This is a genomic window from Pantoea sp. X-Soil-MYKO-1785, from assembly GCF_059730675.1.
Window position 1 is genome coordinate 572,108 of sequence record NZ_AP036001.1, and the last position, 115,343, is coordinate 687,450.

The window sequence follows — 115,343 nt, forward strand, 5'->3', positions numbered from 1 at the left end:
TTAACCTGATTTAATTGTGGGTCAGACTGACGGCGAAATGCTATTAGCCGCCAGATTATGAGTGGCCGTTAAACCGCCAGTTTTAGGGTTCAGCAGTGAGCCCTGTTTCGACGACTCTTTTTTATGGTCAGGGTGATGGCCGAAATCAGGAAATAGAAGACGCCAAAAGCCGCGTAAGGCACAACCGTGGTCACATCCAGAGCCATATTACTGCTCGCCTGTTTAAACATAAACACACCCGCTAATGCAGATTGCGCGCCGCTTAATATCATTGCCCACTGTCCATTAGCCTGTTTCCAGCGACGAACGGACGCCGAGAGCTGCAGTACACCTGAAAATATGGCCCACAGCCCAAAAACTTTAATGGTGGCATTCATACTGATAGAGAGCGCCCAGATAATAGCAGCGGCGACAAGCAGGCTGACGATAAAGTTAAATTTCTGGGGGGGGTTAACTGACAATCCGCCGGATCGACTGGCATCCAGATAATTCGCGATAGCATCCCATGCCGGATAGAGAACAAGCAGAACAGCACCAGTCGCGGGATTATTTTTTCCTATCAGTACCGCAAGGGTAATCCAGACAAGCGATCCCGCCGCACGAATATAGTAGTAAGAATGAAGCCATTGATTCTGAGCTTTGGCAGATAGTAATGTGTTGGTTCGCATGATGACTCTCCAGATTGATTTTACTTATTACAGATAATGCAGGTGAGAGGATTCACCTGATTTAATCCAGTATTCATTTCGTCAGGTAATAAAATAAGCAGGCACTAAATTCCCCAGGCTATCTATTTCTGATAGTGTATTTACAGAAACAGACCTTTAATTAACAGAATGGCGTGCCCGTTAAAGCCATCGATGAAAATCTGTTATCATATTTAATTACTGTGCTCAGTTTCAGCCACGGCCCGCCTGGCGATATCCCGTCTGGTTTAAATGACGAAGCCGGCGTATACGCAATGGATTGCCGCGGTAAAAAGGCACCGGCGCCCGGACAAATTCAGGTGCGATCCAGATATAAATGATTGAAGGTGTCAGGGTTACGGGCGGGTAAGGTTGCGGGCAGGCAAAGAAAAAATCTGAAACAAGCGAATAACAACAGGAATCACATCTTAATTCAGGATGTTTTCTGTTTATTTTCTCATATACCCCTGAATCGGCCTGCTTAACCGACTCACTGCTATTAGCGTCAGACGCTTCACTGAAAGCATTATCAGTCAGGTTGCATGCGGTTAGATTTTCCCTGATAGGTTTTGCAGAAACAGGGGCTGTCCGGGCCGGCTGTAATAGCATTTTTCTGCTGGCGAGCAGTTGTGCAAGCATCGAGTCAATATCTGCCCGGCGCGGGGGCTCAGTGGCAGACTGTTTTTGCATGACGGGCTCTTTTGAGGCTTCAGAGCGGGAAAGCCGGACCTGCTCTTGCAGCTGAGACTGAAAACCTGAGGCAATTGGATCGGGAAACCGATCATTCATTCTTACGGTATTCAATGCTGCAAAATCTGGCATGGAAGACAGTGCTCGAATAGTCGTCATCTGTAACCTCTCCGTCTGAGTCAGGGTGCAGTGAAATAGCCTTCATCAGGGTATTTCTTCAATCGTTAACTTTCGTGAGGCGAACTCAGGTCCGCATCGTAAAATCATCCGACCTATCAGAAGGTAGGCTCGGCAGTGATAAACACACCGGCTGATGATGCCCTGCTTCATATGGGGCATGTAACCGCTCATTTTAATTGTTGCGAAACCCGGTCGCCGTAACTGCCCTGCGGTTTCGCGTTTTAATAAGCCAGTGAGCCTGGCTGCTGACGGAATAAAACCGGTCAGGCGGCCTTTAAATCCGCCAGGCAACACCTTATCTGCGTTGACTCAGTGTGATTTCACCAATCTTCCGATGGCCGGTTTCACAATTTCCAGAAATACGTCAGCGTTATTAAAAGCACGCGCAGAGATAATGGCACCATGTACCGTCGCCATGAGCGATTTAGCTTCAGTGGCTGCATTTTCCCGCAGAGTAAATACGCCGCTCTTCTCGCCTCTGCTCATTACGCCAGTGAGCCAGTCCGTGAGATCGGCAAAATGACCACTGACTTCCTGAGCCACTTCTTTGGGTAAAACCGGTAATTCAACAGCCAGCGTCACACAAATACAGAAAGGGGAGTTGTTCTCTTTTATGCAGGTTGCCCAGAAGTTTACATAGCTGTTTATTTCGCCCAGCGCATCTCCGACGAAATGCTGACTGGTAGCTGCCATTCCTGCCTGTGCCTGCTGACGATAGTCACTGACAACCGCCTGAACCAAACCCGCTTTACCGGGGAAATGGTGATGAATACTGGACTTGCGAATCTGAACCCGTTCCGCTAAATCAGCATAGCTGAAGCTGTTATATCCACCGGAGGTAAGCAGTTCCCGGGTATGGTGCATAATTTCTTCGGCTTTCTGTGAACGTTCTGTACTCATCCGGGCTCCGGCAGCAAAAATAAAAATAGCGTGAAATCTCTAAACGGCCCTGAACCTACTGACCGTCAGCCGGGTTGTCAAGAGCCCCTGACGTGGAGCTTTTGCGGATACCCGCCATACTGCTGAATACGCCATCGCGCAGGATCAACGCGTGAAACAGCGCAGCGGCAAGATGTAAAAGGACGGTCACGAACAGCGCCAGTGCTACCCAGCTGTGAAGCGGCCGCAGCAGCGCCCAGGTGTCGTTGCTTACCGGAATAATGGGCGGCAGCACCAGATGACCCAGCGTGACAGGATAGCCCGCCGCCGACAGCATCGCCCAGCCGAGCAGAGGCTGAGCCAGCATCATGGCATACAGCGCCCAGTGTGAGAGGTGCGCTAATGCTTTCTGCCAGCCCGGCAGCGTGGCCGGAAGTGCAGGCGTCGAGGTAGTGAACCGGATCCACAGACGAACAATGACCAGAACTAAAATCATCAGGCCCAGCGGCTTATGAATGGCAACCAGCAGGCCGTGCAGGGACGAAACCGTAGACACCATCGCAACGCCAATAAACAACATGGCCATAATGGCCGCCGCCATCAGCCAGTGGATGACCCGCAGGGCCGGGTGAAATCTGTTATGCCGTTTCATCAGTGAGTTTCCGCCTGTTCATGAGTGCGTGCATTGTAAGATTTGGCGTAAGCGGATGACCGGGCATTCAGAAGCGGGTCATCTGAGGCAGTAATGCCATCCGGTAAAATCAGCGGGTCAAAATTAATGTCATTACAGGCACCCTGCTGCTGTGGCGTCATTTTGTTAATGGTCAGCGTGCCAGCATTGATCTTCTGACGATCGGCTGCCCAGTCAATCGATGCGTCGTTGCTTTTATCATGCGGGCCTGCAACGGTGATAATCAGGTCCCATTTCTGCGGCCCCTGCGCCAGCCGCTGCTCAAGGTCGCGCTGAAGGAAATCAGTGTTTTCTTTCTCTTTCTCATCCAGCGGCTGATAGTCGGCGTGTGGCACCATACTCCAGCGCACCAGATGTGAGTGGCCTTCTGGATCAATAAAATTAAATGCGTTCAGGCTGTTAAAGCGATCGCGGGTCCAGCCTGAAGAGGGCACATATTGCTTTGCCCAGGCAAAGAACGTTTTGATTTCCGGATGCTGCTGCACAAAAGCCTGCATTCTGGCAGGGTCGCGTTTACCGGTTTGTGCGTCCGGCAGCGAGGCTATCTGGAGATCGTAAAATCCCTGTACGCTCTGCACCGGAAAAAACGGCATCGCATTCATACCGGTGCGCCACTGCTCACCATTTTTCTGATAAAACGCCAGCGCCATACTGCGCACTGGTACCGCATAATCGGGCGCATTCGGATTGCCGCCCGCAATAGCTAAACGGCCTGTCACAGGCGTGTCGCCTGGCGCGAAAAGAGCCGCACGCGAAAGGAAACTGGCGTTACCGTTAGCAGCAAAATCACCCAGAATACAGACGCCTTTAGCATGATTGCGGCGATAGCCCGGATGGTGGCCGCCAGATTTTTCTAACGTTGCCACCAGTTTGTCGGACGTCAGCCGGCTGGTCTCCAGCCACCCGCCAGCCCACAGGAACAGAACAATCAGCAGCAAAGGGACCAAGGCAATAAGCGCCAGGCGCACTATTATCTGACGGACTGTAAGAGAACGTTTATGCATGAATATACTCAACATGGCAGAAGTTAGAGTTATCGCTCATCCCATTATCTTTTACATGTGATAACAGGCTGACTTTCTAAGATACGCAGGGCGCTTTCAGTAAATCTACTAGTAGGTAGGCTGGCATGTCAAAGCATGATTGCGCTCTTTTTAAACCTGCCGTGCTTTTGCCGCAGCAAAGTGCTGTAGCGATGACAGAGAAAATGCCATAGCGATTACAGGGGTACTTTTCGGCCCCTGCCGGGAAGCAGCAGTAAGATCTCCGGCATCGTTACGGAGATCATTTTCGGATTCAGCAAAGAAATGCCGGTAAAGCACGCAGCGTTTCCTGCGGATTTTCTTTCGCATTAAAGTGGCCGCCGGCAACTTCCACGTCTACATCCTGCCAGGCCCCGGTGCCAGGTTTCTGCACGGCGAAGAGGCTCAGGGGAAAAAACAGAACGCGAAAGGATGAACAGGGCACGGCCCCGGAACGGAACGGCACGGTGCCGGGCCGGTCCTCAGCGGCCACATCCTTTTGTGGCCTGTGAACGCCCGCTGCAGGGGTTGACCTGGCTGTTGCCATCAGACACTAGCCGTCAGACCCGAACCCCGCAGGGATTCGGCGGAGCTTACCGGCCCAGCCGGTTAGCTCAGTGGGGCTGACTACCCGACCGTGCCGGGGAGCCGGAGGGGGCCATCAGGTTGTTGACACCAATGTCCGCTAAGTGCCACAGGCGGACGTTATTCCGATAACAAAGAGCTGAACAATAAAGAATATCATTAGCTAAACATCAGATTTTTAGTATATCAATGACGACTCTCAGTGCCGGCGACACATTGCGGTGAGGATAATACAGGAATGAACCTTCCAGGCGCTGGCTGTAACGTGGCAACGCCCTGATAAGATTGCCTTGCTCTAAATCATCAGCGACCAGTTCCTCCGGGACATAAGCCAGCCCCAGCCCCAGTCTGGCTGCTTTTGCTTCCATGTAGCTGTCGGAAAAGGCCCACTGGCCTTGTGGTCGGTGCGTTATTTTTTTACCGTCCTGAAGGAGTTCCCACTGATAAAGGCTTCCATCGGCAAACTGGTAGGCGATACAAGGATGAATCACTAAATCAGCCGGTGTTTGTGGAAAGCCATAGCGACGAAAATGCTCGGGCGTACCTACAACCACCATCTCCATGTCAGGTGTAATACGCACCGCAACCATACCCTGTCCTACCTCCGGCCCCAGCCGCACACCGGCATCATATCGCTCAGCGATAATATCGACGAACCGGCTCTCACTGATGAGTTCAAGCCTGATATCAGGATAACGTTGCTTAAATAACGCCAGCTTCGGTAACAGAACTTTATCAATGGCATGCTGGCTGGCATTGATGCGTACCGTACCGGACGGGGTATTCCGGTAATACGCCAGCGTGGCAAGCCCCGTATCTAACGCATCAAATCCAGATTCTGCTGTCTGATACAGTTGCTCACCTGCCTGTGTTAACGACAGCCTGCGCGTAGTGCGAACCAGCAGCTGTATACCCAGCCTTTCTTCAAGTTCACGGACAGAACGACTAACGCCTGATTGTGCAAGTCCAAGACGTTGTGCAGCTGCAGTGAAACTGCCCTCCCGCACCACCTGCATAAACAAGTAGAGCTCATTATAGTTTTCCCGTTTCGCCATCGGCGCGTCCTCAGAATATCTGGCCGCCAATGATGACGGCTGCAGCCCTTCATTTATAACAATATGATATTAATCCTAGCAATTTTCACCCTCTAATCAGCACTATTTTTGCTAACTATAATGAGCGCATTGCATCAAAGCACAGCAGTACTGTCCGTATGAAACCTGTACCTCACTTTTCTTTTCAGGGGAATTTAAATGAATGTTTTCACCAGAAAGCTGACAGCCGCGCTACCCGCCATGCTGCTATGCGCATCATTAAGTGGAGTGACAACAATGAGTTATGCTGATATATCTAATCCGAACTCGCCTGTTTCAATGGTGGAAAAATGGGATAAAACCTTTGCAGAGAGCGATAAGGTTGATCATCGCAAGGTGACATTCCAGAACCGTTACGGGATCACATTAGTAGGGGATCTATACCTCCCCAAAAATCGGGGCGAACGTAAACTGGCTGCGATTGCATTAAGTGGTCCTTTCGGTGCGGTCAAAGAGCAATCAAGCGGCCTGTATGCACAGACTCTGGCCGAACAGGGATTTGTTACGCTGGCATTCGATCCTTCTTACACGGGTGAAAGTGGCGGCTATCCGCGTAATGTCGCCTCTCCGGATATCAATACTGAGGACTTTAGCGCGGCGGTTGATTTCCTTGGACTACAAAAAGAAGTGGATCGCCAGCGTATTGGATTACTCGGTATTTGCGGCTGGGGGGGCATGGCGCTCAATGCGGCGGCGATGGATACACGTGTAAAAGCCGTTGCGACCAGCGTGATGTACGATATGAGTCGGGCAATGGGACATGGCGTTGGAGATGGTAAAGACCGTTATTCAACAGCCGATCGCCGTGCCGTATTACAGTACCTGAACGAGCAGCGCTGGAAAGATGCTGAAAGCGGAACTATCGCCCGCGGTAGTCACGATATTAATGTGGATAAGAATGGCAGCGTAAGCGCTTCTGAGCGAATTCTGCCGGAAACATTACCCGCGAATCCACACCCGGTACTGAAAGAGTTCTTTGATTATTACAGAATGCCGCGCGGCTTCCATGAGCGTTCTGTTAACTCGACTGGCGCATGGAATGCAACGATGCCTTTGTCGTTTATGAATATGCCACTGCTTAGCTACGCAAATGAAATCACCATTCCTGCGTTGATTGTGACCGGTGAAAAGGCACACTCGCGCTATTTTGCAGAAGATGCCTTCAAAGCGGTTGGCAGCACTAAGAAAGAACTTGTTATCGTCCCCGGCGCAAACCATGTGGACTTATACGACAACGCGGCCGGTAAGATCCCTTTTGCCAGGTTTGAACAGTTTTTCAAAACCAGCTTAAGATAAAAACGCGGCTCAGAATCGGTTAAAAGCCACCTGTAATACCCAGGTGGCTTTGATTCTGGATCTATCCCGACCTGATGTTACATAGAATTCTTATAATATCGCACTTCATTCTCACCCACTCTGCTCGTTATTCCATAAATAGCGTTTGTTTCGTTTATGCCTGAATAAGGTCGGGCGCTATTCACAGATTCTGCTAATAGTCATCATGCGCTATTAAAGATCACAATAGATACCGGGGCGAGCCTGACAGCAGAAGATAAATATTATGACAGGATACGCAATGGTATCCCGTCGGCATTTCTACATTGTTCCGATTTAAATTTATTACCGATCGGCGTCAGTTAAGGCTTCAGGATAACCTTGGTCCATCCCTCATCGCGATCGTCAAAGTGCTTATATCCCTCAGGCGCCTCAGCAAGCGAAAGACGGTGTGAGATTATGTCGCCCGGGCTGGCTTTACCCTGATGAATTAAACGGGCCAGCTGACGATTATAGGCTTTGACGTTTGCCTGACCGGTGCGGATTGACTGTCCTTTAAACCAGAAACTGCCGAAATCAAACGGCATCTTCCCTTCTTTGGCAAGGTCTGATGCAGCGCCCGGATCCTGAGGGATAAATACACCAACTACACCAATGCCGCCGGTTGCTTTAGTTGACGCAACGAGGCTGTTCATGGTGACTGAATTGTCTTCATGGCCATGTTTGTTACAGCACTGATAGCCCACACATTCACAGCCACAGTCGGTGCCGCGTCCGTCAGTTAAATCGAGAATTGTTTGCACGGCGTCATCGCCGGTCGCATTGATAGCCGTCGCCCCCAGTTTCTCTGCCAGCGCTAAACGGTCCTGGTGTGTATCCACCACAAAGACCTGTGAAGCGCCTTTTATAATGGCTGAGTGTGCGGCCATCAGACCCACCGGCCCCGCGCCGTAAATGGCTACACTTTCACCAGGCTTTAATCCGGCGAGTTCTGTCGCATGCCAGCCGGTCGGGAAAATGTCAGAGAGCATCACATAATCATCTTCTTTTTCTACTGCGTCAGGCGGAAGCACCAGGCAGTTAAAGTCCGCAAACGGGACCCGAAGCAGTTCCGCCTGGCCACCTTCCCACGCGCCCATTTCAGCAAATCCGTAGGCCGCGCCCGCAGTACCGGGATTGGCGGTGAGGCAAAAACCGGTCAGACCTTTTTCACAATTCTCGCAAAAACCGCATCCGACATTAAATGGCAGACAGACATAGTCACCGACCTTAACACGTTCCACTCCTGAGCCAATTTCAACTACCTCACCCAGGTTTTCGTGCCCCAGAATACGTCCCTGCTCAAAGCTGGTCCGACCTTCGTACATGTGCAAATCCGATCCACAAATATTGGTGGTGGTAATGCGGACAAGCACATCTGTGGGGCGAACAATTTTTGCATCCGGCACGTCTTTTACTCTTACATCATAGGGGCCGTTGTAAATAACTGCTTTCATGATCTTCTCCTGCTTGCGGCCGGAAAGGTGTGGCTGCCCGGCCGGGTGAATGTCAATTAAGCTTAGCTGCCATGATTGATAACGCGATCGACAGCACGGCGATCGGGATGTTTCTTATCGGATACGTTGAGGACTGCTGGCGGGGGATGACGGTCAAAGCCAGCCGGGAAAAGATCAGGATGATGCCGCATCAAGCCGGGCGGCAGCAGCCGGTAGCGTTGCGGGTATATTTGCGTGAAGCAGTTATCAATTATCGGCAGCGGTCTTAGCCGCAGCTTGAAGATAAAGACCCAATTTATCAAAAGGATGAGTTGTTTTAAATCAGGCCAGACTTTGCCTGATTCACTGCCAGAACCTTATCAGAGAGCAACTTCCCGGTAGATGCAATCTTAGCTAAAACCCTGGACTCGCTTAGCCTGGCACCCTGGATATGGGTGTCTGTGTCCCCTTCTCTCTGCGCTACGTTAAGGCTGGAATAAAAAATATCGCTTCCGGGTCCCCGTCATCGAGATTGTCGACCTGACCGCTGGCGATAAATCCGGCGTTCAACAGCAGCCGCTGCATTGGCAGGTTAGAACGATTGGTGGAGGTGAACAGCTTCGGGTGCTGGCAGCGGGACCTCAACGCTGCAATCAACGCCAGACCGATCCCCCTGCGGCGGTAGTGTTCCCCTACCATCAGCATTTCAATAAAGCCGCAGCCGAAGAAATGGTAGTTCAGCACGCCATATCCCATCGCTATCCCCTGCTGTTCAGCAATATAACAGACAGACTGGGCACACCAGCTGCGGATTTGCGCCGCACGTTTTGGCTGGTGCTGGGCAACAGAGTCGATAGTCATCAGAGATATAGCATCGTTTTCAGTGGCCAGGCGAACACGCATATTCAGTCTCCCTCTCTTTAATTGACTGCAGTGCAGCCTTAATAAAACGGCAATCCCGAACAGATTTTTTAATTTCATGCGGGATTTTACAATCCCATAAGATGGTTCGTTAACCCTAATCATCCCAGAGAGGCAGGGTTCATTTTCTGAAAGTTATCGTTAACCGGATATTGGGCCACCATATCTCTACCTCATAAACCCACCATATTTGCCAAATTTAGTTATATGCAGGGTGACAGCATGTTCGCTTCACGCTCGTTGCTGCCGGATGGAGCTGTTGCAACTGCTTTTTCACAGCGACCTGTATTGGCGCTTTGGCCAAACATCTGCGGCGAGTCGAATAGATCCCTGCAGTGCCGGCGGTCGTTTCGCCTGCCGATCGTCGTTTGACTCATTATGTTATATCGATCACTTTTTAATAACGGCGTTCAGCAACGGCTCGGTTTGCTGTCAGTGGTAATACCCTCTGTATGTTGCTGCTAAAACGGGTTATATGAAACAAACGGAGAGCTGTATGAATAATAAGCACGTATTGCTGGTCGGTGCTGCCGGCGTAGTGGGCTTTGCCGCTCATGATTCCTTCCAAAAAGCGGGCTGGCAAATCACTACCCTTGGGCGTTCGCCGCACAGCCCTCACCCTTCTCCTCATATCAGCGCTGACCTGACCTCTTCCGAAAATCTTAATCAACACCGGGAAGCGTTTGAAACGGTGACGCACATTTTTTACGCGGCATTGCGTCAGGATGCCAATCCGGGCGTGGAGGCGGATATCAATGCGCTGATGTTTGAAAATCTGATCGGCGCGGTGCGCTCGTCAGGCAATTCGCTGAAACATATTATCTTTATTCAGGGCGGAAAGGTTTATGGGGCCCATCTGGGCGTTTACCGCACCCCGGCGCGGGAAGAGGACAGCCGTCATTTTCCGCCGAACCTCTATTTCCGGCATGAGGACTATGCGAGAAAGATTGGCGATGAAGGCATCGGCTGGACTGCACTGCGCCCGGATATTGTCATCGGTCACTCATTCGGATCGCCGATGAACCTGGGAAATTTGATCGGCGTATACGGAACAATCTGCCGCGAAACCGCAACCGCCCTGCATTTTCCCGGTCCGGATGACGCTTACCGCAATACCCTGGTGAACATCACTGACAGCCGCATCCTCGGTGAAAGCGCTGTCTGGGCTGCCGAAAAGGCCAGATTCGGCGCATTCAATATCACCAATGGCGACGTGTTTCGCTGGTGTCACGTCTGGCCGAAACTGGCTGACTGGTTCGGCGTTCCGGTTGGCGAGGCGCAGCCTGTCTCGCTTAGCGAACGTCTCAGCGCGCTTAAGCCTCTCTGGTCATCCATCGCCGACAAGGCGCAACTGCAGGAGCGAGATATCGATAAACTGGCGTTAGGTGGTTTCGGTGACTTTATCTTCCATGTTGAGAAAGATGCCATCTTTGACGTCACCAAAGCGCGTCAGGCAGGGTTTAACGCCATGATCAAGCGCTCCGATGAGGTGTTGATTGAACATCTGGATGCGATGCGAAGCAGCAAACTTATTCCCTGATTTCTCAGGCAGCCCGTCATCTGGCAGGCTGCCGGCCTGCTCTCCAGGCCTGTTTCTAAACGGCGGAAGATTACACCAACCCATTGTTCCGGAAGCCAGGCGCACCGGGATGCGGTACGCCTGGCCGCTTCGCCGGATAAGTGTCCGTTATGTGCCAGAAGCGGACGCTGCTAACTTCATGTTAAGTTGATGTGCGGGAAGCAGGTCACCTCGAACAGTCCACAGCGCAAGATGTCTCTTTGCTTCCGGATCGGTTCTCTTGTGTGACTTGCTTAAGGTTGACCACGGTTCTCTTTGGCAAACAATTGAAAGCCTGAGGCTTAGATAACATAAAAAGCAATAGGCAGAAACAATTAAAATATTGGCTGTTTTTGCCGATAGTTCCAGGTAAATTAATTCCGGGTTTCTATTATAATGAAAAAATATTTATCATTTACTATCCTGAGTATCTCTTTATTAAGTGGCTGCTCAGCCTTTAATTATTCCGCGCCGCTTTATAAAGACCCCGTCGGTGAAAAAAGCAATCTGGCTCGAATCCGTTTTGTTGGGAATGTAACCGGCACATCGATATCGACTAAAGAGAACAGAGAATATCAACAGTTAGTGCCGCATACTTCATTTGGTTATTATAATGACACCCGAGATATTGGTATGCCTAAGATAAGTTATCGCCAGAATGATTATAAGAATTATTATTTTGAAGTATATGCAAAACCAGGTCAGACTATTTTCCATATTCTTACAGACAATACCGAACAGGGAAGCTGCTCAATGTCAGCGTTAGTTAATCTTGAGGCTGGAAAAGATTACGACGTGAATTTTGATGCACATGAACAGTTTACTAAATGTGTTTTCCACTTTAGTGAAATTGTAACCGATCCAGCTACAGGAGTGAAAATCCTTAAAGCTAAACCGTTTAAAAAAGAGGATTACTTTGCGACCAAATTCAATTAAATTAATCATTTATACTTTAATGCTGGCTTTACCTTTCGTGCAGGGCTGTATGTCTGGAGGCGTGCGCTCACATAATCTTCCGGAGACATTTTCTGAAAAAAAACCTCTTAGCAGTTGGTTAATTGCTGGAAAAACAACTAAACGGGAAGTCCTGAACCGTTTTGGGCCACCCAATTTTCCTGAAAATTTCAGTGAAGCCCTGAGCTGGCGCTATATCTGGAGTCAACAAAGCAGACTCGTAATAGTTCCGCTTTCGCCGAAAATACTCGGTCATGAACAAATTCTTACTTTATCTTTTACTGAGGATGGTCATCTGATTAATTATAAACTTGATGAGCAGAACCCTCACCTTCAAAAAGGTGATGATCCTAAAGGGGCATTTTTTTAAACACCCCAACCAGAGGCGTCTCCATCATAGCAATTGACCTGCTACCCTCTACTTGATACAACGCGGACTTACTGATGTCCGCTCTTCGCTCAGAGCGGACTACGCTGCGCAAGCATGTCCACTCTTTGCCAGAAGCGGCACCTCACAAAGCTGAGCCCTTTCCTGAGGTGGAGTCAGTCAAAAATAGCGCTGAAACGACGGTAAAATAAGTTGTGATTAAGTGGCAGTTATTTACTCAACTGTTAATTGACAAAAAAGCAGCATGTCGCAAAAAAAACTGATTCAAACGTTTTATGAAGCGCTGAACGGCAGAGTGTTGAAAATGTATCATTTTTAATTTTGAAATTCAGTTATCTAAACCAGCTGAAAAGATTTAATTTAAATTTTGCGTCATATTAATGCCGGTAATATGAAAGCCATTGTTATGATACAGTGCTTTGGCTGAGGCATTGTTCGGGGCTACTCTAAGTCCGACTTCATTGATGCCCATTTCTTTCAGCACTGTTTTCATTACGTTCAAGGCCAAACCGCCGAATCCACGACTGCGCCAGTCGGGATAAATGTAGAAATCACTTATCCACGCTGATGACCCGGTGAGGGACAGCCACAGAATGCCAATAATCTCTTCTGGTTCATCAGGGTGTTGAATACACCACAGCTGATTAGCTGGAGTCACAACGCCTTTAGTTAACACGGCATCAATAGATTCTATGGCTTTGGCTCGTGCTTTTTCAGGGCGATATTCCCGATTTCTTTGTAGATCCTGCGCATATTCATTGATGAAAAGAGAACGATAACTTTCGAATTCTTCTTCATTCATATCCCTCAGAGTAATCATGCTCTCTTCCCGATTAGGTAATTATGCACTGAAGATATCACCTGAAAGCGGGTTTTCAAGCGTCTCTGTTAAAAGAATTTTTTCTACCAATATCGACCACCGCTGATAATGTTGATATTTCAGAATAACCAGCAAAACTACACCAACTCATCATTACTAAGGTCCGCCCTTCGCTTATATCAGGCCGCTTTGTGCAACAAGAAAACGTTGTCTACGGAACGGTAGCATTTACATTATTCAGCTCATTAACGTGCGAACCGGCGCGAACCGATGACGCTGAGAATGATCCCTAGCGTCACCAGCAGCATCAAAGGACTCACCGTTTCCGAAAGCAGTAAGGCGGAAAGCCCGAGGCCAAAAAACGGCTGCAGCAGCTGCAACTGACTTACAGCCGTAATGCCACCGGTAGCTAATCCTCTGTACCAGAAAATGAAGCCGATCAGCATGCTGAAAAGGGAGACATAGCCCAGCGCCAGCCAGCTCTCGATGGTTATGGCATTGATATTTTCTGGCATCGTTACGCAGGCAGCCATCAGCATCAGCGGCAGGGAAATAATCAGTGCCCAACAGATGACCTGCCATCCACCAAGTTCACGTGAAAGCCTGGCACCCTCAGCATAACCCAGCCCGCAGACGAGCACGGAAGCCAGCATCAGCAGGTCACCGAACAGCGAAACCGAAGCATTTTGCGACAGAGCATAGCCGCCCACTAACAGACTGCCCAATGCGGAAAATATCCAGAATGGCAGTCGTGGTCGTTCTCCTGCTCTGATCACGCCAAAAACAGCCGTCGCCAGCGGCAGCAGTCCGAGAAATACCACTGAATGGGAGGAGGTTATATGCTGCAGTGCAATGGCTGTCAGCAGCGGAAAACCGATCACGACACCAGCCGCAACAATTATTAATGAGAACACCTGATTGCGCTGAGGAGGTTTCTGCCTGAAGAGCAAAAGCAGTGCAATCGCCAAAACGCCGGCAACAGAGGCCCGCATGAAAGTCAGAAAAAAAGGACTCATATCCTGCACGGCCAGGCGTGTAGCCGGAAGTGATCCGCTGAATATCAGCACCCCTAGAAAACCATTAATCCAGCCGGACAGCGAACCAGAATTAGCGTTATTTAAATCATTTGTCGCCACCACATCCCTCTCCTCAAGTGCTTATATCATCAGCCCGACGGTAAATTGACAGTTCCTATGCTAAGTCCCATGATTCAGGACGATCAAAAAATTGTCATAGGTACAACTCATGAAGGTGCGCTATAAAGCTGTCGTGGATGAATATGCCGCTGCGATCCGCAACGGCAACCTTCCAGCCGGTACACGGCTTCCAACCCACAGAGCACTCTCAGTGGATAAAGGCATCTCCCTTGCCACTGCAACCCGCGTTTATGCAGAGCTGGAAGCCATTGGCCTTGTGCGCGGAGAAACAGGCCGCGGCACCTTTGTCCGGGATATCTCGTTACCTGCTGGCCAGGGTATTGATCAGCTGGCATTGGCAGCTGATGTGCTGGATCTCAACTTTAATTCCCCTTCACTGCCAGACCAGAAGGAACAACTGCGCGATTCACTGCGCCAGCTGGCTGCCACTGGCGATCTCGATTCGCTGCTGCATTACCACCCTCATGCCGGAAGAAAAAACCATCGGGATATCATTGCAACCTGGCTGGCAACTGCTGGCATTGCGGCATGCGGGGATGATTTGCTGATTGTGAACGGTGCACAGCACGGTCTTACCGTCGCAGTGATGGGTTTGCTGAAACCCGGTGATGTGGTCGCTGTGGATGCACTGACCTATCCTGGTTTTAAAGCACTGGCCACGCTTTATCATCTGGAGCTTGTGCCTATACCCACCGGCGTGAACGGCCCTGACCTGACCGCACTCCGGCAAATCTGCCAAAGCAGGCGCGTCCGGGCGATCTACACAATGCCCACGCTGCATAACCCCCTGGGCTGGGTGCTGAACCACGCCCAGCGTAGTGAGCTCGCGGGTATTGCCCGGCAATTTGATTTGCTGGTGATAGAGGACGCGGCCTACGCTTTTCTGGTTAATCGCCCTCCACCCCCGCTGGCCCGTTATGTGCCTGAAAGGACGGTCTACGTTACCGGCTTTGCTAAAAATATCGCCACCGGCCTGCGTGTCGGCGTGGTGGTCTCTCCGGCTGGAATGCGACAGTCTCTCGAACGCGCTATCAGAGCCACGACATGGAATACACCCGCCCTTATGGTTGCTATTGTTTGTGGCTGGATTAAGGATGGAACGATAAAAAAAATGGAATCAATGAAGCGGCGCGATGCCCGGCAGCGTCAGGCCATTGCGCACGAGATAATGGGTGACGGTCAGTGGATAAGCCATGCCAGCGCTTATTTCATCTGGCTGCCCTTACCCGCAGAAGTCAGAGCTGAACGAATTTTGCATCGATTACTTGAGCAGCAGATATCTGTTTCAACCGCCGAGCCATTCAGTACATCATCAAATGTGCCGCACGCCATACGCCTGGCGCTCGGCTCGGTCAGCCTGGACAGGCTCCGGCCTGCCCTCACTGCGGTGAAGGAAACCATCAATTATGAAAAAGACATCTAGATAATGTTAAAAAGCTGCCTCTGCCTGATTACTGTGCTTTTTAAAATTAGCAATGTGCGCCTTTCGCTTATTTCGGATATGGGCACAGGCATCGTCAGTCCGCTTTGCGCGTGCCGGCCAGGTACGTCGCGCTGTGCCTGGTGACAGTCGATACTGCGCCAACATCAGACGTTGCCTGGGTCACGGTTTATTCAGCTATGTCGAACAGACCTTAATGCGATGAAACAAATACCGACGCTTGCTGTACGGGCGGAACGGCGAAGTGACGCTGCATGCGTTTTATCTCCTCAGCCGGCGGCAGCCCAAACAGGCGTTTGAACTCGCGATTAAATTGCGACGGACTTTCGTAGCCGACGGCATAACTCGCGGCGGCGGCAGTGATCTGCTGACGCACCATCAACATCCGCGCCTGATGCAGGCGTACCGATTTCACATACTGCATCGGCGGCATCCGGGTTATCGCTTTGAAATGGCTATGAAATGTCGGCACACTCATGCCGGCGTCCATCGCCAGTTGTGTCAGTGTTAACGGCTCAGCATAGGTCGCATGGATGCGCTGCAGCACTTTACCTATTTTGCCAAACTGTCCCTGCAGGGCCAGTGCGGCGCGCATTGCATTGCCCTGTGCGCCCGTCAATACGCGGTAATAAAGCTCACGCACCCGCGCAGGGCCGAGAATTGCCGCATCAAGCGGATTGTTCAGGACTTCAAGCAAGTGCAGCACGGCCGTTTTTACCGCGTCGTCCATCGGGCTAGACATCATGCTTTGCGGCGCGGCGGGAGGATGCGGGACATCATGTTGTTCAATCTGCAGCATCAGTTCCGCGGCCAGTTGAAAATCCAGATGCATATAAATCGCCAGCAACGGATGTTCTGCTGACGCCTCGGTTTCCATCACAAACGGCACCGGCACCGAAACTGCAAGATAATGCTGTTCATCATATAAATAAGTCTGCTGACCAAAATAGCCGCGCTTGCTGCCCTGGCAGACAATCACGATCCCCGGATCGTAAAGCACAGGCGTTCGGGCAAGCGGGCGATCGGCACGCAAAATTCTCACGTCAGGCAATGCAGTAAGGTTATACCCCTCCTGCGCCGCCAGTGCTTTCACTAAGGTCATCATCCCCGACATCACACCACCTCATAAAATCAGGCAAGAAAAAGAGAAGATACGGCCTGAAAATGCAGCAGAACATAAAATACTATGCAACTTCCACAGTTCAGGGGAGTTTTTTTATGACATCTGTAAAAACGATTTTAATCACCGGCGTCAGCAGCGGCTTTGGTCAGGCGCTGGCACAGGAAGCCCTCGCCGCAGGCCATCGGGTGGTGGGTACCGTTCGCACCCGCGAAGCACAGCAGGCTTTCGAGGCGCTCAATGTGCAGCGGGCTTTTGGCCGTCTGCTTGATGTCACCGACTTTGAGCGTATTGATAAGGTCGTTGGCGAGATTGAGTCTGACGTCGGTCCGATTGATGTGCTGGTAAACAATGCCGGTTACGGCCATGAAGGCATAATGGAAGAATCATCAATCACAGAGATGCGCCGCCAGTTTGACGTGAACGTGTTTGGCGCAGTGGCGATGATCAAAGCCGTGCTACCAGATATGCGCCAGCGCCGTCGTGGCCATATTATTAATATCACCTCAATGGGCGGTTTCATTACCCTGCCCGGCATCAGTTATTACTGCGGCAGCAAATTTGCACTGGAAGGAATATCTGAAACGTTAAGCAAAGAGCTTGCCCCGTTCAACATACAGGTGACAGCCGTGGCACCTGGCTCGTTTCGCACCGACTGGGCCGGGCGATCAATGGTTCGCAGCGTTCGCAGCATTCCGGACTACGACGCGTTGTTTGATCCTATTCGCCAGGCTCGTGAGGAAAAAAGCGGTAAGCAACCTGGCGATCCTGTAAAGGCAGCCCGCGCCATACTGGCAATCATTGAGAGCCAGACCCCGCCAGTGCATTTATTGTTAGGCAGTGATGCATTACATTTAGTGCGGCAAAAGCTCACGGCTTTAGGCAAGGAAATGGAACAGTGGGAAGCAATAACACGTTCAACGGATGGTTAATCCGCGACTGAAACAGTGAGTACGCTGGAACACGTAATATGGCCGGTCGTACTGACGGCCATTTCGCGCGGGCCACAGTGCTGATGCTTTTGCAGCACGGACTTCGCTTCGTGCGATTGCATCCGCCCTGCGCTCAACGCCGACCGTAACCCAACGGCAGAAGCTGAACTTGCCGTATACAATCTGACGCCTGGCAATCCTGTCGGTTAGTGCCCCCAACCGGCGTCCTTTTCTGGCCTGCCGCCGCACCGAAAAAGACTTTAAACTATTAATACTGTTACCCTTAGTGGTGTTTTTTTCCGGGAACGTTGAAGGACTGATTTATGAATACATCGTTATCACTGGAAGTACTGGGCCCACGCATCTGCATTATGGGACCCTCAAACAGCGGTAAATCAACGCTGGCTGATGCGATAGCGCGTAAAACATCTTTGCCTTTAATCCATCTGGATCAACTGCATCATCTGCCGGATTCAAAATGGGTCCCCCGGAAACCAGAGGATTTTTATCAGTTACATGCTGAGGCGGTGCAAAAGGAAAAATGGGTGATGGAGGGCAACTATACAAAATGCATACATCCACGACTCGAACGTGCCACAGGGCTAATCCTGCTTGATGTACCGGTGCCGATAGCGTTGCTGCGCTATATTCGCAGATGTTACTCATCAAAACCCAGAATCGGCGGGCTCAAAACCGGCAGGGAGAATGTTAGCTGGGAGATGCTCAAATACATTGCGCTTATTGCGCCTGCAAACCGCCTTCGCTACAGGACGCTGTTTGAGCAGATTACGATCCCCCGGCTAATGCTGACGTTACCCCGCGAGATTAACGCCTGCTATCAACGCTGGGATCTCAACAAATAGATGTTTCAGTAGTTGATGAGACTGAGCCGGTAAGGTCATTGGGTAATAACCAGAGAAGCCGGGCTTTGTGGTCATGCGATGGATGTCCTGTTTCAGAATCCAGTCCTGCGGCCAGCCTGATCGGTGCCTGCATCAGCGCAGTGTCTGCTCCACTTCAGCGCGCGCTTTAATAGTTGAAAACCGGTTTGCAGATATGCGCTGGTGCTCACGCCTGCCAGAACGGCCGCAGTTTAATCACCCGGATGGAGTCAGCCCGGGATAGTTCCTCATTGAACTCAGACTTCAGCTTTCCCTTCAGCATCAGCAGGCGGATGCCCGCCTGTAGCGACGCATATCATCAGACGTAACCCATCATTTTCAGCAGCGACTGCACCTGATTCATCGCTTCGGTACGATGCGACACGCCCAGCTTCTGATAGAGATTGCGGATATGGGTTTTGATGGTGGTGGACGCCACCGCCAGCTCGCCGGCAATTTGATCGTTGCTGTAGCCCGAATAGATCAAGCCCAGCACCTGCCATTCACGCTGCGTCAGCGGACTGGTGCGGATCAATTCCGGCACGTCAGGATGGTTGAGTAACCGGCTGACAAATCCCTCATCAAAATGGGCGAACTTGTGACGGTGGTATTTGTTAATCTCCAGCAAAATTCGCCGGGCACGATGGTTGTCCAGTTCATTAAGGGTGTTCAGCTGGATCAGCTGGCGCAGCTGCTGAGCCATCATCTCGCCTTCAATCACAAAATGGCTGATAAAGCCGGTACTGCGCGCCAGTTTCAGCGCCTCGATCAGCGTGCGCTGCGCGTCGGCTTTGCGATCGGTTTGCCAGTAAATCTGATTAAGCAGCAGCAGGTTACGGTTTAAATCACTCATTAACCGCAGGGCGCGGGCGTTTTCATTCAGCTCCTCCAGTACCACTTCCGCCTGGCTGACATCGCCGAGTAAGATCTGCGCCCGGGCGATATTGCGCCACTGTCCCTGCAGGAAATGGTTATTGGCGAAAGCCGGCTTCGGCGTTTGCCGCATCCAGTTGCTGGCGCTCTCGTTGTCGCCGGTCATCTGCCAGTAGATCACCCGCACTTTATCGGCGTTAGCGATCCAGTCGCTGTGCCAGTTGCCGTTATTCAGCAGGTTTTCCAGCCGGTTGAGGTAGCTACGCGCATTATCGAGATTGCCACGCGCCAGCGAGCACTGCACCAGCAGCCCCAGACACTGGATCTGCTGTTGCGGCTGAAAGCCGGTCAGTACCTGGATGCCTTCGCGTGCCGCCTGCTCTGCTTCCTCCAGCCGACCCCACGCCCACAGCAGCTGAGCGCGGATCCGCAGCAGAAACTCATGCAGCGGAAACTGCGCCAGATGCTGCTCATCGACCAGCACAAACGCCCGGCTCTGGATCTCATAGGCCGCCTGTAAAAAACCCTGGGCAAACAGAATTTCACTCTGCTGAATCAGGCTCCACAGCGCGTAATGCCAGACCTCATCGCGACGCGCCATCTGTTCAGTCTGGCGCATCAGGTTAAGTGAATTGTCTAAATCGCCTTTGCAATGCATCACCTCGCCGTGTACCGAGGTTGCCACAATGCGGCTGTAGTGACGGCTGGTGGGTAAAATATCCAGCGCCAGTTTCGCCAGTCGCTCCGCCTCATCGGTGTTGCCATCATTGATCGCCACCTGGGCACGCAGCGCATTAAATTCGCCGCGCAGCGCATCGTCAATCTCGCAGCGGCTGGCCTGTTCAAAGCGGGCCAGCAAGCTGTCCACTTCGGAAAAGCGATGCTGACTTTGCATCAGCCACGCCTGCAGCAGCACCAGCATTGGATTTTCCAGCATCATCTCCCACGGCAGCGCTTTCAGGGAGTTTTCCAGCAGCGGCAGTTCGCTCTGATTAAACAGCGTCCAGGCGTGCTTCAGCAGCACATCGCGTAGCATACTGGCATCGCCGGAGGCCAGCGCATGATGAATCGCCTCGCCGGGAAAGCCCTGTGCCATCCAGCTTTCCGCTGCGGCCCGATGCAGTGCCGGCAGCTCCGCCGCCAGCTCCCACTGACAGCGCTGGCGCAGAAAATTACCAAACAGCGGATGGTAGCTGAACCAGCAACCAGAATCGTCCATGCGCTGCAAGAACAGCCCCTGGCGCTCAATCTCTTCCAGCCGCATCTGTCCGTTCTCTTCGCGGGTAACACCGGCGATCAGCTCATCGTTCATTGAGCGCAGCAGCGCGGTTTTGAGTAAAAAATGGCGGGTCGGCAGGTCGACATTATCCAGCACCTCTTCCACCAGATAATCGGAAAGATGGCTGGCATTGATGCCGGAAAGACGCCGCGCCGAGTCATGTGCGGCACTGGCACCCTGGCGCGCCGACAGCACGATCAGCTGCAGCGCGGTGGCCCAGCCCGCGACGTCATCACACAGCTTGCCGCTCTCTTCGCTTTCCAGCGGCGCGGCCAGCCGGCAGTCGAAAAACTGACGCGCTTCCTGATGGGTAAACGCCAGCTGCTGGCTGCCGAGTTCGATCAGCTGCTCACGCACCCGCAGGTTAGCGATGCCGAGCTGCGGCAGATTTCGCGACAGCAGGATCAGGGTCAGATTTTCGGGTTGATGACGCAGGAAAAAACGCATCGCGTCGTGAATAACCGGATTGGTGATCAGGTGGTAGTCGTCAACGATCAGCCACAGCGGCTGCTGCCACTCCACCAGTTCTATAAACAGCTGTGAAAACAGGGCATTGAGATTAACGTATTGCCGCTTTTGCGCCAGTAATTCACTGCGTGGACAGCCGCCGTTGCTGGCCTGTTGCAGTGCAGCAATCAGGTAGTCGGCGAACCGCTCCGGCTGATTGTCACCCTCGTCTAACGAATACCAGCCAAGATGCGTTTTACCCGCCGCCCACTGCGACACCAGCGTGGTTTTGCCGTAGCCCGCCGGACTAGTGATCAGCACCAGCCGGTAATTGCCGGCGGCGGTCAGTTTTTGCAGCAATCTTTCACGGATGACGGTGCCTTCAAGGCGAACCGGGCGGCTGAGTTTTGAGGGAATTAGCATGGGCGCACGTTTCTCCATTCACGTCAAGCGCATCATTATTTTACGCTTCGTAATTATTCCTTACACGTTCATCCATTCGCCTGGCGAATGCAAGCAAACCCATTAACTAAACTTTACAAAAGCGCGCGGAATCACACTCCTGGCGCGCTTTCAGATTAGCCTCAGCCTCTCCACCCTCCCTATCCTCCTGGTCTAATTCGCTTCAGGAGGAGGAGCCGTATCTGTCGCACGGGCAAACTGGTGTCACATTGACCCATTGACTGTTCTGACAGGACACAAACCATGACACAGCCCGAATTTAACCCCGAACATTTTACTGCTGCCCTGACGCGTCAGTGGCAACGTTTTGGTCTGCGCGATGCGCGTGAAATGACTCACGCCCAGTGGTGGCAGGCGCTGAGCGGCGCGCTGGCCGATCTGCTGGCGGCACAGCCTCCGGTGGCGGCGGACAGTTCGCTGCGCCACGTCAACTACCTGTCGATGGAGTTTCTGATTGGCCGGCTGACCGGCAACAATCTGCTGAACCTCGGCTGGTACAACGCGGTCAATGAGGCGCTGGCGGGCTGGGATATTTCACTGACTGAGGTGCTGGAAAATGAAACCGATCCGGCGCTGGGTAACGGCGGTCTCGGACGACTGGCCGCCTGTTTTCTCGACTCGATGGCAACGGTCGGACAGCCTGCCATCGGCTACGGGCTGAACTACCAGTACGGTTTGTTCCGCCAGCGCTTCGAAGACGGCGCGCAGCACGAAACCCCTGATGACTGGCAGCGCGATCGCTATCCGTGGTTTAACCATAATGCGGCACTGAATGTCGACGTCGGTCTGGGCGGCAAAGTCACCACCGTCGACGGACGCCCGCACTGGCAACCGGCATTTGTGCTGCAGGGTGAAGCCTGGGATCTGCCGGTGGTGGGATACCAGAACGGCGTCAGCCAGCCGTTACGCTTGTGGCAGGCGAAGCATGCGCAGCCGTTCAATCTGAACCGCTTTAACGACGGTGATTTTCTGCGCGCTGAACAGCAGGGAATCGACGCTGAAAAACTGACTAAAGTGCTCTACCCGAATGACAATCATCAGAACGGCAAAAAGCTGCGTCTGATGCAGCAATATTTCCAGTGCGCCTGTGCGCTGGCCGATATTCTTCGTCGCCATCATCAGGCCGGACGCAGCATTGAATCGCTGGCCGATCACGAAGTGATTCAGCTCAACGACACGCACCCGACGCTGGCGATCCCTGAACTGATGCGCCTGCTGCTGGATGAGCATCAGCTCAGCTGGGATCGCGCCTGGCAGATTACTCAGCATACTTTTGCTTACACCAACCACACCCTGATGCCGGAAGCGCTGGAGTGCTGGGATGTGCGTCTGGTGCGCAGCCTGCTGCCGCGCCATATGATGATCATCAATACCCTCAATACCCAACTGAAAACCCTGGTTGAGGCTCGCTGGCCGGGCGATGAAGCCAAATGGGCGAAGCTGGCGCTGGTGCATAACAACCAGCTACGCATGGCGAACCTGTGCGTCACCAGCGGCTTTGCGGTGAACGGCGTTGCCGCCCTGCACTCGAAACTGGTGGTGCAGGATCTGTTCCCGGAATATCACCAGCTGTGGCCGGAAAAATTCCATAACGTCACCAACGGCATCACGCCGCGTCGCTGGATCAATCAGTGCAACCCGGCACTGAGCGCGTTAATCGATAAAACGCTGCAAAAACCGTGGCTGAACGACCTCGATGCGCTGCAGGGACTGGAGGCGTTTGCCGACGATGCGGCGTTCCGCGCCGAATATCGTGCTATCAAACAGCAGAACAAAGTGGCGCTGGCCAACTGGGTGGCCAGCCGTACCGGGATTGAGATCGATCCTGAGGCGCTGTTCGACGTGCAGATTAAACGCCTGCATGAGTACAAACGTCAGCATCTGAGCCTGCTGCACATTATTGCGCTGTGGCAAACGCTGGTCACCGATCCGCAGGCGAATCGGGTGCCGCGCGTGGTGCTGTTCGGGGCCAAAGCGGCACCGGGCTATGCGCTGGCGAAGAACATCATTTATGCCATCAACAAAGTCGCGGAAACCATCAACCAGGACCCGCGGGTCGGCAACCGTCTGAAGGTGGTGTTTGTGCCGGACTATAACGTCTCGGTGGCCGAGCGCCTGATCCCGGCGGCCGATCTCTCCGAGCAGATTTCCACTGCCGGTAAGGAAGCCTCCGGCACCGGCAACATGAAGCTGGCGCTCAACGGCGCGCTGACCATCGGTACGCTGGACGGCGCGAACGTTGAAATCGCCGAACAGGTCGGCAGCGAGAACATCTTTATCTTCGGTCACACCGTAGACCAGGTGGTGGCGTTAAAGGCTGACGGCTATGCCCCGGCGCAGTGGCGTAAGAAAGATCATCAGCTCAATCAGGTGCTGCAGGCGCTGGAAGATGGCACCTTCAGTCAGGGCGACTGCGCGGCCTTTGAGGAAATGCTGCATAGCCTCGGTCCGGAAGGCGGCGACCCGTATCTGGTACTGGCCGATTTCCAGCCCTACCTAGATGCGCAGGCGCAGGTGGAAGCGCTGTGGAGCGATCGGGATGGCTGGACGCGCGCTACCATCCTTAACACCGCGCGCTGCGGCATGTTCAGCTCCGATCGTGCCATCCGCGACTATCAGCAGCGCATCTGGCAAGCCACGCGCTAAGGAACGCCATGAAAACCGAACAGGTACTGGATCAGTTTTCTCTGGCAGGTATTGCCGCCGAGTATATCAATGCCCACGGCCAGCCGCAGGCGATTCCGACTGACACCCGCCAGCGTTTGCTGGCGGTGATGCAGCCGCCGCGACCGGCGACCACGCCGCTGCCGCCGGTCGCGATTTTTCGCAGCGGCGAAGTACTGAGTCTCGCCCCGCAGCTCAGCACGGACGCGCACTGGCAGCTCACCCGCGAGTCAGGTGAAATCACCGCCGGGCGTTGCCAGCCCGGGCAACCGCTGCATCTGCCGCCGCTGGCAGAGGGCTATCATCAGCTGTCGCTGCAGCAGGCGCATCAGCAGTGGTCCTGCCAGCTGATTATCGCGCCGCCGCGCTGCTATGAGCCGCCCGCGCTGGTGGCGGGTGAGGCTTTGTGGGGTGCCTGCGTCCAGCTGTATACCCTGCGTTCGGCAGAGAACTGGGGGATCGGTGATTTTGGTGACTTACGCCGGATGCTGCCGGCCGTGGCGGCACGCGGCGGTGCCTTTATCGGCCTTAATCCGATCCATGCGCTGTTCCCGGCTACGCCTGACAGTGCCAGCCCTTACAGTCCCTCGTCGCGCCGCTGGCTGAATGTGGTTTACATCGATGTGGCGGCGGTGGCGGATTTTCAGCAATCGCCCGCGGCACAGGCATGGTGGCACCAGGCCGACACCCGGCAGGCTCTTGAGCAGGCGCGTGCATCTGAATGGGTCGATTATCCGGCTGTAACCCGGCTCAAAATTGATGCGCTCAGCTTAGCCTGGCCGCAGTTCGGGCAGCGCGATGCCGCCGACCCGGAGGTCAAAGCGTTCAACGACTTTGTTCAGCAGGGTGGCGAAAGCCTGTTACATCAGGCGTTGTTTGATGCGCTGCACGCCGACCAGATGGCGCAGGATAGCCAGCGCTGGGGCTGGCCGGTCTGGCCGGAGGCGTTGCAGCAGCCCGACAGTCCGGCGGTGCAGCAATTTCTGCAGCAGCAGGGCGACCAGGTGCGATTCTGGCTGTGGTTACAGTGGCTGGCCGCCCGGCAGTTCGCCGCCTGCTGGCAGTGCTGTCAGCAGCAGCAGATGCCGATTGGACTCTATCGCGATCTGGCGGTCGGCGTAGCGCAAGGCGGGGCCGAAACCTGGAGCGAGCGCCGTCTTTACTGCCTGGATGCCAGCGTCGGCGCACCGCCCGATATTCTGGGCCCGCGCGGTCAGGACTGGGGCTTGCCGCCGATGGATCCGCAGGTGATGCGGCAGCGGGCCTGGCAGCCGTGGATCGCCCTGTTACGTGCCAACATGCGAGACTGCGGTGCGCTGCGTATCGATCACGTGATGGCGTTACTGCGCCTGTGGTGGATCCCTGCCGGTCAGGGCGCTGCTAACGGCGCTTACGTGCACTATCCGATTGATGATCTGCTGGCGATACTGGCGCTGGAGAGTCAGCGCAACCGCTGCATGGTAATCGGCGAAGATCTTGGCACCGTGCCGGAGGCCATTGTCGATAAGCTGCGTGACGGCGGGGTTTATTCCTACAAGGTGCTCTATTTTGAGCAGACTTCGGCTCAGGGTTTTCGTCCGCCGGCCGAATGGCCGCGTCAGGCGATGGCGGTGGCGACCACCCACGATCTCCCGACGCTGCGAGGCTGGTGGCAGAGCGATGATTTGACCCTCGGTGCCAGGCTCGGCCTCTACCCCGACAAGGTGGTGCTGGCCGGGTTGTATCAGGATCGGCTGCGGGCGAAGCAGGCGTTGCTGCACAGTCTGCACCGGGTCGGTGCCCTGCCCAAACGTGCCGGACGCGATGCACGCCGTACCCAGATGAGCAAAGCCCTGAACCGGGCGATGCAGCGGTATCTGGCGGACAGCCACAGTGCGTTGCTGGGTCTGCAACCGGAGGACTGGCTTGATATGGCGGCTCCGGTCAATATTCCCGGCACCAGCGACGAGTATCCGAACTGGCGACGTAAGCTCAGCGCCACGCTGGAAACGCTGTTCAGCGATGCCGCCACCGACGCACTGCTGCGTGATCTGACGGCTCGCCGAAAACGCCTCGCTAAGAGATAAAGGCTGAAGCACTGAAACTCAGTTAAAAACCAGGCCGGTCAGTGATATGCCTGGTTTTTAACTCAACGTCTGCCGGAAAGTGTCATAACGGAGGGTGGGCTGTACTAACCGCACGGTTCACGAGGACAGAGATAAACGACCTAAAACAGCGGCAACCTGATCGGGAGTAACAGCGCCGGTTGCGGCCGAGACGGTTAACTCCTCAAGTTCGTCATCTTCATCCCGGATAGCAATACCGTTACGGTTTAAAAAAACCATCGCAACGAAAAAGGCTGTTCGCTTATTGCCATCATTGAAAATATGCCCACGGGCGATAGCAACCAGATAGATTGCGGCCAGAGCATAAATATCTGTCACGTTTTCATAATAAAGCTGATTTTGTACCCGATGGATAATAGCCTCTGCTCTATCGGGATCGGGCATGCCCGGGATGCCAGGCAGCAGAGTCAACAGGCGATCGTGGAAGCTTATCACCTCCAGCGCGCTGACCCATTTCATCGATCGGCCAGCGCCTTAATGGTGCGGTCATGTCGCCCCATGATGGTGTCAAATTCAGCATCCAGTTTCGCCTCCTGCCACGCATTAAAGTCATTGCGGCTAATCAGCACGGCAGAAGAACCATCACGCCGGGTGATCTCAACCGGCTCACCAGCGGTGGCTTTTTCCATAACCTCAGCAATATTTTGCCGGGCCTGAGTTGTGGTATAGGTGCGCATAAAATCTCCATCAATACTTTGCTGAAATGTACATAACAAACGTACAACATACAAGAATTATGGTCTGTCTTCAGCAGCACAAGACTATACAATCTTAAGCTTTGGTCCATTGCTTAATCGGATGGGAGTATCAAAAAAACGGGCAGAGTAGCCACGCGGGATAACAGCTGAAAGACTTAGGCAGGTTTTTGCCGCATAAAAAAGGTGCGCCGCAGCGCACCAGGTGGGACAACATCAGTATTGTCGGGGCCGTTTCACCCCTTGCCTTTAACACTACTGATAAAGGTCTGCCGGGCGGAGGTCGATCCCAGCCGCTCGGCTTCATCCAGCAATTTCAGCGCCTTATCGATATTGCCGCTGTTCACTGCCTGTCTGATGTTCTGATTAAAGTAACTTTCGGTCTCATTGATGATCGGTTCAGCTTTGGCTTTTGGTGCCGGGGCCGGTGCAGCGCTGTAGGCGGCTGGCGAAACCGCAGCGGTGTTGCCGACGGTAACCGGGCCAGGGCCGGAAGAGCCAAACAGCGGGCCGACCAGAATTGATGAGCCGGAACTGGTCTGCAGTTTCAGCTTCAGCGTCCCTTCACGGCTGTGACGGGCGATCGGATCGGGAATATCCGGTACCGCGTGACCGGTGCCCTGCGCGTAAGCTTTCGCCGGGTCAAGCAGTGTGGTGGTCTGGGTCAGATCCTGCTCAGTAGTAAACACCAGCAGGTAAATTTTTTGCTGGCCAAGCGCCGGCGTGAGCTTCATCACCCCTTCCAGCCGGTCCGCCGCCATCACACCCGGTTTCTGGTAGGTGAAGTAGCGACTCGGGAACCAGGCGGCGGGCCGCATATTTTCATCCAGCACCAGCACGTTCGGGGCGAAAACCTGATTGTTCGCCACTTCGCTGCTCAGCGTCAGCGTCAGTTCACCGATATTGGCCGGCAGACTGTAGGCCGCCACTGGTCCGGCAACGTGCGGAGCATTCAGTGACTGTCCACTGGTCGCCAGCTGGGTAACCTGGGTCTGAGAAGCGGCAACCGGCAGCCAGCTCAGGTGTTGCAGCGTTTCCGGCGCAACCTGCGGAGCAGAGGAGAGATCCTGCGGCACCAGATTGATGTCCGCCAGGGCTGGCAGACTGTGTCCGGCCAGTAACGCCGCGCTCAGGCAGAGCGCCGTCAGGGTTTTTGTCATTTTCATTATGCCTACCTTATTGCAGGCCACGGCACGAACCAGGCAATGGCGCACCGTGACCAAAAAGACCAATCAGGCGCGCCGCCGCGCCTGGGCTGGAGAGCGTCGGCTTACCACCAGATTTCCATCTGCGCACCGAAGGTAATCTCGTCGTTGTCGCCACGGCTGTTGGTCAGGATACCGTTACCGCTGCTGTCAGCAGAGGCGAAGGTGGTGAGATCGCCGGCGCTGTCTTTGTTATAACCCCACTTCTCATCCCACTTGGCGTAGGTGGCGAATACGCGCAGCGCCGGACGTGACCAGATGCTGTCACCCGCCTGCCACTGCTGCGCCAGCGTGATTTTATACTGGCCGTTGCGTTCGTTAGCCTGCTGCGACTTCACGTTGTCGTAGCCCAGCTCCAGCAGGGTGCTCATGATCGGTGTCCATTTGTACATCGGGCGCACGCCGACGGTGTACCATTCGGTGCCGCGGTTATTATCCAGATCGATGTTCTGATACATCGCCACGTACATCAGGTCCCAGCGTTCCGCCAGCGAGATCGCACCGTGGTCGAGGATGCGATACATATCGCCGTTGTTGTTGAGGCTGGTGCCCTGCGGCACGCCTTTGCCCTGTGAGGTCAGCGCATCGGTGGCATACTGCAGCACAAATTTGTTGTAGCCCTTCAGCATGCTCTGGGTATGTTCAGCAGTGAACATCCAGCCATCTTTAGAGGCGCCGTCTTCCAGACGGTAGTCATCACGGGCATTGGCGCGACCGTAGTCGACCCCCAGCTCCAGCACGCCGTTGGTGTTGGTTTCCAGTCCGGCGAGGCGCACGTCAAACACGTCGTTGGCGGTGCTGGTGGCGAAGTCACGGATCCGATCGCTGGAGAAGGTGTAAGACCCGCCCGCTTCAGACGAACGGGTGGCGGCGAATGACAGCTTACCAAAACCGAGATCCACATCTTCCAGACCGGCACCCGGACCAGAGATATCCCAGTAGTAGAAGTCGATCATGTGAACGTCATGACGCTGATAGAAGCGCTTACCGGCCCAGATGGTTGAGCCTGGCAGCGCTTCGATCAGGTTTTTACCTTTCACATTGGCTTCACGGAAGGCCGGAGAGGTCGCTTCCCAGTCATTCTGCTGCGCCACGGAGTAGGCCACGTTGGTGTCGAAATAGAAGCTCTTATCGCCCTCTTTCCACACTTCCTGACCTAATTTTAATTCGGCGTAGGTTTCGCATTCGTTACCCAGACGGTATTTACTTTGAGCACCGGTGGCCTGAAAACATTGCTGTTCACCACCGCTGCCGGTCCAGCCAATGCCGGAACGGGCGTACCCGGTAAAATCGACCGCCATCGTCGGGGCGGAGAGGGTTCCCACCGCGACGGCAACGGCGAGGGGAAGTTTGCGCAGAGTTAACATTTTCTATCTCCTGAGGTCATTGCTTTTATTGTTTTGGCAGGGCTAAACACCCAGCTCCTGATACAGCCTGCGACAGGCGCTCCCGTCCTCACGGAACAGGTGACAGCGCTCGGGTGGCAGGCCGATACCGAGGATGGCGCCCTCTTTTACCAGCACGACGTCTTCCTGGCGGTAGACCAGGTTTTGACGAATGGCGGGAATCTGGATATGGATTTGTGTTTCATGCCCCAGCTGCTCCACCACCTGCACTTCACCCTCAAGGGTAACGTCGGCGATATCGCTGGAGAGCAGATGTTCAGGGCGGATGCCCAGCGACATATTGCTGCCGACCTGCACGCCCGCACTGTCGACCGGCAGCCAGACCAGCTGCTGATTCGGCAGCCGGACCTGCACCTGATCGATGGCCGTGGCGGTCACTTTGACCGGCAGGAAATTCATTTTCGGAGAGCCGATGAAGCCAGCCACAAAGCGGTTGGCGGGATAGTGGTAAAGCTCCAGCGGCTTGCCGACCTGCGCAATGCGCCCGGCGTCGAGCACCACAATCTTATCGGCCAGCGTCATCGCTTCGATCTGATCGTGGGTGACGTAAATCATGGTGCGCTTCAGGCGCTTATGCAGACGGGAGATCTCAATCCGCATCTGGACGCGCAGCGCCGCATCAAGGTTAGAGAGCGGTTCATCCAGCAGGAAGACCCGCGGTTCCGCCACCAGCGTGCGGCCAATTGCCACGCGCTGACGCTGTCCTCCCGATAACGCTTTGGGACGGCGATCCAGCAGGTGCGCCAGCTGCAGGATTTCCGCCACCTGGTTGACCCGCTGATGGATTTCCGCTTTTTTCACACCGGCCAGCTTCAGGCCAAAAGACATGTTTTCCGCCACCGACAGGTGCGGGTAGAGCGCATAGGATTGAAATACCATGCCGATACCGCGCTCGGCGGGCGGCACCTCATTCATGCGGCGGTCACCAATCAGCAGCTCCCCACTGGTGATGGTTTCCAGTCCGGCAATCATGCGCAGCAGTGTTGATTTGCCACAGCCTGATGGGCCAACAAAAACGACAAATTCCCCTTCACGAATGGTGAGATCGATATCTTTCGACACCACCGTATCGCCCCAGGCTTTTGTGACATTGCGTAGCACAACGCTCGCCATGATCCCTTCCCTCTTAGCTGCTCATTGGTGTCTGCTCTCGGCAGACGGGTTCCGGGGCTCACTATGCGCAAGGATGGCCGGGCTAACATCCTCCGCCGCCGCGCAACCTGCTGGGGGAGGAGACGGGAGGAGGAGAAAGGCGGGCTGACGCGGCGGTGAGCGATGGGCGGCGGTTTTTTGTGATCGCTAACGCAGACCTGCCGGATTTTTTAGCCCGTAACCGCCCGCTTCGCCGGTTTTTTGCCAGCCCGATCACACCCCTCAGCCACAGGGCGTAGAGCGAAGGAGGATGAGAAGCGGTGACGGATGCGCACAATGTTGCCGGAAGAGCAATCACCGCTTCCGCAAACAGGATGGACTTATGACGATGAAAACCGGTGCACGAATTCTGGCCCTCTCTGCCCTCTCTGCCGTGCTGTTTTCAGCATCCGCAGTGGCAAAAATTGAGGAAGGCAAGTTGGTCATCTGGATCAACGGCGACAAAGGCTATAACGGCCTTGCCGAGGTCGGTAAGAAGTTTGAACAGGAGACCGGCATTAAAGTGACGGTGGAGCATCCTGATAAGATGGAAGAGAAATATCCGCAGGTCGCCGCCACCGGCGATGGCCCGGATATCATTTTCTGGGCTCACGACCGCTTTGGCGGCTACGCACAATCGGGCCTGCTGGCTGAGATCACGCCTGAAGCCAGCTTCCAGCAAAAAATCTTCCCCTTCACCTGGGATGCAGTGCGCTTTGACGGCAAGCTGATCGGCTATCCGATTTCGGTTGAGTCGCTGTCGCTGATTTACAACAAAAAGCTGCTGCCGACACCGCCAAAAACCTGGGAAGAGATTGCCGGACTCGACAAGCAAATGCGCGCCAAAGGCAAAAGCGCCATCATGTTTAACCTGCAGGAACCCTACTTCACCTGGCCACTGCTGGCCGCGGGTGGCGCTTATGCCTTTAAGCTGAATGACGGCCGTTATGACGTGAAGGATGTCGGAGTGGATAACGCCGGAGCCAAAGCGGGCATGCAGTTCCTGGTCGATCAGGTCAAGGCCAAAACCCTCAACGCCGATACCGACTACTCGATTGCTGAAGCTGCTTTCAACAAGGGTCAAACCGCCATGACCATTAACGGTCCCTGGGCGTGGAGCAACATCGATAAAAGCGGCATCGACTATGGCGTTGCTGAGTTACCGACGCTGAACGGCAAACCGTCGAAAGCCTTTGTCGGCGTGCTGAGTGCCGGGATCAACGCCGCCAGCCCCAATAAAGAACTGGCAAAAGAGTTTCTGGAAAACTACCTGCTGACCGACGCTGGACTGGACGCGGTTAACAAAGACAAGCCGCTGGGTGCCGTGGCGCTGAAATCATTCCAGCAGACGCTGGAGAAAGATTCCCGTATCGCCGCCACCATGAGCAACGCCCGCCACGGCGATATCATGCCGAACATCCCGCAGATGGCGGCGTTCTGGTACGCCATGCGCACCGCTACCCTGAATGCGCTGGGCGGTCGTCAGAGCGTTGACGCTGCCCTGAAAGATGCCCAGGCGCGCCTGAAAAAGTAATCCTCCCTTTACAGCCGGGGCAACCCGGCTTGAGTGACTGTTAAGGAAAACCGCATCATGTCAGGAAAACCGAAAACGCCAGGTCTGTTGATTAAAAGCGTTCTCATCGGGATCTGCTGTCTGCTGGTCGGCTATCTGCTGGTGCTGATGTATGCGCAGGGTGAATATCTGTTTGCGCTGCTGACGCTGATCCTCAGTGCGCTCGGCCTTTGGATCTACGCTAATCGTCGCGCCTATGCCTGGCGCTATGTTTATCCCGGCGTGGCGGGGATGGCGCTGTTCGTGCTGTTTCCGCTCGCCTGTACCATCGCCATCGCCTTTACCAACTACAGCAGCACCAACCAGCTCACCTTTGAGCGGGCGCAGCAGGTACTGCTGAGCCGTTCCTTCCAGTCGGGTGAAGCTGTCAGTTTCTCGCTCTATCCGGCAGGCGATCGCTGGCAACTGATGCTGGATGAAAATGGCAACCATTTTGTCTCGCCGCCGTTCCGCTTTGGCGGTGAACAGCAGCTGAAAATGCAGCCCGCCGCGCAACCGGCTGGCGAGCGCGCCACGCTGCGGGTGATCACCGGCAATCGCCAGGCGCTGAGTCAGATCAGTGCGGTGTTGCCGGATGGCCGTCAGTTACGCATGAGTTCACTGCGGCAGTTCTCCGGCACCCAGCCGCTGTATCAGGTTGGCGCGCAGGATGAGCTGACTAACCAGCAGAGCGGAACGCACTATCGCGCTAACCCGCAAACCGGTTTCTATCAGGCGATTAACGCCGACGGTAGCTGGGCGAATGAAACCCTGAGCCCTGGCTTCACCGTCAACACCGGCTGGCAGAATTTCCTGCGGGTGTTTACCGATGAAGGTATTCAGAAGCCGTTCCTGGCGATCTTCGGCTGGACGCTGCTGTTCTCGCTGATGACCGTGGTGCTGACCGTGGCGGTCGGTATGGTGCTGGCTTGTCTGGTGCAGTGGGAGGCGCTGCGCGGCAAAGCGGTTTACCGGGTGATGCTGATCCTGCCTTATGCGGTACCGGCGTTTATCTCGATTCTGATCTTCAAGGGACTGTTTAACCAGAGTTTCGGTGAGATCAACGTGATGCTCAGCGCGCTGTTTGGCGTGAAGCCCGCCTGGTTCAGCGATCCAACGCTGGCACGCGCCATGCTGATTATCGTCAACACCTGGCTGGGTTATCCCTACATGATGATCCTGTGCATGGGGCTGCTGAAGGCGATTCCTGACGATCTGTATGAAGCCTCTGCGATGGACGGGGCCGGGCCGTTGCAAAACTTCTTCCTGATCACCCTGCCACTGCTGCTGAAGCCGCTGATGCCGCTGATGATCGCCAGCTTCGCCTTTAACTTTAACAACTTCGTGCTGGTGCAACTGCTGACCAACGGCGGGCCGGATCGAATCGGGACCACCACTCCGGCCGGTTATACCGACCTGCTGGTCAACTACACCTGGCGTATCGCCTTTGAAGGCGGCGGCGGACAGGACTTTGGTCTGGCGGCGGCAATTGCCACCCTGATCTTCCTGCTGGTGGGTGCGCTGGCGGTGATCAATCTGAAAGCGTCGCGGATGAAATTCGACTAAGGAGCCTGGCTCGCCAGGCGTAATTGTTGCAGGCAGCCGGAACACGGACAGCGTGAAACAACCGGCACCTACCCGAAGTAGCTGAGGATTGTGAGCACTGCCCGGCTTCAGACTGACAAAAAAATGGCCTGATGGACCAGGCTCTAAGGAGTTGTTATGGCTATGGTACAACCAAAATCGCAACGGCTGCGTCTGCTGACGACGCATCTGCTGCTGCTGTTATTTATTGCCGCCATCCTGTTTCCACTGCTGATGGTGATCGCCATTTCACTGCGCGCCGGTAATTTCGCCACCGGCAGCCTGATTCCGGAGCAGATCTCCTGGGAACACTGGCGGCTGGCGCTGGGCTTCAGCGTTGAACACGCCGATGGCCGGGTGACGCCACCGCCCTTCCCGGTACTGTTGTGGTTGTGGAACTCGGTCAAGATTGCGGCCATCAGTGCGCTGGGCATTGTGGCGCTCTCCACCACCTGCGCTTATGCGTTTGCCCGCATGCGCTTTACCGGTCGCGCCAGCCTGTTAAAGGGAATGCTGATTTTCCAGATGTTCCCGGCGGTGCTGTCGCTGGTGGCGCTGTATGCGCTGTTTGATCGACTCGGCCAGTATCTGCCCTTTATCGGGCTGAATACTCACGGTGGGGTGATTTTCGCCTATCTGGGCGGTATCGCGCTGCATGTCTGGACCATTAAGGGCTATTTCGAAACCATCGATGGTTCGCTGGAAGAGGCCGCTGCGCTGGACGGCGCCACGCCATGGCAGGCGTTCCGGCTGGTGCTGTTGCCGCTGTCGGTGCCGATTCTGGCGGTGGTGTTTATTCTGGCGTTTATCGCCGCCGTTACCGAGGTGCCGGTTGCGTCGCTGCTGCTGCGCGATGTCAACAGTTACACCCTGGCGGTGGGGATGCAGCAATACCTTAATCCACAGAACTACCTGTGGGGCGATTTCGCCGCCGCGGCGGTGCTCTCAGCCATTCCTATCACCCTGGTGTTCCTGCTGGCGCAACGCTGGCTGGTCAGCGGCTTAACCGCCGGCGGTGTGAAAGGCTAAACGATCATCATTGTACGTTGCCACTGCTTACACAACAGCTGTTGTGGTTGAGGATTAGGCGGCCTGCGGGCCGCCATTTTTATGCTGTCAGCCTTCGGACGCCCCGCTGCCTGCCACCAGTGCCAGGATGATCGCGGTTAACGTCTGCTCACCTTCTGCCTGACGAATATCGCCGCGCACCACCGCGCCGGCTATCGCATCGGCCGCCCCCAGCATTCCCCACATTCCGGCGTCAGCAATCCGGTTTTCGCCGCTGAAAGGCGCAAACCACTGCTGACAGCGGGCGATAAAGTCGAGCTGATAATGTCGTTTAACGGCGGCAAGTTCAGGCGAGGTGCTGAGCGCAGACAACAATTCCGGGATTTCACGCCCCTCCGTCATCACGCATTCCACATAACAGGCGGCCAGCACCTGCGCTTTTGGTTGCAGCAGCGGCGGTGCGGCATCCATCGCCGCCGCCATCAGTTCGGTCTGGCGACGATCAAAATCAGCATACAGAGCCGCCAGCAAACCATGACGGGTTGTGAAGTGATCGTACACCACCGGCTTACTGACCCCGGCGGCATCACCGACCCGCGCCAGCGTCAGGCCATCACTGCCTTCGGCCTGCATTAACTGCCATGCAACGTCCAGCAACTGCCTGCGCCGGGCTTCACGCGACAGGCGCGGCCTGGTGGACTTTTCACTGGTCATGAGATCTCCGATCGGCAAACAAACGCTGACCCAACTGCCGGGCCAGCTGATAGTGCGAATCAGGATAACCCTCATCGCCGGTCAGCAACAGTTCGCTGGTCACCACCGGTGCGCCGCAGTAATCGAAGATACCGTGCTCAATTTCATTGCGCATGCTGGCGAAGTAGCCGTGCCGCAGATAGGTCCGCGTGTCGGCCGCCCCCAGCGCCAGCAGATGAACAGGAAGATGGCCGAGACGTTTCACTATCCGTCCATCCTGCTCCCGATAAGCCCAGCCCTGGGTAAACACCCGATCAATCCAGCCTTTCAGCTGCGCCGGAAATGACCACCAGTAAACCGGATAAACCAGTACCAGCGCGTCGGCGCGATCCACCCGCTGCTGTTCAGCCAGCACATCAGGTGGCGAAGCAGCCTGACCTTTAAACTGCCGCACGTCATGGAGAGTAAAACGCGGATCAAACCCTTCAGCCGCCAGGTCAGCCTGTTCAGCAGTATGCTGACCACTGGCAATAATGCCGCGCGCCAGCTGCTCCGCAACGCGGTGAGTATGTGCATCCCGATCGGGATGGGCCGTCACAATTAATGCGTGCATGGTCGTCACCTCCTTCATCACTATTAAGTTACTAAAGGTAGGTTACGGTTAGTAGGTTAGCAAGTGAAGTTTATCGGCGATGGTGCAGACCGCATTTACGGTTTAAAGGTCGAGGTCGCCCGTAGCGCCTGTTCCAGCTTGTGCGGGTCGATAGTAAAGGGCAGATCCGCCAGGCTGGCGTCGGGGAAATGAATCTCACGGGCGATCTGTTGCAGCGTGGCGTCGTCGATCCCGGCGGGCAGCGTCAGCGGGCTGTTGAAACGCCGCAGCAGCGATAACAGCGTCGGCTCGACCTGCCCGTTATCCTGCTCGATCAGAGAATGTACCAGCAGGCTGAAGCCGACTTTTTCACCGTGCAGCCAGTGGTGAAGCTCAGGCTGATGCGTCAGACGGTCATGAATAACATGAGCAAATCCTGGCGTGGCCAGGCTGTCCTGAATACTGTTCGCCAGCCCGGCCAGCACAATATTGGCTTCGATAATCTTTTCCAGCGCCGGCGTGACCTGCTGCGCGACGTTGGCTGCCACCGCCTCCTCGCCCCAGCGATCGCACCACTCCAGCGCCTGCCTGGCGGCGTTAACTTTCAAATCCAGTGCCAGTTGATGCGGCGTCTGCCGCTGATAGGGTTCAAACTCAATCCATTTCGCCAGCGCATCCACCATTCCGGCGCGCAGATAACGTACATCGCTGGCGGCAATCACCTCGCTGTCGACCAGAATCCACTCCGGCATGCTGCTGAGCGGCTGGCTGCGCAGATGACCGCCCTGCTGATTGTAAACAATCGCCAGCGGTGACCAGGCCGCACAGGTCGCTGCTACGGTCGCCATGTTAACCAGCCGGACCTGCGGCAGCGCATCATTGACCGCTTTAGCGCAGTCCAGCACCCGCCCGCCGCCAATCGCCAGAATCAGCGATGCGCCGTGCGTCTGCACCTGCTGCTGTAGCCCGGCAATCGCCGCCTCGGTACATTCGCCGTTTAAAACGTCGAGCTGCCAGCGTATGCCGGCCCGCTCCAGGCTGATACTCAGCTGCGGATTGACCGCCTGCCAGGCGCGCGGCGAGGTCAGAATGTGAATATGTGTGGCCAGCGGCCGGATGATTTCACCCACCTCTGTCCGCAGGCCGGGACGTTGCAGATAGCCTTTCGGCGACATCACACGAAACATCAATCCCCCTTAGCGACGATAGGCCAGCGAGCGGACCAGCCGATCGCCCAGTTTTTGAATCAGCATCACCAGCGCCAGCAGCACCACGATGGTGGCGGCCATAATCTGGTTATCAAAACGCTGATAACCGTAACGGATCGCCAGATCGCCCAATCCCCCACCGCCGACCACACCGGCCATTGCCGAGAAGCCAATCAGCATCACAATCGTCAGGGTAATGCCCGCCACCAACGCCGGTAAGGCTTCCGGCAGCAGCACGCGGCTGACGATATGCCACAGGGTGCCGCCCATCGATACCACCGCTTCAATCCGTCCTCGATCCACCTCATCCAGCGCGTTTTCAACGATGCGGGCAAAAAAGGGAAAAGCGCCCAGGGTGATCGGCACGATCGCCGCCGTGCTGCCCAGCGTGGTACCGACCAGCAAGCGGGTAAACGGAATCAACGCGATCAACAGCACCACAAACGGCAGCGCCCGGCCAATGTTAACCAGTGCATTCAGCAGCCATGACACGCCCCGGTTAGGCAGAATGCCCTGCGGGCGGGTCAGAAACAGCACGACCCCGACCGGCAAACCGATTGCCACAGTAAAGAGCGCGGCCAGCAGCACCATGTAAAGCGTTTCTGCGGTGGCGTTCAGCAGCAGTTGCTGAAAACGTTCGCTGGTCAGGCTACGCATCGTGTTACGGCTCCACGTTGATATTTCCCGATAAATGCCCGATCCGCTGCGCCATCCTGCAGCAGCATCTGCCGCAGGCGTCCCTCTTCACGTGACATGATCTGGCTCAGGGAACCACTCTCCACCAGCCGCCCCTGCTCCAGCAGCGCGGCACCGTCGCAGATGCGTTTGACCACCGTCATCTCATGGGTGATTAATACGATAGTGATATTGAGCTGCTGCTGGATATCAGCCAGTAAGTCCAGAATCGAGCCGGTGGTTTCAGGATCGAGCGCGCTGGTCGCTTCATCACACAGCAGATAACGCGGTCGGGCGGCCAGCGCGCGGGCAATGCCGACCCGCTGCTTCTGTCCGCCGGAGAGCTGTGACGGCCAGGCGCGGGCAAAGTGCTCCAGACCGACCAGTTGCAGCAGTTCGCTGACCCGCTGACGCCGCGCCGCCGCCGGCACGCCGGCGATCTCCAGCGGCAGGTCGATGTTGTCGTGTACATTGCGCGAGTGCAGCAGATTGAAGTGCTGGAAGATCATACCCATCTGCTGCCGCTGCTGGCGCAACTGCGCCAGGCTCATGGCGGCGATGTCCTGGCCGTCGATCTCAATCTGGCCGCTGGAGGGGCTTTCCAGCCGGTTCAGGCAACGCAGCAGGGTACTTTTTCCGGCACCGCTGCGGCCTAAAATGCCAAAAATCGTTCCCTCTTCGATGGTCAGCGACAGGTCATCCAGCGCGGGGGTCGCCGCGCCGGGGTAGTGTTTACTGAGATGGGAGAGTTTAATCATGCTGCGGGTCCGCTACCGGTATCACCGAGCCGTGATAGTTTTTACGGATGAAGTCGGCCACCTGTGGCGAGCGCAGATCTTTCGCCAGTTGCAGAATACGCGGATCTTTTGCCAGCGCTGGCGTGGTAACCAGCAGGTTGGCGTAAGGATTGTGGCTGGCAGACTCCAGTCCCAGCGCATCTTTCGCTGGCGTCAGTCCCGCCTCCAGCGCGTAATTGCCGTTGATGACCGCCGCATCGACATCATCCAGCGCCCGCGGCAGTTGCGGTGACTCGATCTCGATAATTTTGATCTGTTTCGGGTTGTCGCTGATATCTTTCGGCGTCACCAGCGTTGAACCCGCTTCGCCCTGCGCGCCAAGTTTAATCAGCCCTTTATCCTGCAACAGCCACAGCGCCCGGCTCAGGTTGGTGGTGTTATTGGGCACCGCGATGCTGGCCCCCTGCGGCAGGGCCGACAGGCTTTTCACTTTATGGGAGTAAATGCCCAGCGGCTCAATGTGCACGCTGGCCGCCACCGCGAAGGTTTTCCCCAGTGCTTTTTCCTGATCTTTCAGATAAGGCAGATGCTGGAAGTAGTTGGCGTCAACGTCACCCGACGCCAGCAGCTCGTTGGCATTAACGCCTCCGCTCAGCTCGACGATGTTAAAATCGAGTTTCGGATCGAGTGTTTTGACATATTCCAGAATTTCCGCGTGCGGCACCGGATCGGCGGCCACACGTAAAGGTGCCGCCTGTAAACTCTGTGCAATCAGTAAAGTCAGCCCGGCAAGGGCTAAAACGCGCTTTTTGATCATCATTTTTCTCTTAGGATTAGGAGTGTTGAAGTTGTTCGGGATAGAAACGCTGCGCGACTTCAGGATGGGAACGTAAGCGCCCTTTGAGGTAGTTCCAGCCGACCTCACGTAACAGCGGATTAAGCGGATCGCTGCTCGGTCCCTGCGCCTGTTGCGCCAGTGAAGGCGGCAGCTGATAGACCGGCACCACAGCATCAAGCTGTGCACCGAGGAAGAAGGCGATCGATAACCGCTCGCTGGACTGCTGAGGCGACACCACCCGATGTACGGTGGCACGCAGATAACCGTTGGTGGCCAGCTCCAGCAGTTCACCGATATTCACCACAAAAGCGCCTGGCAACGGCGATGCGTCAATCCAGTGGTCAGGCGTGACCTCAACCTGCAATCCCGGCTGGTCGTCCTGCAACAGCAGCGTCAGGAAACCGGAATCTTTATGCGCACCCACGCCCTGGCGTGACTCGCCATCAGTGCGGCCGGGATAGCGGATCAGCTTGATATGCTCGTTGGGGTAGTCGCCATACAGATTGTCGAAGGCGTGACGCGGCAGATCCAGCGCCTCGGCAAAGGCCCGCAGCAGCTCCAGCGCAACCGCGGTCATCTCCTGCTGCCAGCGGGTCACCACCGTTTGCAGCTCGGGCTGCGCGGCGGGCCACTGATTGGGTCCCTGCATCCGCTGCCAGGCGGGTGAATCGGCGGTCACCGGCAGAGCTTCGCGTTCTGCACCAATATCAAACTGTTCGCGGAAGTCAGGCTGGCTCCGGGTAATTTCCACACCGGCAAGGTTATAGCCGCGGAAATGGGGCGAGTTGGCCATTTGTACCGATAATTTTTCCTGCTCGGGCAGCGCAAAAAAATCCCGGGCGACGCGCTGTACCGCATTTAATAATTCAGCATCAATACCGTGATTAATTAAATAAAAGAAGCCGACATCACGTGCTGCCTGGCCTAATTTTTCCAGACACTGTTGTTGCTGCTGTTTATTACCGGACAATAACGCGAAATCAATTATCGGTAATTCTGACGGCGCTATCTTACTCATTATTGACACCCTGTTGGCATGGAATGAATTAACCTTGCCAGTTCACCGGGTGTTTAACTACCAACTAATCCTGCTATCGATATTCAGTCGGCGGGAATATCCCGATTATTCTTAAGCCGCTCAATTTTCAACGGTTATTCTGCCGGCCAGTGAACAAACTCCGGCGGCTGCCAGGCGGTAATAGCAGGCAGTGGCTGGCTATAAAGCGCGATATCGACAAAGCAGGTCTGGGCACTGCATCCCTGCCCCAGCCGTGAACTGCCACAATCGCGGGTCAGCACGTTGGGATTGCCGTGTTTATCCAGCGGCAGCTCGCCGTCCTGCTCCAGCGGGTCATACCAGGCACCGGTCGACATCTGCACCACGCCAGGCCGGATATCCCGCGTCAGATGGACGCCCGCCAGCACCGCTCCGCGCGCATTAAACACCTTCACGATGCTGTTTTCGCCAATGCCGCGCGGGCTGGCGTCATCCGGATGCATCCACAGCGGCTCGCGTCCGGCAATCTTAGTCTGCTGGCTAATGCGGCCATGATCGTACTGACTGTGCAGTCGGGTACGCGGCTGGCTGGAGAGCAGATGCAACGGCCACTGCTGCTTCTCCTGCTGCTGCGCCTGATATTCATCCGGGTCCCACCAGGCGAAACCCGGCGCTTCGGCGTAACCGTAATCGGCGACCGTCTGCGAAAACAGCTCAATCCGGCCTGACGGGGTGGTTAGCGGTGCCGCTTCAGGATCGTCACGAAACGCCTGCAACAGCACCTGCGGCGTGTCAGGTAACGGATATTCCAGCTTGCCGCTCGCCCAGAACGTCTCGAAGTCGGGCAGCGTGATGCCCTGCTCTGCGGCGCAGGGTCGGGCCTGATCGTAGATTGCCGCTAACCATTGCCGTTCATCGCGTCCTTCGGTGAAGCGGTCAGCAAAGCCAAGCCGCTGCGCCAGGGCGGCAAAAATCGCATAGTCAGACTGCGATGCCGCCAGCGGTGCCAGATGCTGCGGCATGGCGATGATAAAACCGTCATTGCTGGCGCTGCCGATATCTTCGCGCTCCAGCGAGGTGGTGGCGGGCAACACAATATCGGCGAACTTTGCCTGCGCGGTCCAGAACTGCTCATGCACGATAATGGTCTCTGGCTGTTGCCAGGCGCGCACCAGCTTATTCAGGTCCTGATGGTGATGGAAAACGTTGCCGCCCGCCCAGTAGACCAGGCGGATATCGGGATAGGTCCGCTGCTGGCCATCAAACGCGTAACCGCCGCCGGGGTTCAGCAGCATGTCAGCAATACGCGCCACCGGAATGTTCTGCTGCACCGGATTGTGACCGGCAGGTAGTCGCGGACCGGAAAACTGACGCCGTGCTGCCCCCGCCAGATTGGTCGAAGCATAGCCAAAACCCAGCCCGCCCCCCGGCGTGCCAATCTGACCCAGCAGCGCGGCAGTGGCCACCGCCGCCCAGAAAGCCTGTTCGCCCTGCCGCGCACGCTGCACCGACCAGGCAATATTGATCATTGTTTTGCATTCCGCCATCTGCCGTGCCAGCTGGCGGATCTGCGCCGCCGGCAGGCCGGTCAGCGGCGCGGCCCATTCCGGCGATTTGACCACTCCATCCCGCGCGCCGCTCAGATAAGCGGCATAGTGATCGAATCCCACCGTGCAGCGGGCAACAAAGCGGGCGTCGTAACGGGATTCGGCAATCAATACCTGACCTATCGCCAGCAACAGGGCGGTATCGGAACCCGGCTGAATCGCCAGCCATTCCGCATCCGCTACCGCCGACAGATCGTTTCTGACCGGGCTGATATTGATAAAGCGGGTGCCGTTGCGGCGCAACGTGGTCAGCCAGTGCGCCAGCGCGTGATCGTTGGCTCCGCCGCCATTCACCTGAGCATTACGCAGTGGCAGCCCGCCGATGGCCACAAACAGCTCACAGTGCTGCGCCAGCACCGGCCAGTGAGTGTGCTGACGTTGCAGAGTGTCCAGATCGCCGAGGATATGCGGCAAGGTGCGTTCACCGGCGGCAATACTGTAAGTGTTGGAACTGGCGGTATAGCCACCAAAGCCGTTAAAAAAGCGATGCAGCTGACTCTGCGCATGATGAAAACGTCCGGCGCTCGACCAGCCATATGACCCGGCGTAAATCGCCTGATTGCCGTGCTGCTGTCGTACCCGTGCCAGCTCGTCCGCCACCAGCCGCAGCGCGAGATCCCAGCTCACCTCAACAAACGGCTCTTTGCCGCGCGACTGGCGCGACGCGGGCTTGCCCTGCAGATAACCCAGCCGCACCGCCGGATATTTTACCCGGCTGTTGCCTTGTACCGCCTCCGGCAGCGACTGGCCGATCAAAGAAGGATTACGATCCCACGCCACCGGTCTGACCGCCGTCAGCCGTCCCTGTTCGGTGGTGACGTGATAGGTGCCCCAGTGCATCACAGCTAAATCATTGTTTTTCATCGGCTACTCGCGGCGAATACGACGCGACAGGCGCGTCCCCAGGGTTTGTAACAGCTGAACGATAACGATCAGCACCAGCGCGGTGGTGATGGTGGCAAAGGCATCAAAGCGCTGATAGCCGTAGGTGATGGCCAGATCCCCGATCCCGCCGCCGCCGACCGTTCCGGCCATAGCGGTAGCACCCAGCAATCCGATGGTGGCGGTGGTCAGGGCAAGCACCAGCGACGAGGCGGCTTCCGGCAGCATGAAGTACCAGATGGTCTGCAACGTGGTGGCCCCCATGGCGTTGGCGGATTCAAGAATGCCCTCATCCACCTCCAGCAGCGCGCTCTCCACCAGCCGCGAAATATAGGGCGCAATAAAAATCACCAGCGGCACGATCGCCCCGGCCGTGCCGATGGTGGTATTCACCAGCAGGCGCGTCAGCGGCAGAATAGTAATCAGCAGGATAATGAACGGCAGCGAACGGATAATGTTCACCAGCGGATTCAGTATCTGATGCACCAGCCGGTGCGGCATGATGCCACCGGGACGGCAAATCACCAGAATCACGCCGAGCGGCAGGCCGAGCAGCGCGCCAAACCCCAGCGATACGCTGACCATCACCAGCGTGTCCTGCAAGGCGATCAGAAACTGGTCGCCGGTCACCGCCGTTTCAAACAGAGCAGACATGGCTGATTTTCACTCCTGTTTCCGTCAGAAAATCTTTCGCCGCCGCGATCTGCGCCGGTTCCCCGCTGAGCTGCACAATCATGAAGCCGAGGATGGTGCTCTGCACTTCGGACATACTGGCGAACAGGATGTTGACCTCCACCGCGTAGTGCTGGATCAGGCGATGAATAATCGGCTGCTGGGCGGTGCTGCCGACAAACTCCAGCCGCAGCGACTGCAGGTTCGGCTGCTGGCTCAGCAGCGCCAGCGTCTGCTGGGGCAGACGATCGTGGATCACCGACTGCACGAAACTGGCGCTGACCGGCTGTTGCGGATCGGCAAACACCGCCAGCACGTCGCCCTGTTCAGCAATCTGGCCCTGCGCCATCACCGCCACCCTGTTGCAAATCTTCTGCACCACCGACATTTCATGGGTAATCAGAACGATGGTGATGCCGTAACGCTGGTTGATCTCCTGTAACAGCAACAGGATCTGCACCGTGGTCTGCGGGTCCAGCGCGGAGGTGGCTTCGTCACACAGCAGGATCGCCGGATTGGTTGCCAGCGCGCGAGCAATCCCGACGCGCTGCTTCTGGCCGCCGGAGAGTTCATCGGGGTAGCTGTGGGCTTTGTCACTCAGGTTGACGAACGCCAGCAACTCGTCGACCCGGGCGCGAATAAAAGCCTTATCCCGTCCCTGTAAAATCAGCGGAATAGCCACATTATGAAACACCGTTCTGGCATTCAGTAAATTGAAGTGCTGGAAGATCATGCCGATCTGCTTTTTAACCTGGATTAAGCGCGATTTACTGATGCCCTGCAGCGCTTCACCCTGCACCTCAACTGTGCCCGCGGTCGGCGTTTCCAGATGATTAATCATGCGCAGCAGGGTACTTTTTCCGGCACCGCTGGTGCCAATCACCCCGAAAATATCCCCCTGATTAATGGTCAGGTTGATGTTATCCAGCGCCCGGACCTCAACGCCATTTCGCGAGAAGGTTTTGCTCAGCTGGCGAAAGACAATAGCCGGCTGACTCATTTGAAATAGTCTGGCAGCAGATAGCCGCTATATTGTGGCTGGCTGACAATATATTGCCGGAATTCCGGGGAGTGATAACCGGCAATAATATCGCGGGCAAACGCCGCCTGTTTATTTTTCCCGGCCACCGTCACCACGTTAATAAACTGGCTGGTCGGCGCTTCCAGCTTCAGCGCTGAACTCAGTTTCATGCCGCTTGATACAGCGAAATTTCCCTGAATCACGCCAAAATCGACGTCCGGCAATGCCCGTACCTGCTGCGCGTTGTCCATCTCTTTCAGCACGATTTTATACGGATTGTCGCTGATGTTTTTCTGTGAAAAGGTCGCTGCGTCGCTGTCAGGGCTGATCTTCAGCCAGCCGATGCTCTGCAACAGCAGCGCCGCACGATATTCATTCGAGGGCTGATTAGGCACCGAGACGGTGGTCCCCGGCGTCGGGGTTGGCAGTTGTTTAACCCGTTCAGAATAGAGCCCCATCGGCGGGGTTGACACCTGAACAATGCCGACGTTATCTATGCCGAGCCGGTCATTCACCGATTTGAGATAGACCGGATGCTGCATGATATTGGCGTCAATCGACCCACGGTGTACCGCGTCATTAACCTGAATACCATCGCTGAAATCTTTATATTCAATTTTATATCCCTGCTTAATTAACCAGGGCGCGACACCCTGTTCAAACTGCTCTTTATACGGGCCGGGATTAAAGCCAATCCGAATCACTTTCTCTTCGGCTGCCTGGGCGGCAGAAATTAACGTTGCGGCGGCGGCCAGTAAATAAAGCGTTCCCTTAACACTGATGCGCATAAAAAAACCTTATTCATTATTGTGAGAAAAATCGATTTAATCACAGCCGCGATAACCAGGAATAGTTAAAATCCGCCCGTCGCTTTGGCTTTTTTATGCTAACGATAGTTGCCTGCTGGAAATTCATTTAACGGCAATCGATAGCGTTATTTCTGCTAAATATTGATCACCCGGCTGTGTCATGCTCTGCCGCTTAGCAGGCGATTTTGCGGGGATAGTATGGCGGAGTTTGCAGCATCAGAACTGGTAGCAGGGCTGGAGGAAAACCTTTTCAGCCGGTTAGAAAAGCAGGCAGCGCAGGTGGATGATCCGCGCCTGCCGTTAATTGATCTCTCGTCAGGCAGCCCGCGTCAGCCGACGCCGCCCGCGATAATTGACTCACTGCAGACGGCGGTGACGCAGCCTGATAATCATGAATATCCCTCTTTCTGGGGCAAACCGGCGCTGCGCCAGGCTATTGCCGCCTTTTATCAGCGCCAGTATGGCGTGACGCTCGATGCTGAAAGCGAAGTCGCGGTGTTTCAGGGGGCGCACATTGCGGTCACCGGCCTGCCGCGCGCCCTGCTGAATCCGGGCCAGGTGCTGATTTCAACCGATCCCTGCTATCCACTTTATCGCTCTGCGGCGCGCCAGGCGAATGCCGACTTTTATGGCATTCCGCTGGAGGAACGCAACGCTTTTCTGCCCGATTTCAGCCGCATTCCGCCTCAGATAGCGGCCCGTGCCGGACTGCTGCTGCTTAATTATCCACATAACCCGACCGGTGCGCTGGCGACCCCCGACCTGTTTGCTGATGCGCTGGCGTTCGCCCGCCAGCATCACGTTCCGCTGGTGCACGACTTCGCCTATGCCACCGTCGGCAGTCAGCGCGGCGAGCAGCCGATCAGCCTGCTGGCGCAACCCGACGCCAAAGCCTGGGGAGTGGAAGTTTATACCCTGTCGAAAAGCTTTCTGATGGCGGGCTGGCGGGTCGGCTTTGCGGTCGGTAATGCCTCGATTATCGCCGCGTTTAAAAAGCTGCACACCCACAGTTACAGCACGGTATTTGGCGCAGTGCAGGATGCGGCCATCACCGCGCTGGAACTGCCGTCTGAACAGGTCGCCCAGCTGACCGAATGCTGGCATCAGCGGCGGGTGCAGGTGCTGGCTAAACTGGCCGCCCTGCACTGGCCGGTACGCGCCGCCCAGGGGACTTTTTTCCTCTGGCTGGCGGCCCCGCCAGGCATGACCGGCAAGCAGTTTGCCGCCCTGCTACTCGAACAGGCACATTTGCTGGTCGCGCCTGGCGAAGGATTTGGTCCGGCGGGTCAGCACTATATTCGCATCAGCCTGACGGCAGAGACGGATTTAATTATGCGCGCCCTCGATCGTGTTGCAGCGCTGAAATTATTTGGCTGACGCGACCGACAATAATAATCAGTGCCAGCCGTGCTGATAATAAAACCGGCAATTCAGTAACAAAATATTGATAAGCGTAAGCGCTGATGAACAAGTGCAGCGTGCTGCATTTGTCAAGAATTGCGGTTATTTCCCCCGAAAACTTGCAATAACTTACAATAATGGTCTAAGGTTTGGCGGCTGCGGTTAATTGCCGCTTCACTTAAACATTATTCGGCTTCTTATAGCTTTCATTTCCACGGTTTCTTCTGAACATTATTTTGCGGCTGCGAAAGCTATAAGACTCCTTTATTGAAGCACTTGAGGAGAATATGGACACCAGAAACTCATCGTCTGAACATCCAAAGAAGCACTTCTGGAACAGGAAGCAAAAAGAGCTGACTGTTGATGACATTACCGTGATCGATAACGACATGCTGAAACGTGCCGTTGGCGCTGCCGCGCTGGGTAATGCGATGGAGTGGTTTGATTTTGGCGTGTACAGCTATCTCGCCGTGATTATCGGCAAAGTTTTCTTCCCGGATGCCAATAACGCGGTTCAGCTGATCGCCACCTTTGGTACCTTTGCCGCCGCCTTCCTGGTGCGCCCGATTGGTGGTCTGGTGTTTGGTCCGCTTGGCGACCGAATCGGCCGACAAAAAGTGCTGGCGATGACCATGATTATGATGTCGATCGGCACCTTCTGTATCGGGCTGATCCCGGCGTATTCGTCGATAGGTATCATGGCACCGATCCTGTTGCTGGTGGCGCGTCTGATTCAGGGCTTCTCCACCGGCGGTGAATATGGCGGTGCGGCAACCTTTATCGCCGAATACTCCACCGATAAACGTCGTGGTTTTATGGGCAGCTTCCTTGAGTTTGGCACCATCGGCGGTTATCTGCTGGGCGCCAGCCTGGTGACGGTGATGACAACCCTGATGTCGAATGAAGCGATGATGTCATGGGGCTGGCGCGTACCGTTCTTTATCGCCGCGCCGCTCGGCCTGTTCGGGCTGTACGTCCGTCTGAAACTGGAAGAGACGCCGGCATTCCAGCAGCACATGGAAAAACAGGAGGCGCTGGAGCAGAGCAAGCCGCGTCTGACGCTGATGCAGATGCTGAGCAAATACCGCGCACCGATGCTGAAATGTATTGGCCTGGTGCTGCTGTTTAACGTCTCCAACTACATGCTGACCTCCTACATGCCGAGCTATCTGACCGGCGTGCTGGGTCTGCCTGAACTGAGCGGCCTGCTGCTGGTGATGGTGGCGATGTTTGTGATGATGCCGCTGACGCTGCTGTGGGGACGCTGGACGGACCGCATCGGCCGTCGTCCGGTGATTGGTTTTGGCGCGGTCGGTCTGATTCTGCTGGCGATCCCCAGCTTTATGCTGATCGGTTCCGGCAATATGTGGGCAGTATTCGGCGGACTGCTGATTCTGGGCGTGCTGCACACCTGCTTTAGCGGCACCATGCCCTCTACCCTGCCAGCGCTGTTTACCACTGACATTCGCTACAGCGCACTGGCGATCGGTTTCAACCTGTCAGTCTCGCTGTTCGGTGGCACCACGCCGCTGATCACCGCCTGGCTGGTGGATACCACCAAAAACAACATGATGCCCGCTTATTACATGATGGGTGCCGGGGTGATTGGTCTGATTACTATCCTCACGGTGCGTGAAACCGCCCGCCAGCCGCTGACCGGTTCGTCACCCGCAGTGGCAACCAAAGCGGAAGCGCAGCGCCTGATTGATAAGCTGCGTAAACGCCCTAAGCCGACGGCGGCACCGGCTAAATAACCTGACCCACACCCTGCTTTTGCAGGGTGTTTTTTATCTGCCGTCCGTTACTTTCCCGCCGGGTTCAGCTGCCTGAACCGCGCCACTTTAGCCCGGTTTCCGCACAGCGCCATGCTACACCAGCGACGACGATGCGCTTTGGTACGATCGTAAAACCACAGGATACAGGCCGGATGTTCGCAGGCACGTATCCGGCTCACATCTTCCTCGGTCAGCAACCTCGCGGCCTGTTCCGCGACCCGTCCCAGCCGCTGTGCCACAGTGCGATCCGCATAGACCTGCCGCAGTTGCAGCACACCCTCAGCGTCATTAACCAGCTGCAGATGGCTGTCCGCCTCGCTGAGATAGCCATTCAGCGCCTGCGGGTCAACGGCAGCGCCCGCTTTACGCTGCTGCACCGCGTCACGAATGATCTGCCGTAACTGCCGCGCCGCCTGCAGCAGCGCACCCGCTTCATAGCGGTCGTGGGGCGTATCCGGTACCAGACTGGCCTGCTGCAACCACGCCTCGACATCGCCATCGGTTTGCCAGAAATCGTGCGGCTGGCCATCAGCTATCGCCAGCGTATTGATGAAATCCAGCGCCGGATGATCGGCCAGAAACCACGGCCCCTGCGGGTTGAATGCTTGTTTGTCCGCCATCTTTTTATCCTGTCCCGACACCCTTATCTGCGCTTAATGTAACCGATAAAATTACCTTTGAACAGTTACAAACCGCCGTTGTAACCAGTTAAATATATCTTTACTGGTTACATGATTGGCGCATAATGACCTACAGGTAACCCCTAAAATTCATTTTAACAGTTACAGGAGCAGGCTATGTCGATTCAACCGCACCCGATCTCATACCGTTATCAGCAGGCCGACGGCGTTAATATTTTTTATCGTGAAGCGGGCGATCCCGCATTGCCTGCCCTGTTACTGCTGCACGGCTTCCCCACTTCCTCCCATCAGTTCCGCGATTTGATTCCGCTACTGGCCGATAAATTCCACATTATTGCCCCCGACCTGCCCGGCTTCGGCTTTACCGACGTTCCTGCGGAACGCAATTATCATTGGTCCTTTGATGCCTTCGGCCAGACGCTGACTGCCCTGGTGGATGCTCTGGGGCTGGAACGCTATGCGATGTATGTTTTCGATTACGGTGCGCCTGCCGGGCTGCGACTGGCGCTGGCCTATCCGGAGCGCGTCAGTGGGCTGATTTCACAAAACGGCAATGCTTATCTCGAAGGATTGGGTGACGCCTGGGCGCCGGTGCGGGCTTACTGGGACGATCCGAGTGAGGCAAATGGCGAGGTGATCCGCGATGCCATCCTGACGCCGGAAGGCATTAAGTGGCAATATCTGCATGGCGTCAGCGATCCTCAGCTGATCGCGCCGGAGAGTTATACCCTCGACACGCTGTTGATGGATCGCCCCGGCAATAAAGCGATTCAGCTGGCGCTGTTTCTGGATTACGCCAGCAACCTGACGCTCTATCCCGCCTTTCAGGCCTTCTTCCGTCAGCAGCAGCTGCCGACGCTGGTGATATGGGGCAAGCACGATCCGTTCTTTATTCCACCTGGCGCCGCGGCCTGGCAGCGGGATAATCCGCAGGCGGTGGTAGAGATGCTGGAGAGCGGCCATTTTGCGCTGGAAACCCATACCGCTTACATCGCACAGCGCATCCGTGAGATGTTCAGTGGCGACTGACTGTCGATGCTCCCGCAGGGCAAACACGCTTACGGGAGCAGATTGATGCCGGGTTATTCATTACTGAAACGGCCCACGGTGCTGGCGGCACCCAGTGCGTGTCCTTTCAGCTGGCTTAACAGCTCGCTCTGGGTTAATCCCGCTTTTAGCTGCCCCACCGGCAGATCGGTGGCGATCAACACAAAATTATAGTGGTGAAGACCGCTGCCAGCCGGTGGACACGGCCCATAGTAATGCGCGGTGCCGGGGGTGTTTTTGCCGCCGGTATAGCCTTTGCCCTGCGTCAGCTCGCCCTGCGCAAAGGCGCTGCGCGTCGGCGCAATGTTATACGCCACCATATGCGTCACCCCCAGCCCTTTGGCACCGACCGGATCGGTGATCAGCAGCGCCAGACTGCGGGTGCCGGCGGGCATGGCAGACCAGTTAAGTTGCGGTGAGATATTTTCACCGGTGCAGGAAGGATTACTTTTATTCGCACCGGCAAATTTTTTATCCAGTAGCGCATTATCGCTGAAGTCACTGGACTGCAGGGTGAATACGGATGCTGCCAGGGTGGTTGCAGGCAGCGTTGCCAGCACCATTGCACAGAGTAATTTCTTCACCAGCCACTCCTTTGTAAGGTCAGTATCAGGGTAAATTGCGGCAGATTAACGGTCCGCTGCCGAATGCTGCCGGTTAAAGCTGCCTGTTAAATATAACGGTTTTAAAAATTTTCACGGCCTTAACGCTGCTATCGAGTCGAATAGCCGCATGCCGCAGCGCTACGTTGTCCTTTGGCGCGTTAATCGTTATAAGTTAACGCTTGTGCTCCCTTATCAGTGACCGTGCGCCGCAGGGTCACCAGAAAGCAGACCTTATGCAGATCGAAGACCTTCGGATTTATGTCGCCGTCATTCATGCCGGTAACTTTACCGCCGCGGCTGACCAGTTGATGTTATCGAAGCAGTATGTAAGCCGCCGCATGGCCGCGCTGGAAGCGTCGCTTGGCGCACGGCTGCTGATTCGCAACACCCGCAAACTGTCAGTAACCGATGCCGGTTCGCTGTTTGCTCAGCACGCCCAGCGCATTCTCGATGACATTCAGGAAGCGGAGCTGGCGGTATCGGAACAGCGTCAGATCCTGCGCGGCAGTTTTCGTATCAACCTGCCGATGTCATTCGGGATGAATCATCTTTCGCCGCTGATCGCCGAGTTTCTCAGTCAGCATCCGGCGCTGCAGTTCCAGATTGAACTGGCTGACCGCTATGTCGATGTGATTGGCGAAGGGGTGGATATGGCGATCCGCATCGGCGCGCTGGCCGACTCCACGCTGATTGCCCGTCCGTTAGGCGAACTGAAACGGGTGATTTGTGGCAGCCCGGCCTATTTAGCCCGGGCCGGAACGCCACAACAGCCGGACGAATTGCTGCAACATGCCTGTCTGCGCTATGGCCGTGAAGGTCAGAATGGCTGGGAGTTGCAGGTCAGCGGCAAACGAAAACTGCTGGCGGTACAGGGACCGATGGTGAGCAATAACGGTGAAGTATTACGTGACGCGGCGCTGGCGGGCCTGGGGCTGGTGCTGCTGCCGGAATTTATCGTCGGTCCGGCGCTGCAGCGTGGTGAACTGGTGACGGTGCTGGACTCTTTTCATCCGCCATCGCTGGCGCTGAATGCGGTTTACCCGCAGCACCGTCAGCGCAGCGAAGTAAACCGTCAGTTTCTGGCCTTTTTACAGGCGCGATTACTTACTTAACCGCGCCTGTCGCGTTAACCGTTACTCAGAGCGGCAAACACCCGCGCCACCGCCACCGCACCCGGATCGGGCACGCCGTTGAGGTTATCGCTGTTGAGATAGGAGGACCGTCCCGCTTTGGCCTGGCCCATGTTGGCAGTGGCTTCACTGCCCTGCTGCGCCGCTTCCGCCACCTCCGCCAGTGATTTGCCGGCAACCATCGCTTCGATAGCCGGTTGCAGCGCATCGATCAGGGTACGATCGCCCAGCTGCGCGCCGCCATACTGCTTCATTTTCTCCAGTCCCTGTTGCAGGGCGGAGGACAGCGCCTCGCCCGCGGCCAGTTGCTGCGCGGCGGCAGTAAAGAAGATCGCCATCAGCACGCCGCTGGAACCGCCCATCACCGTCGCCAGACGTTCACCGGTGACCGCCAGCAGATCGGGTAACGCGTTGAGCGGTAGCTGGTTGCCGGCACATTCGCGCTGGATCTGACGGGCACCGGCGGCGAAAGTCGATCCGGTATCACCGTCGCCCACCTGCGCATCCAGCTGGTTCAGCTCACTTTCACAGGCGATCAGGGTTTCGCACAGAATATTCACTATGCGGGCAACCGCCGGGTTTTCCGACGGCGTGGCCGGATGTTCCGTCACCTGCTGTTCGGCCGTCACCGGCTGCAGCGCGCTCAGCCTGACGGCATTAACCCAGCCAGAGACTTCTACCGGCGCGCAAATCGCCTGCTCAAACAGCGGGGTCAGGATCATGCTGGTCACCGAAAAACCTTTCATATCCAGCGCCGTCATCAGCGGTGCAGGCCCAATCAGATAGTCGACCTGCTGGCTCAGCGGCGAGGCGATCAGATCGCGGGTTACCAGGCTCATCTCCAGCGCCGACATGCCGCCCAGATTGTTCACCAGCAGCGCCCGTGGCTGCTGCGGGTCGCCCTTCTGCATCACTTTTTCCAGCAGCTGCTGGACGATTTGCTCGCTGTTCTGGGTTTTCAGCACGTCGACGCCCGGTTCACCGTGGATACCCAGTCCCATTTCGACGCTGCCTTCCGGCACCCGCTGTGCGGTCTGCTCATCGGGCAGATGGCAGCTCGACAGCGCGACGCCCATGGTCGCGATCGCCTGGCTGGCTGATTCAGCCGCCGCGGTTACCGCCGCCAGATCGTCACCGCGCTCGGCGACAAAACCCGCGACTTTATGCACCAGCAGCGTACCGGCCACGCCGCGCGGCTGGGGATTCTCCGGCAGCGCGACATCATCGCCGACGATCACCATATTGACCTTAAAGCCGGCCTTGCGCGCTTTCTCCGCCGCCAGACCAAAGTTGAGCCGATCACCGGTGTAATTCTTGACGATTAACAGACAGCCCGCGTCTCCGGTGAGGTTGATGATAGCGTTATAAACCGCATCGACGCTGGGCGAGGCGAATACGTCGCCGCACACCGCCGCGGTCAGCATGCCTTTACCGATAAACCCGACGTGCGCTGGCTCATGGCCCGATCCGCCGCCGGAAATCAGTGCAACCTGCTGCTTTTTCCAGTCCTTACGCATCACGATACGGATCCGTGGCGCAACCGCCAGCCGTACCAGGTTTTCCCACGGACTGGCATAGATCATGCCATCCAGTGCGCTGTCGACAAGGTCATCCTTTTTGTTCATTACGAACCGGGTCATGGCTTTTCCTCTTCTGAAGGGGTCAGTTTGCTCATCACGAAGTGTTGCACAGCAAGCGGCGCTGTGGGGAATATCACCGCTTTATACGCAGAAATCAGACAGTTCGGCTGGCAACCGATCTGCACACTGTTCAGGGCCTTAGCAGGAGGGGCAAACTGATTAGGGCTTAAGCCGTTGTTTTTGCCGGCGGCTCTGGTGGAGTTCTGAGACGTGATACGCAGATTCTGACGACTGAATGACGGCTGGTAACCCTGATCCTGTCACCCAGGCAGTCCGGATAACCCTTCCTGCAATGCGCAATCTGCGCGTCACCGGGCCTGCGGGCCTGCTCGCTGCACCTGAAGAAGGAGTAAAAGGATGCCAGGTTGCAGAGGCTGGCGCGTCGAACGTTCTCTCTATTGGCGTCAATTCCACCAGCAAGACATCATGGCGCGGTATCTGCAACCTTGCTGCCTGCTGAGGCGGACAGCAAACGGTTATCATGCTGTGCCGCTCGGCTTAACCGGGCCTGATGTTTCGCCAGCGCGCCAGCAGGGTGAACACCCGCCGCCCGCAACGCCTGAGCCACTTTTCCCCCCTGCGGTTTCAGGCTGAAATCGCCCAGGACCCACGCCGTCATCCAGCCGTAAAACATCAGCCACAGCGCGCAGTTACTTTAGATTTTTAACGGCGTTCGACTTGATCTGGATCACAAAAATCCGCATCATGCGCAGCGAAAACCTTAATGACGCCGCGGAGATATCAATGACACTGTACCAGGGTATGCTAATTTTTTATGCCGTTGTTGCATTGGTCGCTACGCTAATCACCTTCTTTATCGCTAAAGATAAGCTGAGCATTAAACTGCTGAGCGCATTTTTAGTCGGCGCTACCTGGCCGATGAGTTTTCCGGTTGCACTGATGTTTGCCCTGTTTTAATTGACAATTTAGCCTTTGCCACCACACTCAGGTAATACGCCTCTGGCCAGCTAAGTGTGGCCACCGGACGTTTGTTTGCTCATGATAATCCCAATAAGGAGCGGATATGCGTTTTCTCAGCCTGATAATTGTGGTCACGTCCTTAACCGCCTGCAGCTCTCCCTGGGGCACTGAAAAACCGGTACCTGCCGGAGAAACCCGCCAGCAAACCTGCCAGCCAGGCAGTAACCCCAACCAAAACGACTGCGGTCATTTTCCAGAGCCTGAATTTCACTGAACCGCTGCGTCGCCACCTGCTGCATCACAATAGCCTGCAGGTGGACCAAAGCGTGACGGCGCAAATGTGAATGGATAACAAGGCTTTACTCTTCACAGCTGGGTCAGTAGAGTAGCGTCCAGACATCAAATCTGATGCGTAAGCGTTAACGTCAACCAACGCCCCCGCAGCATTGCTGCCTGTGATGATCATTCTGATGACCCCTGTTCAACAACCTGCAAAATCTCATTCGCGCTTTTCCGGCACCGCTTTTTTTCTGTTTGTTCTGCTGCTTACCGCCGCCAACCTGCGCGCACCGATCACCGCTGTTGGCCCGGTACTGCAGGATATTCGCCTGACGTTCGGCCTCAGTGCCGGTGACGCGGGCCTGTTTAACTTTATTCCGCTGATGCTGTTTGCCCTGCTGGCCCCGCTGGCGGCCTGGCTGGGCAATCGGATCGGGCTGGAGCGCAGCCTGTGGGGCGCGTTGTGCCTGATCACCGTGGGTTCGCTACTGCGCTGGCAGCCTGCCGAAGCCGCATTATGGGGCGGAACCCTGCTGCTGAGTGCCGGCATCGCAGCGGCCAATGTGCTGCTTCCGCCGCTGATTAAGCGCGACTTCACCGCTCACACCGCCAAATATATCGGCCTTTATGCCGCCACGATGTCGATTACCGCCAGCCTGGCCTCGGGCATTGCGGTGCCGCTCAGCCAGCTGTCGGCAGCGGGCTGGCGTCTGTCGCTGGTGGTCTGGGCGCTGCCGGGCCTGGTGGCGCTGATTGCCTGGCTACCGCTGTTACGCCGTCACGTTACCACACTGCCGACCTCATCAGAGACGGTCACGCATCGTCATCCCTGGCTCTCGCCCGGCGGCTGGCAGATTGCGCTGTTCATGGCGCTGCAATCGCTGGCATTCTATACCCTGATTGACTGGTTCACGCTGTATGCCCAGGCCAGTGGCTTTAGTCAGGCGGCCGCGGGCTGGTTGCTGTTCTGGTATCAGGCGATAGCGATCGTCGCCAACCTCGGCTGTATGGTGTCGCTGAAGCGGGTGAAAGATGCCCGGCTGACCGCCTTTATCGCCTCTGGCGCCATTTTCCTCGGCATGCTTGGCCTGCTGATGTTGCCGCAGGCGGCGTTCGCATGGCTGACGCTGGCCGGTCTGGGCGCAGGTGCCTCGCTGGTACTTTGCCTGTCGTTGTTTAATCTGCGGGCCAGCAACCATCGTCAGGCCTCTCAGTTATCGGGGATGGCTCAGTGTGTCGGTTATGCGCTGGCGGCGCTCGGCCCGCTGTTTTTTGGCGTGCTGCACGATTACAGCGGTAACTGGACCTTACCGTTCACGGTGCTGACCGGACTGAGCCTGCTGCAGATGCTGCTGGCACCGCTGGCCGCGCAGTCAAAGCCCATCAGCTGACTCTGCGGTTCTGCATGGCTCACAATGGCAGTAAATTAGCCTTGATTCACTGGCCGCTGACACGCATTATCCGGCCAGTTTTCATTGACGGGAGAAGCGTGCGTGTCCGAACTGAGTAATGAGCTGCTGCAGGAGGTGCTGGACCAGGTACGTCCTCTGGTGCATCAGGGAAAAGTAGCCGATTACATTCCGGCGCTGGCGGAAGTCGCCGCCGATCATTTAGGCATTGCCGTCTGTCTGCGCGACGGCACGTTGTATCAGGCGGGCGATGCCGAAACGCGCTTTTCGATTCAGTCGATCTCCAAAGCCCTGTCGCTGACGGTGGCGCTGACCCGCTATGACGACAGTGAAATCTGGCAGCGGGTCGGCAAAGAACCTTCGGGTCAGCCGTTTAACTCGCTGGTGCAGCTGGAGCTGGAACAGGGCAAGCCGCGTAATCCGTTTATCAACGCCGGTGCGCTGGTGATTTGCGACCTGCTGGAAACGCGCCTGACCGCCCCACGTCAGCGGATGCTGGAGATTGTGCGTCAGCTCAGTCAGCAGCCGGATATCAATTATGACCGCCACGTCGCCCGTTCTGAGTTTGAGCATTCCGCCCGCAACGCCGCCATCGCCTGGCTGATGAAATCGTTTGGCAACTTTGATAACGACGTCACCAGCGTGATGCAGACCTATTTCCACTACTGCTCGCTGTCGATGAACTGTATTGAGCTGGCGCGCAGTTTCGTCTATCTGGCGAACCAGGGGTTGACGCTGGATGGCAGCCGGATGATTACGCCGCGTCAGGCGCGGCAGATTAACGCGCTGATGATCACCAGCGGCATGTATGACGGTGCGGGTGAGTTTGCCTGGCGCGTCGGGATGCCCGCCAAGTCGGGGGTTGGCGGTGGGATTATTGCGGTGATCCCCGGCGAAATGAGCATTGCGGTCTGGTCGCCGGGGCTGGACAGCGCGGGCAATTCACTGGCCGGAACCGCCGCGCTGGAGTGTCTGACCGATAAACTGGGCCGCTCAATTTTCTGAGTCAGCTCACCACATTGATCGGCTGGCCGTGGCGAAAGGCCGTGAGGTTAGCAGTGATGCCCTCGATCAGATTATGCACCCCACTCTGACTGGCCCAGGCGATATGCGGCGTGAGCAGCAGATTCGCCAGGCCGGGTTGCAGCAGCGGATTGTCGGCGGCCGGCGGTTCGCTGCTCAGGACGTCGAGCGCTGCCCCGCCGATCTGGCCCTGCCGCAGCGCCGCAGCGAGATCCGCTTCGTGAATCAGCCCGCCGCGTGCGGTATTGATCAACAGCGCCTGCGGCTTCATTTTACCCAGCGCCTCGCGGTCAATCATCTGTCGGGTCTGCTCGCTCAGGGGGCAATGCAGCGAGATGATATCGCTGCTGGCCAGCATCTGCTCAAAACTGACGTAGCCGTCACGCAACGTCGGGCTGCCTTTGCGCTCGGCGAACTGCACCTTCATGCCTAATGCCTGCGCCAGTTTTGCTACCGCCTGACCAATAGCGCCTTTGCCAACAATGCCCAGCGTCGCGCCGCCAATATCCTGAATCGGCTGACGATGAAGGCAAAAATGTTGCGCTGCTGGCCACGCCGTCCGGCTACTGCTGGCGTAATCCAGTAGCTGACGACGCAGGGCAAAAATCGCCGCAATCACCCCTTCCGATACGCTCTGGGTTGAGTAACCCGGCACGTTGCTCACCACAATGCCTCGCGCACGACAGGCATCGAGATCGATACAGTCGTAACCGGTCGCGGCAACGCAGATAAAGCGCAGCGCCGGCAGTTGCTCAAGCGTGGCCGCCCGCAGCGGCACTTTGTTGGTGATGGCTACCGTGGCGTCTTTCAGCGCGCTCACGATGGCGTTTTCCGCAGTATGCTCCCGCACCTGCCAGTCTGTGCAGCCCGGCAGCGCGGGCAACGGAACCGGTAACGTGGCCCCATCCAGCATCACAATTTTCATTTTTCATCCTTTTTGACAGCAATAAACGCAGCCGACCCGCTTCTGGCGCGCAACAATGTTAGCCTTATGTATTTCCAGAGTAACAAACAGGTTAAATGACAGCAGAATTAAAGTGAATATGTTCAAACTGTGCGAAATTTTTCAGAATTTATGCCACTTTCTTTAACCCTTTTATCCCCTTCGCGTTACACTGCCGCCCTGAATTCTGACCGATTATTCTGATGTAAATCATGCAAACACCCGCCTGCCGACAACGACTCACCGCCAGTATTGCGATCCTGGCCGTGCTGCTGTTGTTTGTTGCGCCGATGGTGTCAAAAAACCTGGCGGAACATCACGCCAGTCTGCAGCGCCTCTCCGCCATCAGTGGCGAGATGCCGATGATGACGCATCACGGTGAGATGCCGATGATGGATCATCACAGCGAGATGCCGATGGCCGGCCATGAGATGATGGCGCCCGGTTTCGCCTGCGGCTACTGCGATTTACTGATTCATGTTCCGCTGATGTTATGGGTGTTTATCCCGTTCATCTGGTGGATGTGCCAGATCTCCCGGGCACCGCCACCGCCCGCCACCGCTCCACCCCGGCGGCGACGTTCTCTGCGCACCCATCGTCCGCGTGCGCCCCCGCGGCTGGCGTAAACCTCACTGTTTTTTGACCTGTACTTCTTACGCGTTACGGCGTCAGAAGCTTTGTCCTGTCTTTTGAAAAGTGTGGAATGCTATGTCCTCTATTCAGGAAACCACCGCTGCGCCGCGCGGCGCAGTGTTAAATCTGTTTCGCCGCCTGCATTTTTATATTGGCCTGTTTATCGCGCCGTTTATTTTTGTCGCCGCGCTGACCGGTACGCTCTACGTTCTGACGCCGCAGATTGAGCAGGCGATCTACCATGACGCCTTAACCACTGACGCACAGGGCGTGGCGAAACCGCTGTCGGCGCAGATCGCCGCAGCCCGCCAGCGTGCCGGTGAAAACGCGCGCATCTATGCGGTTCGTCCGGCACCGGGTCCGCAGGAGACCACCCGGGTGCAGTTCACCGGGCGCGACCTCGGCCCGTCGGAATCGCGTTCACTGTTTATCGATCCCTATACCCTGCAGGTGAAGGGTGACATGACGGTTTACGGCACCAGCGGGGTATTGCCGCTGCGGATGTGGCTCGATCAGCTGCACCGCGGCTTACTGTTAGGTGATTTCGGCCGCAACTACAGTGAACTGGCCGCCTCCTGGCTGTGGGTAGCGGCACTCGGCGGGGTGGTGTTATGGCTCGGCACCCGACCTCGCCGTTCCGCCAGAAAACCGCGCCGGGGAGTTACCGCTCTGCGTCACTGGCACGTTACGCTGGGGCTGGTGCTGACGGTCGGGCTGGTGTTCTTCTCGGTTACCGGACTGACCTGGTCGCAGTGGGCAGGCAATAATATTGAAAAAATGCGCAGCGATCTCGGCTGGATGACGCCGCAGGTCACTACCGCGCTGAACGGTGACGCACCGGCAGTCCCGGCCGATCCGCACGCTGACCATCGCGGCAGCGGCGAGGGCATGACCATGGGCGATATGGCGATGCCGGCCCGAAAAGCCGCGCCCGCGCTGCCAAATCAGCCGGACGGCAACTGGGATCGCGCACTCAACGCCGCGCGGCAGGCCGGTCTGCACGCCAGCAAGCTGGAGTTACGTCAGCCGAAAGCCCCCAATCAGGCATGGACCATCTCTGAGATTGATCGCAGCTGGCCGAGTCAGGTCGATGCAGTTTCGATTAATCCCAACGATTTTAGTCTGGTTGATCGGGTGGAGTTCGCTCATTTCCCACTGGTGGCAAAACTGACCCGCTGGGGGGTCGATGCCCATATGGGCGTGCTGTTTGGCCTGCCGAACCAGCTGATTCTGGCGCTGTTCGGTTTTGGTCTCTGCGCAATGATCGTGCTGGGCTACCGCATGTGGTGGATACGCCGTCCCGCGGTGCCGCAGCTCAGCCCGTCGCAAACGCTGTTGTCAGCCTGGCTGGCGCTGCCGCGTTACGGTCAGGGTGCCAGTCTGATTGTGGCGCTGGCGCTGGGCTATGCCTTGCCGCTGATGGGGATTAGCCTGCTGGTGCTGGTGCTGCTGGATATTCAGCGCTGGCGTCGTGCGCAGCGCAGCGCCGAACGGCGGGTTGATACCGCGCCGGATAAACAGTCACCGCTGGCGATTATTCAGTCACGCTTTGCGGTTAAACGTAAAGAGATGCGCTATTTCCTGCGTAGCGTGACGGTGCTGGCGCTGATTGTGATTACCGTGATGGCAAATGCGATGATTGGCGGAGTGATCGATCAGTATCAGATCCCGTTCAGCAGCTGGTCGCTGACCATGTACATCACCCAGGCGATGATGATCCTGCTTTACTCCACGGTGTTTACCGGCCTGTTATCCATTCCGCTGTGGTATTTCTTCCTGGGCGAAAGCGACGAACAAGGTAAGTAAAGCGCCCTGCCCGCTCTTCCGGCGGGCAGGCTGTTATTCAAATTAACTGACGAGGCCCGGCAAATCTGCCGGCTTCTCATTCCCGGCGTAACGGTTATCATCGTTATCATTGATCCCCTGATGAAAGAGTAAATCATGAACATCGTGCGAGCGAATCCTGAACAACTGTTTGAGTACGGCCCTTTTACCGTACGCCGCCAGCGGCCAGGCGAGAGCTTAAGCCCGCTGGTCAGCGTTGACCTGATGACGCTGAAACTCGATGCACGCATTCCGATGCAGCAACATCGCGATGAAGAGGTCTTTACCTATCTGTGGCGCGGTTCAATGCGTCATCAGGACAGCAATGGCGAAAGCACCTCACTCTCCGCGAAACGGGTGATGCTGGTGAACGCCGGCGATGGCGTGCAGTACGAAGAGTCGGTTCCGCTGTACGAAGCAGAACTGTTGCAGGCGGTGATCCGACCAGCTCAGCGCGGCGGTGAAGGTATGACACAGGTGCTGGAACGTGACCAGGGCATTATGGCCAACGGCTGGACTGAACTGGCGGGGCCGGAAACCTCTGACGCGCCGCTGGAACTGCGGCAGGATGCCTATATCTACGACGCCCTGCTGGAACGCGGCCATACGCTTGAGGTGCCATCGCTGCCCGGTTTTATCGCTTACATTACCGTGCTGGAAGGCGTGATTCGGATCGGTGAGGAGCGGCTGTCGCGCGGTGACGCGGTCAGCGGCGTGGATGAAACCATGGAAATTGTCGGCGATCGCGACGCCAATCTGATCTGCTTCCTGATCAAACCTGACAGCGTGCAATAACAATGCGCGGGAACCTTTCCCGCGCCATTTATAGGCTGCTTTGATCTTCTGCTATTGCGCCCGTTGCTGCTGCATCGCCTTAACCCGCTTAAATGCATGTTTAAACTGACGCACATCGTCGAGCAGCCAGTGACGCTGGGTCAGGGGTGCGTCATCCAGCGACTGCGGCAGCGGCACGCCGGCCAGCGATCCACGACAGCAAAACGCACGCGCCAGCGTCGGTGTTTCGATGCCGATATACTGCGCAAATTCAGGTAATGTCATTAATGCTGTACTCATTTCCAACCTCCTGAACAAAATACCAGTCTGCATTTTTGGTCCATTTCTTACCGGCATTTATTGATCTGAAACAAGGATGTGTTACTAATCATCTGCCTGCTAATGAAATTATTTGTGATGCCCACCGCAAACAGACAACGAAGTGAGGAATATCGTGCACCGTTATGGATTGATGAGTCTGCTATTTGTTTCAGCCTTGAGTTGCGCACATACTCTGGTGCCCGGTCAGCCCGTTCCCTCGGTTTATATTGCCGATAAAGGCGAAATGGTGATTGATCAGGGCGATGTAAATTACCAGCGCTGGAATAGCCAGAACCTGACCGGCAAAGTCAGGTTAATTATTCATGTCGCGGGACGTCTGTCGGCCAAAGAGCAGAGCGCGGGATTAATCGAGGCCATTCAGCAGGCGAATTTACCGCGTCAGGGTTTCCAGACCACCACCATCGTCAATACCGATGATGCCCTGCCCGGCAGCAGCCTGTTTGTGGTTCGCAGTATCGCAGCCAGCAAAAAAGCCGCACCGTGGCAGCAGTTTATTATTGATAATAGCGGCGTGACGGCGCACAGCTGGCAGCTAAAACCGGGCAACGCGGCAGTGGCGGTGATTGACCGTCAGGGCATTGTCCGCTTTGCTAAAGATGGCGCATTAAGCGCTGATGAGGTGGCCGGAATAATCAGTCAGCTGCGCAGTTTACTCGGATAATTCAGGCTGCGTCCGGCGACGATTCACGATGAAAATTCAGGTAAAGAAACGCTGAATGCTGCTGAATTGCCCAACTTTTTCCCGATCCTCAACTATTATTGTTTGAATGGATTGACCCGCCGTTCTTTGAAAACCTGCCAACTATGCTATGGCAGCCGGGGACGATTATTAAAGATGGCATCGAATAATTTCGACCTGCTGTGAATTCCTCTGTAGATAAGGACAGCCTTAATGACGGTCTGCGCAGAAAAACACGTCAATTCCATCCACAGCGAAGCAGCAAACCTGTTGAATGATATTGAACAACGGCTCGACTCTTTATTGCCGGTTGAAGGTGAACGTGATTTTGTCGGTGCGGCAATGCGCGAAGGCGCGCTGGCACCGGGTAAACGTATTCGTCCGATGTTGCTGCTGCTGGCGGCCCGCGATCTGGGCTGTGACGCAAGTCCGGACGGCTTGCTGGATCTCGCCTGTGCGGTAGAGATGGTCCACGCCGCTTCGCTTATTCTGGATGATATGCCCTGCATGGATGACGCGCAGATGCGGCGCGGACGCCCCACCATCCACTGCCAGTATGGCGAACACGTGGCGATTCTGGCGGCGGTCGCGCTGCTGAGTAAAGCCTTTGGGGTGATTGCGACCGCTGAGAGCCTGTCTGCCAGCGCCAGAACCCAGGCGGTGAGCGAGCTTTCTCACGCCATTGGCATGCAGGGGCTGGTGCAGGGCCAGTTTAAAGATCTCTCAGAAGGGGATAAACCGCGCAGCGCTGACGCTATTCTGATGACCAATCACTTTAAAACCAGCACCCTGTTCTGCGCCTCAATGCAGATGGCGTCGATTGCCGCCGGCGCTTCGGATGACGTGCGCGAACAGCTGCACCGCTTTTCGCTTAATCTCGGCCAGGCGTTTCAGCTGCTGGACGATTTAACCGATGGCATGAGCGATACCGGAAAGGATTGTAACCAGGATGCCGGTAAATCGACGCTGGTCAATTTGCTGGGAGCCCAGGCGGTGGAAAACCGTCTGCGCGACCATTTGCGTTGCGCCAGTGAACATCTTTTACTGGCCTGCCAGGACGGCTATGCCACTCAACATTTCATTCAGGCCTGGTTTGAGAAAAAACTCGCTGCCGTCAGTTAAGGATGCTGCATGAGCCACTTTGCGGTGATTGCACCGCCTTTCTTCAGCCATGTTCGCGCGCTTCAGCATCTTAGCCAGGCCCTGATCGCACGTGGCCATCGCGTGACGTTTATCCAGCAGATCGACGTTAAGGCGTTACTGAGCGACAGCAACATCGGTTTCTTCCCGCTGGGATTAGCCAGCCATCCGGCTGGCAGCCTGGCGCAGACGCTGCAACTGGCAGCGCATCCGCTCGGTCCGTCGATGCTGAAACTGATCAACGAAATGGCCCGTACCAGCGATATGCTGTGCCGCGAGCTGCCGGTGGTACTTAATACGCTGGCGGTCGATGGGGTGATCGTCGATCAGATGGAGCCCGCCGGCGCACTGGCAGCGGAAGCGCTGGATCTGCCTTATGTCTCGGTCGCCTGCGCCCTGCCGCTCAACCGTGAAGCTGATTTCCCGCTGGCGGTGATGCCGTTTGACTATGGCACCCGCGATGCGGCCCTGGAGCGTTATCGCGCCAGTGAAAAAATTTATGACTGGCTGATGCGCCGTCATGACCGGGTTATCGCCCAAAATGCCCATGCGCTGGGACTGGCACCGCGGGAAAAACTGCACCAATGTTTCTCCCCACTGGCACAGATTAGCCAGCTGATCCCGGCGTTCGACTTTCCGCGCAAGGCGTTGCCGGATCATTTTCACGCGGTCGGGCCACTGCGCGCCATCCAGCCAGTGTCGTCTTCTGCGCCGCGCTACTTTCCACACGGCGATAAGCCGCGCGTTTTCGCTTCGCTCGGCACGCTGCAGGGACACCGTTACGGCCTGTTCAAAACCATCGTCCGCGCCTGTCAGGAACTGGATGCTCAGCTGCTGCTGGCACACTGCGGTCGCCTGACGCCGTTTCAGGCGGCCAGGCTGGCACGCGCCAGCCAGACGCAGGTAGTGGATTTTGCCGATCAGGCGGCGGCGCTTGCGCAGGCCGATCTGGCGATTACCCACGGCGGCATGAATACCGTGCTGGATGCTATTCAGCATCTGACGCCGCTGCTGGCGATCCCGCTGGCCTTTGATCAGCCTGGCGTGGCCGCGCGCATTGTCTATCACGGCGTAGGACGTCGTGCCTCACGCTTCACCACCAGCCATGCCATGACGCGGCAGCTGCAGGCGCTGCTGGATGACGACAGCTACCGGCAGCAGATGGCCCGGATGCGCAACGCCGTTGCCGAAGCGGGTGGCAGCGCGCTGGCGGCAGAGATTGTTGAGCAGGCGGTGCTGACCCGCAAACCCGTGCTGACCCGGAGGGAGTATGCCGCCGTATGATCTGATTCTGGTCGGCGCCGGCCTGGCCAATGGCTTAATTGCCCTGCGCCTGCGCCAGCAACATCCGTCGCTGCGCATTCTGCTGATAGATGCAGAGCATCAGCCGGGTGCCGGACACACCTGGTCGTTCCACGCCGAGGATCTCAGCGAAACCCAGCACCGCTGGATCGCCCCGCTGGTGGTTCATCACTGGCCGGGTTATCAGGTCCGTTTTCCGCGCCGCACCCGCAGCCTCAACAGCGGTTACTTCTGCGTCACGGCTGAACGTTTCGCCAGGGTGATGCACGATCGTTTTCAACAGGACCTGATGCTGAACACCCGGGTTGAAAGCGTTGCCTCGCGGTCAGTGACGCTGGCCGATGGCCGGATGCTGAAGGCCAGCGCGGTGATCGACGGTCGGGGTTATCAGCCGGATGCAGCGCTACGCATGGGATTTCAGGCGTTTGTCGGACAGGAGTGGCAGCTAAGTCAGCCGCACGGCCTGACCACACCGATCATCATGGATGCGACGGTTGATCAACAGGCGGGCTATCGCTTCGTCTACAGCCTGCCGTTTTCAGCCGACACCTTACTGATTGAAGATACTCACTATATTGATGACGCCACGCTGAGCGCCGATCGCGCCCGGCAGAATATCCGCGACTATGCCGATCGCCACGGCTGGCAGTTAACGCGACTGCTGCGAGAAGAACAGGGTGCGCTACCGATTACCCTGACCGGTGACATTGATGCCTTCTGGCAACAGCGCGATCTGCCGTGCAGCGGGTTACGCGCCGGTCTGTTCCATCCCACCACCGGATATTCATTACCGCTGGCGGTGGCGCTGGCCGAACGGCTATCGCAGATGACCACCTTTAATTCCGATACTCTGCACGCCACGATTCAGCACTTCGCCAGCCAGACATGGCAGCAGCAACGCTTCTTTCGCATGCTGAATCGGATGCTGTTTCTGGCCGGTCCGGCCGAGGGGCGCTGGCAGGTGATGCAGCGCTTTTACGGCCTGCCCGAGGACCTGATTGCCCGCTTTTATGCGGGAAAACTCACTTTGCCTGATCGGCTGCGCATTTTAAGCGGCAAGCCGCCAGTTCCCGTACTGGCGGCGTTACAGGCTGTTATGACTCCTCACCGTCAACAGGCGATGCAATGAAAAGAACCACAGTAATTGGTGCAGGCTTTGGTGGCCTGGCGCTGGCAATCCGCCTGCAGGCCGCAGGTATTCCCACCAGGCTGCTGGAACAGCGCGATAAGCCAGGCGGTCGCGCTTATGTTTATCAGGATCAGGGTTTCACTTTTGACGCTGGCCCGACGGTGATCACCGATCCCAGCGCGATTGAAGAGCTGTTCACCCTGGCGGGCAAAAAACTGTCCGACTACGTTGAACTGCTGCCGGTAAAACCGTTTTATCGCCTGTGCTGGGAATCCGGCAAGGTGTTCAGCTACGACAATGACCAGCCGGCGCTTGAGGCGCAAATCACCGCTTTTAATCCGCGCGACGTTGAAGGCTACCGCCGCTTTCTGGCCTACTCACGCGCGGTGTTTGCCGAGGGTTACCTCAGGCTCGGTACCGTGCCGTTTTTATCATTCCGCGATATGCTTCGCGCCGCGCCACAGCTGGCTAAACTGCAGGCGTGGCGCAGTGTTTATAGCAAAGTCGCGAGCTACATCGAAGATGAACACCTGCGCCAGGCGTTCTCTTTTCACTCGCTACTGGTTGGCGGTAACCCGTTTGCCACCTCGTCGATTTATACCCTGATTCATGCGCTGGAGCGCGAATGGGGTGTCTGGTTCCCACGCGGCGGCACCGGCGCACTGGTGCAGGGCATGGTGAAACTGTTTGAGGATCTGGGCGGTGAAGTGGAGCTGAACGCCAGAGTGGCGCGGCTCGAAACCCAGGATAACAGCATTGCCGCGGTACATCTGCAGGATGGCCGGGTGTTCCCGACCACTGCCGTCGCCTCCAATGCTGACGTGGTGCATACCTATCTCGATCTGCTGAGTCAGCACCCGGCCTCCGCCGCACAGGGCCGGACGCTGCAGGGCAAAAGAATGAGTAACTCGCTGTTTGTGCTCTACTTCGGTCTTAATCATCATCATGATCAGCTCGCCCACCACACCGTTTGCTTCGGCCCGCGCTACCGCGAGTTAATCGACGAGATCTTCAATCGGGACGCGCTGGCTGATGACTTTTCACTCTATCTGCATGCCCCGTGCGTCACCGATCCGTCGCTGGCCCCGCCGGGTTGCGGCAGCTACTACGTGCTGGCGCCGGTGCCGCATCTCGGCACCGCCAATATTGACTGGGCGGTTGAGGGTCCGCGGCTGCGCGATCGCATTTTTGACTATCTTGAGCAGCATTATATGCCGGGCCTGCGCAGCCAGCTGGTGACCCATCGGATGTTCACGCCGTTTGATTTCCGCGATGAGCTGAATGCTTATCAGGGATCGGCTTTCTCAGTGGAACCGATTCTGACCCAGAGCGCCTGGTTCCGGCCGCACAACCGCGATAAGCACATCGACAACCTCTATCTGGTGGGCGCAGGGACACATCCCGGTGCCGGCATTCCCGGCGTGATAGGTTCGGCTAAAGCAACCGCAGGTTTAATGCTGGAGGATCTGGCTTGAATAATGCGTCATTACTCGATCATGCCGTAGAAACCATGGAGGTGGGTTCGAAAAGCTTCGCTACCGCCTCGAAATTGTTTGATGCCAAAACCCGGCGCAGCGTGCTGATGCTGTACGCCTGGTGCCGCCACTGTGATGACGTGATTGACGATCAGCAGCTGGGTTTCAGCACCGATTCCCCCTCGCTGCAATCACCCGAGCAGCGGCTGGCACAGCTGGAGATGAAAACACGCCAGGCCTATGCCGGTTCGCAGATGCACGAACCGGCATTTGCCGCTTTTCAGGAGGTGGCAATGGCGCACGATATCCTGCCCGCGTACGCCTTCGATCATCTGGCTGGTTTTGCGATGGATGTGCGTGGCGCACGTTATCTGACGCTGGATGATACCCTGCGCTACTGCTATCACGTGGCGGGTGTGGTGGGTTTGATGATGGCGCAGATTATGGGGGTGCGCGATAACGCCACCCTGGATCGCGCCTGCGATCTGGGTCTCGCCTTTCAGCTGACTAATATTGCGCGTGACATCGTTGACGATGCGCAAGTGGGACGCTGTTATCTGCCGGCGACCTGGCTGGCAGAAGAGGGATTGACGACCGAAAACCTGGCCGCGCCTGAACATCGTCCAGCCCTGAGCCGGGTTGCCCGACGGCTGGTGCAGCACGCCGAACCCTATTATCACTCAGCCACGGCGGGCCTGACCGGATTACCGTTGCGCTCGGCATGGGCGATTGCCACGGCGAAGCAGGTTTATCGTAAGATTGGCATGAAGGTTGATGAAGCGGGTCAACAGGCGTGGGATCAACGTCAGTCCACCAGCACACCCGAGAAACTGGCGCTGCTGGTGTCGGCCTCAGGCCAGGCGATTACTTCCCGGCTGGCGCGTCATGCTCCTCGTCCCGCTCATCTCTGGCAGCGCCCGCTTTAGCGCCGTGCCGTTCGCGCAGCGTCGCCTGCAGCTTTGACAGCGGCGGCGCGTAGAGGAAGCCAAACGAGACACAGCCCTCTTTACCGCGCACCGCATGATGCATCCGGTGCGCCATATAGAGACGGCGGAAATAGCCGCGACGTGGAATGTAGCGGAACGGCCAGCGCTGATGTACCAGTCCGTCGTGCACCATGAAATAGAGCAGGCCATAAACCGTCATCCCGGCGCCAATCCACTGCAGCGGCCAGACGCCAACGCTGCCGAGATAGATCAGTAGAATCGCCAGTCCGGCAAACAACACCGCATAGAGATCGTTCAGTTCAAACCAGCCCTTGTGCGGCTCGTGATGTGACAGATGCCAGCCCCAACCCCAGCCATGCATGATATATCTGTGCGCCAGCGCAGCCGTTATCTCCATTCCGATAACGGTGGCCAGAACAATCAGGGCATTCCAAATCCACAACATAGTTTCTCCTGAAGCTGCATCCTGCAAAGTGGCGTAAAGGATTAATTTTAACAGAGTTCAGGAAAAACAGCGGCGCCAGAACCCGGCTGCCGCAAACTATCGCATAACCCTCAAAAATCCGCCTTCAGTACAATGCGATAGTGAGTTTTTCCGGCGCGCAAATGGTCGAGCGCCTGATTGATCTGCGACATCGGGAAATACTCCACCACCGGCGCAATATCAGCGCGGGTCGCCAGCTTTAACAGCGCCCGTAGCTGAACCGGTGAACCGGTGGAAGAACCGCTCAGACTGCGATCGCCCACAATCAGGCTAAAGGCCGGCACGCTGAACGGCGTCATCACCGCACCCAGTGTATGAAATTTTCCATGCGGCGCCAGCGCGCTGAAATAGGGCTGCCAGTCAAGATCGACCGCAACGGTGTTGATGATTAAATCAAACTGTCCCGCCAGCGCATTGAGCGCCTGCGGATCGCGGCTGTCGACCACCTGATTTGCCCCCAGCGCCAGTAATGACGGCGTTTTGTCGCTGCTCGAGGTGAAAGCGGTCACGTCCGCCCCCAGCGCGCGCAAAATTTTGATCGCCAGATGTCCCAGGCCGCCGATACCAATCACCCCGACCTGGCTGAGTGCGGAGATGTTATGCATCAGCAACGGTTTGAACACCGTCATGCCGCCGCACAGCAGTGGACCGGCGGTGGCGGCATCCAGCGCGTCCGGCAGCGGGATCACCCATTGCCAGTTCGCCCGCAGTCGCTCGGCAAATCCGCCGTGATTATTGATGGTGGAGACTTTGCCGCGACGGCAATTAACCTGATCGCCGCCCAGGCAGGCGTCGCAGTACTGGCAACTTTTGGCCGTCCAGCCGATGCCGACGCGCTGACCGATATGCAGCCCTTTGTGCTGAGCACCGTCACCCAACGCTACGATGCGGCCGATCACCTCATGTCCCGCCACCAGCGGATAGGTCGATCCGCCCCACGCATTATCAATCATCGACAGATCGGAGTGACAGATGCCGCAATATTCAACAGCGACCTCAGCGTCGTCAGGCTGCAGCGGACCGGGAGAGTACTCATAAGGCTGTAACGCTTCGCCGGGCTGGAGCGCGGCATAACTTTTAATACCCATTCTCTTTCCTCAATCAACGGATGAAGGCGTCGCAGACCAATACAACTGCAACGTAACCGGCAGCATAGCAACAGACAGCAGTCATAAGCTGCTGTAAATGCGAGGCTTTCATCGGTTAAATGCGGAATTTTACTGCCGCACAGCGGATGCTGCGCGCTGTCAGCTAAAGCGGGTCGTGATTAAGGGGGGTACGGAAGGCGTGGCGCGCCGCGGCCATCAGCTGGCTGGCCGTTACGGTGGTCGGTAATCGCATCAGAATTTTACTCGCCTGCCAATAACACAGCACCATCATCTCATCCTCTTCTTTCTCAGCCAGTTCACGCAGCTTCGCCCGTAAAGAAAGGACGTTTATCGTCTGCTGCTCATCCAGCATGTCAGAGATGGTCTGATTAATAATGTGGTGGAGTGTTTTCCAGGAGAGATCTGTCTGCAAAATTAACCTCTTTTAACGCTCATCGGCTCCGGGCAAGGATTACGGAAATTATCGCAGCAACGGGTCTGCAACGTCATGGCTCTAAAGTCTGGAAATAACTATAGCTGTTTCTGCACGCTTGCGCCGGACGACACCGTCAGAATTCTAAAAGCCGACAAGTTTAAATGCTTTTGGCCATTTTTGTCTCGTTTAAACCGGTCCGAACCGTTTGACTGTCGATTTTTTTAACAATTGCACCGCGTTGTTAACTGGCTGATATGGCGAGCCTTTTACAATTACCCCACCCCTTTCTGGAAGATTCGCAGCAGATCGACGCCAGGTTAAGCCACAGCGTAAAAATTTAGCCTCATTTGACAGTCAGCAGCGTTGGCTACAGGTATTGACGGTCAGAGTGAGGCTATTGGTTGCCGATCCGCGCGGATTTCAGATCCACCTTTCGCTATAGATTAATTTATATAGCGATAGCGGCGCCCATGTTATAAATCGCGGTACGGCTGTCAGGTTCCCGCCTCTTCAGGCCGGTAACGCTATAGAGTCGGTCTTAATCGGCAGCGTGATGGATTAAGAACGGGGCGGCGGGCGAATTCGCTATCGTGATGATCTTTGCCTGTTTTCCGTCGAAGATGCCGGTTAAGCTGTTCAACAATGTGCAGAATGAAGGCGTAGCTACGGTCTGTCTCCTGCCGTGGTTACTGCTGTTTACTTTACCGCTCCCGCTGGCCTGCTTCGCGCTTACCCGACGTCAGGCGCAAAACAGCCGTCAGCGGCAACCCTGAATCGAGGATTTCCTGATGGCAATGACGCTGGAACAACTGCAAGACAAATACCCGGATGCCAACGCGGCAGCGCTCGGTGACTCCCCGGAACTCGCCAGCCAGCTGGCGACGCTGGTGATTGCCGGCAAAAAGGTGGCCAGCTGCGGTTCGCTGCACAGCTGGCAGGATGATGAAGATAAACCTGAGCCGGGCCGTTACAGCATTATCCTCAACGGTGAGCAGCGGCCGGTGTGTGTCATCCGTACCACCGGGCTGTTCCTGACGCGCTTTGACCGCGTGACGCCTGAAATGGCGATGCTGGAAGGCGAAGGCGATCTCAGCCTGGAATACTGGCAGCAGGAGCATCAGCGTTTTTTCCAGCGCGAAGGCTATTTCCATCCCGAGATGGAGCTGGTGTTTGAAACCTTCCAGCTGGTCGAAGTGATCTGAGCCGACCCGGCCAATCCGCGCTACAGGCTGTTTGCCGCCATCAGTGCCAGCCGTGAAAAACCGCGCGCCGTCAGGTTCTCAGCCGCCTGGGCGGCGCGCATCCCGCTGGCGCACACCAGTACGATGCGTTTATCCCGCGGCGGCTGCCAGTCCGCTATCTGCTGCGGCAGGATCCGCTGCACCGCATCTGCCACGCTGACCGGCGCTTCCTCCCGACTACGTAACTCCACGATGCAGTCATCGGCGCTCAGCATCGGCGGATCGATAAACGGTACGCCAGCGCTTTCCGGTTCCGGCGCATCATCAAAACGAAACTGCCGCAGATGCCAGTTGATGAAGTCACAATGGATCATGCAGCCAAGCGGTGACGGCGTCAGCTTAAGCAACAGGCTGAGCGCCATCTGCGCCTGCAACGCGCCCAGCGTGGCCACCGCCGCACCCATCACCCCGGCCGTATTGCAGTTGCCCGCCGCAGTCGGCAACTGTGGAAACAGCGCGCGGTAGCCTGGCGCACCGCCGCAAAAACTGCCGACGTAGCCTTTGCGGCCCAGCACCGATGCACAGATTAGCGGCAGACCGCGCGGCAGACAGGCGTCCGACAGCTGATAAGTAATAGCGAAATTGTCAGCCGCATCGATCACCAAATCGATCGCCTCCAGCGCATCCGGCAGCAGACTGGCACTCAGCACCTGCGGCCGGGCGTCAATCTCGCAGTCAGGATTACGCTGAAGCAGCGCGCGCCGGGCGGCTGAAACTTTAGGCTCGCCGATATCCGCCATGCCATACAAGGTCTGACGATGCAGATTATGCAGCTCAACCCGATCGCCATCGTAGAGACGGATAAAGCCTACGCCCGCCCCGGCCAGCAACGGCAGCACGGTTGACCCAAGCCCCCCCGCGCCGACCACCAGCACCCGCGCCGCGCGTAAGCGTTGCTGCCCCACCTCGCCGATCTCCGGCAGTATGGTTTGTCGCTGATAACGATCCATCACGGCTCCTTAGCTGAACTGTGCCAGCCCAAAAATCGGGGTTGATGCTGCGGCCATATCACGCTGCTCCATCAAACCCGCCTGAAACGCCTGCTGTCCGGCATCAATGGCGGCTGAGAATGCGGCGGCCATGCGCACCGGATCGCGCGCCTTCGCTACGGCGGTATTCAGCAGAATGCCATCAAAGCCCATCTCCATCGCCTGTGCGGCCTGCGAAGGCGCGCCGATGCCGGCATCAATAATCAGCGGCACATCTTTAAACCAGGCTCGCATGCTGCGCAGTCCTTCAATATTGCGCAGCCCCTGCCCTGAGCCAATTGGCGCGCCCCACGGCATCAGCACTTCGCAGCCAGCCTCAAGCAGTTTTTCGCCAACAATCAGATCTTCAGTGGTATAGGGAAAGACCTGGAAACCGTCAGCGCAGAGAATACGTGCCGCCTCGACCAGTGCGAACGGATCGGGCTGCAGGGTATCGGCGTGACCAATCACCTCCAGCTTGATCCACGGGGTGCCGAACAGCTCGCGGGCCATCTGTGCGGTGGTTACTGCCTCTTTCACGGTGTGGCAACCGGCGGTATTAGGCAGAATGCGGGTGTTGAGCTGTTGCAACAGCTCACGGAAAGCGTCGCCCGCGCTGCCTTCGCGCCGCAGACTGACCGTAATAATCTCTGCGCCTGAGGTCTCAATCGCCTGTTGCAGGATGGCGGGCGACGGATAGCCTGCCGTGCCCAGCAAAAATCGTGATGATGGGGTATGTTGATAAAACATGATTATCCTCCCTGCATCGGTGACAGCACTTCGATCTGGTTACCCGCCGCAAGCGGCTGGCTGGCATAGCGGGCGCGCGGCACAAATTCACCGTTGAGCGCCGTCGCGACCGTGGCGGGATCGATCTGCTGCTCCTGCAACAGTTGGTCCAGCGTGCGCGCCGCGGTATCAATGACACGTCCATTCAGTTCAATCTGCATGAATTACCTCCTGAGTCAGTTGCTGCATTAATTGTTCCGCCATCAGCGGCGCCAGCAGAAAACCGTGGCGATAGAGTCCGTTGAGCGAGAAGATCCCGTTTTCATAGCGCACCTCTGGCAGGTTATCGCGGTAAGCCGGACGCAGGCCGGTTCCACTCTCCAGCACCCGCGCCTCGGCCAGCGCCGGATGCAGCGCCCAGGCGGCGCTGAGCAGTTCCATCATCGCGCGCGCGCTGATCGGGCTGCTGTCGTGGCTCTCTACCATGGTGGCACCCAGCATAAAAATGTTGTTGGCACGCGGGACCAGATAACAGGGAAAACGTGGATGAAGCAGGCGGACCGGCCGGGAAAGGTGAAGTTCAGGCGCGTGCAGGATCAGCATTTCGCCGCGCACCGCACGCAGCGCCGGTTGTGCCGCGACGGCGTGAATACCGCGGCAGTCAATAATCTGACCTCCGGGCGCGCCGGGATGAAACGGCACATCAGCCTGGCGCAAACGTTGCGCCAGTTGCCGCAAGGCATGACGCGGATCAAGGTGGGCTTCGGCGGCAAAAAACAGGCCACGGGCAAAGCGATTTTCCAGCGCCGGTTCGACCTCGCCCGGAACCACCCACTGATGGTTGTCGGTCAGGCTGGCGAAGCGGGTCAGCTCACGGCTGTCGCGCGGCGGTGCTACCACCAGCGTCCCGTGCTGCTCCACGCCGTCAACGCGTTTCGCCCACCAGGCCGCCGAATGCTGGCCCCACTCAATCACCTGCGGCGGCGCACTTTCCGCTTCGCACCAGGGTGCCAGCATGCCGCCCGCCCAGTGCGAGGCTGCACGAATTTCAGGCCGGGTGATCACTTCAACCGTTTCGCCCCGCTCTGCCAGCAGTGTGGCGACACACAGTCCGGCCACGCCGCTGCCGAGTACCGACCAGCGACTCATGTTGCCCACCGTGCGGGCGTTACGTCATTCAGAACAGGAGGGTTCATAGTGGCCTCGTCGTAACTACGCGAAGACCCGGGATACCAGAAGGGAAAAAGGCGAGAGCGTTAATCGAGATGCCCTTGCGGCAAGCATCTGCAGAGAGCGGATGCCCGTCTTCCTACGCCAGTATCAACTGGGTCAGGTTCGAAGGGTCGCTAAGCCGCGCAGTGCGCTATTAGCCTCTCAGTCTCTCTGGCGAGACTCCCCTGACGGCTTCTAGTTTTAAGTTAAGCGGGCAGGTTCGTCAAGTGAAGCGCGATGATCAACCGCTACCACTCTGTTTATCTCAGCAGTCGTTGATCAACCCGAGAACGCGGGGTAAAAGTAACGGTCTCTTCAGTGTAAGACCACTGCGCCGCCAGCTGGCTGACTCACTGCGCCGGTGGTTTATCAGCGGGTGTTAATAGTCTGATGCCAGAGAGATCAACCGACGCGCGTGCCCGCTTAAGATCGTAGGTTGCCTGCATTGCCAGCCAGAGCCGGGCGGCAATGCCTGAACCGGCTTCAGGCCGGAGCGCCATTTCAGGGCTGATAGCGGTTTTACCGGCTGCAACCTTGCTCAGCGCCGACGGTGAGACGCCAATATGGCGGGCCAGACTGCGCAGACTCATCGGATGATCGTCGAGGTATTCCGTAATCAAGCCTGCCGGATGGGGTGGGTTAATCATCGTCATCAGTGATAATCCTCAGGGTTCAGAATAGAGGCATCGCCGTCGAAAATTCGAAAGTGATATGCCAGCTAGCACGCACGTTAATCGCGTACAGTTGGCATTTGTCACCTTTCAGTGTGTGAAAGTTAAGCCCCTGAAAGTGACTGAATGGGTTAATTGTCATGGCATTATCCAGCACCCTCAGCCGCAGCATGATCCGACGATTATCCTTTTCCTGCAGACCGCGCGTGTCACCTTTTTGGTATAACTTTTGCAATGCCTTATGCTTCCAGCTTTTAATCACGTTGATCACGCCTGTTTCTCAACGGGAAGCAAGAGAGTGTTTTCCTTCAGGCAACAAAATTGCGTGACCAGCCCAACGATGAGCGGTCCGAAAGGAGTGTCAATATGGCGTCCAGAGCGGTATGTCATAGCGGGCGGGAACGCAGAGGGGCCGCTGAAAGTGGTCTGACCCAATGTCTGCTCCTTTCAGCGGCCCACAGGCTTAACCCGCATTACGCTCAAAGTGGCTGTTAACCAAGGCGCGACAGCGCGGCGAGATGGGATCGAGGAACACCTGCTCAGGATCGAGCGCGGAAGTCGGCTCATCAAACAGAATCGCTTTCGACTGCTGCGCCAGCGCCCGAAAAATTTCCGCGCGCTGCTGCTAATAACGGTGAGTGATTGAATGCATCCCTTACAAAAGGATCGCAATAAATTTGCTGAGCTGTTTGTGGCAAAAACCAACCCTTACTTAAAAATAGTCCTCTGATGTTACGGGATAGTTTATCCGTAATTGCCACATAACTATTGAATGAAGTTTAAAAACAACCAGATTACTTAATTACCGGTTTTAAGGTATGCCTGGCATATCAGGCTATGTTCACGCAACATCGGTTACTCCGTTAGTTATTAATGTTAACGAAACGGCGAAGTCATCGTATATTCCTTCAGGCAACATGACTTGTCATTTTACAATAGGCATTTAAATCTGGCGGAATAATTCTTTTAAATGAAAGCAACCCATCTTCAACATCGGTCAAAAGCGATTAAATTAATAATAAAGTGAGAGGTGATCCACAACGTGACTAATTAAATTTTCTTATAAAAATATTCAGGGGTAGACTATTTTTGACCCCGCAGAGTCATGTTAAAAAGTTATGAAGAACTTATATGAAAGAGATTTTAAGTCATCAGTCAGATTCGCTAGCAGCGGCATAGGCAGACGCAGATGGAAGCGGGCACCATTCAGTCACTAATGGAGGCTTTCGTTCAGGTGAAACCCACACCGGTGGCCATAGCGGAAATCACAATTTACAGTCTTTCCTTTCGCAAAACTCCCCCGTATGGCAGCGGCTCAAGCGCAAGTGGTATCTGGGGGCCTGCCAGCTATGCGCCCCTGGTAATGGCTATAGTGGAAACGGCACCTATGGTTATAATGCAAACGCGCGCCATGCTGGCGATAATCATTAGTCACTAATTTGACAAACTAAGCACGGGAGCCTTTTCCTGTGCTTTCAGGAAAAAAACCAATGCATAAATATATGATTTTTATAGGTAAAAACACCTCTAAAATTATCCGGAAAGAAACTGCTACGACTGAATTCATAAAACAAATGAAACAGCAAGGCTTCAGGAAACACCATATTGAAATTGAAGCCGAAAACGAAAAGGAAGCCGCGGTGAAACTTAATAATTTAATAGCGGGTATCTGGATTCACTCAGAGAGTATTCAGTAAGTTTCGCCATCTCTGCTGCGGTTGTTATTTTAATGGCTTTGATATATATAATCAGAACATGGTAAACCCGATAATAACCAATCCAGATTCAAACCCACGCATTGAAAGATCCATCAATTATAAAATCTATTTAATACCTAAAAATAAATAAGAATGTAATTAAAATAGTTTCACCTGCTTCAGTAAATCAGTAATTTCTGTATTATCACCAACCCCCCTTAAAATTACATGAATTTAACAATCATATACCAACTTCCGGACATCAATCTTTCTAACGAAAGCAAAATTATTGTACCTGATATGCTACATTTTGTCTGGACTGGCGATACTGAGGACTGCTGAACTGATTGGATAATGATTTCAGGCTAACACACCCCGGGGGAATTTATTCCGGCATAACCCGTATCTTTTACGTAGTCATTTCCTTTATGTCTGCATAATGGAACTCGTTAAACTACATTAATAAAATAATTTAACTCAAACTGAATTAAAATTGGCAATAGCGAGAACGAGTTAATTTTCCAGGTCGATGATTTTATCAAACTTATTTTCAGGTCTGGCTTTCGATATAATCCCCTCCCGGCGATCCAATTAATAATGATGCACACGCGGCAAATGGTTTCTCAGGCCGGCTCACTCTCTAAGACAGGCGACTTCACTCTCGATTTTCAACAGAAACTTAAACGTGCTGCTTAACCCACGATAACAAAACACGGATGTTAAAAGTGGGATGGCTGATTTTGGTTTATTCTTTTGGGTTATTTCGCATGATGTCTGACTCTGCCGGAAAAAGCAGCAACGCCGCCCACGTTGATCATCACACGAATTCAGAAGAGTAGCAGGATAACATCGGATCATGAGCGATGAACATTGTCGCCCAGACCCGATGCCGTTAAGGCTCAACGTCCTTAACCCGCATTACGCTCAAAGTGGCTGTTAACGAAGGCGCGACAGCGCGGGGAGATCGGATCGAGGAACACCTGTTCCGGCGCGCCGGACTCTTCAACCATGCCCTGATGCAGGAAAATCGCTTTATTGGAGACTTCGCGCGCAAAGCCCATCTCATGGGTCACGATGATCATGGTGCGTCCCTCTTCCGCCAGACTACGGATCACCCGCAGCACCTCGCCAACCAGCTCCGGATCGAGCGCGGAAGTCGGCTCATCAAACAGAATCGCTTTCGGCTGCTGCGCCAGCGCCCGGGCAATCGCCACGCGCTGCTGCTGACCGCCAGAAAGTTGCGATGGCCAGGCATCGCGCTTTGCATACAACCCCACCTTATGCAGCAACGCTTCAGCCTCTTCCAGCGCCTCTTTGTGACTGCGTTTCTGCACGTGAATCGGTGCTTCAATGATGTTCTGCATCACCGTCTTGTGCGGCCACAGGTTGAAACTCTGGAACACAAAGCCGAGCTGCATCCGCATCAGTTTGATACGGCGACGCTGCTCGCGATTGAGTTTTTCGTCGGCGTTGTCCAGTGTGACCGACACCTCGCCGACCGCAATTTCGCCCGCCTGTGGCACTTCAAGGAAAGGAATGCAGCGCAACAGGGTGCTTTTGCCGGAGCCGCTGGCGCCGATCAGCGAAATCACGTCGCCGTCCTGCGCCATCAGGCTGATGTCGTGCAGCACTTCATGCCCCGCATAACTTTTTCTGAGATGACTCAGCATGATAGTCGGTGCCGTCATGAGCGCGCTCCAAAATAGTAAGGTGATAGACGACGTTCCAGCATCGACACGCCTTTGCTGACCAGCATGGTCAGTATCAGGTAGATAACCGCGGCACTGAGGAACACCTCCAGCGCCCGAAAAGTTGACGAGACTATCGAGTCAGCAATCCCGGTCATCTCCATCAGGCTGATGGTGCTGACCAGCGAGGTGGCTTTAATCATTGAGATAATTTCGTTGCTGTAGGCCGGTAACGCCTGACGAATGGCGATCGGTAAGGTAATGCGGGTAAAGATTTTGTGTGACGCCATACCGGAAACTTTTGCCGCCTCCAGTGACTGCGTACTGACAGCACGCAGCCCGCCCCGCAGAATCTCAGAGGTGTAAGCGGCATCGTTAAGGATCAGCGCCAGCAAGCCGCACCAGTAGGGATCGCGTAGCAGCGGCCAGAACAGGCTTTCGCGCACCGCCGGTAAGCTGCCGAGTCCGTAATAGACCATGAAAATCTGGATTAACAACGGCGTACCGCGAAACAGCCAGACATAGAAACGACAGAACAGACTGCCAATCCGCGTCATGCGCAGCAAATTGAGCAGCAGCGCCAGCAGGCCGCCACCCAGCAGCGATAACAGCGCAAGGTTAACCGTCAGCGGCAACCCTTTCAGCAGCGCCAGCAAGGTTTGCTGTAAAAAAGTGATATCCACGTGGACTCCTTACTCCTTCACGCGCTGTTGACCGCGCATCGCAAATTTTTCCACGTAGCGGAAAACCATGTCAGAACAGGTGGTGATGATCAGGTAGATCACCGCGCCGACGCTGTAGAAGAAAAACGACATCTGAGTGGAGTTGGCCGCAGTAGAAACCTGATTCATGGTTTCGACCAGTCCGGTCACCGACACCAGCGCCGACTCTTTGATCACCGATTGCCACTGATTGCCCATTCCCGGCAATGCGGTGCGCAACGCCTGCGGCACAATAATCCGGCGGAACATCATTAAGCGCCCCATACCGGTGACCGTCGCCGCTTCCAGCGTGCCCTTCGGGATGGCGTAGAACGCGCCGCGAAACACGCCGCTCTGATAGGCACCGGAAATCAGCCCGATGGCAATTGCGCCGGCCACAAAGCCGTTCACCTCAAACGGGCCCGGCAAACCCAGCGCGCTGCCGACGGTCGAGACCACCTGTCGCCCACCGAAATAGAACAGGTAGATCACCAGTAGCTCGGGCACGCCGCGAAACAGGGTGATGTAGCTGGCCGCCAGCCGCTGTTGCCAGCGCGAGCCGGCAATCTGCATCCAGCACAGCACGCTGCCGAGCACCGCGCCCAGTAGCCAGGCACAGAGTGAGACCGTGACGGTGACGGCGGCGGCGTTAAGCAGCACCCCGCCCCATCCTTCGTCGCCAAAGCCCAGTATCTGCCAGTCGATATTCATCAACATCAGCGGTTACGCTTTGGGCGCGACGTCTTCGCCGAACCACTTAATTGACAGTTTGCTCAGCGTGCCGTCTTTGATCATCGAGCCCAGCGCCTGATTCAGCACCTGCTGCAGCTCACTGTTACCTTTGCGCAGGCCAATAGCCGATCCAGCACCCAGTACGCCGCCGGAGAAGCCGTAGCCGCTGCTGCTGATCGACTCAGCGTGTTTTTTCACAAAGGCGTTGAGGTTGGTCCGTGAGGCCATCACCGCATCAACCCGGCCATTCATCAGGTCAGCGAAGGTTTCCGGGCCAGCCTGATAGGTGCGGATGGTGGCCACATCGCCAAGGTATTTTTGCAGGAAATCGGCCTGAATGGTGGCGACCTGTACCGCGATGGTTTTGCCTTTAAAGCTGGTTTTCAGATCATCAATCGCTTTTTTCATGCCCGCTTCATCATCCGCGCTGACCACCGTGCCGCTGCCTGGCAGCGTGGCCAGCGGCGAGGTTTTAGAGGTGACAAAACTGGAGACGCTGACGGTGTACTGATGGGTAAAGTCGATCGCTTCGGCGCGCTTTGGCGTAACGGTTACTGCATCAATCACCGCATCATACTTGCCGTCGATCAGCCCCGGGATCATGCCTGACCATTTCTGGGCGATGATTTCATATTTAAAACCAGCGCGTTTCGCCAGCTCCGCCACCATATCCGGCTCGTAGCCGACAATTTTGCCGCTCGGCGTGGTCTGGTTAAACGGCGGATAGGCCGCCTCGGTAGCGAATTTCAGGGTGCCAAAATCTTTTGCCTGGCTGACCACGGAGGTTGCCAGCAGCGCCACAGTGAGGGAAGCCGCAAACAGACGGTTGTGCATCATCATAAAACCTCATTTTATTATTAACAGAGCAGATCAATCGCAAGACGGCTTAGCGCCTGCGTCCCGGCGGCAATGCTGCGTTCATCCGGTTGATAGTCGGAGTTATGCAGGTGATCGTCACGGCCCGGCGTGGCAGACCCAATGTGGATCTGACAACCCGGCGCCCGTTCGGTAAACAGCGAGAAATCTTCAGCACCGAAGCTGTCGCTGGGCTGCGCGATGATCGGCTTGTCAAACTGGTGCGACAGGATCGACTCCAGCGCATCAATCAGGCGATCGTCATTCATCAACGGCGGGACGCCACGCTGGAAATTGACCTCGACACGCACGTTCTGGGCCAGCGCCACGCCCTCGCACATTCGCTTAAACGCGGCTTCCATATCAGCACGCACCGCCGGTGATTTGGTGCGGATGGTGCCCTGGAACAGGCAGCTGTCGGGGATAATATTGTGGGTAGTGCCGCCCTGAATATGACCGATAGTTAACACTGCGGAGTGGGCCGGATCGCGTTCGCGCGAAATGATGGTTTGTAGCTGACTGATGAGGTGCACGGTAGCGATAATCGGATCGTTGCCCATGTGCGGGCGCGCGGCGTGGGTCGATACGCCATGCACCGTCACGTCGAATTCGTCACTGGAAGCGGTGCTGGCGCCACGGGTCAGCGCCACTTCACCGGCCGCCAGTTCCGGTTTATTGTGCAGGGTGATCGCCCAGTCGATGCCATCCGCCGCACCGTCGGCGATCATCGCCTGCGCGCCGCTGTCCGGTGTCTCTTCGGCTGGCTGGAAAATCAACCGCACCGTTCCTTTCAGCTGCTGACGATAATGCGGCAGGATCGCCGCCACGCCAAGCAGGGTGGCGGTGTGGATATCGTGTCCGCAGGCGTGCATTTTGCCCGGCCAGACGCTGGCAAAAGGCAGCCCGGTCTGTTCATGGATCGGTAAAGCATCCATGTCAGCGCGCAGCAGCAGGGTTTTACCCGGCTCTGCGCCCTGGATATCCACCATCACGCCGCTGCGGCCGATACCGGTTTTTGGCGTCAGCCCCAGCGCCTCTAACTGTTGCGTCACCAGGCTGGCGGTACGCAGCGTATCGAAACCTAATTCCGGGTGGGCATGAATATCACGTCGAATCGCCACTAAATGGGATTCCAGTTGTTCTGTTCTGGCTTTTATTTCCCTGGCCAGCAGTGCTTTATCCTGATTCATAGCAGCCCCGGCAATATTGGGTCGGCATCGTAATGCAGACTCTTTTTTTATGTGATCATGATTTCTGGTATTTGCGACCATTTATTTATTCACAGCACGGCGCAGAAAGCAACGCGCAATAACCGGTCGCAGCCCATTTAAAATCAATAAGATAGGAGCAACCATAGGAAGATTGAATGAGAATCAGGCGGATCAGCAATAATATTAATAATCCGCCAGATAAGATTACTTTCGCTACTTATCGGGTGCCAAAAGTTGCAAGTGAACTGTTGAATTAAAAAAGTCCGTTAATATTTCCGCCAGTTTTTCGGCGGTTGGTCGGGAATAAAATGGCGGTATTTGAGGCAATCCTGACTGCTGACCTGCTCTGCCTGCCGGCTGATGTGGTGCGGACACTGCGCCACCGCCCGCCCGTTTACGCCGAAACTTGCGGATTTTGTTGAGTCCCCGCGGTATTCCGACGTCCGGGCCGACAGTTCGCAGGCCTCTCGCGGTCGCAGCCTGATTTCCATCGCCTGCCTGATTGCGCCTGATCATGCCAATGAGTTGCCTGCGCATCTGCGCCGCGGCGTTGAAAATGGCCTGACCGAAGATGAGATGAGTTGAGTGAGGTGATCACGCATCTGGCCTTCTACGCCGGTTTCCCGGCGGCGATTACCGCCTCCGCTTACGTGAATGCCACGTTCGCAGACAATACCCGGTGCGGACCGGTTAACAGACTATGAAAATGAAGACTTTTCAGCAGTCGTCAATAAATTAACCGACGGTAAGGGTGTCAATCTTATCCTGGACTTCATCGGCGCGCCCTGCTCCGAACGGAATATTCACTCGCTCGATTATGGCGGTCGCCTTATTCAGACTGGCATTATGGCAGGGATTGAAAAAGCAAAAATGCCCCTCGATCGGCTGCTTTACCGGCATCTGCAAATATCTGGCAGAGAATGGGGCCTCAAGGAGAGTTATAGATATTCTATAGACAACCTGACCGGTAGAACCTGGCAGCAACGTTTAAAGTCTGTAAAGCAGCAATATGGACTGCTTACCCTTGTTCATTAATGTAAGCATTGCAAGATCTTTAATTGATTTTTGTCATAGGTATACCAGTACTTTCCCTCAAGAAAACCGGAGGCAGTTAACATCTCTTCCTTACTGAAATCAACAAGAACCCTATCCTGATTTTGCCCCAGGAAAATTACGCTTACCTCAAGGTCTTTTAAATTTGAGCACGGATTTTTTTTGTTGAAATCCAGCTGGTGAGCTAATGAATAGACTTTTTGGTTGAGTACCTCACCATTAAAATTATTATCAACCCAGCCCAGAGCAAAGTAACTAAAAGTGCATGTAAAGAAGATATAAATGGATGCCCCAACGGGAAAATCAATATCGCTGTCTCCGTCCCACTTTGACTTAACGTAAGAAGCGATGTTTATTATGCAAATCATACCTGCAATAGCGAGCAAATAGACAAGGATAGAGATTTTTTTGAATAAAAGATAGGCCACAAGAAAACTTCTTGTAAAAGGGAAAAAGGAGGGATCAATATTAAATATATCATTTATTATTGCTGAGGCCTCAGCAGTACAGTATAAAATCAAACCGGTAAATGATAGAGACAGTATGATTTTTGCTGTTTTAAACCGCCACAGCTCCTTGAATAATAAAGTTCTTTCAATATTAATTCCGATCCATACTGTTGATAGCATGATTGATATAATGTACGCAGGTAATTTTAACGATTCAATAAATTCAGAATCAGAGCCATTGGATGTAGAGAATATAAATACCAATATCGCCACAACGGCCAATATATTAAGCGCAACGGAACAGCCCCATTGCTCACTGTATTTTTCGTTTTCTTTTTCTCTTTTAATAAATAAAACAGTATCACGTATCTCTTTAATAACTTGCTTGGTGGATTTCTCACGCGAATACCTGTAGTGAGCATCCTCGCTCGCATCAAACTCAGCCGCAAGTTTTTTGATAGACTCGGTATTAACTTTCTCATTAGTCATAATGAATAACTCTTGTTCTGATTAAGTGCAGGTTGACTATAAGCCCCCATGCTATTCTTCATGGATAAACGCCGGGATAAGCATCATACCGCCATGGTGTTGACTTCGCCGCCTTTTTTCGAAATTCGATGCCCACAAGTATGCGCAATGATAATCGGCAAGATATACGCTTCCTCTGATTGCTGTATACCAAACCGTTGTCAGAAGAGAAACGTCTGGCGGCGGTAAAATACCCTTAAGGTAAATCAAACCATTCTCTGCAAAAAATATTGATCAGTTTAATGTCCGCTCCAGCCTGATAGCTGCTGGAGAGAGCGGGTGCAACTGCTTTTTGACAGCGTCCTGTATTGGCGCTTTGGCCAAACATCTGCGGCGAGTCGAATAGATCCCCTGCAGTGCCGGCGGTCGTTTCGCCTGCCGATCGTCGTTTGACGCATTACCTTATATCGATCACTTTTTAATAACGGCGTACAGCAACGGCTCGGTTTGCTGTCAGTGGTAATACCCTCTGTATGTTGCTGCTAAAACGGGTTATATGAAACAAAACGGAGAACTGTATGAATAATAAGCACGTATTGCTGGTCGGTGCTGCCGGCGTAGTGGGCTTTGCCGCTCATGATTCCTTCCAAAAAGCGGGCTGGCAAATCACTACCCTTGGGCGTTCGCCGCACAGCCCTCACCCTTCTCCTCATATCAGCGCTGACCTGACCTCTTCCGAAAATCTTAATCAACACTGGGAAGCGTTTGAAACGGTAACGCACATTTTTTATGCGGCATTGCGCCAGGATGCCAATCCGGGCGTGGAGGCGGATATCAATGCGCTGATGTTTGAAAATCTGATCGGCGCGGTACGCTCGTCAGGCAATTCGCTGAAACATATTATCTTTATTCAGGGCGGAAAGGTTTATGGGGCCCATCTGGGCGTTTACCGCACCCCGGCGCGGGAAGAGGACAGCCGTCATTTTCCGCCGAACCTCTATTTCCGGCATGAGGACTATGCGAGAAAGATTGGCGATGAAGGCATCGGCTGGACTGCACTGCGCCCGGATATTGTCATCGGTCACTCATTCGGATCGCCGATGAACCTGGGAAATTTGATCGGCGTATACGGAACAATCTGCCGCGAAACCGCAACCGCCCTGCATTTTCCCGGCCCGGATGACGCTTACCGCAATACCCTGGTGAACATCACTGACAGCCGCATCCTCGGTGAAAGCGCTGTCTGGGCTGCCGAAAAGGCCAGATTCGGCGCGTTCAATATCACCAATGGCGACGTGTTTCGCTGGTGTCACGTCTGGCCGAAACTGGCTGACTGGTTCGGCGTTCCGGTTGGCGAGGCGCAGCCTGTCTCGCTTAGCGAACGTCTCAGCGCGCTTAAGCCTCTCTGGTCATCCATCGCCGACAAGGCGCAACTGCAGGAGCGAGATATCGACAAACTGGCGTTAGGTGGTTTCGGTGACTTTATCTTCCATGTTGAGAAAGATGCCATATTTGACGTCACCAAAGCGCGTCAGGCAGGGTTTGACGCCATGATCAAGCGCTCCGATGAGGTGTTGATTGAACATCTGGATGCGATGCGAAGCAGCAAACTTATTCCCTGATTTCTCAGGCAGCCCGTCATCTGGCAGGCTGCCGGCCTGCTCTCCAGGCCCGTTTCTAAACGGCGGAAGATTACACCAACCCATTGTTCCGGAAGCCAGGCGCACCGGGATGCGTTACGCCTGGCCGCTTCGCCGGATAAGTGTCCGTTATGTGCTGTGAATACAATATGCAGCATACAAGGACCGTCGTAATCCTGAAACATACATAGCTCGCAACCCCTTTCCCAACACATTTCTCCGCTAAAGGTTGTCAGTGGTAAAGATAGAGATGCTGTCAGTAAGACCTTACCGGGTGCCCGGCAGATATTCGGCTACTGTTCGTTTTTAAGCTGCACATCCTCTGCGCCAGAAACGCCGGTAATCTATGCGCTACTACGCGTAGCGGTGTCGCCATATCCGCTTTCAAGCCCTGATCGGCACTCACCGCCAGCATCAGCAGCGCCAGGTGCTGAAACCGGGCTGCCAGCTTCCAGGCGGCCCACGCACCGAGAACGTGTCCCATAGGATGACAACGGATGATGCGGAGCTGTTGTAGCAGCACTATTACCCGCTGCGCTGTCATCATCAGAGCATCAGAAACGCATTTTAAGTCCGACCGATGCTGAAATATCCGCTGTCATTTTACTGTCACCGCCATTGTCCCAGACTTTGCCGACTTCGGTGTAAGCCTGCACTTTACTGCTCACCGCCCAGGTGGTGCCCACCGCAGCTTCAGTCGCGCTGTAGCGCTGATCGGCGCTAAGGCTGGTTTTTCCGTCATTGTTGCGGGTGTTGCGATAGGTCACGGTGTCCTGCCCGTCCGATATTTCCTGCCACAGGTTCACCCGGAGATAAGGTTTAACTTTGCCATAATCCGTATCATAATCCGCCATTAATCTGGCGCCTATCCGGCCAATCACCGCTGCGTCAGTGTCTACATTAACATTGGTTTTCGCCGCCCCTTTCAGCGTGACGTCCCTGAAATCACTGTATTGATAAATGAGCTGGCCCTGAGGCTCAAGAGCCCAGCGACTGTTACCTATTTTTTTCCACGGCTTACCCACTTCCACCGAGGCAACCAGCGAGTTGCCGTCCGGATGATAGGTAATCCGATCCACATTGTTTTTCAGGTCGACCTGGTGGTAACCATACTGAATCACGTTATCGACATAAAATCCGTCACTGTCTGTCCAGGTGGCGTAACCGCCCAGATAGCTTGAAAAGGTCGAATTATAGGCTGAGCCGCCGCCCATGCCGGTGTTACCAGAAATCGCGCTATCAGTATCCATAAAGGTGGCATAGATGCCCGCACGCCATTGATCGTTCTGCCAGAAGTCGCGCCCCATCTGCATTCCGTTATAACTGGAATCACTGGTGGTACCGGTAGCATCATTCATCTTCTGATCGACGGTTTTATAGATATAGCGCGCCCAGAATCGGCCTTCCTGATCTTCCGGAATTGCAGCCTGCCACGGTTGCTCATCCCCGACGCGTTGATGCAGGGTACCTAATACGGTCAGATCGGCCTGACGGATGATTGAGCCCAGACTGTTAAAACCCGGCACATCCGGCCGGTAACCTGCCCGCAGGAACCAGTCCTCTCCCGCTCCAGCTGCATTTCCGGCAAAAAGTTGATACTGGTATGCGCCTGCCAGCAGTTTATCTGCGCCGATGGTGAACGCATCTCTGGTGGACTGCGCCGTAGTGGTTGCGCCATTTTGCGCTTCTACCACCTTGATTCCATCACCTTCTGTTGGTTCACCTAACTGGCTGACATCAATATTTAGCAGCGTCAGGCCGGATGCCGAGCCGCCGGAAATCACCAGCCGGTCGGCAACGCCGGGGCTGTGCTGCTGAGCAGCAATGTTCAACCTGCCGTTAACCCCAACATAGTCGCCATTAACGGTAAGCGTTGATCCGACATCCCCGCCCTGAAGGTTTACCGTGCCCTGGTTTACCAGATTGCCAATACGCTGATTAAACCCACCGCTATCCAGCGTGGCATTCTGGCTGACAACATAGTCTGAAGCTGAACTGAAGCGGTTAGCACTGCCCGCTCGCAACGTGCCATTTTCTACCCGCGTCGTGCCGCTCCAGCGGTTGTTGCCGTTTAAGGTGGTAATGCCGCTACCGCGTTGCCAGACCTGCCCGCTGCCGGAAATATCCCCGTTCACCGCCATCTCATCAGACCGGTTAAAAGAGAGAACAGCCTGATTTTGAATGTTGCCCGTGACGTTACCGCCCGCGCTGCCATCACCCAGCTGTAACGTTCCGCCGTTAACGATCGTCGTTCCCTGAAAGCTACTGTCTTTCGTCAACGTCAGCACTCCCGCGCCCGCTTTAGTCAGATCTCCTGAGCCGGTAACGCTGTTCAGTAATAAAACGTTAAAACCATTGGTATCGACAGTGCCGCCGCTGTCAGCGAGCTTCACTTCACGGGGAGTATCAAAGGCTGCACCGTAACGCAAAGTCCCCCCGCCCAGGGTCAGTGCCGTTTCTGGCGCTCCCATGCTGGCATCCTGTGCGACCTGAAGCGTGCCCGCAGTAACTGAGGTGCCGCCTGAGTAGGTGTTGTTGCCGTTAAGCACCAGCGTACCTAAATCAGTTTTTCGTATGCCACCCGATCCCACCAGCAAGGAATTAATCGTAGCGGTATAGCCTGCCCCCTGAAGGGAACCCTCCCCCACACGCAGGATGGTATCGGCAGTATTGGTTGTAATTACGCCATCATTCAAGACATAACCATCAGTAGCAAACTGCGCGCCACTGATCGCCACAACCCCCAGGCTATTATTCACGGTCACTGTCCCGGCCTGGCCACCAAAAACAGCGAAAGAGGTATCGCTAAACGGTGTGTTAAAGCGCCCGTCTGGTGAGGTCTGATCGGTGGTCCAGTTATCGTTACCGGTACTGTTTTGCCAGATGCCGCTTCCGCCGTCGATCACTCCGTTGTTTTTGTCCGCACTGTTATTTCCACCGGCACCATCCCAGAATCTCATTACCGTGCCCGCATGATTAATGAGGTTGACCTGGCCCGCGATGGACGTCTGCACGTAAAGATCAGCAGCTGCCTGAGGTGCCGTGCCGATATCAAGCTGTTTGTCTGTTAACCTGCCGCTGTAATTGAATACCCGGTACAGGCCAACATCGAACTGGCCACCGGTGGTTTGAGTGATATTCAATTTGCCATTCAGGTTGAGATCGCCGTTGATGTTAATCAGGTCGTTCAGCGTCCCACCTGGCGAATAAGCCTGACCAAACTGGAAGTCGAGCTGAGCATTTTCATCCAATGTCAGCCCGCCTAGCGTCAATACACCGACGCTGTTTAAATCGCGTCCGGCAGCGAGATGAGCGCCATCCGCTACCGTTACGCTGCCGCCTGAGATGCCTTCTCCCCCTAACGTCGTCTGACTAGCAACAGCGATCGCGCCAGTTGCAGCGGATTGATCGCCGTTAATTAACAACGTTCCCTGCAGCACGCGGGTGTCTCCTGTCCAGCTATTTTCACCGGTCAGCGTCAGCGTGCCGCTGCCGACTTTCACCAGGTTACCGCCACTGCCACTGATAACCCCAGAGATAAGATCGCTCAGCCCCAGGTTACCTTCGACCAGTGTGCCGGCACCCAATACAACATTTCCGGCACCGGAGAGTGAACCGATGGCCGTCGGTTGCGATGCTGCGCTGATGTCTACCCGCGCGTTTGCCTGATTATTTATGCGGCCATTGCCAGCCTGAGCATTGTCGGCAAAGATCACCTCGCCCTGGTTAGTGACAGCGGCAGTGCCAGCATCAGCCGCATCGGTAAAGGCCAGACCAGAAGTAGCATCAACAGTCACCTGCGACGTACCGCCGGAACTTTGATCGGCGAAGTTAAGCTGTCCGCTGTTTATCAGGTTAACCCTGCTTTGAGCAGCTGAACTGGAGCCAATGAATTGCAGCGTTGCGTTATCTACGCTGAAAGCATGACCTTCCGCCTGAGCAGCGCCGGTAAAATTCAACTGTGCGAGATCGGTGAGGCTGATATTGCTTTCAGCAGTCCCCAACGCACCGGTGGTATTCGCATTCACGCTGAGCTGTCCATTACCGTTTTTGCCGGCGATCCTGGTATCACCCAGGTAGCTGTTTTGTTGATTCAACTCGAGCACGCCATTGCCTGTGCTGACAGAGGTATCCACAATGTTCAGAGCACCATTCCCGCCAATAACCCCGGCTGGGGTAAACGTGTGGCCGTACGTATCCAGCGTGCCGCCGCCAGCCGCATCAAGAAAAATTAACCGGCTAGTCGCGAAATCTGCGCCAGCTTGCAGCGATGCACCATTTTTCAGCGTCAGTGACGTACCGCTAAGGCCCAGGCTGGCATCGCGGGAAGCCTGTAATGTTCCCTGCCAGACTTCTATCCCTGCTGAGAAATCATTCTCTCCATTAAGAATTAATCTGCCGGGGTCGGTTTTCAGCAACCTGATGCGATTCTCATCCAGTGGGTCCTGCAACAGATCGGTGTTAATTGTCGTCGTGACATCGCTGCCCGCGCCGCCGTCACCGACTCGAACGATGTAATAAGTATCGGCAACCGCTTCCCCTTGCGCACTGTAGCTATTGGTTGGTGCAGGAACGGACTCTGGGAAAGAGTCCGTGACGGTACTGATGTAATAAAGCGGTGAGTCGGCGTTGAGTTGATTCACTGCATAGCCGTCACTGGTAAACTGCATTCCTGAGTTGATCACCCTGCCGTTTACGTTACTGACTACTACCACGCCTGCCGTTCCCTGGAAAATAGCGAAAGCCGTCTGTGACCAGGGCGCATTTCCCACCCCATTTGACGTCGTCCAGTCATTGGTTACCCCGGCGATATTGGCGCGCCAGATGCCATTACCACCGTCAACATTGCTGTTACCGCTGGTGCCATCCCCGTGGTTGGTGGTACGGCCGCCATCCCAGAATTGCAGTTCAGAAGCCGGATTGAGATAGTTCAGGATCAGGTTAACCTGATTAGCAATGTTGGTCTGAATACGGCTGGTACCGCCGTCATTAGCAGGTAAAGAGCCGATATCCAGACCCCGGTTAGCCGCCGTATTGTTGATGGAGGCCCCTGCATAGCTAAACAATCGATAGACGCCAGGCAGGAAACTGCCGCCTGGTGAGAGGGTGACATTAAGGATCCCATCAAGGATCAGGGTCCCTTTCACATTAACAAAATCATTCAGGGCGCCGCCTGCCGTATAGGACTGTCCCAGCTCAAATTGACTGTTGGTCGTGGCATTCAGCGTTAAATCGCCATTGATGGTCAGGGTGCCTCTGCTGTTATCGCCTGGCGTCAGTACCGTATTGTTGCCAAACACAACCGCACCGCCTAACGTGCCGTTACCGCCCAGCGTCGTGCCATCACCTGCCGTTGTCAGCGCGCGGGCGGCAGTTTGATCACCATTGATCAATAAGGTCCCCTGGGAAAGCAACGTCTCACCTGCATAGCTATTGTTACCGCCCAGCCGGGTCACGCCAGACCCAATCTGATGAAATGCGCCGCTGCCAGAAATGATGCCATTAAGCGTGACACTATCGGACTGATTAACGGTCAAAATGCCGTTGTCGGTGATGTTTGTAACCTCAGAAAGGCTGCCTGTGGTGCCTCCCTTGCCGAGAGAAAGCTCAGCGCCGCTGCCAATCAGCGTATTACCGGTATAAGTATTATCGGCCAGCAAATTGGTTTTACCTGCGCCCGTTCTTTCCATGCCGCCATTACCCGAAATGATTCCGGCGTAATCCTGCTCATCGTCGCCATCAAACGACACCAGACTGTCCGCACCATCAGTAAAGAGGCTGTAGTTATGCAGAGTGGCTTCGCTGGAACTGGCGACACTGTCACCACTGCGTAACGTCGCCCCGCCCGTGACATTAATTTGCGGCGTACCGGAAAGCGTTAAATCATCGACCAGGCGTACGTCCGTAGCTGCCCCGTTAAGCGTTAAGGTGCTCCAGCCGCTGCCAATATTGGTGCCGCGGACCTGATTGTCCGTGCTGAAAGATCCGACTAAGGCCGGGCTGTCGCCCTGATGGGTATTATTAAACGTCAGCGTGCTGCCCGTGCCGCCTTCACTCACCAGGTGAGTCATATTTGCCAGTGAAACATCGCCGATTGTCGCGCTGTCATTGCCATCCGAGCCGCTGAATGTGACGCCACCCGCAAGCAGGCCGCTGGTCCAGCTGAATTGATCGTTGCCACTTCCGAGATTGATTTCACCGCGCGTATTGCCACCGGTAAGAGAAATCGCGTCGTTGCCACCGCCGGTCAGTATCGCCTGAGAGGTGCTGCCTGCGGCCAGTAAAGTCCCGCTGTTGGTGATCGTATTGTTCGCATTTCCCGAGGCGTCAATCACTGCCGCATTCAGATTGGTGCTGGCGTTGGTCAGGTTGCCACTGTTGACAAGGGTCCGGTTCGCCGCCGTTCCGTTGAGCACAATCATGCTGTTGCTATTGCTGGCTCCGCTGGCTGTGATGCTGCCGGTATTGACGAACTGTGAGGTATTGGCGGCAAGAATGGTGCTGCCCGCATTGGTACTGGTCACGATCGTGCCATTGTTGATCAGGCTACTGGCGTTGGTGGCATCGATTGCCGCACCCGCGCTGCCACCCATAGTGATATTGGCACCAGAAGTTACATTCCCGGCGGTGTTACCGAGAATACCGATACTGCCCGCGCCCGTGCCATTAATGGTATATCCGGTGCCGATGGCCAGATTACCGGTTGTGGCCGAGCCGTCATCATTCTCAAAAGCGAAGCCCTGACCGCTGCCGCTGATGTTGAGAATGTTGTTGGTCCCCTCAGCATTGAACGTCACTGCTGTGCGGATTGCCGGGCCATCCGCGGCATTGATGGTGACATTGTTGAGGTTAATATTGCCGGTATTGGATTTATTATTGATTCCCGCACCTGATCCGCTGATCCCAATGATGCTGTTACTGGCGGTAAAGGACGAAGAACCGATGTCCATCAACACGCCGTCAGCGCCGCCAGAGGCGGTAATCGTATTGTCCGACCCATTAATGGTCAGCGCTGCGCCTGAACCCAGTAACTGAACGGCAGCAAGCCCGCCATTTGCCGTTACCGCCCCCAGCTTCTGCACAATCGCGCCAGCGCCCTGAACGCGAATACCCACATTTCCAGCGCCACCGCCAACGCTGATGGTGCTGTTGTTGGTCAGCACGCCCGCGTTCAGGATATCCACACCAACGTTATTACCAGCGCCCAGTACCTGAACGGGCGCATTAACCACGGCACTGCCGTTATCATGCAATGCGATCCCTTTGCTGTTACTGCCGTTCAGTTGAATACCTGAAGCGCCCTGTAACAGCAGATTACCGAGGTGTGATACGTCATAACCGACAATGCCACTTTGTGCGACCCCGCTGGTTGTTGATGCGTCTGAGGTGACATTAGTGACAAACTGATCCGTCCCTTTGCTGCCATCAATATTGTAATTCCGGCCATCAATCAGTACTGCCGTCGTGTTGTCGTGATTAAGGATGATACCGCCGTCGGCAATAGTTCCTTTTGCACCGCCAGTGACTTTAACGCCGACGGCATTCTCACCGTTTACATCAATAATAGCCGGGCCTGTATTGAGGGTAGTCAGCACATCGTCACTGGCATCACTGTTATTTTTGTCATCAAAACCATTGGCAAACACCCCTGTTGAGCCTGTCCCGGTCAGCGTTAACTGATAGGGCGTTCCGCTGCCATTGTCACCGCTAAAGGTGGCGCCATTATCTACTGCAAACAGCACGGAACCCGCCTGGCCATTATCATTAATGGAGGCATTGGCCACGTTAATATTGGCCGCATTGCCATAGGCGTAGTAACCAATCTGCTGGCTGTTTTCCAGTGAAAGGCTGGACTGGTTGGTGACGTTAATAATCGCGTTGCCACGCGCATGTACCCCAATGGCACCCGCCGCGAGTAACCTGATAGTAGAAGAGAGATTGACCACCGATTGATGAGTGTTCAGGCCTTCGGCATAAACTGCGTAATTGCGGTAGGTGTAAGGGTTGTTATCCGTTCCGCCAGTATCGCCGGCGCTGCCAACGGTAATTTCACTATTTTGCGTCGAGGTGACTGAAGCATTCGCTGTGCGGGCCTGCAGGTAGATAGCGATATTATTGTCGCCATCAATCAAAATATCCCCGTCGTTCACCACCGCGCCGCTATTATCGGCAATATACAGACCATAACTGGAGGCCGCAGCGCCATTGGTTAATTTGCCCAAAACTGCAATATTCCCGCTGTTGGTCACGTCTCCCGTGCCGCTATCAGAAAAAATGCCTGCCGCATTTCGGGTATTTTCACCGAGATAAATCAAACCATTGTTAACGATAGCTCCACTACTTTTACTGTAGATCCCCGCCGCCAGGCTGCCGCCACCGGTCATGGCAACGCTTACAGGTGTCACGCCACCGGTCAGGATGGGGTCTACACCCAGATAGATATTACCGTTGTTGGTGAACGTCGCGCCCTGATCGGCATACACGCCATAACCTGTTGCACGACCGCCAACATTATTAGCATTACCAACAATCGCAATTGTGCCGCCTGCAGCATTCGTTGCCAGGGTAGTGCCCGACGCGCGAATACCGATGGCATTAGCCGTTGTGGTATCGGTAAGTGCGACGTTGATATGACCGTTATTGGTTAAGGTGCTGGCACCCAGTCCGGAGATTGCGACACTGCCCGCATTGCCTGCATTCTGATTAGTGCCGTCTTTCTCGATAAACAAGCCAGCATTCAGGGTGCCGTTGTTAATGGCTGTCGCGTCTGTTGCGATCATCCCCACGGTCGCCGGACTGCTATTACTGCTGCGCCAGGCATTGATCGCGCCATCATTAGTAATTATTGCTCCTTGATCTGCCCGCATGACGGCTGATGCACCATCGACCGCCAGACTACCCGTTGAGGTTACCGCACCGCTGGCATTCGCGCCGGTTGCGTAGATCACGTTTAGATCGCCGACTGGCAAGGTGCCATTATTGATATGTGTGCCTTTGTCATCCCATACGTGGTAAGTCAGGTTGATGGTGGTCTGGTCTTCCTTCGCCAGCAAGCCGGTAATAATGGCATTGTATGTGTTCTGCGCCTCCACCGCCGAGTCGATGGTTTCGCCATTCACCGTTGCCCCAGCCGTCAGCCAGTACTGGATTTGCGGTTTGCCGGCATAATCGCCCTGGCCCGTAAGGTAATCATTGACGGTAGCAATGTCGGCTGAAGACGTAATATCAAACGCGCGCGATCCTACCTGCACTACTCGCTCGCCTATCCGGGTGTAATTCGGCAGCGTGATGGTGTAATTGTATTGTGCACTTTGCGCGGTGATAGTTTGGGTATTGCTGGAAATAACGGGTGCCGGACGGAAATGAATATAATTATCGGATTGCCAGCGGGTCGCGCTGGCTGCTGTACCGCTGCCGTCAGCCTTCGCCAGGACAGAATTTTTTGCCAGCAAATCCAGCGTGTTGGTGGAATCGGCAATGGCTGTGCTACCCGCAGTATCTGAGCCGATATTAATACTGGCGCTCCCCCCTTCCGAACTGACTGAGGCAATGCCAAAGCTGTTAAAAATGCGCAGGGAATCAGGGTCATATACCGGCAGTAAAAGTGCACTGACCGGCGTATCGTCCGATGAAACAAAAGTAGTGGAATCATAAATACTGATGATCTGATTACTGCCTTCAAGCCCGGGAATGACAACGTTCAACTCCTGATTCTGTTGAGGATTGGCCGGGTTGGGTGAATAAGTAAACTGATCAATATTGCTGGCTGTGATGGCTGTTTGATTACCGGATGAATCGGTGGCTGTAATGACCGTAATGCGGTTGGGATCGCTGCCGGTGTTCCCGGGTAACGCCTGCCCGACCGCGACTGAGGTGCTGCTGCCTGTGCTGCCAGCGCCAATCTGAGGGATAGCGCCGATAATATTCAGCGCAGTGCCTGGGGGGTAATGATCAGGCGCGTTTTGACTGTCCAGCGTAAAGGCAAAGCCCGTATTAATCACGCTGTCATAGTTGATGCCCTGATTTTCCGGGAACAGATAGGAAGGATGACCTGATGCATTCCATTCTGCATCAATCGCATAAGCCCCCTGCGCATAGCCAACGCCGCCTGTGATGAGCGCGGAAAGTAACAGTGAGGTGGTTAAAGAGGCTTTTTTACCTCTTGCAGAAGCAAGTTCAGAAACAGGGACATAGCAAGACGCGGTACAGCTCCAGATTAACCGGTAAACTTTGTTCATCTCGGACCTCGAAGCGCAACTACCAGTTGATTGTAATAAGATTACATATTTGAAAACATCAATTACTAATTCTTAACAATAGTTCATAACGAAAATCTTCAAGATTTAATTGCCGAAAGTTGAGACCAGATCAAATAAGGGAAATGAAGGCGCCGGCTTATACACTGACTGCGTGTACAAGCCGCGCTAGCGTGGAACCGGGAGAGGAGCAGAAAAAAGCTGACCTGATATGTCCAGGCGATGAAACCGGTGCTGCAGGCCAGGATCGAAACCACTGAGTGCTCGTGCTGTCTTACATGGCTTTGCTGGTTCATGACGCTTTCAACAGTATGATGCTGCATTGTATTGCATTGGCAGTGGGGTACCGGGTCCGATTGCAACTCACTTCAGGCACTGTATAGCAGAGGAGTCGCGTCAGCAGTTTGTGGTACCTATCCTCCTGTCCGGGGACACATCCACTGTTACCGGCAGCCAATATGCTGTAGATGGCGGGCTGGTCGGTTACCGATGGTTTAACAGGATGTATAAAAGCAACTGAAAATAATTCTTTAATGTCTGCTTTTCGCTGAGAGTTGACACCACGGAGGCAAAACGCGGATTACACCGCCCTGCGGATGATTTATAGTCCAGCATTTTTCCCGGCCTGCCTGAGCGGTCTGACATCACCGTTTAGCCCTTTGCTGGCTATGAAAAGATAAGTCAGGTCCTTTTGGCAAAGAGTGTCTGCGCAACGCAGTCTTAACGGGTAACACTGTTCTCAATTCACTTTCTCGTTTTTCGCCCGCCTTTAAGGCAGCAGGTTCAGCTGACGCACCAGAGTCAGGATCGCCCGCACCGTATGCCATCAGACCTCAGCCGGAAGTGCCGAAACGACTCAGTTGTGTCTGGTAATAGTGACCGACACCGCAGGACTGCATTGTGAAGATAACGCCAGAATCAGCCCAGGCTGACGGTTTAAATCACGACAACCCCCCTTCATTAAACCGCCAACCCGGTTAATTTTTTCATCGTCTTACCTGCCATCTGTTCTTTTTGTGATCCACATTGTAGTACAACACATCCACTTTGTACTACATTGCGTCATGCTAACTAAGACGGTTAACACTCTCCCGGTCAAAAGGCAGGTGAAAATCAGCGCTCAGGGTAAAGTAGACATGGGAATAAAGAGAAAAAGGATCATCCATGACTATCAACAAAACTGACCGCATTGTGATCTCGCTGGGCAGCCAGATTATCAGCGGCAAGTATCTGCCTGGCGCAGCACTGCCCACTGAGACTGAGCTGTGTGTGGAGTTTGAAACCTCGCGCAACATCATCCGTGAAGTGTTTCGCTCGCTAATGGCCAAGCGCCTCATAGAACTAAAGCGCCACCGTGGGGCTTATGTGACCTTGCGTAATAAGTGGAACTACCTTGATACAGATGTACTGAAGTGGGTGCTTGAAAATGATCACGACCCGCAACTGATTGCTGCGATGAGCGAAGTCCGCAATCTGGTCGAACCCACCATTGCACGCTGGGCGGCAGAGCGTGCGACATCAAGCGATCTGGCGCAGATTGAGTCAGCGCTGAACGAGATGATTGCCAATAACCAGCACCGCGATGCCTTTAATGAAGCAGATATTCGCTTTCATGAAGCGGTATTGCAGTCGGTACATAACCCGGTACTGGAGCAGCTTAGCGTGGCGATGAGTTCGTTACAGCGGGCGGTTTTTGAACGCACATGGCAGGGAGACGAGGCAAATATGCCCCAGACACTGCAGGAACATAAAGCGCTGTACGATGCAATCCGGCATCAGGACGGCGAGGCGGCAGAGCAGGCGGCATTGACCATGATCGCCAGCTCAACATCAAGGTTGAAGGACATTACATGACATCTCGCTATATTGCTGTTGACTGGGGATCGACCAATCTGCGGGCCTGGCTCTTTGAGGACGGAAAATGTCTGCAGAGCCGGCAATCCGAGGCAGGCGTAACGCGTCTGAACGGTAAATCTCCACCAGCGGTGTTAAATGAGATCACCCAAACATGGCGCAATGACGACACTCCCATTGTCATGGCGGGAATGGTAGGCAGCAACGTCGGCTGGAAAATAGCGCCGTACCTGCCGCTGCCGGTTAAGTTTTCGGCAATGGGTGAGCAATTAACCCAGGTTGACGACAACGTCTGGATCATTCCCGGCCTGAGCGTTGACAGAAAAGATAACCAGAACGTTATGCGGGGTGAAGAAACCCAGCTGATCGGTGCCCGTACCCTTGCCCCTGCTGCCGTTTACGTTATGCCGGGAACACACTGTAAATGGGTGCTGGCTGACGATCGGCAAATCAGTGATTTCAGGACCGTCATGACCGGTGAGCTGCACCATTTACTGCTGCATCACTCACTGATTGGCGCCGGTTTACCCGAGCAGCAAAGCTCACAGGCTGCTTTTACCGCCGGTCTGGAGCGCGGGATGGCAACGCCAGCCCTGCTGCCAGAACTGTTCGAAGTTCGCGCTTCACACGTACTCAAACGTCTTCCGCCCGAGCAGGTCAGCGAGTTTTTATCAGGCCTGCTGATTGGCGCGGAGGTGATGACGATGAGCGCATTTTTTAGCGAACAGCAGATTACCGTGGTTGCCGAGGACGCACTGGCAAAACGTTACCAACAGGCGCTTACCGCCCTTGGACGTCAGGTGACGTCGATTTCAGGCGATACCGCATTTCAGGCAGGAATAAGGAGCATCGTTAATGCAATGGCAAACTGAACTTCCCCTCATCGCGATTTTGCGTGGGATAAAGCCCGATGAGGTTCTGGCGCACGTTGGCGCCGTGATTGACGCGGGATTTGACGCGGTGGAAATCCCGCTTAACTCTCCGCAGTGGGAAAAAAGTATTCCCCTCATCCTGCAGGCGTATGGTGAACGGGCTTTGATTGGTGCGGGCACGGTTTTAAAGACGGAGCAGGTTGATACGCTCGCCAGAATGGGCAGCAAGCTGATCGTTACGCCGAATATTCAGCCAGAGCTGATCCGCCACGCCGTGAACCTTGGCATGACCGTCTGCCCTGGCTGCGCGACGGCCAGCGAAGCCTTTAACGCTCTGGACGCGGGTGCGCAGGCGTTAAAAATTTTCCCCTCGTCCGCCTTTGGTCCGGCCTATATCAAAGCGCTTAAAGCCGTTCTTCCCGACGACGTACCGGTATTTGCCGTTGGCGGTGTGACCCCGGAAAATCTGTCGGAGTGGATTGATGCGGGCTGTGCCGGAGCAGGGCTTGGCAGCGATCTCTATCGCGCCGGACAACCGGTTGAGCGCACCGCGCAGCAGGCAGCGGCATTTGTTAAAGCTTATCAGGAGGCAGTGAAGTGAAAATAACTAAACTCACCACATATCGTTTACCCCCACGCTGGATGTTTTTGAAAATTGAGACCGATGAAGGTGTGGTCGGCTGGGGCGAACCCGTTATTGAAGGCCGGGCACGCACCGTCGAGGCCGCCGTACACGAACTGAGTGAATACCTGATCGGTCAGGACCCCGCCCGGATAAACGATTTATGGCAGGTGATGTACCGCGGGGGTTTTTATCGCGGCGGCCCAGTTCTGATGAGTGCCATTGCGGGTATTGACCAGGCCTTATGGGATATTAAAGGTAAGGTGCTGAATGCTCCGGTCTGGCAGTTAATGGGCGGACTGGTACGCGACAAAATCAAAGCTTACAGCTGGGTTGGCGGCGACCGTCCGGCGGAAGTCATTGGTGGCATAAAAAAACTGCGTGAAATTGGTTTTGATACATTCAAACTCAACGGATGCGAAGAACTTGGCATCATTGACGATTACCGCAAGATTGACGCGGCGGTCAATACCGTTGCCCAGATCCGCGAAGCGTTCGGATATGAAATTGAGTTCGGTCTCGATTTCCACGGACGCGTTAGCGCGCCGATGGCAAAAGTATTGATAAAAGAACTTGAAACCTATCGTCCGTTATTTATTGAAGAGCCGGTGCTGGCGGAGCAGGCTGAGTATTATCCAAAACTGGCGGCTCAGACGCATATACCTATCGCTGCGGGCGAGCGGATGTTCTCGCGATTTGAATTCAAAAGAGTGCTTGAAGCCGGAGGGCTGGCCATTTTACAACCCGACCTGTCGCATGCCGGGGGAATAACTGAATGCTATAAAATTGCCGGCATGGCAGAAGCCTATGATGTTGCGCTGGCACCTCATTGTCCGCTCGGTCCGATTGCGCTTGCTGCCTGCCTTCATGTCGACTTTGTTTCGCGCAACGCGGTATTCCAGGAGCAAAGCATGGGTATTCATTACAATCAGGGCGCAGAGCTGCTCGACTTTGTGAAAAATAAAGAAGATTTCAGCATGGAAGGCGGTTTCTTTAAGCCTTTGACTAAACCGGGTCTCGGTGTGGAAATTGATGAAGCCCAGGTGATTAAGCTCAGTAAAATTGCTCAGGACTGGCGTAATCCGCTCTGGCGACATGCGGATGGTTCCGTCGCGGAATGGTGATCCCTGCTCTGTAACCCGGGCTTACGCGCTCCCGGGTAGTAAATTTTAAATAACTAAAACACACCCTCTGTAATTTACCGGGCATGGTGAATGGCTTTGCTATGCCCAAAATCTGGAGACAGATTGCGATGCATATTCCGATTAATGCTGAAAAACCAGGGCGTCGTCGTTATCTGACGCTATTTATGATCTTTATTACGGTGGTTATCTGTTACGTCGACCGGGCAAACCTGGCGGTAGCGTCGGCACACATTCAGGAAGAGTTCGGTATTACCAAAGCAGAAATGGGGTATGTTTTTTCCGCTTTTGCCTGGCTGTATACCTTATGTCAGATCCCCGGCGGCTGGTTTCTTGATCGGGTCGGCTCACGACTGACCTACTTTATTGCTATCCTGGGATGGTCAGTTGCAACCCTGCTGCAGGGATTCGCCACCGGGCTGATTTCTCTGATTAGCCTGCGGGCCATTACGGGCGTTTTTGAGGCTCCCGCCTTCCCGACCAATAATCGCATGGTGACAAGCTGGTTCCCGGAACAGGAGCGAGCATCCGCGGTGGGTTTTTTCACTTCAGGCCAGTTTGTCGGTCTGGCTTTTTTAACCCCTCTGCTCATCTGGATTCAGGAACTATTAAGCTGGCACTGGGTGTTTATCCTCACCGGCGGTATCGGTATTGTCTGGTCATTAGTCTGGTTCAGGGTTTATCAGCCACCCCGTCTTACGAAGGGGATCGGTAAGGCCGAACTGGATTATATTCAGGCCGGAGGCGGCCTGGTTGACGGCGATGCACCGCTGGTCAAAGAGGCGCGTCAGCCACTGAGCAAGGCCGACTGGAAGCTGGTATTCCACCGTAAACTGCTGGGCGTGTATCTGGGACAGTTCGCCGTGACCTCGACGTTATGGTTTTTTCTCACCTGGTTCCCGAATTACCTTACCCAGGAGAAAGGAATTACCGCACTTAAAGCCGGCTTTATGACGACGGTTCCGTTCCTGGCCGCTTTTTTCGGCGTGCTGCTTTCTGGCTGGCTGGCGGATAAACTGGTTAAAAAAGGCTTCTCGCTGGGCGTGGCGCGTAAAACCCCGATAATATGTGGTCTGCTGATCTCAACCTGCATTATGGGTGCGAACTACACGAATGACCCGATGTGGATCATGATACTGATGGCAGTAGCCTTTTTCGGTAATGGTTTTGCATCAATAACCTGGTCGCTGGTTTCTTCGCTGGCCCCGATGCGTTTGATCGGGCTGACAGGGGGGGTATTTAATTTCGTCGGTGGTCTTGGCGGCATTACCGTTCCCCTGGTTATCGGCTATCTGGCGCAGGATTACGGTTTTGGTCTGGCTCTCATCTATATCGCGGCCGTCGCGCTGATAGGTGCGCTCTCCTACATCCTGCTGGTGGGGGATGTGAAACGAATAGGCTGATACCTGGCAGGGACTGCATCACCGTGAGGCCTTATACCAACCTCACGTGATGCAGTCCGTTACCCCGGCTACCGCGCTTTATCCCCTGTTTCCCTTAATGCGGAAAAGCTACTCATGGATGCATGCTGCTGAAGCTCTGGTCACCATCGGCTTATCCAGTCGAATCTACCGCTCGCCACCCTTAACGTCAGGAAACGATGCGTTGCTTTGAGGCGACGGGGGCTTTACCACACAGCTGTTCTTCAAGCTCCTCCAGCGATTTACCTTTGGTTTCCGGCACTCGCTTCACGACAAACAGGAAACCTGCCGCGCAAATCACCCCGTACAGCATAAAGCTGCCTGCGGCTCCGAGGCCGGCATTTAAAATCGGGAAAGTGTAGGTCAGCACGAAACAGGCTATCCACAGTGCCAGGGTTGCCACTGACATCGCAAGGCCACGAATACGGTTCGGAAAGATTTCCGCCAGCAGCACCCAGGTTACGGGTGCCAGCGTCAAGGCATACACGCCAATCGCTGCCAGCACCAGAATCAGGACGGGCCAGCCGGTTATGCCCAGCGTATACGCACCCGCAATCAGCGCATAGCACACCGTCAGACCACCTGCACCGATCAGCATTAACTTACGGCGACCCAGACGGTCAACCAGAGGCAGAGCCAGCACGGTGGCAACAAGGTTGATCAGTCCGGTTGCGACAATGGATTTGAGCGTACCGTTAATATCAAAGCCAGCCGAAGCAAAAATCTCCTGTGCGTAATTGAAAATAACGTTAATGCCGCACCACTGCTGAAAAACGACCAGTATGATGCCGGTGATCATTATCGGCAGTACCCGGGGTTCTGAAAGAGAGGCGAAGCTGGCGCGCGTCTGCTGACGATCATTATGTATGGCATGGGCAATCTCCCGGAGCGTTTGCTGCGCATAGCCAGATGAGCCGATTTTGCTCAGCGTAGCCAGTGCGCGATCGTTTTTGCCGGCCAGCATTAACCAGCGTGGCGATTCCGGCACCCACATCATGAGCATTAAAAATAGCACTGAAGGCACCGCTGCCGACGCGAACATCCAGCGCCAGCCGTACTGACCATTCCAGGTTTCACGCAGCGCGGCCTGGGAGGCTTCGCCTGTCACCGGATCGGCAATCAGCAGGTTAATCAGTTGTGCGGCCAGTACACCTATCACAATGGTGAGCTGATTAACCGCAACAAATTTCCCACGCTTCGCGCTCGGGCTGATTTCAGCGATGTACATCGGGCTTAATGCCGAGGCAATCCCAATGCCCACACCGCCCAGAATTCGCCACCAGACAAAAATCTCAAAATTACTGGCAAGCGCGGTGCCAATGGCGGAGACCACAAACAGCAGAGCGGCAGTAATCAGCGGTATCCGGCGTCCCAGTTTATCGGCGAACCAGCCTGAAACCAGTGCGCCGAAAACACAACCAACCAGCGCAGAACTCATTGCCCAGCCCGACATCGCCGGATCGGTAACACCAAACCAGGCTTCATAAAAGGGTTTTGCGCCCCCGATGACTACCCAGTCGTAACCAAAAAGCAAACCGCCGCAGGCCGCTACCAGGCAGATGCTCCAGACGTAACGCATATTGAGGTTTTGATTATTGTTCACGCGAATTCTCCGCACAGGGTCAAAGTGCGGCTATATCACCACTGTTACCAGCAGGTGAAAGTTCAGGTCTTCACAGATTTTAGTAACAGGAGTTTAGTAATCTATGCTGCGGAAGGATCGGCTTCGACAAATAAATAGCCAATACCCAAAACCTGACGCGCGCGGTCCAGCTGGCCAAAATGCACATTCGTGGCTTTGCTTTTCAGGGCATCGCGTGGATCAAAAGGGTTGAAGTCAATCTGACTGACAATAGTCCGTAACCAGCTTTCGCCGAAGGTACAGCTGCGTCCATAAATCCATATCTGATTGATATTTAATGTATTGAGGAAGTTGTACAGACTCATGCCAATCGCTTCTGCACTGCGCTGAGCCCACTCAACGATCCACGACTCGCCAGCCTGCCATGCCGCCAGTAATTCACGGCTGGTCGGCGATGTCGCATCAGGGACGCGGAGCTGCGCCAGTTGCTTTAGCGTACTCAGCGAGGCGACCGTTTCCAGGCAGCCCTGACGGCCGCAGTTACAGCGTTTGCCATGCGGATCGATGATGGTGTGTCCAATCTGACCGCTGCCATAGAGATTACCGCGGAATATTTCACCGTTGATGACAAAGGAAGATCCGATGCCGTAATCAACGTTAATCACGCAGAATTCACTGAGTGCATTGCTGTTCAGCCACTTCTCCGCCAGTGCCAGCATGACGCAATCGTTATCGACGCGCACGTCTACATTCAGTTTCTCTTCCAGCAGGAACTTAAGCTGCAGCGGGCTTTTCCAGGGCGCCTGCGGCATATGCTGAGAGACGCCGGTAACCGGATCGACCTGACCGTGCACCGCCAGGGCAAGGTTAATGCGTCGCTTCGGCCACTGTTTGCAGGTTTGCCGCCATACCCCTTCAATGTCGAGCAGCAGCTGCTCGGGCGAAAGCGCATGGATAGCGATCTGCTGATATTCCCCCTGCGCGACAAGCTGCGCATCTGCCAGCTGCAACTCTATGCTGGAAGGCTTTACGCACAGACAGAGCGTCCACGCACCTTCTGACGGCAACTGAAAGCTGCCGCTGCTGTTACCGCGTGTGCTGAGCGTCATGCTGGAATATTCCACCTTCTTCTCATCCAGCAGCTCCTGCAAAATTTTACTCGCAGCGGGAATGGTTAACCCACTGAGCTGTGCCAGCTGCGATTTGCTCAGCCGCTTATTCCGCCACATCAGGTGCATAAACAACGCCTTGTTATGTTTACGTACCTGGGAATTATTCAGTCCTGACAGCTTCATCCTGCCTCCTTTCTTCGGGTCAGCCAGAGTTTACTAAACATTGTTTACTGACTTCTGTGATGGTTACGCCATCCTCGCTGTAACCATTGCTTTAGAGTCCGGCCTTATCATGTTGAAGGAAAATGACTATGGCTTTCATGTTACGCAATGCTCAGGAACTGGCGAATGAGCTGTCCGAAACCCAGGTCCCTGCTCAGGCTCTGGCTATCTGGAGCCTTGGTCAGGCAGGCCTGATAATCAAAAATCAGGCAGGCGACATGCTGGCCATCGACCCTTATCTGAGCGATGCCATTGAGCGCAACGATCCTGAAACCGAATTTGTGCGGAATTTTCCGCCGGTGCTGCCGCCGCAGGCGCTTAGCGTCTGTGACGCGGTGCTGATCAGCCATTTTCATGACGACCATATGGACCTTGCAACGCTTGAGCCACTGGCCCTTGCCGCGCCCGATCTTCCGGTCTGGCTGCCGGCACCGGATATTCACCGGCTGCCGATAAGCAATCGCCGCTCAGCTAAAACGGGTCAGCGCTTCGAAATCGGCAGCTTTAACGTATTACCGATTGCGGCGGCGCACAGTGAGTATGAACACGACGAGGCGGGCAACGATCGCTACCTTGGTTACTTGATCAGCACTGATGGCATCAGTCTCTGGCACAGCGGCGACACGCTGGTGACGCCACAGCTACGGGCACAGATGCAGCAACTTCAGCCCACCATTAACGTGCTGCCGATAAACGGTGGTGACTCTGCCCGTATGGCCCGGGGCATCATGCCTAACATGAGTTTCCGTGACGCGGCGGATTTACATCATTCACTTGGTAGCGAATTACTTCTTCCCTGCCATTACGACCTGTTCAGCTGTAATCGTGACAACCCCGCCTGGTTTGTTGACGACATGCTGACTCGCTATCCCGGCAAAAAATTCCATCTGCTGATGCCGGGAGAACGCTTTATCTACCTGAGCTGACACCTACACCTACCGGAAAAATATAATGACAACATCATCTGCAAACCATCCGTGGCTGATACGCCTCGGTATTCCACCGGCGCTGGCCTGGGGCTACGTCGCTGTTCTGCTGTTTATGATCGGCGACGGAGTTGAATCAAACTATCTCGCGCCTTACCTGCATAAAAATGGCTTCTCACTCAATATTGCAGCAGCGGTTATTGCCTTCTACGGCGTTACCGTCACGCTGGGTTCCTGGCTGGCGGGCTCGCTCTCAACCCTCATTGGTCCGCGTAAAGTTATGCTGGCTGGCGGCCTGATCTGGATTGTGTTCGAAGTGCTGTTTCTGGCCGTCGCGCTGCCCTCGCACAGCGTGCTGCTGCTGGCGCTGACCTATGGCTTACGCGGCATCGCCTATCCGATGTTTGCTTACGCATTTCTGGTCTGGATCCAGGCCGCGGCGCCTGCCAACATGCGCGGCTCGGCCACCGGCTGGTTCTGGCTGGCATTTACCGGCGGCCTGCCGACGCTGGGTTCGCTGGTGGCGATCTTTTCAATTCAGCTGGTTGGCGAATACGCCACTTTCTGGCTGTCGCTTGTGCTGGTGACTATCGGTCTGCTGGTGATGCTGCTGGCGCTGAAAGAGCGCAGTGGTTATCAGTCATTACTGGATGAGGAGCACCGGCAACAGGGTACGTGGCGCACGCTGATGGGCGGCATTGATATTCTGTGGCGTGAGCCGCGTATTGCCGCCGCCGCGGTGGTACGCATCATCAATACGACACCTTACTTTGGCTTCTTCATCTTCCTGCCGGGATTTTTTACCGAGCAGATTGGCTTTTCCCAGACCGAGTATCTCAGCCTGATTACCATCATGGGACTGGTGGGGATGAGCTTTAACCCGATAGTCGGAAAAATCAGCGATCGTATCGGCTGGCGTAAGGTGCTCACCGTGTTTGGCGGCCTCGGTTCGGGTGTCTCAATGCTGCTGATGTACTTTGTGCCGCTGTGGAGCCACGGCAGCTTTATTCTCAGCGTAATCTGCGCCTGCCTGTACGGCATCACGCTGTGCGGCTACGTGCCTGCCGCCGCGCTGTTCTCCTCCCTTTGCCAGCCGAAAGACAAAGGCAATGCGATGGCAATTTATTGCTTTGCCGCCGGATTATCGACCTTCTTTGGACCGGCGCTGTATGCAGCCATTAATTCGCTGTTCGGTACATCAGGCGTGATTTGGGGGTATGCATCTTTATATCTGGTCAGCGCTGGCGTTTCCTGGCGTTACCTGCTCAGCCCGCTTGATCCCGGCGAGCAACACAACCCCAACGCGCAGCGTCTGCGTCGTTTAGATTCTGTCGTTTCGGAGTAAAGAGTGACCTATGAAAGAGTTTGATTACGTGGTGGTGGGCGGGGGTAGCGCAGGCTGCATCGTTGCAGCCCGCCTGGTGCAGCAAGGCAACGCGCGCGTGCTGCTGCTGGAAGCAGGAAGTGATGAATATCATCCGCTGCTGAAAATGCCGGCGGGTTATATGAAGTTTCTCGCCAGCGATAAATATCTGACCCTGCACCAGACCGAAAATCAGCCACAGCTCAATGGTCGTGGCGTGATTGTGCCGCAGGCCAAAGTGCTGGGTGGGGGGTCAACGGTCAATGCCATGGTGTATATGCGCGGACATAAGCAGGATTACGCCGACTGGAACAGTGCGCTGGGCAATCAGGGCACCGACTGGTCCTGGGACGCGCTGCTGCCGCACTTCACTGCTATTGAAGATAACGATCATCTTGGTGCACCTTTTCATGGCGTTGGTGGCCCGATGAAAGTCTCGCATCTCGGGCATTTTAGCCCGCTGAGCCGGGCTTACGTAAAGACCCTGCAGCAGCTTGGCATTCCTTATACGCCAGATTTCAACACGGGAAACCCGTTCGGCGTCGGCTTTATGCAACACACCATTAATGGTCAGACGCGACAGCGCTGTAGCGTGGTTGATGCGTTCATCAATCCGCTGCGGCAGGATGAGCGTCTGACGATTGTCACCCAGGCAGTGGTTGAGGAGATTCTGTTTGACGGCGATAGTGCCTGCGGTGTGCGCTACAGCAAACAGGGTGAGTCGCAGCAGGTGCGCGCGTCACAGGAAGTGATACTGGCCGCTGGTGCGTATCAGACGCCAAAGCTGCTGATGCTATCCGGCATCGGTCCACAGGAGCAACTTGAGCAGCACGGTATCGCGTTACGCCATCACCTGGCAGGCGTGGGGAAAAACCTGCAGGACCACTACGAAGTCCCGGTCGTTGCCAGCACCAAAGGCGCATTCGGTTATTACGGTCAGGATCGTGGCTGGCCGATGTTCAAAGCGGGTCTGCAATACATGCTGTTTAAAACCGGCCCGGTAACAACCACCGGGGTGGAAACCTGCGCATTTTTTGATCCGCTCGACTTCAGTGCCACGCCCACGGTTCAGATGTTCTGTGTGCCGACGGTCTACCTTGATCGCGATGTGATGGGTGCCGATCCGGGCCATGGCGTTACCGTTAATTCGCTGCTGTTACGACCCAAAGCTACCGGAGAAGTGACACTGCGGGATGCGAAAGCCAGCACCCCTCCGGTGATAGATACGCAAATTTTTGGTCATCCGGAAGATCTGGCCCGCACCCTCGCCGGGTTCCGTTTTGCCCGTCAGGTGATAGCCACTACGCCGATTGCCGCCATGGTCAGGCAGGAAATTTTTCCGGGCGCGGATGTGACCTCGGAACAGGCGATTACTGAGCACTGTAAACGCATGGTGAAGACCGGTTATCACCCGGTTGGTACCTGCCGGATGGGGCATGATGATGATCCGCTGGCAGTGCTGACTGATGACCTGCGTGTGCGCGGCGTGCAGCGGCTGCGCGTGGTTGATGCCTCAATGATGCCGAATATTATCAGCGGAAATACCAACGCGATTGTGATGGCAGTGGCACACCGCGCCGCTGAATTGTTGTTAGAAGGAAACACCTGATGAGTGAAAAACTGCTACGTCTGCAAAACGCCCTGGATCAGTGGCAGCTGGATGCGGTGCTGTTGACGCGGCGTGATAACATCGCCTGGCTGACAGAAGGAGCCAGTTATTATGTGGTTGAGCGCGCCGAAACCGGTGTCGCCAGCCTGCTGATTACCCGCGATAATGTTCTGTTATTCGCACCGGATAACGAACTGCCGCGCATTGTTGCTGAGGAGCCGCTGCCGTTTTCCTGCGCCACACAACATTACCCCTGGTATCAGTCACTGCGCACAGTGTTGCCTGGCGGCAATATTGGCAGTGATACCGCCATTGCTGCCACAGCAGATATTCAGCAAAAAATGATCGTGCTTCGCCAGGGGCTGAATCAGCAGGAAAGAGAGCGTTTTCAGGCGTTAGGCGCAGAAACGGCCAGAATTGTCGAAGATGTGGCACGTCAGTTGCGCGCTGGCGTAACGGAATACGAGGCAGAAGCGGCTATAGCGGCGGCCTGCCTGTCGTGCGGTATCCGCCCGGTTTGTACCCTGGTCGCGGCCGATGAGCGCATCGCCGCTTTTAAGCACCCGGTGCCAACACAGAAGAAGCTGAAACGCCAGATGCTGATTACGCTGGGAGCAGAGCGACACGGTCTGCACGTCAGTCTTTCACGCATGGTCCAGATCGGTGAACCCGATGCTTCCCTGCGCCAGCGCTTCCTGTCGCTGATCAATATCCATGCCGATATGCTGGCGGCAACTCAGCCACCGCGCAGCTGGGCAGCACTGTTTAGCGACATTGCAAAAGCGTATCAACAACATGGCTACGCCGATGCCTGGCGTCAACATCATCAGGGCGGCCCGGCAGGCTATGGCTGTCGCGACTGGATTGTTACGCCTGAAACGCAGGGTGAGGTACAAAATCATACTGCTGTGGCGTGGAACCCGACCCTGAGCGGTGTAAAAAGCGAAGACACATTTTTAATTAATCAACCGGGCCTTCAGGCGCTGACGCGAACTGACAGCTGGCCGCTGATCACGCTCCAGCGTGGCGAGCAGACATTCCGGCTCGCCGACTGGCTGGTTTTACCGACATCATCATAAGGACGCGACTATGTCTGAACGATTACCCAATAAAACAGCCCTTATTACCGGCGCAGGGAGCGGTATCGGCAGTGCGATTGCCGAGCTGTTTGTTCGCGAAGGCGCCAGCGTAGCGTTGCTTGATCTCGATAGCGACGTAACCGAGGCACTGGCTAGCCGACTGCAACACCAGCACAAAAAACGCTGTGTTGCCGTTGAAGCTGATGTGACACAGCCGCAACAGGTGCAGAGCGCCGTGCAGCAGGCACAGCACGCCTTGGGTCACATAGATATTCTCATTAACTGCGCAGGCATTAACGTGTTTCGCGATCCGCTGGCGCTGGAAGAGGAAGAGTGGCAGCGTTGCATGGCGACCAATCTGAAAGGTCCTTACAACCTGATCCGCAGCGTGCTGCCGGGGATGCTGGCACGCCAGTACGGAAACATTGTGAACGTCGCGTCGGTGCACGGACATAAAATCATCCCTGGCGCATTTCCTTATCCGGTGGCGAAGCACGGTTTGATTGGTCTGACCCGCTCTCTGGGGGTCGAATATGCCGCACAGGGTATCCGCATCAATAGTATTTCGCCCGGACTGATAATGACGCCCGCAGCCGAAGCGTGGCTGGCCAGCTGTCCGGACCCGCAGGCCGAACGCGAGCGTCAGGCGGCATTACTGCCGTGTAAACGCATCGGTGAACCGAGCGAAGTGGCGTACACTGCGTTGTTTCTGGCATCTGACGAAGCACGCTTTATCAACGCCACCGATATTCTGATCGATGGCGGGCGTAGCCAGATTTATCACGAATAAAAACAGCATAACAACGATGGCGTTCACCCTGGCGGTTGTCACGATTGCTGTTATACCTAACGCGTAGGGTCAGTGCTGAAGGTGAAAAAAACCACCGGGCAGGTTATCCGGCAATCGACTGGCGTGAACGGTCCGCTCTGCGCCGTTTCAACTCTGCTGTCAGCTGGCTGGATTATTTCCTGTCTCAGGATATCAGCAGCCCCGCTTAGCGCCGCCAGCCTGCCGCTGGCGGCCTGAGGCGATACGGCAGGCACACTGCCACGGTTACCCGCTTAGCGGATCAGTGAGAAAAAAAATCCGTTAATATTTCCGCCAGTTTTTCCGGCTGTTCGTCGGGAATAAAATGCCCGCATTCCCCGATAACCGCCCCGCTGACCTGCTCAGCCACGGCGCGCAGCGGGGTCGCCATATCCGGTATCGAGCCCTGATCGGCACTGACCGCCAGCAGCGGCAGCGCCAGCTTTCCGGCCTGCGCGCGCTGGCGATTCTGGCCGGCCGACTGCTCAACAGCCCGGTAGTAAGCCAGCCCGGCCCGCAGCGCGCCGGGCTGCTGATACAGGCGCAGATATTCGGCGCGCGCCGCCGCATCTATCCGCTGCGGATTGGCCGCTTTACGGTTAAAGAACCAGTCGAGGTAGATCGCCTCCCGGCCGGCAATCAGCGCTTCCGGCAGATCGCTGACGCAGTGGAAGGCGAAATGCCAGGTTTTCCAGGCGTTACCGCCGGCCAAGGGCAGCGAGTCAGGCAGCGTAATGCCCGGAATGCCGCCATCCAGCAGCGCCAGCCGGCTGACGTGCTGCGGAAACTGCGCCGCCAGCGACCAGGCGACCCAGGCACCGATATCGTGTCCCGCCAGATGAAAGCGCGTGATGCCGAGCTGCTGTAACAGCGCCATTACCCGCTGCGCTATGCTGTCAGTGTCATATCCGTCTGCCGGAAAATCAGAGTCACCCTGCCCGGGCAGATCCGGTGCGATCACCCGAAAACGACTGGCCAGCCGGGGAATGACTTCGCGCCACGCATAGCTGCTTTGCGGAAATCCAGCCAGCAGAACCACCACCTCCGCGTTTTCGCGTCCGGCGCTGAGATAATGGAGGCGCAGCGCTTCCACGCTGGCAAAGTGATGCTGGTAGTGCGGATTGTGTTGCATTGATTTGCTCCGAATTTTAGGAAATGATCGTTTCCATATTGGTTAAAAAATTTAGTCGAGTATTTTCAGGGCCAGCGGGATAACGCTTTCATCCGGCCGGGTCGCGGCCACTTTGCCGGCCACCCGCATGCCGAGCACAATACACAACATCAGCGAGGCGCTGGCTTCAGCATTCAGCGCCGGATTGATCGAGCCATCCTGCTGTCCCTGAACGATAAGCTGCTGCAGCGTCTGCTGATTACGCATCACCGCGTGGCTTACCGCCTCGGCCAGACCGTCATCCAGGGTCTGGATTTCTACTGCGCTGCCCGCCACCAGACATCCTCGCTCGCCTTCGACTTCGCGCACCGATTCAACATAAAACTGCAGCACCGCCGTCAGCTGTTCACGTCCGGTTTGACACTGCGCCAGCCGTTCGCGCAGCGCAGCCTGACGCAATGAGAGATAGCGCGCAAACACCTGGGCAAACAGCGAGCGTTTGTCAGTGAAGGCTTTATAAATGCTGCCGGTGGTGAGTTGCATGGCGCGGCTGAGATCGCCTATCGAGGTGGCGTGATAGCCTTTTTCGCGAAAAATCTGCATCGCACTGTCCAGCGCCGCTTCAGTGTGGAATGCCCGCGGTCGGCCCCGTTCTCTGACCCGATTATCATTGCGCATTGTTTGCCCTTTAGGAAACGTTCATTTCCTTAAAGATAGCCGGAATCTATCCATAATAAAAGAGGCGTATTTCGCCCTCGGCAAACCCAGGCTCTGAACAGCGGCCGGTCCGCTTTGCGGGATGCTAATCCCGACTGACCTGACGCAAAGCGCTGTTACCGGCCGCTCATCTATACTGCAGTTTATCTTTGCTAAAGGAGCTCCCTCATGGGACTGAGCTGGTTTACCCTCTGGCCGCCACTGGCACGCGTATTGTTTGTTCTCGCTTCGTTAACCCTCATTCTTAGCGGCCTCTATCTGGCGGCACCGCTGATCAACCAGGTGCTACTGGCGATGCTGTTGTCGATCATGCTCGATCCGCTGATTAGCTGGCTGGAGAGGAAAAAGATCCCGCGTATTGTGTCGACGATACTGGTAATTGTTTTGATGCTGATGGTGGTGGTGATCACCATCATTAAACTGACGGTGCTGACCCCCGATTTGATGCAGCTCAGCCGTCAGGCACCGCTGCTGCTGGCCGCCCGACTGGAGCAGCTCACGCTGGCGTTTGCCCGGCTGGATATCGGTATCACGCCCGACCAGCTGTTGACCTTTATTGATGCGGGTGCCGTGGTACGGATAGTCACCGCCTTTCTGACGCAGATACCTGGCGTCATCTCCTGGTGGATCATGGTCTTTCTGATGCTGCTGTTTATGTTGTATGAATTGCCGCTGCTGAAAAAGACGCTACAACAGCGGGTAGCCGGAAAACATCAGGCGCTTTATCAGGCACTGCAGGAAGGGATTATGAGTGTGATCGTCTATGCACGGGTAAAAACCCTGACCAGCCTGCTTGGCGCACTGATCGTCGGCACCGGCGCGCATCTGCTGGGTCTGAAGTTTGCCTTTTTCTGGGGCGTACTGATGTTTGTGTTTAACTATGTGCCGGTACTGGGCTCGTTTCTGGCGGCGATCCCACCGGTGATCCAGAGCTACATCATGTTTGATCTGCAGATGGCGCTGGCGGTTGCCGGCTTTTTCGTGGTGCTGAACCTGGGGCTGAGTTCAGTGATTGAACCGCTGCTGGTGGGTAAGCGGCTTGATATGTCGCTAACCAGCCAGTTACTGGCATTTCTGTTCTGGCAGGCTTTACTGGGGATAACCGGGGCGATTCTGGCGATTCCGTTAACCTATCTGATTAAAAAGGTCCTGCTGGCGGGTAATCCGCAGCAGCAGGACCCTCAGTCAGACTTAACGCCGTGAAGGCGTTTTAAGTCGCCATGAACGGGTAAGACGTTTCTCGATCTCCACCACGAAAAAGATGATTACGCTGACAATCAGTGAGATCAGCCAGTAGTTGATCGGCAATGGGCGGGTACCAAACAGCGTATTCATCAGTGGCACGTAAATAATAATTGCCTGTAGCACAATCAGTACCAGCGTAACCAGCCAGATGCCGCGATTTTTCAGCAGGCCGCGATCCAGAGAGAAGCCATCCGCGTTACGGCAGTTGAGCATATAGGCCCACTGTGCGGTTACCAGCATCTGCAGCAGCACAGTGCGGATAAATTCCGCGCTATAGCCACGCGGTTGCAGCCAGGCTTCCAGTACGAAGGCGCTGATTGAGATCAGCAAGCCAACAAACACCACGCGCCAGATGGCGTATCCATCCATCACGTGCGCTTTCACATTACGCGGCGGACGTCGCATCGCATTGGCTTCAGCGGGTTCAAACGCCAGGCCAAATGACAGCGTGGCGGAGGTGGCCATGTTCATCCATAGAATCTGTACCGGGGTAAGCGGCAGCAGGTTGCCCATCAGGATGGCGATAATAATCAGCAACCCCTGCGCCAGGTTGGTGGGCATGATGAACAGAATGGTCTTCTTGAGGTTGTCATAAACCCGACGTCCCTCTTTCACCGCAGCGGCAATGGTGGCGAAGTTGTCGTCAGCCAGGATCATATCTGCCGCCTCTTTCGTCACCTCGGTGCCTTTAATCCCCATCGCGATACCGACGTTGGCCTGTTTCAGCGCGGGCGCATCATTGACGCCATCGCCGGTCATGCCGACGATTTCGCCACTGGCTTCCAGCGCTTTTACCAGCCGCAGTTTATGTTCCGGGCTGGTGCGGGCGAAAATATCGTAGGTTTTGGCCGCTTCAGCCAGTTCGGCATCGCTCATGTGTTCAAGCTGGTAGCCGGTGATGGCTGCCTGACTGTTGCCAATACCCAGCATCTGACCAATTGCCATCGCGGTTTCCTGATGGTCACCGGTGATCATTTTGACGCGGATCCCCGCCTGCTGGCACTCATCAATCGCCGCGATCGCTTCAGGGCGCGGCGGATCCATCATGCAGGCCAGACCCAGCAGCACCATGTCATGTTTCAGCTCATCATGATCGAGCGCGGTAACCGGTGCAGCGGTTTTCTTCCAC

At 55.5% G+C, this 115,343-nt stretch carries 100 protein-coding genes, 2 pseudogenes and 1 riboswitch (1 of these 103 cut by a window edge); of the genes and pseudogenes, 46 read left to right on the top strand and 56 right to left on the bottom strand.

Annotation, left to right across the window (positions count from 1 at the left end; all coding sequences use genetic code 11):
* Positions 1-89: 89 nt before the first annotated feature.
* The 6 genes from AC6I8D_RS22640 to AC6I8D_RS22665 form a co-directional block, all read right to left on the bottom strand.
* On the bottom strand, positions 90-668 hold the full coding sequence (locus AC6I8D_RS22640) for a DUF308 domain-containing protein (RefSeq protein ID WP_061704201.1): 579 nt from the start codon (positions 666-668) through the stop codon (positions 90-92).
* A 231-nt stretch (positions 669-899) separates the two neighbouring features.
* On the bottom strand, positions 900-1,535 hold the full coding sequence (locus AC6I8D_RS22645; RefSeq protein WP_312057413.1) for a hypothetical protein: 636 nt from the start codon (positions 1,533-1,535) through the stop codon (positions 900-902).
* 330 nt (positions 1,536-1,865) lie between these two features.
* On the bottom strand, positions 1,866-2,456 hold the full coding sequence (locus AC6I8D_RS22650) for a TetR/AcrR family transcriptional regulator (RefSeq protein WP_061704200.1): 591 nt from the start codon (positions 2,454-2,456) through the stop codon (positions 1,866-1,868).
* Positions 2,457-2,511: 55 nt separating this feature from the next.
* Positions 2,512-3,087 (bottom strand): cytochrome b, encoded by a 576-nt coding sequence (locus AC6I8D_RS22655; RefSeq protein WP_061704199.1) that lies wholly within the window; start codon positions 3,085-3,087, stop codon positions 2,512-2,514.
* Positions 3,087-4,130 (bottom strand): catalase family peroxidase, encoded by a 1,044-nt coding sequence (locus tag AC6I8D_RS22660; protein ID WP_497820990.1) that lies wholly within the window; start codon positions 4,128-4,130, stop codon positions 3,087-3,089. The genes AC6I8D_RS22655 and AC6I8D_RS22660 overlap by 1 nt, the downstream gene beginning before the upstream one ends.
* A gap of 773 nt (positions 4,131-4,903) precedes the next feature.
* Positions 4,904-5,788, bottom strand: a complete 885-nt coding sequence (locus tag AC6I8D_RS22665) for a LysR family transcriptional regulator (protein WP_312057410.1) — start codon at positions 5,786-5,788, stop codon at positions 4,904-4,906.
* A gap of 198 nt (positions 5,789-5,986) precedes the next feature.
* Between AC6I8D_RS22665 and AC6I8D_RS22670 the strand changes: the two genes are divergently transcribed.
* Positions 5,987-7,123 carry an alpha/beta hydrolase gene (locus AC6I8D_RS22670; protein WP_497820991.1) on the top strand — a complete coding sequence of 379 codons (1,137 nt, stop codon included), beginning with the start codon at positions 5,987-5,989 and terminating at the stop codon, positions 7,121-7,123.
* 341 nt (positions 7,124-7,464) lie between these two features.
* On the opposite strand, the gene AC6I8D_RS22675 is transcribed toward AC6I8D_RS22670, so the two are convergent.
* Entirely contained in the window at positions 7,465-8,598 is a 1,134-nt protein-coding gene (locus AC6I8D_RS22675) for a glutathione-independent formaldehyde dehydrogenase (protein WP_312057407.1), read from the bottom strand.
* A 71-nt stretch (positions 8,599-8,669) separates the two neighbouring features.
* Here AC6I8D_RS22675 and AC6I8D_RS22680 point away from each other — a divergent pair, with 71 nt between their 5' ends.
* Positions 8,670-8,867: a hypothetical protein gene (locus AC6I8D_RS22680; RefSeq protein WP_497820992.1), complete on the top strand. Its 198-nt coding sequence runs from the start codon at positions 8,670-8,672 to the stop codon at positions 8,865-8,867.
* A 190-nt stretch (positions 8,868-9,057) separates the two neighbouring features.
* On the opposite strand, the gene AC6I8D_RS22685 is transcribed toward AC6I8D_RS22680, so the two are convergent.
* The gene (locus tag AC6I8D_RS22685; RefSeq protein WP_312757616.1) at positions 9,058-9,480 is read right to left on the bottom strand and encodes a GNAT family N-acetyltransferase; all 423 of its coding nucleotides are present in this window, start codon (positions 9,478-9,480) and stop codon (positions 9,058-9,060) included.
* Between the two features lie 514 nt (positions 9,481-9,994).
* Here AC6I8D_RS22685 and AC6I8D_RS22690 point away from each other — a divergent pair.
* From AC6I8D_RS22690 to AC6I8D_RS22700, 3 genes are all read left to right on the top strand, one after another.
* The gene (locus AC6I8D_RS22690) at positions 9,995-11,038 is read left to right on the top strand and encodes an NAD-dependent epimerase/dehydratase family protein (RefSeq protein ID WP_497820993.1); all 1,044 of its coding nucleotides are present in this window, start codon (positions 9,995-9,997) and stop codon (positions 11,036-11,038) included.
* Between the two features lie 414 nt (positions 11,039-11,452).
* Positions 11,453-11,992 carry a hypothetical protein gene (locus AC6I8D_RS22695; protein ID WP_312056458.1) on the top strand — a complete coding sequence of 180 codons (540 nt, stop codon included), beginning with the start codon at positions 11,453-11,455 and terminating at the stop codon, positions 11,990-11,992.
* A gap of 49 nt (positions 11,993-12,041) precedes the next feature.
* Positions 12,042-12,380, top strand: a complete 339-nt coding sequence (locus AC6I8D_RS22700) for a hypothetical protein (RefSeq protein WP_497820994.1) — start codon at positions 12,042-12,044, stop codon at positions 12,378-12,380.
* A gap of 373 nt (positions 12,381-12,753) precedes the next feature.
* Here AC6I8D_RS22700 and AC6I8D_RS22705 read toward each other — a convergent pair whose 3' ends face one another.
* Both AC6I8D_RS22705 and AC6I8D_RS22710 read right to left on the bottom strand, forming a co-directional pair.
* Positions 12,754-13,218 carry a GNAT family N-acetyltransferase gene (locus tag AC6I8D_RS22705; RefSeq protein WP_497820995.1) on the bottom strand — a complete coding sequence of 155 codons (465 nt, stop codon included), beginning with the start codon at positions 13,216-13,218 and terminating at the stop codon, positions 12,754-12,756.
* 245 nt (positions 13,219-13,463) lie between these two features.
* Positions 13,464-14,354 (bottom strand): DMT family transporter, encoded by an 891-nt coding sequence (locus tag AC6I8D_RS22710; protein ID WP_312056462.1) that lies wholly within the window; start codon positions 14,352-14,354, stop codon positions 13,464-13,466.
* Between the two features lie 109 nt (positions 14,355-14,463).
* Between AC6I8D_RS22710 and AC6I8D_RS22715 the strand changes: the two genes are divergently transcribed.
* Entirely contained in the window at positions 14,464-15,798 is a 1,335-nt protein-coding gene (locus tag AC6I8D_RS22715; RefSeq protein ID WP_497820996.1) for an aminotransferase-like domain-containing protein, read from the top strand.
* Between the two features lie 211 nt (positions 15,799-16,009).
* Here the strand turns inward: AC6I8D_RS22715 and AC6I8D_RS22720 are convergent, their stop codons facing one another.
* A complete protein-coding gene (locus AC6I8D_RS22720; RefSeq protein ID WP_497820997.1) occupies positions 16,010-16,930 on the bottom strand; it encodes an AraC family transcriptional regulator in 921 nt (306 codons plus the stop codon).
* A gap of 104 nt (positions 16,931-17,034) precedes the next feature.
* On the opposite strand from AC6I8D_RS22720, the gene AC6I8D_RS22725 reads away from it, so the two are divergent.
* Complete coding sequence (locus tag AC6I8D_RS22725; RefSeq protein ID WP_031374380.1) at positions 17,035-17,868, top strand: oxidoreductase; 834 nt, start codon at positions 17,035-17,037, stop codon at positions 17,866-17,868.
* Positions 17,869-18,191: 323 nt separating this feature from the next.
* The gene (locus tag AC6I8D_RS22730; RefSeq protein ID WP_497820998.1) at positions 18,192-18,731 is read left to right on the top strand and encodes a P-loop NTPase family protein; all 540 of its coding nucleotides are present in this window, start codon (positions 18,192-18,194) and stop codon (positions 18,729-18,731) included.
* Positions 18,732-19,068: 337 nt separating this feature from the next.
* Here AC6I8D_RS22730 and malT read toward each other — a convergent pair whose 3' ends face one another.
* On the bottom strand, positions 19,069-21,771 hold the full coding sequence (gene malT / locus AC6I8D_RS22735; protein WP_312056448.1) for an HTH-type transcriptional regulator MalT: 2,703 nt from the start codon (positions 21,769-21,771) through the stop codon (positions 19,069-19,071).
* A 282-nt stretch (positions 21,772-22,053) separates the two neighbouring features.
* Between malT and malP the strand changes: the two genes are divergently transcribed.
* Both malP and malQ read left to right on the top strand, forming a co-directional pair.
* Positions 22,054-24,456, top strand: a complete 2,403-nt coding sequence (gene malP, locus AC6I8D_RS22740; protein ID WP_497820999.1) for a maltodextrin phosphorylase — start codon at positions 22,054-22,056, stop codon at positions 24,454-24,456.
* Positions 24,457-24,464: 8 nt separating this feature from the next.
* Entirely contained in the window at positions 24,465-26,540 is a 2,076-nt protein-coding gene (malQ, locus tag AC6I8D_RS22745) for a 4-alpha-glucanotransferase (protein WP_497821000.1), read from the top strand.
* A gap of 117 nt (positions 26,541-26,657) precedes the next feature.
* On the opposite strand, the gene AC6I8D_RS22750 is transcribed toward malQ, so the two are convergent.
* The 5 genes from AC6I8D_RS22750 to malK form a co-directional block, all read right to left on the bottom strand.
* Complete coding sequence (locus AC6I8D_RS22750) at positions 26,658-27,038, bottom strand: type II toxin-antitoxin system death-on-curing family toxin (protein WP_497821001.1); 381 nt, start codon at positions 27,036-27,038, stop codon at positions 26,658-26,660.
* A complete protein-coding gene (locus tag AC6I8D_RS22755; RefSeq protein ID WP_497821002.1) occupies positions 27,035-27,256 on the bottom strand; it encodes a type II toxin-antitoxin system Phd/YefM family antitoxin in 222 nt (73 codons plus the stop codon). The genes AC6I8D_RS22750 and AC6I8D_RS22755 overlap by 4 nt, the downstream gene beginning before the upstream one ends.
* Before the next feature lie 254 nt (positions 27,257-27,510).
* Complete coding sequence (gene malM, locus AC6I8D_RS22760) at positions 27,511-28,440, bottom strand: maltose operon protein MalM (RefSeq protein WP_031377706.1); 930 nt, start codon at positions 28,438-28,440, stop codon at positions 27,511-27,513.
* A 104-nt stretch (positions 28,441-28,544) separates the two neighbouring features.
* Positions 28,545-29,846, bottom strand: a complete 1,302-nt coding sequence (locus AC6I8D_RS22765) for a maltoporin (protein ID WP_046289303.1) — start codon at positions 29,844-29,846, stop codon at positions 28,545-28,547.
* 42 nt (positions 29,847-29,888) lie between these two features.
* A complete protein-coding gene (gene malK, locus AC6I8D_RS22770; RefSeq protein WP_031377707.1) occupies positions 29,889-30,998 on the bottom strand; it encodes a maltose/maltodextrin ABC transporter ATP-binding protein MalK in 1,110 nt (369 codons plus the stop codon).
* Positions 30,999-31,359: 361 nt separating this feature from the next.
* Between malK and malE the strand changes: the two genes are divergently transcribed.
* The 3 genes from malE to malG all read left to right on the top strand — a co-directional run bounded on the left by malE (position 31,360) and on the right by malG (position 35,181).
* Positions 31,360-32,550, top strand: coding sequence for a maltose/maltodextrin ABC transporter substrate-binding protein MalE (gene malE, locus AC6I8D_RS22775; protein WP_312056434.1), 1,191 nt, complete (start codon positions 31,360-31,362; stop codon positions 32,548-32,550).
* Positions 32,551-32,607: 57 nt separating this feature from the next.
* Positions 32,608-34,134 carry a maltose ABC transporter permease MalF gene (gene malF, locus AC6I8D_RS22780; protein ID WP_497821003.1) on the top strand — a complete coding sequence of 509 codons (1,527 nt, stop codon included), beginning with the start codon at positions 32,608-32,610 and terminating at the stop codon, positions 34,132-34,134.
* Between the two features lie 156 nt (positions 34,135-34,290).
* A complete protein-coding gene (gene malG / locus AC6I8D_RS22785; protein WP_031377710.1) occupies positions 34,291-35,181 on the top strand; it encodes a maltose ABC transporter permease MalG in 891 nt (296 codons plus the stop codon).
* 87 nt (positions 35,182-35,268) lie between these two features.
* Here malG and AC6I8D_RS22790 read toward each other — a convergent pair whose 3' ends face one another.
* From AC6I8D_RS22790 to AC6I8D_RS22840, 11 genes are all read right to left on the bottom strand, one after another.
* Positions 35,269-35,874 carry a TetR/AcrR family transcriptional regulator gene (locus tag AC6I8D_RS22790; protein ID WP_497821004.1) on the bottom strand — a complete coding sequence of 202 codons (606 nt, stop codon included), beginning with the start codon at positions 35,872-35,874 and terminating at the stop codon, positions 35,269-35,271.
* On the bottom strand, positions 35,864-36,466 hold the full coding sequence (locus AC6I8D_RS22795; RefSeq protein ID WP_497821005.1) for an NAD(P)H-dependent oxidoreductase: 603 nt from the start codon (positions 36,464-36,466) through the stop codon (positions 35,864-35,866). Before AC6I8D_RS22795 ends, AC6I8D_RS22790 begins: the two co-directional genes overlap by 11 nt.
* A 95-nt stretch (positions 36,467-36,561) precedes the next feature.
* Positions 36,562-37,632, bottom strand: a complete 1,071-nt coding sequence (locus AC6I8D_RS22800; protein WP_497821006.1) for an iron-containing alcohol dehydrogenase family protein — start codon at positions 37,630-37,632, stop codon at positions 36,562-36,564.
* A 9-nt stretch (positions 37,633-37,641) separates the two neighbouring features.
* A complete protein-coding gene (locus AC6I8D_RS22805) occupies positions 37,642-38,310 on the bottom strand; it encodes a methionine ABC transporter permease (protein WP_031377713.1) in 669 nt (222 codons plus the stop codon).
* Positions 38,298-39,086 carry a methionine ABC transporter ATP-binding protein gene (locus AC6I8D_RS22810; RefSeq protein ID WP_497821007.1) on the bottom strand — a complete coding sequence of 263 codons (789 nt, stop codon included), beginning with the start codon at positions 39,084-39,086 and terminating at the stop codon, positions 38,298-38,300. The genes AC6I8D_RS22805 and AC6I8D_RS22810 overlap by 13 nt, the downstream gene beginning before the upstream one ends.
* Positions 39,079-39,882: a MetQ/NlpA family ABC transporter substrate-binding protein gene (locus AC6I8D_RS22815; RefSeq protein ID WP_031377920.1), complete on the bottom strand. Its 804-nt coding sequence runs from the start codon at positions 39,880-39,882 to the stop codon at positions 39,079-39,081. Before AC6I8D_RS22815 ends, AC6I8D_RS22810 begins: the two co-directional genes overlap by 8 nt.
* Positions 39,883-39,898: 16 nt before the next feature.
* A complete protein-coding gene (locus tag AC6I8D_RS22820) occupies positions 39,899-40,921 on the bottom strand; it encodes an isopenicillin N synthase family dioxygenase (protein WP_069729150.1) in 1,023 nt (340 codons plus the stop codon).
* Positions 40,922-41,055: 134 nt separating this feature from the next.
* The gene (locus tag AC6I8D_RS22825) at positions 41,056-43,371 is read right to left on the bottom strand and encodes a molybdopterin-dependent oxidoreductase (RefSeq protein ID WP_497821008.1); all 2,316 of its coding nucleotides are present in this window, start codon (positions 43,369-43,371) and stop codon (positions 41,056-41,058) included.
* Positions 43,372-43,374: 3 nt separating this feature from the next.
* Positions 43,375-44,043: a methionine ABC transporter permease gene (locus tag AC6I8D_RS22830; protein ID WP_497821009.1), complete on the bottom strand. Its 669-nt coding sequence runs from the start codon at positions 44,041-44,043 to the stop codon at positions 43,375-43,377.
* The gene (locus tag AC6I8D_RS22835) at positions 44,027-45,061 is read right to left on the bottom strand and encodes a methionine ABC transporter ATP-binding protein (RefSeq protein ID WP_497821010.1); all 1,035 of its coding nucleotides are present in this window, start codon (positions 45,059-45,061) and stop codon (positions 44,027-44,029) included. The genes AC6I8D_RS22830 and AC6I8D_RS22835 overlap by 17 nt, the downstream gene beginning before the upstream one ends.
* Positions 45,058-45,870 (bottom strand): MetQ/NlpA family ABC transporter substrate-binding protein, encoded by an 813-nt coding sequence (locus AC6I8D_RS22840; RefSeq protein ID WP_497821011.1) that lies wholly within the window; start codon positions 45,868-45,870, stop codon positions 45,058-45,060. Before AC6I8D_RS22840 ends, AC6I8D_RS22835 begins: the two co-directional genes overlap by 4 nt.
* A 219-nt stretch (positions 45,871-46,089) precedes the next feature.
* On the opposite strand from AC6I8D_RS22840, the gene AC6I8D_RS22845 reads away from it, so the two are divergent.
* Together AC6I8D_RS22845 and proP are read left to right on the top strand one after the other, a co-directional pair.
* Complete coding sequence (locus AC6I8D_RS22845; protein WP_497821012.1) at positions 46,090-47,268, top strand: aminotransferase class I/II-fold pyridoxal phosphate-dependent enzyme; 1,179 nt, start codon at positions 46,090-46,092, stop codon at positions 47,266-47,268.
* Between the two features lie 311 nt (positions 47,269-47,579).
* Positions 47,580-49,046 carry a glycine betaine/L-proline transporter ProP gene (gene proP / locus AC6I8D_RS22850; RefSeq protein ID WP_497821013.1) on the top strand — a complete coding sequence of 489 codons (1,467 nt, stop codon included), beginning with the start codon at positions 47,580-47,582 and terminating at the stop codon, positions 49,044-49,046.
* Positions 49,047-49,093: 47 nt separating this feature from the next.
* Here proP and AC6I8D_RS22855 read toward each other — a convergent pair whose 3' ends face one another.
* Positions 49,094-49,687, bottom strand: coding sequence for a CGNR zinc finger domain-containing protein (locus tag AC6I8D_RS22855; protein ID WP_312757656.1), 594 nt, complete (start codon positions 49,685-49,687; stop codon positions 49,094-49,096).
* Between the two features lie 177 nt (positions 49,688-49,864).
* On the opposite strand from AC6I8D_RS22855, the gene AC6I8D_RS22860 reads away from it, so the two are divergent.
* Positions 49,865-50,737 (top strand): alpha/beta fold hydrolase, encoded by an 873-nt coding sequence (locus AC6I8D_RS22860; RefSeq protein ID WP_497821014.1) that lies wholly within the window; start codon positions 49,865-49,867, stop codon positions 50,735-50,737.
* Between the two features lie 53 nt (positions 50,738-50,790).
* Here AC6I8D_RS22860 and AC6I8D_RS22865 read toward each other — a convergent pair whose 3' ends face one another.
* On the bottom strand, positions 50,791-51,339 hold the full coding sequence (locus tag AC6I8D_RS22865; RefSeq protein ID WP_312056413.1) for a YbhB/YbcL family Raf kinase inhibitor-like protein: 549 nt from the start codon (positions 51,337-51,339) through the stop codon (positions 50,791-50,793).
* Between the two features lie 254 nt (positions 51,340-51,593).
* Here AC6I8D_RS22865 and AC6I8D_RS22870 point away from each other — a divergent pair, with 254 nt between their 5' ends.
* Complete coding sequence (locus tag AC6I8D_RS22870) at positions 51,594-52,472, top strand: LysR family transcriptional regulator (protein ID WP_312757663.1); 879 nt, start codon at positions 51,594-51,596, stop codon at positions 52,470-52,472.
* A gap of 14 nt (positions 52,473-52,486) precedes the next feature.
* On the opposite strand, the gene AC6I8D_RS22875 is transcribed toward AC6I8D_RS22870, so the two are convergent.
* On the bottom strand, positions 52,487-54,130 hold the full coding sequence (locus AC6I8D_RS22875) for a dihydroxyacetone kinase subunit DhaK (RefSeq protein WP_497821015.1): 1,644 nt from the start codon (positions 54,128-54,130) through the stop codon (positions 52,487-52,489).
* Positions 54,131-54,554: 424 nt separating this feature from the next.
* Positions 54,555-54,749, bottom strand: a complete 195-nt coding sequence (locus AC6I8D_RS22880) for a hypothetical protein (protein WP_312056408.1) — start codon at positions 54,747-54,749, stop codon at positions 54,555-54,557.
* Between the two features lie 125 nt (positions 54,750-54,874).
* Here AC6I8D_RS22880 and AC6I8D_RS22885 point away from each other — a divergent pair, with 125 nt between their 5' ends.
* The 3 genes from AC6I8D_RS22885 (at position 54,875) to glsB (ending at position 57,744) form a co-directional block, all read left to right on the top strand.
* Complete coding sequence (locus AC6I8D_RS22885) at positions 54,875-55,048, top strand: GhoT/OrtT family toxin (protein WP_008924737.1); 174 nt, start codon at positions 54,875-54,877, stop codon at positions 55,046-55,048.
* Positions 55,049-55,521: 473 nt separating this feature from the next.
* Positions 55,522-56,721 carry a CynX/NimT family MFS transporter gene (locus tag AC6I8D_RS22890; protein ID WP_497821016.1) on the top strand — a complete coding sequence of 400 codons (1,200 nt, stop codon included), beginning with the start codon at positions 55,522-55,524 and terminating at the stop codon, positions 56,719-56,721.
* Between the two features lie 102 nt (positions 56,722-56,823).
* On the top strand, positions 56,824-57,744 hold the full coding sequence (gene glsB, locus AC6I8D_RS22895; RefSeq protein ID WP_031377555.1) for a glutaminase B: 921 nt from the start codon (positions 56,824-56,826) through the stop codon (positions 57,742-57,744).
* Position 57,745: 1 nt separating this feature from the next.
* Here the strand turns inward: glsB and AC6I8D_RS22900 are convergent, their stop codons facing one another.
* Positions 57,746-58,687: a D-2-hydroxyacid dehydrogenase gene (locus AC6I8D_RS22900; protein WP_497821017.1), complete on the bottom strand. Its 942-nt coding sequence runs from the start codon at positions 58,685-58,687 to the stop codon at positions 57,746-57,748.
* 230 nt (positions 58,688-58,917) lie between these two features.
* Here AC6I8D_RS22900 and AC6I8D_RS22905 point away from each other — a divergent pair, with 230 nt between their 5' ends.
* The 3 genes from AC6I8D_RS22905 to AC6I8D_RS22915 all read left to right on the top strand — a co-directional run bounded on the left by AC6I8D_RS22905 (position 58,918) and on the right by AC6I8D_RS22915 (position 61,957).
* On the top strand, positions 58,918-59,331 hold the full coding sequence (locus AC6I8D_RS22905) for a DUF2946 domain-containing protein (protein WP_497821018.1): 414 nt from the start codon (positions 58,918-58,920) through the stop codon (positions 59,329-59,331).
* An 82-nt stretch (positions 59,332-59,413) separates the two neighbouring features.
* Positions 59,414-61,144: a DUF2534 family protein gene (locus AC6I8D_RS22910; RefSeq protein WP_497821019.1), complete on the top strand. Its 1,731-nt coding sequence runs from the start codon at positions 59,414-59,416 to the stop codon at positions 61,142-61,144.
* A 135-nt stretch (positions 61,145-61,279) separates the two neighbouring features.
* Entirely contained in the window at positions 61,280-61,957 is a 678-nt protein-coding gene (locus tag AC6I8D_RS22915) for a pirin family protein (protein WP_497821020.1), read from the top strand.
* Positions 61,958-62,008: 51 nt separating this feature from the next.
* Here AC6I8D_RS22915 and AC6I8D_RS22920 read toward each other — a convergent pair whose 3' ends face one another.
* Positions 62,009-62,236 carry a hypothetical protein gene (locus AC6I8D_RS22920; RefSeq protein ID WP_312757671.1) on the bottom strand — a complete coding sequence of 76 codons (228 nt, stop codon included), beginning with the start codon at positions 62,234-62,236 and terminating at the stop codon, positions 62,009-62,011.
* 172 nt (positions 62,237-62,408) lie between these two features.
* Here AC6I8D_RS22920 and AC6I8D_RS22925 point away from each other — a divergent pair, with 172 nt between their 5' ends.
* The 6 genes from AC6I8D_RS22925 (at position 62,409) to crtB (ending at position 68,929) form a co-directional block, all read left to right on the top strand.
* The gene (locus AC6I8D_RS22925) at positions 62,409-62,939 is read left to right on the top strand and encodes a YtfJ family protein (RefSeq protein WP_497821021.1); all 531 of its coding nucleotides are present in this window, start codon (positions 62,409-62,411) and stop codon (positions 62,937-62,939) included.
* A gap of 231 nt (positions 62,940-63,170) precedes the next feature.
* Positions 63,171-64,079: a polyprenyl synthetase family protein gene (locus AC6I8D_RS22930; protein WP_312056398.1), complete on the top strand. Its 909-nt coding sequence runs from the start codon at positions 63,171-63,173 to the stop codon at positions 64,077-64,079.
* 9 nt (positions 64,080-64,088) lie between these two features.
* The gene (locus tag AC6I8D_RS22935) at positions 64,089-65,381 is read left to right on the top strand and encodes a glycosyltransferase (protein WP_312056397.1); all 1,293 of its coding nucleotides are present in this window, start codon (positions 64,089-64,091) and stop codon (positions 65,379-65,381) included.
* The gene (gene crtY / locus AC6I8D_RS22940; RefSeq protein WP_312056396.1) at positions 65,368-66,528 is read left to right on the top strand and encodes a lycopene beta-cyclase CrtY; all 1,161 of its coding nucleotides are present in this window, start codon (positions 65,368-65,370) and stop codon (positions 66,526-66,528) included. Before AC6I8D_RS22935 ends, crtY begins: the two co-directional genes overlap by 14 nt.
* Positions 66,525-68,003, top strand: coding sequence for a phytoene desaturase (locus AC6I8D_RS22945; protein WP_312056395.1), 1,479 nt, complete (start codon positions 66,525-66,527; stop codon positions 68,001-68,003). Before crtY ends, AC6I8D_RS22945 begins: the two co-directional genes overlap by 4 nt.
* Entirely contained in the window at positions 68,000-68,929 is a 930-nt protein-coding gene (crtB, locus tag AC6I8D_RS22950) for a 15-cis-phytoene synthase CrtB (protein ID WP_312056394.1), read from the top strand. The genes AC6I8D_RS22945 and crtB overlap by 4 nt, the downstream gene beginning before the upstream one ends.
* Here crtB and AC6I8D_RS22955 read toward each other — a convergent pair.
* The 3 genes from AC6I8D_RS22955 to AC6I8D_RS22965 all read right to left on the bottom strand — a co-directional run bounded on the left by AC6I8D_RS22955 (position 68,868) and on the right by AC6I8D_RS22965 (position 70,955).
* Positions 68,868-69,395, bottom strand: coding sequence for a sterol desaturase family protein (locus AC6I8D_RS22955; RefSeq protein WP_312056393.1), 528 nt, complete (start codon positions 69,393-69,395; stop codon positions 68,868-68,870). The genes crtB and AC6I8D_RS22955 overlap by 62 nt on opposite strands.
* A 110-nt stretch (positions 69,396-69,505) precedes the next feature.
* Positions 69,506-70,522, bottom strand: coding sequence for an NADPH-dependent aldehyde reductase Ahr (ahr, locus tag AC6I8D_RS22960; RefSeq protein ID WP_497821022.1), 1,017 nt, complete (start codon positions 70,520-70,522; stop codon positions 69,506-69,508).
* Positions 70,523-70,685: 163 nt separating this feature from the next.
* Entirely contained in the window at positions 70,686-70,955 is a 270-nt protein-coding gene (locus AC6I8D_RS22965) for a hypothetical protein (protein WP_312056391.1), read from the bottom strand.
* 593 nt (positions 70,956-71,548) lie between these two features.
* On the opposite strand from AC6I8D_RS22965, the gene AC6I8D_RS22970 reads away from it, so the two are divergent.
* Positions 71,549-71,731 (top strand): hypothetical protein, encoded by a 183-nt coding sequence (locus tag AC6I8D_RS22970; protein WP_312056390.1) that lies wholly within the window; start codon positions 71,549-71,551, stop codon positions 71,729-71,731.
* Between the two features lie 15 nt (positions 71,732-71,746).
* Positions 71,747-72,160 (top strand): ASCH domain-containing protein, encoded by a 414-nt coding sequence (locus AC6I8D_RS22975; RefSeq protein WP_312056389.1) that lies wholly within the window; start codon positions 71,747-71,749, stop codon positions 72,158-72,160.
* A gap of 20 nt (positions 72,161-72,180) precedes the next feature.
* Here the strand turns inward: AC6I8D_RS22975 and AC6I8D_RS22980 are convergent, their stop codons facing one another.
* The 7 genes and pseudogenes from AC6I8D_RS22980 to AC6I8D_RS23010 form a co-directional block, all read right to left on the bottom strand.
* Positions 72,181-73,149: a ThiF family adenylyltransferase gene (locus tag AC6I8D_RS22980; protein ID WP_497821023.1), complete on the bottom strand. Its 969-nt coding sequence runs from the start codon at positions 73,147-73,149 to the stop codon at positions 72,181-72,183.
* Between the two features lie 9 nt (positions 73,150-73,158).
* A complete protein-coding gene (locus tag AC6I8D_RS22985; RefSeq protein ID WP_312056387.1) occupies positions 73,159-73,917 on the bottom strand; it encodes a thiazole synthase in 759 nt (252 codons plus the stop codon).
* A 2-nt stretch (positions 73,918-73,919) separates the two neighbouring features.
* Complete coding sequence (thiS, locus tag AC6I8D_RS22990; RefSeq protein ID WP_312056386.1) at positions 73,920-74,117, bottom strand: sulfur carrier protein ThiS; 198 nt, start codon at positions 74,115-74,117, stop codon at positions 73,920-73,922.
* The gene (locus AC6I8D_RS22995) at positions 74,107-75,045 is read right to left on the bottom strand and encodes an FAD-dependent oxidoreductase (protein ID WP_497821024.1); all 939 of its coding nucleotides are present in this window, start codon (positions 75,043-75,045) and stop codon (positions 74,107-74,109) included. The genes thiS and AC6I8D_RS22995 overlap by 11 nt, the downstream gene beginning before the upstream one ends.
* Before the next feature lie 140 nt (positions 75,046-75,185).
* A riboswitch (TPP riboswitch) is annotated at positions 75,186-75,305 on the bottom strand.
* Positions 75,306-75,458: 153 nt separating this feature from the next.
* Complete coding sequence (locus AC6I8D_RS23000; protein WP_497821025.1) at positions 75,459-75,761, bottom strand: HigA family addiction module antitoxin; 303 nt, start codon at positions 75,759-75,761, stop codon at positions 75,459-75,461.
* A gap of 19 nt (positions 75,762-75,780) precedes the next feature.
* Entirely contained in the window at positions 75,781-76,050 is a 270-nt protein-coding gene (locus AC6I8D_RS23005) for a type II toxin-antitoxin system RelE/ParE family toxin (protein WP_312757677.1), read from the bottom strand.
* A 192-nt stretch (positions 76,051-76,242) separates the two neighbouring features.
* Positions 76,243-76,404: pseudogene (locus tag AC6I8D_RS23010) on the bottom strand (histidine/lysine/arginine/ornithine ABC transporter ATP-binding protein); the annotation flags it as partial.
* An 865-nt stretch (positions 76,405-77,269) separates the two neighbouring features.
* Between AC6I8D_RS23010 and AC6I8D_RS23015 the strand changes: the two are divergent.
* On the top strand, positions 77,270-77,476 hold the full coding sequence (locus AC6I8D_RS23015; RefSeq protein WP_497821026.1) for a hypothetical protein: 207 nt from the start codon (positions 77,270-77,272) through the stop codon (positions 77,474-77,476).
* Between the two features lie 908 nt (positions 77,477-78,384).
* Here AC6I8D_RS23015 and AC6I8D_RS23020 read toward each other — a convergent pair.
* From AC6I8D_RS23020 to AC6I8D_RS23040, 5 genes are read right to left on the bottom strand one after another with little or no spacing between them, the layout of a single operon-like run.
* A complete protein-coding gene (locus AC6I8D_RS23020; protein WP_497821027.1) occupies positions 78,385-79,164 on the bottom strand; it encodes an ATP-binding cassette domain-containing protein in 780 nt (259 codons plus the stop codon).
* The gene (locus AC6I8D_RS23025; RefSeq protein ID WP_312056380.1) at positions 79,161-79,847 is read right to left on the bottom strand and encodes an ABC transporter permease; all 687 of its coding nucleotides are present in this window, start codon (positions 79,845-79,847) and stop codon (positions 79,161-79,163) included. Before AC6I8D_RS23025 ends, AC6I8D_RS23020 begins: the two co-directional genes overlap by 4 nt.
* 9 nt (positions 79,848-79,856) lie before the next feature.
* Positions 79,857-80,582, bottom strand: coding sequence for an ABC transporter permease (locus AC6I8D_RS23030; RefSeq protein WP_312056379.1), 726 nt, complete (start codon positions 80,580-80,582; stop codon positions 79,857-79,859).
* A 6-nt stretch (positions 80,583-80,588) separates the two neighbouring features.
* Positions 80,589-81,437: an ABC transporter substrate-binding protein gene (locus AC6I8D_RS23035; protein ID WP_497821028.1), complete on the bottom strand. Its 849-nt coding sequence runs from the start codon at positions 81,435-81,437 to the stop codon at positions 80,589-80,591.
* Between the two features lie 17 nt (positions 81,438-81,454).
* A complete protein-coding gene (locus AC6I8D_RS23040; protein ID WP_497821029.1) occupies positions 81,455-82,642 on the bottom strand; it encodes a M20 metallopeptidase family protein in 1,188 nt (395 codons plus the stop codon).
* A 381-nt stretch (positions 82,643-83,023) separates the two neighbouring features.
* On the opposite strand from AC6I8D_RS23040, the pseudogene AC6I8D_RS23045 reads away from it, so the two are divergent.
* A pseudogene (locus AC6I8D_RS23045) lies at positions 83,024-83,367 on the top strand (carboxymuconolactone decarboxylase family protein).
* The gene (locus tag AC6I8D_RS23050) at positions 83,318-83,698 is read left to right on the top strand and encodes a zinc-binding dehydrogenase (protein ID WP_312056375.1); all 381 of its coding nucleotides are present in this window, start codon (positions 83,318-83,320) and stop codon (positions 83,696-83,698) included. Before AC6I8D_RS23045 ends, AC6I8D_RS23050 begins: the two are co-directional and overlap by 50 nt.
* On the opposite strand, the gene AC6I8D_RS23055 is transcribed toward AC6I8D_RS23050, so the two are convergent.
* Positions 83,695-84,654, bottom strand: coding sequence for a hypothetical protein (locus AC6I8D_RS23055; RefSeq protein WP_497821030.1), 960 nt, complete (start codon positions 84,652-84,654; stop codon positions 83,695-83,697). The two genes, AC6I8D_RS23050 and AC6I8D_RS23055, sit on opposite strands and share 4 nt — an antisense overlap.
* Before the next feature lie 557 nt (positions 84,655-85,211).
* Between AC6I8D_RS23055 and AC6I8D_RS23060 the strand changes: the two genes are divergently transcribed.
* Positions 85,212-86,255 (top strand): NAD-dependent epimerase/dehydratase family protein, encoded by a 1,044-nt coding sequence (locus tag AC6I8D_RS23060; protein ID WP_497821031.1) that lies wholly within the window; start codon positions 85,212-85,214, stop codon positions 86,253-86,255.
* 572 nt (positions 86,256-86,827) lie between these two features.
* On the opposite strand, the gene AC6I8D_RS23065 is transcribed toward AC6I8D_RS23060, so the two are convergent.
* The gene (locus AC6I8D_RS23065) at positions 86,828-96,511 is read right to left on the bottom strand and encodes an autotransporter-associated beta strand repeat-containing protein (protein WP_497821032.1); all 9,684 of its coding nucleotides are present in this window, start codon (positions 96,509-96,511) and stop codon (positions 86,828-86,830) included.
* A 1,182-nt stretch (positions 96,512-97,693) separates the two neighbouring features.
* Here AC6I8D_RS23065 and dgoR point away from each other — a divergent pair.
* The 5 genes from dgoR to AC6I8D_RS23090 all read left to right on the top strand — a co-directional run bounded on the left by dgoR (position 97,694) and on the right by AC6I8D_RS23090 (position 102,422).
* A complete protein-coding gene (gene dgoR, locus AC6I8D_RS23070; RefSeq protein ID WP_312055513.1) occupies positions 97,694-98,383 on the top strand; it encodes a D-galactonate utilization transcriptional regulator DgoR in 690 nt (229 codons plus the stop codon).
* Complete coding sequence (locus tag AC6I8D_RS23075; protein WP_497821033.1) at positions 98,380-99,255, top strand: 2-dehydro-3-deoxygalactonokinase; 876 nt, start codon at positions 98,380-98,382, stop codon at positions 99,253-99,255. Before dgoR ends, AC6I8D_RS23075 begins: the two co-directional genes overlap by 4 nt.
* Positions 99,239-99,856 carry a 2-dehydro-3-deoxy-6-phosphogalactonate aldolase gene (locus tag AC6I8D_RS23080; protein ID WP_312055515.1) on the top strand — a complete coding sequence of 206 codons (618 nt, stop codon included), beginning with the start codon at positions 99,239-99,241 and terminating at the stop codon, positions 99,854-99,856. The genes AC6I8D_RS23075 and AC6I8D_RS23080 overlap by 17 nt, the downstream gene beginning before the upstream one ends.
* Positions 99,853-101,001, top strand: coding sequence for a galactonate dehydratase (gene dgoD / locus AC6I8D_RS23085; RefSeq protein WP_312055516.1), 1,149 nt, complete (start codon positions 99,853-99,855; stop codon positions 100,999-101,001). The genes AC6I8D_RS23080 and dgoD overlap by 4 nt, the downstream gene beginning before the upstream one ends.
* Before the next feature lie 83 nt (positions 101,002-101,084).
* Positions 101,085-102,422 carry an MFS transporter gene (locus tag AC6I8D_RS23090; RefSeq protein ID WP_497821034.1) on the top strand — a complete coding sequence of 446 codons (1,338 nt, stop codon included), beginning with the start codon at positions 101,085-101,087 and terminating at the stop codon, positions 102,420-102,422.
* Between the two features lie 187 nt (positions 102,423-102,609).
* Here AC6I8D_RS23090 and AC6I8D_RS23095 read toward each other — a convergent pair whose 3' ends face one another.
* Entirely contained in the window at positions 102,610-104,043 is a 1,434-nt protein-coding gene (locus AC6I8D_RS23095) for a sugar porter family MFS transporter (RefSeq protein ID WP_497821035.1), read from the bottom strand.
* A 101-nt stretch (positions 104,044-104,144) separates the two neighbouring features.
* Positions 104,145-105,317: an ROK family protein gene (locus tag AC6I8D_RS23100; protein WP_312055519.1), complete on the bottom strand. Its 1,173-nt coding sequence runs from the start codon at positions 105,315-105,317 to the stop codon at positions 104,145-104,147.
* Between the two features lie 128 nt (positions 105,318-105,445).
* Between AC6I8D_RS23100 and AC6I8D_RS23105 the strand changes: the two genes are divergently transcribed.
* Genes AC6I8D_RS23105 through AC6I8D_RS23125 form a run of 5 tightly spaced genes read left to right on the top strand, consistent with a single transcriptional unit; the run spans position 105,446 to position 111,123 of the window.
* Positions 105,446-106,282, top strand: a complete 837-nt coding sequence (locus AC6I8D_RS23105) for an MBL fold metallo-hydrolase (protein WP_497821036.1) — start codon at positions 105,446-105,448, stop codon at positions 106,280-106,282.
* 25 nt (positions 106,283-106,307) lie between these two features.
* Positions 106,308-107,627, top strand: a complete 1,320-nt coding sequence (locus AC6I8D_RS23110; RefSeq protein ID WP_497821037.1) for an MFS transporter — start codon at positions 106,308-106,310, stop codon at positions 107,625-107,627.
* A 10-nt stretch (positions 107,628-107,637) separates the two neighbouring features.
* Complete coding sequence (locus AC6I8D_RS23115) at positions 107,638-109,254, top strand: GMC family oxidoreductase (protein ID WP_497821038.1); 1,617 nt, start codon at positions 107,638-107,640, stop codon at positions 109,252-109,254.
* Entirely contained in the window at positions 109,254-110,333 is a 1,080-nt protein-coding gene (locus AC6I8D_RS23120; protein WP_312055523.1) for a M24 family metallopeptidase, read from the top strand. The genes AC6I8D_RS23115 and AC6I8D_RS23120 overlap by 1 nt, the downstream gene beginning before the upstream one ends.
* Before the next feature lie 10 nt (positions 110,334-110,343).
* Positions 110,344-111,123 carry an SDR family oxidoreductase gene (locus tag AC6I8D_RS23125; RefSeq protein WP_497821039.1) on the top strand — a complete coding sequence of 260 codons (780 nt, stop codon included), beginning with the start codon at positions 110,344-110,346 and terminating at the stop codon, positions 111,121-111,123.
* A 280-nt stretch (positions 111,124-111,403) separates the two neighbouring features.
* Here AC6I8D_RS23125 and AC6I8D_RS23130 read toward each other — a convergent pair whose 3' ends face one another.
* Positions 111,404-112,273: an alpha/beta fold hydrolase gene (locus AC6I8D_RS23130; RefSeq protein WP_497821040.1), complete on the bottom strand. Its 870-nt coding sequence runs from the start codon at positions 112,271-112,273 to the stop codon at positions 111,404-111,406.
* A gap of 51 nt (positions 112,274-112,324) precedes the next feature.
* Entirely contained in the window at positions 112,325-112,930 is a 606-nt protein-coding gene (locus AC6I8D_RS23135; protein WP_312055526.1) for a TetR/AcrR family transcriptional regulator, read from the bottom strand.
* Between the two features lie 207 nt (positions 112,931-113,137).
* Here AC6I8D_RS23135 and AC6I8D_RS23140 point away from each other — a divergent pair, with 207 nt between their 5' ends.
* Complete coding sequence (locus AC6I8D_RS23140) at positions 113,138-114,172, top strand: AI-2E family transporter (RefSeq protein ID WP_312055527.1); 1,035 nt, start codon at positions 113,138-113,140, stop codon at positions 114,170-114,172.
* Here the strand turns inward: AC6I8D_RS23140 and AC6I8D_RS23145 are convergent.
* Positions 114,161-115,343 carry the final stretch of a cation-transporting P-type ATPase gene (locus AC6I8D_RS23145; protein ID WP_312055528.1) on the bottom strand. It continues 1,547 nt past the right edge of the window, so only the last 1,183 of its 2,730 coding nucleotides appear in the window; the start codon falls outside the window, past its right edge; the stop codon is at positions 114,161-114,163. The genes AC6I8D_RS23140 and AC6I8D_RS23145 overlap by 12 nt on opposite strands.

What these genes read in the sequence shown, in the direction of transcription:
- AC6I8D_RS22905 (WP_497821018.1), top strand. Translation starts at nt 58,918, where the DNA reads ATGCAAACACCCGCCTGCCGACAACGACTCACCGCCAGTATTGCGATC.
- AC6I8D_RS22720 (WP_497820997.1), bottom strand. Translation starts at nt 16,930, where the DNA reads ATGTCGGGGATGATGACCTTAGTGAAAGCACTGGCGGCGCAGGAGGGG.
- AC6I8D_RS22815 (WP_031377920.1), bottom strand. Translation starts at nt 39,882, where the DNA reads ATGATCAAAAAGCGCGTTTTAGCCCTTGCCGGGCTGACTTTACTGATT.
- proP (WP_497821013.1), top strand. Translation starts at nt 47,580, where the DNA reads ATGGACACCAGAAACTCATCGTCTGAACATCCAAAGAAGCACTTCTGG.
- AC6I8D_RS22755 (WP_497821002.1), bottom strand. Translation starts at nt 27,256, where the DNA reads ATGCGCACCTATACCACAACTCAGGCCCGGCAAAATATTGCTGAGGTT.
- AC6I8D_RS22730 (WP_497820998.1), top strand. Translation starts at nt 18,192, where the DNA reads ATGAATACATCGTTATCACTGGAAGTACTGGGCCCACGCATCTGCATT.
- AC6I8D_RS22855 (WP_312757656.1), bottom strand. Translation starts at nt 49,687, where the DNA reads ATGGCGGACAAACAAGCATTCAACCCGCAGGGGCCGTGGTTTCTGGCC.
- AC6I8D_RS22640 (WP_061704201.1), bottom strand. Translation starts at nt 668, where the DNA reads ATGCGAACCAACACATTACTATCTGCCAAAGCTCAGAATCAATGGCTT.
- AC6I8D_RS22705 (WP_497820995.1), bottom strand. Translation starts at nt 13,218, where the DNA reads ATGATTACTCTGAGGGATATGAATGAAGAAGAATTCGAAAGTTATCGT.
- AC6I8D_RS22870 (WP_312757663.1), top strand. Translation starts at nt 51,594, where the DNA reads ATGCAGATCGAAGACCTTCGGATTTATGTCGCCGTCATTCATGCCGGT.
- AC6I8D_RS22820 (WP_069729150.1), bottom strand. Translation starts at nt 40,921, where the DNA reads ATGAGTAAGATAGCGCCGTCAGAATTACCGATAATTGATTTCGCGTTA.
- AC6I8D_RS23120 (WP_312055523.1), top strand. Translation starts at nt 109,254, where the DNA reads ATGAGTGAAAAACTGCTACGTCTGCAAAACGCCCTGGATCAGTGGCAG.
- AC6I8D_RS22805 (WP_031377713.1), bottom strand. Translation starts at nt 38,310, where the DNA reads ATGCGTAGCCTGACCAGCGAACGTTTTCAGCAACTGCTGCTGAACGCC.
- AC6I8D_RS22655 (WP_061704199.1), bottom strand. Translation starts at nt 3,087, where the DNA reads ATGAAACGGCATAACAGATTTCACCCGGCCCTGCGGGTCATCCACTGG.
- AC6I8D_RS23110 (WP_497821037.1), top strand. Translation starts at nt 106,308, where the DNA reads ATGACAACATCATCTGCAAACCATCCGTGGCTGATACGCCTCGGTATT.
- AC6I8D_RS23030 (WP_312056379.1), bottom strand. Translation starts at nt 80,582, where the DNA reads ATGTTGATGAATATCGACTGGCAGATACTGGGCTTTGGCGACGAAGGA.
- AC6I8D_RS23040 (WP_497821029.1), bottom strand. Translation starts at nt 82,642, where the DNA reads ATGAATCAGGATAAAGCACTGCTGGCCAGGGAAATAAAAGCCAGAACA.
- crtY (WP_312056396.1), top strand. Translation starts at nt 65,368, where the DNA reads ATGCCGCCGTATGATCTGATTCTGGTCGGCGCCGGCCTGGCCAATGGC.
- AC6I8D_RS22835 (WP_497821010.1), bottom strand. Translation starts at nt 45,061, where the DNA reads ATGAGTCAGCCGGCTATTGTCTTTCGCCAGCTGAGCAAAACCTTCTCG.
- AC6I8D_RS23020 (WP_497821027.1), bottom strand. Translation starts at nt 79,164, where the DNA reads ATGACGGCACCGACTATCATGCTGAGTCATCTCAGAAAAAGTTATGCG.
- malG (WP_031377710.1), top strand. Translation starts at nt 34,291, where the DNA reads ATGGCTATGGTACAACCAAAATCGCAACGGCTGCGTCTGCTGACGACG.
- AC6I8D_RS22765 (WP_046289303.1), bottom strand. Translation starts at nt 29,846, where the DNA reads ATGTTAACTCTGCGCAAACTTCCCCTCGCCGTTGCCGTCGCGGTGGGA.
- AC6I8D_RS23140 (WP_312055527.1), top strand. Translation starts at nt 113,138, where the DNA reads ATGGGACTGAGCTGGTTTACCCTCTGGCCGCCACTGGCACGCGTATTG.
- malF (WP_497821003.1), top strand. Translation starts at nt 32,608, where the DNA reads ATGTCAGGAAAACCGAAAACGCCAGGTCTGTTGATTAAAAGCGTTCTC.
- AC6I8D_RS23055 (WP_497821030.1), bottom strand. Translation starts at nt 84,654, where the DNA reads ATGACTAATGAGAAAGTTAATACCGAGTCTATCAAAAAACTTGCGGCT.
- AC6I8D_RS22790 (WP_497821004.1), bottom strand. Translation starts at nt 35,874, where the DNA reads ATGACCAGTGAAAAGTCCACCAGGCCGCGCCTGTCGCGTGAAGCCCGG.
- AC6I8D_RS22670 (WP_497820991.1), top strand. Translation starts at nt 5,987, where the DNA reads ATGAATGTTTTCACCAGAAAGCTGACAGCCGCGCTACCCGCCATGCTG.
- AC6I8D_RS22650 (WP_061704200.1), bottom strand. Translation starts at nt 2,456, where the DNA reads ATGAGTACAGAACGTTCACAGAAAGCCGAAGAAATTATGCACCATACC.
- AC6I8D_RS22830 (WP_497821009.1), bottom strand. Translation starts at nt 44,043, where the DNA reads ATGTCTGCTCTGTTTGAAACGGCGGTGACCGGCGACCAGTTTCTGATC.
- AC6I8D_RS22690 (WP_497820993.1), top strand. Translation starts at nt 9,995, where the DNA reads ATGAATAATAAGCACGTATTGCTGGTCGGTGCTGCCGGCGTAGTGGGC.
- AC6I8D_RS22725 (WP_031374380.1), top strand. Translation starts at nt 17,035, where the DNA reads ATGACATCTGTAAAAACGATTTTAATCACCGGCGTCAGCAGCGGCTTT.
- AC6I8D_RS23075 (WP_497821033.1), top strand. Translation starts at nt 98,380, where the DNA reads ATGACATCTCGCTATATTGCTGTTGACTGGGGATCGACCAATCTGCGG.
- AC6I8D_RS22930 (WP_312056398.1), top strand. Translation starts at nt 63,171, where the DNA reads ATGACGGTCTGCGCAGAAAAACACGTCAATTCCATCCACAGCGAAGCA.
- AC6I8D_RS22695 (WP_312056458.1), top strand. Translation starts at nt 11,453, where the DNA reads ATGAAAAAATATTTATCATTTACTATCCTGAGTATCTCTTTATTAAGT.
- AC6I8D_RS22750 (WP_497821001.1), bottom strand. Translation starts at nt 27,038, where the DNA reads ATGAAATGGGTCAGCGCGCTGGAGGTGATAAGCTTCCACGATCGCCTG.
- AC6I8D_RS22675 (WP_312057407.1), bottom strand. Translation starts at nt 8,598, where the DNA reads ATGAAAGCAGTTATTTACAACGGCCCCTATGATGTAAGAGTAAAAGAC.
- AC6I8D_RS22845 (WP_497821012.1), top strand. Translation starts at nt 46,090, where the DNA reads ATGGCGGAGTTTGCAGCATCAGAACTGGTAGCAGGGCTGGAGGAAAAC.
- AC6I8D_RS22920 (WP_312757671.1), bottom strand. Translation starts at nt 62,236, where the DNA reads ATGAGTACAGCATTAATGACATTACCTGAATTTGCGCAGTATATCGGC.
- AC6I8D_RS22915 (WP_497821020.1), top strand. Translation starts at nt 61,280, where the DNA reads ATGAACATCGTGCGAGCGAATCCTGAACAACTGTTTGAGTACGGCCCT.
- dgoR (WP_312055513.1), top strand. Translation starts at nt 97,694, where the DNA reads ATGACTATCAACAAAACTGACCGCATTGTGATCTCGCTGGGCAGCCAG.
- AC6I8D_RS22980 (WP_497821023.1), bottom strand. Translation starts at nt 73,149, where the DNA reads ATGGATCGTTATCAGCGACAAACCATACTGCCGGAGATCGGCGAGGTG.
- AC6I8D_RS23135 (WP_312055526.1), bottom strand. Translation starts at nt 112,930, where the DNA reads ATGCGCAATGATAATCGGGTCAGAGAACGGGGCCGACCGCGGGCATTC.
- AC6I8D_RS22665 (WP_312057410.1), bottom strand. Translation starts at nt 5,788, where the DNA reads ATGGCGAAACGGGAAAACTATAATGAGCTCTACTTGTTTATGCAGGTG.
- AC6I8D_RS22985 (WP_312056387.1), bottom strand. Translation starts at nt 73,917, where the DNA reads ATGTTTTATCAACATACCCCATCATCACGATTTTTGCTGGGCACGGCA.
- AC6I8D_RS23050 (WP_312056375.1), top strand. Translation starts at nt 83,318, where the DNA reads ATGCCACGTTCGCAGACAATACCCGGTGCGGACCGGTTAACAGACTAT.
- AC6I8D_RS23035 (WP_497821028.1), bottom strand. Translation starts at nt 81,437, where the DNA reads ATGATGATGCACAACCGTCTGTTTGCGGCTTCCCTCACTGTGGCGCTG.
- AC6I8D_RS22900 (WP_497821017.1), bottom strand. Translation starts at nt 58,687, where the DNA reads ATGAAAATTGTGATGCTGGATGGGGCCACGTTACCGGTTCCGTTGCCC.
- AC6I8D_RS22800 (WP_497821006.1), bottom strand. Translation starts at nt 37,632, where the DNA reads ATGTTTCGTGTGATGTCGCCGAAAGGCTATCTGCAACGTCCCGGCCTG.
- AC6I8D_RS23115 (WP_497821038.1), top strand. Translation starts at nt 107,638, where the DNA reads ATGAAAGAGTTTGATTACGTGGTGGTGGGCGGGGGTAGCGCAGGCTGC.
- malT (WP_312056448.1), bottom strand. Translation starts at nt 21,771, where the DNA reads ATGCTAATTCCCTCAAAACTCAGCCGCCCGGTTCGCCTTGAAGGCACC.
- AC6I8D_RS23015 (WP_497821026.1), top strand. Translation starts at nt 77,270, where the DNA reads ATGCATAAATATATGATTTTTATAGGTAAAAACACCTCTAAAATTATC.
- AC6I8D_RS22795 (WP_497821005.1), bottom strand. Translation starts at nt 36,466, where the DNA reads ATGCACGCATTAATTGTGACGGCCCATCCCGATCGGGATGCACATACT.
- AC6I8D_RS22935 (WP_312056397.1), top strand. Translation starts at nt 64,089, where the DNA reads ATGAGCCACTTTGCGGTGATTGCACCGCCTTTCTTCAGCCATGTTCGC.
- malK (WP_031377707.1), bottom strand. Translation starts at nt 30,998, where the DNA reads ATGGCGAGCGTTGTGCTACGCAATGTCACAAAAGCCTGGGGCGATACG.
- AC6I8D_RS22880 (WP_312056408.1), bottom strand. Translation starts at nt 54,749, where the DNA reads ATGACGGCGTGGGTCCTGGGCGATTTCAGCCTGAAACCGCAGGGGGGA.
- malP (WP_497820999.1), top strand. Translation starts at nt 22,054, where the DNA reads ATGACACAGCCCGAATTTAACCCCGAACATTTTACTGCTGCCCTGACG.
- AC6I8D_RS23060 (WP_497821031.1), top strand. Translation starts at nt 85,212, where the DNA reads ATGAATAATAAGCACGTATTGCTGGTCGGTGCTGCCGGCGTAGTGGGC.
- AC6I8D_RS22885 (WP_008924737.1), top strand. Translation starts at nt 54,875, where the DNA reads ATGACACTGTACCAGGGTATGCTAATTTTTTATGCCGTTGTTGCATTG.
- AC6I8D_RS23105 (WP_497821036.1), top strand. Translation starts at nt 105,446, where the DNA reads ATGGCTTTCATGTTACGCAATGCTCAGGAACTGGCGAATGAGCTGTCC.
- AC6I8D_RS22890 (WP_497821016.1), top strand. Translation starts at nt 55,522, where the DNA reads ATGACCCCTGTTCAACAACCTGCAAAATCTCATTCGCGCTTTTCCGGC.
- AC6I8D_RS23100 (WP_312055519.1), bottom strand. Translation starts at nt 105,317, where the DNA reads ATGAAGCTGTCAGGACTGAATAATTCCCAGGTACGTAAACATAACAAG.
- AC6I8D_RS23090 (WP_497821034.1), top strand. Translation starts at nt 101,085, where the DNA reads ATGGTGAATGGCTTTGCTATGCCCAAAATCTGGAGACAGATTGCGATG.
- AC6I8D_RS22810 (WP_497821007.1), bottom strand. Translation starts at nt 39,086, where the DNA reads ATGATTAAACTCTCCCATCTCAGTAAACACTACCCCGGCGCGGCGACC.
- AC6I8D_RS22645 (WP_312057413.1), bottom strand. Translation starts at nt 1,535, where the DNA reads ATGACGACTATTCGAGCACTGTCTTCCATGCCAGATTTTGCAGCATTG.
- malM (WP_031377706.1), bottom strand. Translation starts at nt 28,440, where the DNA reads ATGAAAATGACAAAAACCCTGACGGCGCTCTGCCTGAGCGCGGCGTTA.
- AC6I8D_RS23125 (WP_497821039.1), top strand. Translation starts at nt 110,344, where the DNA reads ATGTCTGAACGATTACCCAATAAAACAGCCCTTATTACCGGCGCAGGG.
- AC6I8D_RS23080 (WP_312055515.1), top strand. Translation starts at nt 99,239, where the DNA reads ATGCAATGGCAAACTGAACTTCCCCTCATCGCGATTTTGCGTGGGATA.
- AC6I8D_RS22975 (WP_312056389.1), top strand. Translation starts at nt 71,747, where the DNA reads ATGGCAATGACGCTGGAACAACTGCAAGACAAATACCCGGATGCCAAC.
- AC6I8D_RS22660 (WP_497820990.1), bottom strand. Translation starts at nt 4,130, where the DNA reads ATGCATAAACGTTCTCTTACAGTCCGTCAGATAATAGTGCGCCTGGCG.
- AC6I8D_RS22840 (WP_497821011.1), bottom strand. Translation starts at nt 45,870, where the DNA reads ATGCGCATCAGTGTTAAGGGAACGCTTTATTTACTGGCCGCCGCCGCA.
- thiS (WP_312056386.1), bottom strand. Translation starts at nt 74,117, where the DNA reads ATGCAGATTGAACTGAATGGACGTGTCATTGATACCGCGGCGCGCACG.
- AC6I8D_RS22875 (WP_497821015.1), bottom strand. Translation starts at nt 54,130, where the DNA reads ATGACCCGGTTCGTAATGAACAAAAAGGATGACCTTGTCGACAGCGCA.
- AC6I8D_RS22995 (WP_497821024.1), bottom strand. Translation starts at nt 75,045, where the DNA reads ATGAGTCGCTGGTCGGTACTCGGCAGCGGCGTGGCCGGACTGTGTGTC.
- AC6I8D_RS22945 (WP_312056395.1), top strand. Translation starts at nt 66,525, where the DNA reads ATGAAAAGAACCACAGTAATTGGTGCAGGCTTTGGTGGCCTGGCGCTG.
- AC6I8D_RS22910 (WP_497821019.1), top strand. Translation starts at nt 59,414, where the DNA reads ATGTCCTCTATTCAGGAAACCACCGCTGCGCCGCGCGGCGCAGTGTTA.
- malQ (WP_497821000.1), top strand. Translation starts at nt 24,465, where the DNA reads ATGAAAACCGAACAGGTACTGGATCAGTTTTCTCTGGCAGGTATTGCC.
- malE (WP_312056434.1), top strand. Translation starts at nt 31,360, where the DNA reads ATGACGATGAAAACCGGTGCACGAATTCTGGCCCTCTCTGCCCTCTCT.
- AC6I8D_RS22825 (WP_497821008.1), bottom strand. Translation starts at nt 43,371, where the DNA reads ATGAAAAACAATGATTTAGCTGTGATGCACTGGGGCACCTATCACGTC.
- AC6I8D_RS22700 (WP_497820994.1), top strand. Translation starts at nt 12,042, where the DNA reads ATGTCTGGAGGCGTGCGCTCACATAATCTTCCGGAGACATTTTCTGAA.
- ahr (WP_497821022.1), bottom strand. Translation starts at nt 70,522, where the DNA reads ATGGGTATTAAAAGTTATGCCGCGCTCCAGCCCGGCGAAGCGTTACAG.
- AC6I8D_RS22685 (WP_312757616.1), bottom strand. Translation starts at nt 9,480, where the DNA reads ATGCGTGTTCGCCTGGCCACTGAAAACGATGCTATATCTCTGATGACT.
- AC6I8D_RS22955 (WP_312056393.1), bottom strand. Translation starts at nt 69,395, where the DNA reads ATGTTGTGGATTTGGAATGCCCTGATTGTTCTGGCCACCGTTATCGGA.
- AC6I8D_RS22860 (WP_497821014.1), top strand. Translation starts at nt 49,865, where the DNA reads ATGTCGATTCAACCGCACCCGATCTCATACCGTTATCAGCAGGCCGAC.
- AC6I8D_RS23065 (WP_497821032.1), bottom strand. Translation starts at nt 96,511, where the DNA reads ATGAACAAAGTTTACCGGTTAATCTGGAGCTGTACCGCGTCTTGCTAT.
- AC6I8D_RS22680 (WP_497820992.1), top strand. Translation starts at nt 8,670, where the DNA reads ATGATTGATAACGCGATCGACAGCACGGCGATCGGGATGTTTCTTATC.
- AC6I8D_RS22715 (WP_497820996.1), top strand. Translation starts at nt 14,464, where the DNA reads ATGAAGGTGCGCTATAAAGCTGTCGTGGATGAATATGCCGCTGCGATC.
- AC6I8D_RS22925 (WP_497821021.1), top strand. Translation starts at nt 62,409, where the DNA reads ATGAGTCTGCTATTTGTTTCAGCCTTGAGTTGCGCACATACTCTGGTG.
- AC6I8D_RS23130 (WP_497821040.1), bottom strand. Translation starts at nt 112,273, where the DNA reads ATGCAACACAATCCGCACTACCAGCATCACTTTGCCAGCGTGGAAGCG.
- AC6I8D_RS23000 (WP_497821025.1), bottom strand. Translation starts at nt 75,761, where the DNA reads ATGACGATGATTAACCCACCCCATCCGGCAGGCTTGATTACGGAATAC.